This is a genomic window from Trujillonella humicola (genome assembly GCF_046233715.1).
GTDB lineage: Bacteria > Actinomycetota > Actinomycetes > Mycobacteriales > Geodermatophilaceae > Trujillonella > Trujillonella humicola.
The window spans coordinates 54,034-168,403 of record NZ_JBJNRJ010000004.1 but is presented as its reverse complement, the minus strand read 5'-3'; the positions used below and the strand labels follow the sequence as shown (position 1 = coordinate 168,403).

The following is a 114,370-nucleotide window of genomic DNA, read 5'->3' as shown; positions in this document are numbered from 1 at the left end:
GCCGCCTTGTAGGTCGCGCCCTCGGCCAGCCGGGCCAGCCGCATCTGCCGGGACTCGGGCAGGTCGACCGGGCCGACCCGGATGACGCGCCCGGTCAGGGAGACCTCGGTGACGCCCAGCGCCCGCATCGCCACCCGGAAGCGGGCGACCGCCAGCAGGTTGAGCACCGGCGCCGGCGGGGCGCCGTAGCGGTCGGTGAGCTCGTCGAGCACGGCCTGCGCCTGGTCGTCGTCCTGCACGGAGGCGACCTTGCGGTAGGCCTCCATCCGCAGCCGCTCGCCGGGCACGTAGTCGTGCGGCAGGTGGGCGTCGACCGGCAGGTCGACCCGCACCTCGGCCGGCTCCACCGGGGGCGACTCGCCGGTCACCTGGGCGCGGTAGTCCGACACCGCCTCGCCGACCAGCCGCACGTACAGGTCGAAGCCGACCCCGGCGATGTGTCCGGACTGCTCGCCGCCGAGCAGGTTGCCCGAGCCGCGGATCTCCAGGTCCTTCATGGCCACGGCCATGCCGGCGCCGAGGTCGGTGTTGTTGGCGATGGTGGTCAGCCGGTCGACCGAGGTCTCGGTCAGCGGCCGGGTCGGGTCGTAGGTGAAGTAGGCGTAGGCCCGCTCCCGGCCGCGGCCGACGCGCCCGCGGATCTGGTGCAGCTGGGAGAGGCCGAAGGTGTCGGCCCGGTCGACGATCAGGGTGTTGGCGTTGGGGATGTCCAGGCCGGACTCGACGATCGTCGTGGAGACCAGGACGTCGTACTCCTTCTCCCAGAACCCGACCATGATCCGCTCGAGCTCGTGCTCCTTCATCTGCCCGTGGCCGACGGCGACGCGCGCCTCGGGCACCAGGTGGCGGATCTTGGCCGCGGCCTTGTCGATCGACTGCACGCGGTTGTGGATCACGAAGACCTGGCCGTCGCGCAGCAGCTCGCGGCGGATCGCCGCGGCCATCTGCTTGTCCTCCCACGCGCCGACGTAGGTGAGCACCGGGTGCCGCTCCTCGGGCGGGGTGAGGATCGTCGACATCTCGCGGATGCCGGTCAGGCTCATCTCCAGGGTGCGCGGGATCGGGGTGGCCGACATGGACAGCACGTCGACCGCCGTCCGCATCGTCTTCAGGTACTCCTTGTGCTCGACGCCGAAGCGCTGCTCCTCGTCGACGACGACCAGACCCAGGTCCTTGAACCGGGTGGTCGGCTGCAGCAGCCGGTGCGTGCCGACCAGGACGTCGACCTCGCCGGCGGCGAGCTGCCGCAGCGTCTCGGCGCTCTCCGCGTCGGACTGGAACCGCGACAGCACCTTGACCGTCACCGGAAACTGCGCGAACCGCTCGCTGAACGTCTTGAAGTGCTGGTTGGCCAGCAGCGTCGTCGGCACGAGGACGGCGACCTGCTTGCCGTCCTGCACCGCCTTGAACGCCGCGCGCACCGCGATCTCGGTCTTCCCGTAGCCGACGTCGCCGCAGATGATCCGGTCCATCGGCACCGGGTTCTGCATGTCGCCCTTGACCTCGTCGATCGCGGCGAGCTGGTCGGGGGTCTCCTGGAACGGGAAGGCGTCCTCCAGCTCGCGCTGCCAGACGGTGTCCGGGCCGAACGCGTGCCCCTGGGTCGCCATCCGTGCCGAGTACAGCCGGATCAGCTCGGCGGCGATCTGCTTGACCGCCTTGCGCGCCTGGCCCTTGGTCTTCTGCCAGTCGGCGCCGCCGAGCTTGGACAGCGCCGGCGCCTCCCCGCCGACGTAGCGGGTGAGCTGGTCGAGGGAGTCGGTGGGCACGAACAGCCGGTCCGGCGGCTGGTTCCGCTTGCCCGGCGCGTACTCGACGATCAGGTAGTCGCGCTGCCCGCCGTTGACGGTGCGGCTGATCATCTCGATGTAGCGGCCGATGCCGTGGTGCTCGTGGACGACGAGGTCGCCGGGCTGCAGCTGCACCAGGTCGACGGCGTTGCGGCGGCGGGCCGGCATCTTCACCGCATCGCGCATGGTGGCGCCGCGCGAGCCGGTGAGGTCGTGCTCGGTGAGCAGCGCCAGGCCGACGCCGGGGAAGGCGAACCCGGCCTCCAGGTTGCCCTGGGTGACGGTGGTCAGCCGCTCGCCGGGCGTGGACTCGATGCCCGGGACGAGCGAGGCGCCGAGCTCGGCCTCGGCGAACTGGTCGGCGGCGCGCTGGGCGGGGCCCGGGCCGGCGAAGGTGACCACGACCCGCCACCCCTCCCGGTGCCAGCCGCGCATCGTCTCGATCGCCTTGGGCACGTCGCCGGCGAACCGGTCGACGGTCGTCGCGTCGAGGGTGACCTGGGCGTCGTCGTCCTCGGCCTGGAGCGTGAAGGCGCCCGTGGTCCACCACGGGAGGCCGCGGCCGCGGGCGGCGGCCTCGACGTCGGCGAGGTCCCGGAAGGAGGAGGCGCCCAGGTCCAGCGGGGCCTCCCCCGCCTCGGCGGCGGTGGCCCATGACGCGGCGAGGAACTCCTCCGCGGTGCGCACCAGGTCGGCGGCGCGGCTGCGGACCCGCTCGGGGTCGCAGACCAGCACGTGCGTGCTGCGCGGCACCAGGTCGGTGAGCAGCTGCATCGGCTGCTGGCCCAGCAGCGCCGGGGTCAGCGACTCCATCCCCTCGACGGCGATGCCCTCGGCCAGCTTGCCCAGCAGGTCGCCCAGGCCCGGGTGCGCGGTGGCGAGCTCGGCGGCGCGGGCGCGGACGGCGTCGGTGAGCAGCAGCTCGCGGCACGGCGGGGCCCACAGCCGCTCGGGGCGGTCGTCGAGGGAGCGCTGGTCGGCCGCGGAGAAGTAGCGGAGCTCGTCGACCTCGTCGCCCCAGAACTCCACGCGGACCGGGTGCGGCTCGGTGGGCGGGAAGACGTCGAGCAGGCCGCCGCGGACGGCGAACTCGCCGCGCTTCTCGACCAGCTCGACGCGGGTGTAGGCGGCGTCGACCAGCGCGCGGGCGACGTCGTCGAGCTCGGCCTCCTGGCCCGGCCGCAGCTCGACCGGCGCCAGGTCGCCCAGGCCCGGCGCCAGCGGCTGCAGCACGCTGCGGACCGGGGCCACGAGGACGTCGACCGGCGGGTGGTCGCCGGGGTGTGCGAGGTCGCGGAGGACGGCGAGGCGGCGGCCGACGGTGTCGGCGCGGGGGCTCAGCCGCTCGTGCGGCAGCGTCTCCCACGCCGGGAACACCTCGACCCGCCGGCCGGGGGCGAAGCAGCGGAGGAGGTCGGCGGTCGCGTCGGCGTCCCGCTCGCCCGCGGTGACCACGAGGACGGGCACGCCGGCACCCGGCCGCTCCGCCGCCAGGGCCGCGGCGACCAGCGGCTGCACCGGCGGCGGCGCGGTGACCGCCAGCTCGGCGCGGCCGGCGGCGGCCACCACGCGGGCCATGCCGGGGTCGGTGAGGACGACGTCGAGCACGCCGCGCAGGGACACGAGGATCGGACTCCCACAGGATCGACGGCCCCGCAGCGGTGCCGCCGAGTGCGGCGGGGGCCCGGCCTCCGAGTGTAGGGACCCGCGGGTCAGGGGGTCGCGGCGTCGAAGAAGGCGAGCAGGCCGGGGAGGTCGTAGTGCGACGGGTGCCCGTGGTCGCCGGTCACGGGGACCACCCGCGCGTCCCCGCCGGCGGCGAGCACCTGGGCGGCGCACACGTCGGCGTTGCGGTCCCTGGTGACCACGGTGTCGGCGTCGGAGGCCCACAGCCGCACCGGCACGTCGGCGTCCAGCCGCACCGGCGACAGCGCGGCGACCGCCGCGCCCGCGTCCGCGCCGTACACGGCGTCGATCGAGCCGGGGAACCACGAGTAGATGGAGGACAGGTCGCACAGCGGCTGGAGACCGGCGTAGGCGCGCAGCCCCTCGATGCGGTCGCCGGTGACCAGCTGCGCCCCGGCGAGCCCGCCCATCGACTCGGCCACGAGGTACACGTCCCGCGCGCCGGTCAGCCGGCGCGCCGTCGCGGCCAGCACCGCGTGGGCGTCGACGCTGGCGGCGTCGCCCCAGGCGTTGCCGCCGGCCGAGGAAGCGGCGACCGCGTAGCCGGCGTCGACCAGTCCCTGGGCCAGGCCGCCGAACGCCTCGTCGTCGGGGATGTCGCGCAGGTCGGCGCCGTAGCCGTGCGCGTAGACGACGAGCCGGCCGTTGGGCTCCTCGGGCACCAGCACGACGGACTCCTGCCCGCCCACGGGGAGGCGGTGCACGCCCGGGGTCAGCACGGGACGGACGTCGGTGGCCGGTGCCGCGGGACCGGACGCGGTCGCGCCGGGGACGGGCTGCTGCGCCGCGGCGCCCGCGGTGCACCCGCCCAGCAGCAGCGCGCAGGCGACGGCGGCGGCGGCGCGCGCCCCGTGCCGGCGGCGCGGGGCGGGGCTCACGGGGAGGGAACGCCGCGCATGCGCCAGGAGTGCCGGGCGAGCTTGGCGAGCAGCTGCGGCGTGCCGTCCGTCGGGGCCACGTAGAACCGCGGGAGGGTGAACCGGTCGCCGGGCAGGTGGTCCCCGGTGACGCAGGCGTGGTCGTAGCCGGCGGCGCGCACCGCGGCGGCCGCGGCGGCGTCGAACTCGCCCCACGGGTAGGCGAAGCCGGGGACGTCGTCCTGGAGCACGTCCTGCAGCACACGCCGGCTGCCGGCGACCTCCTCGGCGAGCACCGCCGGGTCGCAGCCGCGCAGGTGGACGTGGTGCAGCGTGTGGCTGCCGACCTCGTGCCCGGCGGCGGCCACCGCGCGGACCGCGTCGGCGTCCATCAGGTCCAGCCGCGGGCCCTCGTCCCAGGCGTTCTGCCCGGCCAGCCGGCCGGCCACGACGTACACCGTGCCCGTCATGCCGTGCCGGTCGAGCACCGGGACGGCGTGCTCGAGGAAGTCGGTGTAGCCGTCGTCGAAGGTCAGCCCGACCAGCCCGGCCGCGGCGCCGCGGTCGGCGGCGGCCACGAGCTCGGCCAGGGACACCCCGCGCAGGCCCAGGCGGCGCAGCAGCCGCAGGTGCCGTGCCAGCCGGTCGGGATGCACGCGGATCCGGTTCGGGTCGGCGTCCTGCGACGGGCTGATCGAGTGGTACATCAGCACCGGCGGCATCCGCAGCCGGGCACCGAACCCGGCCTCGAGCGCGCCGCCGGCCGCCGGCGCGGTCACCGGGAGCCGCCGGCCCGCGCGGGCACGGCGGCGGGGCCGGCGTCGAGCAGGTCCAGCGCCCGCCGCAGCACCGTGCTGGAGGTGTGCATCGTGTACGGGAAGTAGCGGACCTCGACGCCGACGGCCGCGAAGTCGCGCTCCAGCCGGTCGCCCTTGGGCGTCCCGCGCCAGTCGTCGCCCTTGAAGATGACGTCGAAGCGGACCTCCCGCCAGGTGTCGATCTTGTCCGGCACGACCTCGGCGTGGACGTCGTCGACGAAGCGGAGGTTGCGGACGATCTCCATCCGCTCGGCCAGCGGCACGACCGGCAGCCGGCCCTTGGTCTGCAGCAGCATCTCGTCGGAGACCACGCCGGCGATCAGCCGGTCGCAGTGCTCGGCGGCGTGCCGAAGGATGTTCAGGTGCCCGATGTGGAACAGGTCGTAGGCACCCGGTGCGTATCCGATCAGCGTCATCTCACGTTCCCCCGTATCGCTGCTGACGCCCTAGTCGACCAGGGACGATGACCCTGCGTCACCATCTCGAGGGCCCGTGTCACCCGAAGGGAGGTGCCGCTCAGGCGGCCGCCGGCCGGTCGCCGAGGCGCACGATCTCGGCGCGCCACCGGGGCAGCGCCAGCACGAGGAAGCCCGCCGTGCAGGCCGCCAGGAGGCCGTAGACGCCGAGGAACAGCGGCGTCCAGCCGAGCAGCACGAAGGTGAGGCACAGCGTCCCGTAGTCGGTGGGGAGCAGCACCAGCGAGCGGGCGACGCCGGGGCGGGCCGCGGTGGCCTGCGCCCGGGTGACCGCGCCGGCCCGGGCGCGCAGCGCCTCGTTGAGGAGCATGGCGAAGAAGTAGACGACGTCGGCGACCGCGAAGGCGACCGGCACCAGCAGCCACCCGTCGGAGAGCTCGCCCCCGCGGTACAGGCCGACGAGGACGGCGAGGTGCAGGGTCACCGTCTTGCCGGCGTCGACCATGTGGTCCAGCCACTCCCCCGCCGGCGAGCCCCCGCCGCGCAGCCGGGCGAGCTGGCCGTCGGCGGAGTCGAGGGCGTAGCCGAGGGCGAGGACGGACGCCACCAGGAGGCCGAGCCACCAGGTGTGCGGCGCCAGCGCGACCGCGGCGAGGGCGGAGAACGAGCAGGCGGCGCTCAGCGCGGTGACGGCGTCGGGCGTGAGGCCGCGGTGGAAGGCCAGCGCGGCGAGGACCCGGCCCACCGGCCGGTTGACGAAGCGGCTGTAGGCCGGCGCCCCGTGCGCGCCCTTCTGCGCGCCGGCCAGCCGGCCGACGGTGTCCCGCAGCGTCTCGCCGGGGCCGGGCCGCGTCGGCGCCCGGGTCGGGGTGGCCGGCGGCGCGGGTCGGTCCGCCACCACCACGTCGTCCTGCAGCACGGGTCCTCCGGGGTGTCGTGCGGTCCGCCTGCGCGGACCGGCCCCGGGAGTCTCGCCGCTGCGGGCGCCGCCGGACCCCTGCCCGGGGGCGGCCTCACCCCATGGGGCGGGGCGCGGCCGCCCCAGGGCGTCCCGACCACCCCGGAGGGGTCAGACGGCGTGGTGCCCGCCCGCCCGCCGCGGTTAGCGTCCGGTCTCCTCGCGCGTCGCGGCCGCGCCCGCCGTGCGCGAGCGCCCGAGCCACCGACACCTGGAGTTCCCGTGGAACGACCGCGCACCGGCCGCGTCGTCGCCGTGCACCCGCACGCCGACCTGTACGGCAGCGACCGGATGTTCCTCGAGGGCCTGGGCGCCCTCGGCCCCGACGTCCTGGCGGTCCTGTCGACCTCCGGCCCGCTGGTCGAGGCGGTGCGCTCGCGCGGCGTGGAGGTCCTGGTCAAGGACTTCCCCGTGCTGCGCAAGGTCGAGCTGAAGGACCCCCGCAAGGCGGTGCTCTTCGCGGGGCGATTCCTGTGGTCGGTGCTCGCCCTGGCGGTCTGGCTGCGCGCCCGTCGCGCCACCGTCCTCTACGTCAGCACCGTGACCGCTCCCGAGTGGCTGCTCGCCGGGCGGCTCAGCGGCGTCCGCGTGGTCTGCCACGTGCACGAGAACATGCCCATGCCCCGGCCGGCGAGCGCGCTGCTGCTGTCCCCGCTGCTGGCCGCCCACCGCGTCGTCGCCAACAGCGGGGACACCCTGGCCTGGATCCGGGCGTCGGTCGGCGCGCGGGTGGCCCGCCGCACCGTGGTCGTGCACAACGGCGTCCGGGAGCCGGTGGCGCCCGCGGTGCGGGCCGGCGGCCCCGGCCGGCCGCGCCGCCTCGTGGTGGTCGGGCGGCTGTCGGCGATCAAGGGCCAGGACACCGCGATCCGCGCGACCGCGCTGGTCCGGCGGGCCGGCCACGACGTGGAGCTGGCCCTGGTCGGCGACTGCTACCCCGGCTACGAGGACGTCGAGGTGGGCCTGCGCGAGCTCGCCGCCGAGCAGGGCGTGGACGACGTCACCGAGTTCACCGGGTTCCGCGACCCGGCACCGCTCGTCGCGGCCGCCGACGTCGTCCTGGTCCCCTCCCGCGTCGAGTCCTTCGGGCTGGTGGCGGTCGAGGCGCTGTTCCTCGGCCGGCCGGTCGTCGCGGCCCGGACCGGCGGGCTGCCCGAGGTGGTCCGGGACGGCGAGACCGGGCTGCTGGTGCCCGCCGACGACCCGCGGGCGCTGGCCGACGCGGTCGTGCGGCTGCTCCAGGACCCGGCCCTCGCCGCCGCCCTCGGCTCGGCCGGCCGCGCGGACGCCCGGGCCCGCTTCTCGATCCCGACGTTCACCGCCGCGCTGGCCGAGGCCGTCCTCGGCCGCCCGGCCGCCGATTCCCCCGCCGTCGGCTCCCGGGCCGCCGCCGCCTGACCGCCCCCGTCGAGGCACAGGAAGCTTCACCCCCGTTCTGGGGCCCAGGACGTGCGCAGAGCTTCCTATGCCTCGGGGACCGGGCAGGGCAGGGCCGGTACCGGTCGCCTCAGGAGCCGGTGATCAGCCGAGGGCGCGCACCAGGCGGTCGACGGCGTCCTCGACGACGGCGAAGCACTCCCGGTACTCCGCGGCCGGGCGCCGGTAGGGGTCGGGCACCTCGACGCCACGGGCGGCGGGCCGGTGAGGCGCGGCCAGCGACGGCAGGGCCGCCAGCCGGGCGGCCGGGGTGGGTGCGACCTGCGCCGGCCAGCCGGAGGCGGCGACCGCCTCGGCGAGGTCGGCCGCGTCGGCGAGCAGGAAGGTGCGCCGCACCGCAGCCGGCAGGGTCGAGACGGCGGCGGCGCGGTGCTCCCGGGACATGGCGAGCACCAGCGCTGCGTCCCGCACGAGCTCGGGGCGCAGCTGCCGGGCGGCGAAGCCGTCGGCCCGGGCCCCGGCCGGGCCGAGCAGCGCGGCCATGGGCGGGTCGATGGCCGCGCCGGTCAGCGCGCGGGTGCCGGCGCTGCCGACGGTCACCCCAGCACCGGCCAGCCGGGCCGCGAGCAGCCGCTCACCGACCGGTGAGCGGCAGATGTTGGCGGTGCACACGACGAGGACGGCGACCCCGGCCGGGGTCCCGTCCTCGTCGCGTGCGGTGCGCGCAGCCGTCACCGGCGGCCGGAGGGTTCCGCGGCCCGCTTCTGCGCACTCCCGGGCTTCGGCTCGCGCGGCACCGGGGTCTCGGCGGCGGCCGGCGCCGGCTCCGCGGCGACCTCCGCCGGGGTGGACTCCGCCAGCTGCTCGTAGCCGTAGCCGTAGGCGTCGACCTCGCGCCGGCTCACGTGGGTGAGGACGATGCCGACGACCCGCGCCTCGATCTGCCGCAGCAGGCCGAGGCTCCGGGTCAGGGCCGGCCGGCGGATGCGGCTGGCGTCGGCGATCACCATGGTCCCGGACACCAGCCGGGCGAGCACGGCCGAGTCGGTGACCGGCAGCAGCGGGGCGCCGTCGACCAGCACCACGTCGTGGGTCTCCGCCAGCCGGGCGAGCACCTCGGCCATGGCCGGGGAGGACAGCAGCTCGCTGGGGTTGGGCGGGAGGGAGCCGGCGGTCAGCACGTGCAGGCCCGAGGTCCCCCAGTCCTGCAGGACGTCGTCTACCTCGGCCTGGCCGATGAGCACCGTCGTGAGCCCGGCGGCGCCCTCCAGCCCGAACACCTCGGCGACCGACGGCCGGCGCAGGTCGGCGTCGACCAGGGCCACCCGGAGGCCGGTCTCGGCCAGCGTCTCGGCGAGGTTGGCGGCGACGGTGGACTTGCCCTCGGCGGCGTACGAGGAGGTCACGAGCAGGGTGAAGGGCTCGCCGGGTCGCGCGGTGAACTGCACGGCGGTGCGCAGCGACCGCAGCGCCTCGGCCGCCGGGCTGCGCGGCGCGGTGGCGACGACGAGGTCGCGGCCGGCGTCCTTGCCCGGGGGCACGTCGACACCGGCCAGCAGCGGGAGGTCGGTGACGCGGGCGAGGTCCTCGGCCGAGCGGACGCGGGTGTCGGTCAGGTCGCGGACGACGGCCAGGCCGACGCCCAGGACCAGGCCGGCGAGCAGGCCGACGGCCACGTTGAGCATGGTCTTCGGGCTGCTCGGCGCCGACGGCGGCACGGCCGGGGTGACCGTGGTGCCCTCGACCGTCGCCTGACCGTCCGCGGCCTCGGGCGCGAGGTCGGCGACGGTCTCGATGAGCTGCTCGGTGACCGCGTTGGTGAGCTCGGCGGCGACCTCGGGCGAGGCGTCGGTGACGTACACGCGGAGCACGACGGTGCCGGACACGACCTCGGTGGAGACGCGGGAGGCCAGCGCCCGGGCCGAGACGTCGAGCTCCAGCTCGTCGACGACCGGGTCGAGCACCGCCGGCGTGGTGGCCAGCATGGCGTAGGAGGCCACCTGGCTCTGCGCGAACGCCGACCCCTGGAACAGCTCGTTGGCCGAGCTGCCGAAGCCGAGGGAGAAGAAGACGCTGCTGCCGGCCGTGTAGGACGCGGGCGTGGCCAGGGAGACCCCGAGCGCCGCGAGGACACCGGCCAGCGCGGTCGAGACCACCCAGCGCCAACGCCGGCGCAGCAGCTGCAGGAACTCGTGCAGGTCCATCGTCTTCTCCCCGTGCGTGCGCGCCGATCGGCCGGGCTCCCGGGGGTGCTCCCCCCGTGCACCGGACCGCTGGCCGGTGGTCGCCTCGGGGAAAGCTAAGGGCGCCGGACCCTCCCGCGGCCCCGCCGGCGGCCCGGCTGACCCGAAGGGATGACGGTGCGGTGCCCCGGTCGGGCTCCCCTGCCCCTTCCGGGTGGCAGGCGGCCGGCGGACCGGGGGCAACCCCGCTGCCGCGCCGCAGACTGGCGCCCGTGACGACAGGGGGAACCGACATGGGCACCGGTGGTGGGCGCGCGCTGCGGCGCGGACCGCTGCTGCTGCGGCCGGGCGTGGTGCTGGCCGCGGTCGTCGCGGCCTGGTCGGCGGTCCCCTCCCTGGTCGCGCCGCCGAAGCTCGCGTGGGCGACGCTGGCCGGCCTGCTGGTGCTCGTCGTCGCCTCGCTGTGGCTGCACGCCCGGCGGATGCGGTGGACCACCCCGGTCACGCTGCTGACCCTGCTGTGCGTCTGCGGGGCCGTCTCCGTCCTGCACTACGGCACGCTGCTGGAGCTGGTGATCGGCGGCGCCTCGGCGCTGCTGCTGGTCGGCTGCGCCGTGCTCGCGGTCAACTGCGGGCCGGACGACGTCCGGTGGCTGTCGCGCGGTCTCGTCGTCGTGGCGATGGGCCAGCTCGCCGTGGCCCTGGCCGAGAGCGTGCTCGACGTCGCCTCGCCGTGGGGGTACCTCGGTGGACTGCGGCCGGTCTACGACCTCAACGAGCTGCTGCCCTCGCTCGGCGTCCGCTCGCACGGCCTCATGGCCCATCCCATCCCGTTCGGCACGCTGATGGCGGTCGCCGTCGCGCTGTGCCTCACCCGGGCGACGGGCTGGTCGCTGCCGCTGCGTGCGGCGTCCGGCGCGGCGGCCGGCCTCGGCCTGGTGATGTCGGGGAGCCGCAGCGCCGCCCTCGTGCTGTGCGTCGCCGTCCTGATCACCGTCCTGGTGCCCGGGGCGCTGCGGATCGGCGCCGCCGCGCGCGTCGCGGCGGTGCTCGGGCTGGCCGGCGTGGCGCTGGTGGTGCGGGACGCCGACATCCCGGCGCTCGACAGCCTGCAGGGCACCGGGTCGCTCACCCACCGGCTCGCCGCGCTCGACGCCGCGGTGCGACTGTTCGACCGGCCGCTCGCGCAGACCCTGCTGGGCAGCGGGACCGGTTCCCTGGACGACCTGTTCGACGCCGGGCTGCTCCAGCTGGACGGGTTCTTCGCGGTGGACAACCAGCTGGTGGCGACCTTCGCCGTCGCCGGGCTGGTGGGCCTCGCGGCGCTCGTCGCGATCCTCGCCCTCGGGCTGCTGCGCGGGGACCCGCAGGTCCGGCCGGCGGCCCTGCTCGTGATCGGGATGGTCATGTCGTTCGATCTGCTGGAGTGGAGCGCCACCGCGGTCCTGCTGGTGGCGCTGGTGCTGGCCAGCTCGGGCGTGCACCCGGTCCCGCCGCCCCCGGCCGGGTCCCCCGCCGGGGGCGCCGCCGGAACCACCGCCGGGGGCGCCGACCGCGCCGTCGCCGCCGTCCCGGCGGGCACCCCGTGACCGCCACCGCGGCGCCGCCGCCCACCTCCGACGAGCCGCTGGAGGGCCGGACCAAGGCCGGGCGCGCCGCCGGCATCACGCTGGTCGGCCAGGCCCTGCGGATCGTCATCCAGTTCGGCTCGATCGTCGTGCTGGCGCGGCTGCTGCTGCCGGAGGACTACGGCCTGCTGGCGATCGTCCTGGTCGTCGTGGGCATCGGCGAGATCGTCCGCGACTTCGGGCTGAGCACGGCCGCGGTCCGCGCGCCGGAGCTCACCCGCCCGGTGCGGGACGCGCTGTTCTGGATCAACTCGGCCATGGGCGTGCTGCTGTGCCTGGTCGTGGCGGCCTGCGCCGGGCTGCTGGCCGACCTCTTCGACCGGCCCGCGCTGACCGGCATCACCGTGGTGCTGTCGCTGGCGTTCGTGCTCAACGGGATGTCCACGCAGTTCCGGGTCACGCTGACCCGGCGGATGGACTTCCGGGCTCTCGTCGTCGCCGACGTGGGCGCGCAGGCCGCCGCCGCGGTGGCCGCCGTCGTCCTCGCGGCGCTCGGCGCCGGCTACTGGGCGCTGGTCGCGCAGGTGCTCGTGCAGTCGGCGGTGGCGCTGGTCCTGGTCGCCGTCCCGGCGCGCTGGTGGCCCGGCCGACCGCGCCGGACCGCGGGCCTGCGCCCGTTCCTGACCTTCGGCTCGCAGCTGGTGGGCACGCAGCTGATCAACTACGCCGGCAACAACGTCGACACGGTGATCATCGGGCTGCGGCTGGATCCCGCCTCGCTCGGCCTCTACAACCGCGCGTTCCAGCTGCTGATGACGCCGCTCAACCAGCTGCGCTCCCCCGCCACCTCGGTGGCGCTGCCGGTGCTGGCGCGGCTGCAGGGCGACCGCGCGCAGTTCGACGAGTACCTGCGCCGCGGGCAGCTCGCGCTGGGCATCCCGATCGTGGTGTCCCTGGGCGTGGTGGCCGGCGCCGCGGCACCGGTCGTCGACCTGTTCCTGGGGCCGCGCTGGACCGAGGTGACGCCGGTCCTGGCGCTGCTGGCCGTGGCGGCGGCGTCCCAGACGCTGGCCTACGTCGGGCTGTGGACCTACCTGACGCGCGGGCTGGGGGCGGCGCTGTTCCGCTACACCGTCGGCGCCTCGGTGCTGCGCCTGGTCTGCGTGATCGCGGGCAGCGCCTGGGGCGTGGTGGGCGTGGCCGCCGGCTACGCGCTGGCGGCCTTCCTCGAGTGGCCGCTGTCGCTGTGGTGGCTGTCGCGGGTGACCGAGTTCCCCGGCCGGGTGCTCGCGTTCGGGGCCCTGCGCATCCTCGGGCTCGCCGTGCCGGTGGGCGCAGCCGCGTGGCTCGCCTGCCTGGTGGCCGGCGGGCTCCCGGCCCTCCTCGAGCTCCCGCTCGCGGTGCTGGCCGGGGCCGCGGCGCTGGGCCTGCTCGCCGGCGTCTCCCGGACGGTCCGTGCCGACCTCGCCGTCGTCCTCGCCTTCGTCCGGTCGATGGCCGGCCGGTGACCGCCCGCCCGGGCACCGCCCCGACCCGAGACCGGGAGGTCCCCCCGATCGTGCGCGCCGACGACACCCGGCCGTTCACCGTGCTCCAGTCCTTCCCGGAGCCGCGGGAGACCACCAACCCGTACGTCGTCATGCTGCGGGACGCCCTCGACCGGACCCCCGGTGCCGCCGTGCTCACGTTCTCGTGGCGGCGGGCGCTGACCGCCCGGTACGACGCGTTCCACGCGCACTGGCCGGAGATCCTGGTCGACGGCAACGGCCCGGTGAAGAAGCTCGTCCGGCAGGCGCTGTTCGTGCTCTTCCTGCTGCGGCTGCGGCTCACCCGGGTGCCGCTGGTGCGGACCGTGCACAACCTGGAGCTGCCGGAGGGCCTGAGCCGCCGCGAGGTCGTCCTGCTGCGCTGGGCCGAGCGGGTCACGGCGCTGCGCATCCGGATCAACGAGACCACCGAACTCGACGGCGGCACGCCGGTCGAGACGATCGTGCACGGGCACTACCGCCCCTGGTACTCCCCGCACCCGCGGCGCGAGCGCTGCCCGGGCCGGCTGGCCTTCGTCGGCCAGGTGCGCCGCTACAAGGGCGTCGACCGGCTGGTCGAGGCGTTCGGCGAGACCACCGACGCCGGGCTCAGCCTGCGCGTCGCCGGTCGCCCCACCTCCGAGGAGCTGGGCGACCAGCTGCGCGCCGCCGCCGCGGCGGACCAGCGGATCGGCCTGTCGCTGACCTTCCTTCCGGACCGGGACCTGGTCGCCGAGGTCTCCGAGGCCGAACTCGTCGTGCTGCCCTACCGGGAGATGCACAACTCCGGCGGCGCCCTGGCCGCGCTCTCCCTGGACACCCCGGTGCTCGTGCCGGACAACGAGGTCAACCGCCGGCTGGCCGAGGAGGTCGGCCCGGGGTGGGTGCACACGTTCACGCCGCCGCTGACCGGGGCGGACCTGACCGGGACGCTGGATCGGCTGCGCGCCGCTCCCCCGGCCGCGCCGCCGGACCTCTCCCGGCGGGAGTGGGACGACGCCGGCCGGGCCCACGTCGAGGCCTACCGGCGGGCGCGAGCGACCCTGCGCTCCTGACCTTCGTTCGCCGTGCGCCGACGCCCGTCCGCCCACCGAGGCCGGGGACGAGCGCCGCGTCGTAAGCCGCCCGCGGGTGTCCAGAAGGCGGCCTGAGGGACACAGCCGCACGAGTCGGGACGCTGTGCGCTGGTGTGCAGCTTCCGGCTCGGGGACTACCCACCAGCGCACACTGTTGCCGCTGCGACCGCTGCAGACCGGTGTCCCAGAGTGGGCCGCTCAGGGCGGCCGTCGCGGGCTCGCTCCCCAAGACGGTTCAGCGACACTGCTTGCTGCCCGAACGCGTACTCGATCACCCCGGCCTTCGGTGGGCCGTTCGGACGGTCGTGAGCAGTCAGCACTCAAGGCCGCCTTCGGCGACGCCGACGTTGATGCAGTCGAGGCTGTAGGCGAACTCCCGGCGCTCGGCAGCGCTCAAGACGTCAGCCTCGAAGCGGACGACGATCCAGCCGGAGAGGTAAGCCTCGCCCGCGAAGTCGCGGGCGGCGGCGACGGCGTCCTCCCTCTCGTCGAAGCGGTACATGGTGAGGGTGTCCGCCTGAACCGCCTGCATGCACGGCAGGTCGGCCCCGCAGAGCTCCTCGGTGGCCCAGCGTGCGTTCGGCATCATGCGCTCGGTCCACGCGTCCTCCCGCTCCACCCAGCTCTCCAGGTCGATGTGCTCCCGGCCTCCGTAGAGGAAGGCGTCGCTGCTGAGGTACACGGCTCCCGCACCGGCCGCCGCACCGCCGACTCCCGTCACCAGCGCCACGACCCACCTGCGCACGCGATTCACCCTTTCCATGACCGGGCGACCGACCGTCGCGGATCGGCGGTCCGAGACACCGGTCCGGCGCGTCGGCCATCCGCAGTGTTCCTGACGGGGCTGCACCCGGTCGGTCCCGGAGCAGGAGCGGTCGAGACGCCAGCCACGACTCGCCGCGGACCCTCCTCCGCGGACCCCGGGACGTCCGGTGCACCCGACCGGGTGGAAGGTCGCCGACGCCGCCGCGGGCAACCGCCCCGGCCGACAGGATCCGGATGTGCGCGCGCTGCGGAGCTACGGGCTGCCCCTGCTCGCCTTCGGCCTCCCGGCCGGCGTGATCGTCGGGCTGGTCGTCGGCGTCGTCGCCGGCTCGGCGACCGACGGGCTGCTCGCGGGTGTCGTGGGAGGGGCACTGGCGGGCGGCGTCTTCGCGCTCCTCACCGGCACCACGGACCTGCTGGCCGACCGGGAGGCGCGGCCGGGGGAACGGCACGGGCCCCGGCAGGCCGCGTCGGTGCAGGTGCGCGGTGGCCCGGACCTCCCGGACCGCGTCGCAGCGGCCCTCTCCGCGCTCCCCGCCCAGATACAGGCCGTCGATCCGGCCGGCGGCCGCTTCACCGCCCGCACCGGGTGGACGTGGCGCAGCTTCGGCGAGGAGGTCTCCGTCCAGCTCACCGGAGACCCGCACTCCCCGACCGCGCACGTGACGAGCCGGCCGGTCGTGCCGACCACCGTCCTCGACTACGGCAAGGGCCGTCAGAACGTGCACCGGGTGCTGGCCGCGCTGGAGGAGCACCCGGACGCCGGACGGCCGATGCCGCCGCGGTGATCAGCGCTGGAAGCGGCCCTCGCGCACGGCGGTGCCCTCGGCGAGCACCTCGCCGAGCGAGCGGGCGCTCAACCCGTCGGCGGCGTAGCCGGCCAGCACCTCGGCGATCAGGCGGCCCTTGTCCAGCACCGGGGCCGGCCCGTCGTCAGCGCCGTCCTCGGGCCCGGCGAAGCCGTCGTGCGCCAGCACGATCGCCCCGCGGTGCACGCCCTCGCGGGCCTTCGCCAGGCGCCGCTCGTGCGGCACGTCGCGCCAGTCCCAGGTGGTGGGGCCCCACAGCACCGGGGTCAGCCCGGCGCCGGCGACGGCGCGCCAGGTGCGCGGCGTCTGCCGGCCGTTGGGCGGCCGGTGCCAGCGGACGGCGCGGCCCACCGCGTCCTCGAGCTCGGCCCGGCCGGCCCGGATCGTCGGCCCGACCTCGTGCGGCGGCAGGGTCGGCAGCGGGCGGTGGTCGACGCCGTGCAGGGCCACCTCGTGCCCGGCGGCGACGACCTCGCGGAACAGCGCCGGGTACTTGCGCACCCGCGTCATGAGCACGAAGAAGGTGGCGGTCGCCCCGGCGTCGGCCAGCGCGGCGAGCACCCGGTCGGTGCCGCCGGGCTCGGGGCCGTCGTCGAAGGTCAGCGCGACCGACGGGCTCGCCGTCCGCACCGACACGACCGAGCCGGCCACCGGGCCGGCCGCCCGGCGCGCGGCCGTGAGCACGGCGCGCCGCCCGGCGCGGTAGCCGCGGACGGCGGGGCCGCTCATCGGGGCGTGACCCGGCCCAGGCGCCACCGGCGCCCGTCCCGGGCGTACTCCTCGTAGACCACGCCGAGCCCGCCGCCGACCATGCCGAGGCCGCGGAGCACCGCCCGCGCCCCGCGCGCCTGGTGGGTCAGGGACCGGGTGAGGACGCCGAGGCCCCAGCGCGCCCCGCCGCCGCCGATCCGCAGCAGGCCGCGCAGCACCCCGCGAGCGCGGATGCCCAGCCGGGCGGCCGTGCCCGGGGTCAGCCGCAGCTCGGTGAGCACGGTGGCGTTGCCGTGGCTCCAGGCGCGGGTGAGCACCCAGCGCCGGGTCAGCCGGTCGGCCGGCACGCGGTCGACCGCGGCCGACTCGTCGCACCACACCATGCGCGCGCCGGCGTGCGCCAGCGAGCGGCTGAACAGGGTGTCCTCGCCGCCGGCCAGCCCGAGCGCGGACTCGAACCGGGTGCCCGCGGCGCGCACCTGCGCCAGGTCGAGCAGCAGGTTGCCGGTGGCGGCGACGTCGATCTCGGTGCCGGTCGGCATCCGGCGGCGGACGAAGAACCGGCCGGCCAGGATCCAGGGGTCGACGTCACCGGTGTAGTCGGCCAGGATCCGCCCGGAGACGGCGGCCGCACCCGAGCCGGCCCAGGTGGCCAGCAGGGCACCGAGCCAGTTCTCGCAGGGGCGCTCGTCGTCGTCGATGAAGGCGAGCAGCCGCGACCCGGCGGCCTCGTCCATCGCCCGGTTGCGCACCGCGGCGATCCCCGGCCGGGTCTCCACCACGTAGCGCACGCCCGGCACCGCGGCGACGACCGCGGCGGCGCTGCCGGCCGGGTCGTTGTCGACCACGAGGACCTCGGCGGCGTACCCGCCTCCGGCGCCCACCTCGGCCACCTGCTCCAGCAGCCGAGGCAGCAGCTCGGCCAGGTCCTCCGGTCGCCGGAAGGTGGGCACGGCGACGGTGACCCGGACCCCGCCCTCGTCGGGCGGGGCCGGGATCGACGGCGACGGGGTCGTGGCGGTCACACCCGGTATCCCATCACCGGGGAAGGGCCGCTCGCGTCCCTCTCAGGGGGTGGGGTGAGGGCCGGCGGACCAGCGCGGCCAGGGCGATCCCGGCCCCCTCCAGGGTGCCGCGGACCGCGGCCAGCAGCGGCTTCGGCGAGTGCACCAGCTGCCGCCGCCCGCCGCGCAGCAGGATCTCCCAGCTCACCCGCGGCGTGCGCACCAGCCAGCCGAGCAGCTGCCGGCGGGAGAGGTTGCGCGCGGCGAAGACCAGCCGGTTGCGGCAGTTGTAGCGGTAGTACAGGTCGGACTTCGCGTCGCCCTCCCGCTCCCCCTGCGTGCCGCCCTCGTCGTGCACGGCCACCAGGTCGTCGCGGACGACGAGCGTGCCGCCGGCCGCCAGCGCCCGGTGGCTGAGGTCGACGTCCTCCCAGTAGAGGAAATAGCCCTCGTCGTAGCCGCCGGTCCGGTCGACCATCTCCGCCGACACCACGAGGCAGGCGCCGGTCAGCCAGTCCTCCACCGGTCCCCGCGAGCGGGTGCGGCTGTGCGCGGCCCCGGTGCGCCCGTCGCGCAGCCCCAGCGTCGACCCGGCGAACACCGTGGCGCCGGTCGAGTCGACGATCCGGGGCGCGATCACCGCCAGCGGCTCGGCCAGGCTGGCCCGGCGCAGCTCCTCGAGCACCGCGGGGGTGATCGAGGCGTCGGGGTTGAGGCAGCAGAAGGTGGCGCAGCCGAGCTCCCGGGCCCGGGCGAAGCCGGCGTTGGACGCCGCACCGAAGCCCCGGTTGTCCGGGAGGGCCACCAGCTCCCAGCCCTGCTCGGCCGCGAGCGCCGTCACCGCGGCCCGCTCGGCATCGGTGCTGTGGTTGTCCACCACCACGACCGCGACGTCGGGGCCGAGCGGCCCGGCACCGGCGAGGTTGCGCCGCAGCAGGGCGCTGGACCCGTAGTTGACGACGACCACTCCCAGGCCCCCCGGGCCGCCGCGGTCGGCGGCGGCCCGGGGGCTCTGCGGGGTCATCCGCGACACGCTAGCCGCGGCGACCGGGGTCACGGCGCAGCCGGGGCCGTGCCCGACTCACCGATCCACAGCTGCTCGAAGCGGATCGGGGAGGCGGCGGTCGCGCTGGCGGTCACGTAGTGCTCGAAGCCGACCGTGCCCGGCCGCTGCAGGGCCGCGGTGGCGTCGGTCCGGGTCAGCTGCCAGGCAGCCGGCTCGGCCGTGCCCTCGGCCCACGCCTTGACCGAGAAGGTCGTCGTCGTGGCGCCGCCGACGTCGTACCGCACGTGCAGCGTGGTGCCCGGCCGGTAGCCGCCGGCCAGCAGGTAGCCGCCCAGGATGGTCTCCTGGCCGTTCACGTTGCGGACCAGCATGACCTCGACCTGGCCGTCGGCGCGGAACCGCAGCTTCACCCGGTAGTCGGTCAGCCCGACGTTCCGCGCGGCGAGGCTGACGTAGGTCCCGCCCCCGGTGGGCGCCTGGGGCACGGTCAGCGAGACCTGCACCGCGACGTCCTGCCGCGAGAACTGGGTGAGGACCGCAGCGGTGCCCTGGCCCACGGGCCCGGCCAGCCGGCCGGCGCCGTCGGCGACGGAGGCGTTGGCCGCCACGCCGTGGATGAACCAGGGGCCGCCGACGTCGGCCGTGCCCCAGCCACCGGTGACCTGGCGCTCGAAGGCGTCCGCGGCCAGCGCGGGGACCTGCGGCTCCGGCTGCGGGGCCGGGGCGGTGACGGTCACCGAGCGGGTCGTGGTGCCGGTCAGGCCCGCGGCGTCGGTCACGGTCAGCCGCACCGTGTAGGTGCCCGCCGTCGCGTAGGTGTGCGACGCCGTCGCCCCGGTCGCGGTCTGCCCGTTGCCGAAGTCCCAGGCGTACCCGGTCACCGCGGCGTCGTCGGTCGACCCCGACCCGTCCACGCTGGCCGTCAGACCCGAGGTCGTGGCGGTGAACGCCGCCACCGGGGCCTGGTTCACCGGCTCCGGCTCCGGCTGCGGGGCCGGGGCGGTGACGGTCACCGAGCGGGTCGTGGTGCCGGTCAGGCCCGCGGCGTCGGTCACGGTCAACCGCACCGTGTAGGTGCCCGCCGTCGCGTAGGTGTGCGACGCCGTCGCCCCGGTCGCGGTCTGCCCGTTGCCGAAGTCCCAGGCGTACCCGGTCACCGCGGCGTCGTCGGTCGACCCCGACCCGTCCACGTTCGCGGTCAGACCCGAGGTCGTGGCGGTGAACGCCGCCACCGGCGCCTGGTTCACCGGCTCCGGCTGCGCCGTGCCGGGCGCGTCGACCCGCAGGTCGTCGATCCGCACGGTCGCCGTCGCCGTGGCGCTGCCCGACGTGTAGGTGAACAGGGACAGGGCACCCGCGCGCTGCAGGCCCGCGGTGGCGTCGGTGCGGGTCAGGCCCCAGGCGGCCGGCTCGGCCGTCCCGGCCCGCCACACCTTGACCTGCAGGGTCGTCGGCGCGGTACCGCTGACCTCGAACCGCAGGGCGAGCGGCGTGCCGGCCGTGTAGCCGCCGGACAGCAGGTACCCGCCGAGGATGGTCTCCACGTCGTCGACCGTGCGGACGAGCATGACCTCGACCTGGCCGTCGGCGCGGAACCGCATCTTCACCCGGTAGTCGGTCAGGCCGACGCTGCGGGAGGCCACGCTGACGTAGAAGCCGCCGCCGGTCGCGAGCTGCGGCATCGTCAGGGTCGCCTGCACCGTCGAGTCGGTCACGCTGACCGAGCCGAGGCGGGCCTGCGACCCGGCACCCTTGGCGCCGCCGAGCTGGCCCGCGCCGTCGGTCACCGAGGTGGCGCCGGCCGTGCTCCACGCGCCGCCGGTCTCGGCGGTGCCCCAACCCGACGCCACGGTCCGGCCGAAGGTGTCGGCCGCGATCGGGCCGCCCACGGGCGGGGCGGTGACGGTCACCGAGCGGGTCGTGGTGCCGGTCAGGCCCGCGGCGTCGGTCACGGTCAGCCGCACCGTGTAGGTGCCCGCCGTCGCGTAGGTGTGCGACGCCGTCGCCCCGGTCGCGGTCTGCCCGTTGCCGAAGTCCCAGGCGTACCCGGTCACCGCGGCGTCGTCGGTCGACCCCGACCCGTCCACGCTGGCCGTCAGACCCGACACCGTGGCGGTGAACGCCGCCACCGGCGCCTGGTTCGGCGCCTGGGCCACCGTGCCGGCCGGCTCGACCCGCAGGTCGTCCACCCGGACGACCGAGGCGCGGGTGGCGCTGGCCGAGACGTACTCGGAGATCTGCACGGCGCCGCTGCGCTGCAGGGCGGCGGTGGCGTCGGTGCGGGTGAGGTTCCACGCCGCCGGCTCCGCCGTGCCCGTCCGCCACGTCTTGACCTTCAGCGTGGTCGGGAAGGCGCCGCTGGTCTCGAACCGGACCGTGAGCGAGGTGCCCGGGGTGTAGCCGCCGGCGAGCATGTAGCCGTCCAGGACGGTCTCCTGCCCGTTCACGACCCGGACCAGCATGATCTCGGCCTGGCCGTCGGCGCGGAACCGCATCTTCACGCGGTAGTCGTTCGCGCCGACGCTCTGGGCGGCCAGGCTCAGGTACGTGCCGCCGCCCGTGGCCGCCTGGGGCAGGGTGACCGCGACCTGGACGGCGACGTCCATGCGGTCGACCGAGCCCAGCGTCGCGCTGGCGCTCGCGCCGGCGGCCGGGGCCAGCTGGCCCGCGCCACCGGTCACCGAGGTCGCACCCACCGCGCTCCACACACCGCCGCGGTCGGCGGTGCCCCAGCCCTGCGCGACCTCGCGGCCGAACGTGTCGGCGGCGATCGAGCCCGGGCCGACGGGCGGCGCGGTGACGGTCACGTCGCGGACGAGGGTGCCCTCGCCGCCGCGGTCGTCGGTCACCGTCAGCCGCACCGGGTAGGTGCCGGCGGCGGCGTAGGTGTGCCGGACGGTCGCGCCGCTGCCGGTGCGCCCGTCACCGAAGTCCCAGGCGTAGGCCGTGACCCGGCCGTCCACGTCGGCCGAGGCCGAGGCGTCGAAGGCGGCCGCCAGGTCGGTCGAGCTGACGGTGAACGCCGCGGTCGGGACGACGTTCGGCGGGGCGCCGGTGCGGCCGGTGGTCTCGTGCGCGGCCACCTGCGCGGCGGTCAGCGCCCGCGGGTACACGGCCACCTCGTCGATGCGCCCGTTGAACCAGGCGGCGCCGGTGCCGGTGGCCATCGAGTCGCCGCCGACCCGCCAGAAGCCGTTGTACTGGGCGGCGCGGGTGACGTCGGCCCGGGAGCCGACCAGGACGCCGTCGACGTAGAGCTGCATGCCCAGGTGGCTCAGCGAACCGACGACGTGGTGGTACTGCCCGTCGTTGAAGGTGGCGGTCGAGGTGACGTAGACCAGCGTGCCGTTGGTCTGCCGGATGCCCAGCGAGATGCGGCCGGTGGTGTCCATGGAGATCTGCCGGTCGTAGGTGCTGCTGGTGCCGCTGGACACGTTGCCGAAGCCGACGATCTTGCCGCCGTTGCGCGACGTGGTGGAGAACCACGCCTCGACGGAGAAGCTCTGCGGCGCCGCGACGCTGGTCGTGGTGGCCAGGTAGCCCGACGACGTCCCGCCGAAGGCGAACGCGCGGTCGGCGTCGCCGGCGACGGCACCGGCCTGGTTCAGGGTCACGCCGGAGTTGATGCGCAGGTCGGCCGCGCCGAGCCGGTCGTAGGCGAGCAGGCCGGAGGTCTCGCCGAGCGACCAGTGGTCGAGGGCGCCGTCGCGGGCGACGACCGTGGCGTAGGCGCGGGCGGCGCTGCTGTTGGCGGCGCCGACGGTCGCGTCCACCCAGCTCGAGGCCACCCGGTTGCCGGCGGCGTCGGTCGCGGTCACCAGGTACCGGTGGGCGCCGGCGGTGGCGCCGGTGTCGGTGCACGACCAGGTCGGCCGGTTCCACCACTGCGACGGGCGGACGACCTCGCAGGCCGGGGCGGCGGTCTCGCTGTCGCGGTAGACCCGGTAGGTCAGCTCGGCGTTGTCGTCGTCGTACACCGCACGCCAGGACACCCGCACGCCGCCGGGGACCATGGTGGCGGTGGGCGTGAAGGCGATGGTGTCGCCGCGCGGGCCGACCCGGTTGGGCGCCTTGTCGGCGCGGGCGAACCGCACCAGGCCCTGCTGGCCGACGCCGTTGACCGACGGGAACTCGCCGGCGAAGACGACGTAGTCGCTGTTGCCCGAGACGCTCCAGCCGGCCTGGTACTGACCGGTGAAGGTGCCGGCGACGAACCGCGGCTGCCACGCGTCCAGCGTGGGCGCCGGCTGGCCGACGTAGGAGATGTCGCCGAACGTGTTGCCGGACAGGACCGTCTGCGTCGGGGCGATGCTCATCGCCGTGCCGAACCAGTGGTGGCGGGGGTTCTGCTCGGGGAAGCTCGCCAGGGAGCGGCAGTCGTGGGCGTGCCCGGCGGTGTAGAGGGCGCCGCCGAAGGGGAACGTGGAGTACGTGTCACCGCGGCACGGGGCGAACCACACCGGGGCGCCGCCGTCGGCACGCGCGGCGAACGGGCCCTCGAGGCTGCCGGGACCGTAGAAGTCGTAGGTCGCGCCGTACACGTTGGTGCCGTCGGTGCTCAGGCTGTAGACGGCGGCGTTCACGCCGAAGTTGCGGATCAACGCGTTGATCGCGAACGGCCGGTTGGCCCCGGTGGTCCCGTCGACGGCGGCCACGCCGATGTTCTGCGTGCCGTTCATGTAGTAGAAGCGGCCGGCGACGACGACCTGGCCGCTGGGCCCGGCGACGACGATCGACATCACGTCGTTGGTGGTCGCGGTCTGCGTGGCCGGGTCGCTGGCGCGGCCCCAGCCGGCCGGGCCGGCACCGGGCTGCGGCGCCCACGGCAGCAGGGAGCCGTTCGAGGCGGACACGGCCGCGAGGCGGTTGCGGCCGACGCCGCCGACCGCACTGAAGCCACCACCGAGGTAGACGGTGCTGCTCGTGGCGGCGATGGCCCGGACCTGGCCGGTCACGGCCGGGCGGAAGGTCGACACCAGCTGGCCGGTGGCCGTGTCGAAGGCGGCCACGCGGGAGCGGTCCTGACCGTTGACGGAGTAGAAGTCACCGCCGATGTACACGCGGGAGCCGTCCGGGGAGGCGGCCAGCGCCAGCACCTGCCCGTTGACCGCCGGGGCGAAGGAGGTGATCAGGTTGCCGGTGCGGATGTCGTAGGCCAGCAGGTTGCTGCGCGCGGACTCCTGCACGCCCGCCGGCGCGCCCGCGGGCCGGGCGCTGGTGAAGCGGCCACCGACGTACACGGTGTTGCCGACGACGACCTGGGCCCACGCCACACCGTTGATCTGCACGGTGGGCAGGGCGTCGGCGGTCACCGTGGTCGGCGTCCGCGGGTCGGTCACGTCGATCGGCGCCGAGTCGGCCCGAGCCGTCGCGGGGGTGAAGAGCCCGGCGAGGACCCCGGAGAGCAGGAGCGCGCTGAGCAGGCCCGCCAGGGCCTTCCTCGGCGTCACGGCCGTCGGTGCAGACATCGGTCTTCCCCCGTGTTGAGCCACTCCGCGTGACGGTCACGCGGTCCAGCGGATCGACACTAAGCGTGACGACGACGGGGGCGGCATCCCCTGGGGGAGTGAAACGGCCCTGCTCAGCGCAAGATCTCCGCAAGACGGCCCTGACGGAGGGTGATCGCCGGACGCGTCACGCCCAGATCCCGGGAACGCCGGCGGGGCCCCGGCGCGAGGCGCCGGGGCCCCGTCGGGAGGTGCGGTGAGGTCAGCCGGCGGAACCGGTGAGGACGACGAACGGAGCGCCGGGCGCGTAGCCGACGATGACGGTCACGGCGTCCCGGGCGTCGACCGGGACGCTGAAGACGTAGGTGCCCTCGGCGCTGGCCCCCGGCTCCACGACACCGGAGAAGCGCACCTGCGACGGGTCCTCCAGCGGCGAGGCCGGCGCCTGGTCGAAGCCGTAGCGCAGGTCCACCGCGGTGCCGTCGAGGGAGACCGGCTCCGGGGTCCCGTTGGTCAGCCGCACGGTGACGCGCAGCGCCGGGCCGGCGACGTTGCCCGGACCGGTCGCGGCTCCCTCGATGCCCTCGAGGCCCACGACGTCGACCGTGACGCCGTCGCCCACGGCGGCGGTCTGGTCCAGCGCCACGGGGTCCTGGGTCGGCGGGAGGGCGTCGGACCCCTCGAGCGGGGGCTCGGGGGTCGGCTCGGGCGCCGGGGCGGAGCTCGGCGCCGGCGGCAGGGCCGGGCCGGCGTCCGCCGTGCTGCCGGCCGGCGTCCCGGCCGCGTCGTCGCCGCCGCGCACCAGCAGGAGCACGGCGAGCGCCACGAGCACCACGGCGGCGGCCACCGCGAGCGCGATGGTGCGGCGGCCGGGCCGCCGCCGGCGCGGCGGCGCCACGTCCGGGGTCTGGTCGACCTGGGTGGTCATCGGGTCCGTCTCCTCGTCTCCGGCCGGCATGCGCCCGCGGCGCCGGTCACTGCTGGGCCGCCGGGTACTGCTGCCACCCCGGTGATGCGACCGGGGTGGGCAGGTGCACCACGTTGTCGGGCGGGGTGTCCGGCTGCGCCGGGACGGCGGCGGGTGCGGCGGCGGGTGCGGCGGCGACCTCCGGGACCGGTGCCCCCAGCGGCAGGTCCGCGTCGGTGGGACGGCGACGGCCGCTGGGCCGGCGGCGCGGGAAGCGGCGGGCCACCAGGTCCCCGGCGAGCTCCTCGTAGCCGGCCGCCACCTGGTCCCAGTCGTAGCCGCGGGCCAGCTCGCGGGCGCGGCGCCCGTCGCGGGCGGCGCGGGCCGGGTCGGCCTCCACGCCGGCGATCTCACGGGCGACGTCCTCCGGGGTGCGGAAGAAGCGCCCCGCGTCGGCGACCACCTCCCGGTTGAAGGAGCAGTCGAAGGCCGTCACCGCCGCCCCGGCGCCGATGGCCCGCAGCAGCGAGGGGTTGGTCCCGCCCACGGAGTGGCCGTGCAGGTAGGTGGCGCTGTGCGCGTAGAGCTGGTCGAGCAGTTCCTGGTCCCAGACCCCGCCGAGGAAGCGGACCCGGTCGTCGGCCAGCGAGTGCACCCGCTTCGTGTACTCGTCGGCGTAGGGAGCCGAGCCGACGACGACCAGCGGCCTGGTGGCCTCGCTGCGCCTGTACCCCTGCACGATCAGGTCGACGTGGTTCTCCGGTTCGAACCGGGCCACGACCAGGTGGTAGCCACCCGGCTCGAGCCCGAGCTCCCCGAGCTTGCCGGTACCGGGCTCGATGATCGGCGCGCCGTAGGTGAGCAGGACTGTGGGCGCGGAGAAGGCGTCGGTGTAGTAGTCGGCGATGCCCTGCGCGTCGGCGATCAGCGCGTCCGACCAGCGCACGGCCAGGCTCTCGGCCACCCGGTAGTAGCGCCGGCCCGTGCCGCCCCACTTGGCGCGCTTCCACTCCAGCCCGTCGACGTGCGTGGCGACCGGGATGCGGGCCGCGCGGAGCACCGGCAGCAGCGGGGAGTTCGCCGCGTTGAACACGAAGGCGGCGTCGGTGCGGTGGGTGACCAGGTGGCGGACCGACAGCGCGGTGTGGCTCAGGGTCTCCAGCGAGCGGCGGCGGGCGGCCGGCAGGTGCACCAGTTCCATGCCCAGGTGCTCGGCGGGCGGCTGCTCGTCGGACCCGGGCACCGTGCGGCAGTACACGACCACCCGGTGCCCGCGGTCGACCAGCCGGCGACCGATCTCCTCCACGGCGGTCTCGAAGCCGCCGTATCGCGCGGGGACGCCGCGCGTCCCCACCATGGCGATGCTCATGCGGTCCATCGGGAGTCCGTTCGTCGATCGGTCGGTCCCTGCCCTGATCGGCAGGACCTCCTCGATCCTGGAGACGCAGGTGGGGGCGGTCGTCCCCCCGGCGGGTGAGAGGGAGGACCCCCGGTGCCCCCCGCCGCTCGCACGCTCGCGGCGGGCCCCGGCGCCGGGCCGGTCGCCGGCTCAGTAGGCGCCGGAGCGGCTCAGCACCGCGCGGAACGTCTTCACGAGGATCAGCAGGTCCATGGCCATCGACCAGTTCTCCACGTAGCGCAGGTCCAGGCGGACGGCCTCCTCCCACGGGAGGTCGCTGCGGCCGGAGATCTGCCACAGCCCCGTGAGGCCGGGCTTGACCAGCAGCCGCCGGCTGACCTGGGTGTCGTACCGCGCGACCTCCCCGGGCAGCGGCGGCCGCGGGCCGACCAGCGACATCGACCCGCCGAGCACGTTGAGCAGCTGGGGCAGCTCGTCCAGGGAGAGCCGGCGCAGCAGCCGGCCGACCGGGGTGACCCGCGGGTCGACGCGCATCTTGAACAGCAGCCCGTCGGAGATGTTCTCCGCGCTCAGCGCCGCCACCTGCCGGTCGGCGTCGACGACCATGCTGCGGTACTTCAGCATCGTGAAGGTCCGGCCGTTCACCCCGACCCGCTCCTGGCGGTACAGCACCGGCCCCGCGCTGCCCAGCTTCACGGCCAGCGCGATCGCGAGCATCACCGGCGCGAGCAGCAGCAGGGCGACCGCGGCGACGGTCCGGTCCAGCCCGCCCTTGACCAGGCGGCGCCAGCCCTCGAAGCGCGGCTGCTCGACGGCGAGCAGCGGGAGGCCCTCGAAGGGGCGGATGTGCAGCCTCGGGCCGGCGACCTCGATCAGTCCGGGGGCGACCAGCAGCTCGATGCCCGTGCCCTCCAGCTGCCAGGACAGCTGGCGCAGGTACTGGGCGGCGGTCTCGCTGGCCGAGGTCACGGCGATCGTGTCCGCGCCGAGGCGGCCGGCCATCGCGACGACGTCGTCCAGCCCGCCGACGGGAACCTGCAGCGCCGCACCCACCCGCGCCCGGTCGGCGGGGGTCACGCACGCCGCGACGACGTCCATCCCGGCGAAGCGCTCGCGGCGCACGCGGTCGACCAGTTCGAGGACCGCACCGCCACGGCCGACGACGATGACCCGCGTGGTGCACGAGCCCCGGGCGCGCAGCCGCTGCAGCCAGAGCCGGGCGGCGTAGCGCTCGAGCAGGGTCGCGACGGTCAGCGCCGGGACCGCGACGACGACGAGGCCGCGCGAGAGGTCCAGGGCGGCGGCGTAGGAGACCAGGCCCAGCGTCGCCAGCAGGAGGACGCCGGCGCGGCCGACGCGGCGGTACTCGTCGCTGCCGGTGCCGAAGGCGCGCTGCCCGTAGGCGCCGTTGGCGGCGAGCAGCAGCGGCCAGGCGACGACCAGCGCCGCGGCGGCCCACAGCAGCGGGTTGCCGGCGCTCAGCGCCGACGCGTGCACGGCGAGCACGGTGCCGGCGGCGACCGCGGCGGCCAGCGACTCGATCGCGACCAGGGTCAGCGTGTACCGGCGGACCCAGCCCGGCGGCGTCCGGCGGACGACGGCCCGCGGCGCGAACGGCACGGCCGGTGCCGCGGAGGCCCGCACGGATGCGGATCCCAGTCTGACGCGCTCGTGATCGAGTAGCACGGTTCCCCCCGGACACCGACGTGACACTGTGTGGCCGGGAATCCGGGCGGATCGGCACCTGACGTGCACGTTTCCGCCGTCGTGACTCCCGGCAGCACAGAGGACACTCACAGTCGGTCACCGGAGGGTCAACACGGAACCGGATCGTTCACCCTCAGGAGCGAGCGGAACGGTCACCTGGCGACCACTCAGCGTGATCGGCCGCCGCCTCAGGTGCGGGGGTGCACCACGTTCTGCGCCGCCTCGAGCCCGCGGGCCAGCAGCTCCTCGGTGGCGTCGGCCGCCTCGGCGAGCAGCAGGTCGAGCTCCTTGCGCTCGGTCGCCGAGAAGTCCTTGAGGACGAAGTCCGCCGGGTCCTGCCGGCCGGGCGGGCGGCCGATGCCGACGCGCACCCGGAGGTAGTCCTTGGTCCCGGTGGACCGGCTGATCGAGCGCAGCCCGTTGTGGCCGCCCTCGCCACCGCCGCGCTTGAGCCGCACCGCGGCGAAGGGGATGTCGAGCTCGTCGTGGACGACGACGAGGTCGTCGGCCGGCACCTTGGCCCAGTCGAGCAGCCCGCGCACCGGGCCGCCGGACTCGTTCATGTAGCAGGTGGGCCTCGCCAGCAGCACGCGGCGCCCGGCCAGCCGGCCCTCGGCGACCAGCGCGCGCGACCGGGCGCCCTTGCCCGGGGACAGCTTCGCGCCGGCTCGGGCCGCGAGCTCGTCGAGCACCATCGCGCCGACGTTGTGCCGGTTGCCGGCGTAGGCCGGGCCGGGGTTGCCGAGGCCGACGACCACGAACGGACCCTCGGACGGTGGGGACGCCGCAGGGGCGCCGGCGGTGCCGGCGCCCCTGCGGGTCGTGCTCTCGGTCAGCGGATGCCTCAGCTGTTCCCGGCGGCGTCCATCGACTCGCCGCTGCCCTGGTCCTGCGGCTCGGGGACGACGTCGCCCTCGCCGGTGCCCTCCTCGGCCGGAGCGGACTCCTCGCGCTCGATCCCGGCCTCGGCCTCGGCGTCGGCGAGCTCGGCCTCGAGCGCCTCGGCGGTCGGGGCGGGCATGACGTTGACGACCAGCGCGGCGGCGTCGGTGAGCACGGTGACGCCGTCCGGAAGCCGCAGCTCGCCGGCGGTGACGCCCTGGCCGGCCTCGCGTCCGGCGAGGTCGACCTCGATGCTCTCGGGGATCGAGGTGGCGGGGGCCTCGACCGACACGGTGTTCAGCTCGATGCTGACCAGCGTCTCGGGGGCCGCGTCGCCGACGGTCACGACCGGGACGTCGACGGTGACCTTCTCGCCGCGGCGGACGACGAGCAGGTCGACGTGCTCGTGCACGCGGGTCAGCGGGTCGCGCTGCACGGCCTTGGTGAGGGCCAGGTGCTCCGTGCCGTCGAGCTCGACGGTGATGAGCGCGTTCGGGCCGCCGTTGCGCAGCACCGCGGCGAACTCGCGGGCCGGCAGCGACAGGTGGACGACGTCCTGACCGTGCCCGTAGAGGACGGCGGGGATGCGGCCGGCCCGGCGCGTGCGGCGGGCGCTGCCCTTGCCGAACTCGGTGCGGGCCTCGGCGGCGAGGCGGTGGTCAGCCACGGTGGTGTGCTCCTCGATCTGGGGTCTGGGGCCGGCGCACGCGCACGGGCACACCACGAGGAGCGCACGCACGTCGATAACGGAGACGGATCTCCCTCGCCGGGCAGTGCACGAGCCTACCCCACCCTGTTGATCATCGTCGGATGGCTGACCGACACGCCGGTCGCCGCAGCCACCCGCCGATGATCACCGGGTACTCAGCTGGCGCCGTCGAAGAGGGAGGTGACGCTCCCGTCCTCGAAGACCTCCTTGATCGCGCGTGCCAGCAGGGGGGCGATGGAGAGGACGGTGAGCTTGTCGAACTGCCGCTCCGGCTCGATCGGCAGCGTGTTGGTGATGACGACCTCGCTCACGCGGCTGTTCTTCAGCCGGTCCACCGCCGGACCGGAGAGCACGCCGTGGGTCGCGGTCACGATGACGTCGGCCGCGCCGGCCTCGAAGAGGGTCTCGGCGGCCTTCACGATCGTGCCCCCGGTGTCGATCATGTCGTCGACGAGGATGCAGACCCGGCCCTCGACCTCGCCGACCACGCGGTTGGCCACCACCTCGTTGGGGCGCATGGGGTCGCGGGTCTTGTGGATGAAGGCCAGCGGGACGCCGCCGAGCTTGTCGCTCCACCGCTCGGACACCCGCACCCGGCCGGCGTCCGGGGAGACGATCGTGACGTCGCGGTCGGCGCAGCGGTCGCGGACGTGGTCGACCAGCAGGTCGAGGGCGAACAGGTGGTCGACCGGACCGTCGAAGAAGCCCTGGATCTGCGCGGTGTGCAGGTCCACGGTCATCAGCCGGTCGGCGCCGGCGGTCTTGAACAGGTCGGCGACCAGGCGGGCGGAGATGGGCTCGCGGCCGCGGTGCTTCTTGTCCTGGCGGGCGTAGGGGAAGAAGGGGGCGACGACGGTGATCCGCTTCGCCGAGGCCCGCTTGAGCGCGTCCACCATGATCAGCTGCTCCATCAGCCAGGTGTTCAGCGGCGCGGTGTGGCTCTGCACGACGAACGCGTCGCAGCCGCGGACCGACTCCTCGAACCGGACGAAAAGCTCGCCGTTGGCGAACTCGTAGGAGGCCGTCGGGGTCGGCGTCACGCCCAGGTGACCGGCGATCTCGTCGGTCAGCTGCGGGAAGGCCCGGCCGGAGAACAGCATCAGGCTCTTGCTGGTGGTCTGCCGGATGGCGCTCATCGGATCGACTGCCCCTACTCGTCGGAGTGCGTCTCGGGAGCCGCGGATCGGCTCTCGTCGGTCCGGGGTCGAGTCTCTGCCGCGCCGACGGCACCTGCATCCCCGGCCGCCGCTGCAGCGCGCGCGGCGGCGGTGCCCGGGCGTCGGCGGCTCACCCAGCCTGCCACATTCCGCTGCTTGGCCCGCGCCACGCCCATGGCCCCGGGCGGGACGTCCTCGGTGATCACCGAGCCGGCCGCGGTGTACGCACCGTCACCCACCGTGACCGGCGCGACCAGCATCGTGTCGCTGCCGATGCGCACGTGGTCACCCACCGTGGTGTGGTGCTTGGCGACGCCGTCGTAGTTGACGAAGACCGTCGCCGCGCCGACGTTGGAGCCGGCGCCGATGGTGGCGTCGCCCACGTAGGAGAGATGCGGCACCTTCGAGCCCTCGCCGAGGTCGACGTTCTTGGTCTCGACGAACGCGCCGACCTTCGCGCCGCGGGCCAGCCGGCTGCCGGGGCGCAGGTAGCTGAAGGGGCCGACGACGGCGTCCGGTCCGATGACCGACCCGCTGCCGTGCGAGCGGACGACCGAGGCGCCCTCCCCCACCTCGCAGTCGGTCAGCGTGGTGTCCGGGCCGACGACCGCGCCGCCGGCCACCCGCGTCGTCCCGTGCAGCTGGGTGCCCGGCTGCAGCACGGCGTCCGCCTCGACCGTGACGGTGACGTCGACCCACGTGGTCGCCGGGTCGACGACGGTGACGCCGGCGACCATCAGCTCGTCGAGCACGCGGTCGTTGAGCACCCGGCGGCGGGCGGCCAGCTCCCGGCGGTCGTTGCAGCCGAGGACGTCGACCGGGTCGTCGGCCCGCACGGCCGCGACCGGCGCGCCGCCGTCCACCAGCGGGGCCAGCGCGTCGGTCAGGTACTGCTCGCCCTGGGCGTTGTCGGTCGACAGGCCGGCGAGCACCCGGCGCAGGGTCGCCGCGTTCGCGACGTAGACACCGGCGTTGACCTCGCGGAGGGCGCGCTGCTCGTCGGTGGCGTCCCGCTCCTCGACGATCGCCCGGGGCCGCCCGTCGTCGCCGCGGACGATCCGGCCCAGCCCCGTCGGGTCGTCGACCTCCGCGGTCAGCACGGTGAAGACGCTGCCCGCCTCGGAGTGCGCGGCCACCAGCGCCGCGAGGGTCCGCGCGGTGAGCAGCGGCGAGTCGCCGTTGCAGACCAGGACGGCGCCCTCGAGGTCCGGGACGGCGTCGAGGGCCACCTGCGCGGCGTGCCCCGAGCCCCGCTGCTCCTCCTGCACCACCGGCCGGGCCCCGGGCGCCACGGCGGCCAGGTGCTCGACCACGGCCTCGCGGCCGGCGCCGACGACGACCAGCGTGCTGCCGGCCCCGAGCGGCGCCGCGGCGGCGAGCACGTGCCCGAGCATGCTGCGGCCGCCCAGCGGGTGCAGGACCTTGGGCGTCGCCGACCGCATCCGCGTGCCCTGCCCCGCGGCGAGGACGACGACGGCCGCCACGGAGCCCCCGGCCTGCTGGTCGGGGTGGGCGATTCCGGGCAGGTGCTGGCTCACGGGTCTCCTCGGACGGCGGGCGGGCGGCGGCGGCCCCGGGTGCGGGCGCCGCCGCCGGTGACGGCTGCTGGGGGACTCGGACTCGAACCGAGACTTCCCGGCTCCAAAGGCCGGCGGGCTGCCGATTACCCCATCCCCCATCCGCGGGTCCGGCCGTCGCCGGGGCCGCCGGACGCCGTTCCGGCGCCACCGGCAGCCTAGTGATCGGGTCCCGGCACGGCAGCGGACGGCGACGTCCCCGCCTCCGACCTGCGCACTCCCGGCAGGCCTCGACCCCACCAGGCGACCTCGGCTACGGGCACGTAGGTTACGGAGTCGTAACCACGGCCGGGGACGCTGCGTTCGACCGGTTCGACACTCCCCAGGAGGCCCCCTCTGTCCGCTCCCGCCCTGACCCGGCCCACGGCCCCGACCCGACCGGCCGACCCGGATGCCGGACTCCCGGCCAACGCCTACGGCAAGGAGAAGGGCGCGGTCGAGCAGATCACGCTCTACCTGTTCGTGATCGTCCCGTTCCTCGCGGTCGCCGCGATCGTTCCCGCCGTGTGGGGCTGGGGGCTCTCCTGGCTGGACCTCGGCCTGCTGGCCGCCTTCTACTTCATCCCGCTGCTCGGGGTGACCGTCGGCTACCACCGGTACTTCACGCACGGGTCGTTCAAGACCGGCAAGCCGCTGCGCTACGCGATGGCGGTCATCGGGTGCATGGCCATCCAGGGACCGGTCGTGCAGTGGGTCGCCGACCACCGCCGGCACCACGCGTTCTCCGACCGCGAGGGCGACCCGCACTCGCCGTGGCGCTACGGCACCGACGCGCGGTCCCTGGTCAAGGGCATGTGGCACGCCCACCTGGGCTGGTTGTTCGACCGCCGGCAGACCAACCCCGAGCGCTACGCCCCGGACCTGCTCAAGGACAGGGGCCTGAAGGTCGTCAGCCGGCTCTTCGTCATCTGGGCCTTCCTCAGCCTGGCGCTCCCGGCGCTCATCGGCGGCCTCGTCACCGGCACGTGGGCCGGCGCGCTGTCGGCGTTCTTCTGGGCCGGCCTCGTGCGCACGGCGCTGCTGCACCACGTCACCTGGTCGGTCAACTCGATCTGCCACGTCATCGGCACCCGCCCGTTCGCCTCCCGCGACCGGGCCACGAACGTCTGGCCGCTGGCGATCCTGAGCGGCGGCGAGTCCTGGCACAACCTGCACCACGTCGACCCGACCAGCGCCCGGCACGGGGTGCTGCGCGGCCAGATCGACATGAGCGCGCGGGTGATCTGGCTGTTCGAGAAGCTCGGCTGGGCCCACGGCGTCAAGTGGCCCGACCCGGTGCGGCTCGCGGCCAAGCGCCGCGTCGCGAGCCCCGCGCCCGTCCGGGCAGCCGGCTGACCACGGCCGGGACGACGCCCCCGCCCGGGCGCTCCGCCTCGCCGCGGGCGCCCGGGCGCCGGCGACCCGAGGGGGCGCCGGCCGGCACCCGGCCGCGGGTGCGGATGACCGGCGCCCAGCGCCGCCAGCAGCTGATCGACATCGGCCGCGAGCTGTTCGGCCGGCGGGGCTACGAGGCGACGTCGATCGAGGAGCTCGCCGCCCGAGCCTCGGTCAGCAAGCCCGTCGTCTACGGGCACTTCGGCGGCAAGGAGGGCCTCTACGCCGTCGTCGTCGAGCAGGAGATGCGCCGGCTGCTCGACCGCTTCGCCGCCGCGCTCTCCGCCGGGGGGCACCCGCGCGACGTGCTGGAGCGGACCGCCCTGGTCTTCCTCGACTACATCGAGGAGGACGCCGACGGTTTCCGGGTGCTCTCCCGGGACTCCCCCTTCAGCGACGCCGCCGGGCACTACTCCTCGCTGCTGGGCGAGGCCGCGCACGCGGTGGAGCACCTGCTGGCCTCGCAGTTCCGGCAGAACGGCTACGACCCGCGCCCGGCCGGCCTCTACAGCCAGGCGCTGGTCGGCATGGTGGCGCTGGTCGGCGCGTCGTGGCTGGAGGACCGATCCCGCGGCAAGCGCGAGGTCGCCGCGCACCTGGTCAACCTCGCCTGGAACGGCATGGGCCACCTGGACCCCCAGCCCCGCCTGCGCAGCGACCCCTGAGCCCCCTCGACGAGATCTGCACACTCGTCGCCATCAGCGGCTGATGGCGACGAGTGTGCAGATCTCGCGGAGGCCGTCAGCCGACCAGGCGGGCGCCGGGGACCGGCCCGTGCACCACGCGCACCGTCCGGAACCGGCCGGAGGCCGCCATCCCGGCGGCCACGGCATCGGCGTCGTCCTCGTCGCGCGCCAGCGCCGCCACGGTCGGGCCGGAGCCGCTGACCAGCGCCGCGGCGGCGCCGGCGGCGGTCGCGGCGTCCAGCGCGAGGCGCAGGTCGGGGCGCAGCGCGATCGCCGGGTCCTGCAGGTCGTTGGCCAGCGCGGCGGCCAGCGACTGCACCGGCCCGTTGCGCAGCGCGGCGACGACCGGCTCCGGCGAGGAGAGCTCGCTGCCGGCGGGCAGCCGGCCCCCGGCGCGCAGCCGGTCGAGCTCGCCGTAGACCGCCGGAGTCGACAGCCCCTCGCCCGCGATGCCCAGGACCCAGTCCCACCGGCGGCGGGCGAGCACCGGGCTGAGCCGCTCCCCCCGCCCGGCGCCCAGCGCGACGCCTCCCAGGAGGCTGAACGGCACGTCGCTGCCGAGCCGCGCAGCCAGCTCGGCGAGGTCGCCGCGGGTGGCGTGCGTGCCCCACAGGGCGTCGAGGGCGACCAGGGCGGCCGCCGCGTCGGCGCTGCCGCCGGCCAGGCCGGCGGCCGCCGGGATCGACTTGTCGATGGTGATGGTGGCCTCGGCGCGCACCCCGGCCCGCTCGGCCAGCAGCTCGGCCGCCCGCCAGACGATGTTGCGCCGGTCGGTCGGCACCCGGTCGGGCCCGCTGCGGCCGCCGGCGAACTCGCCGGTCAACCGGATGCTCAGGGCCTCGGCCGGCCGCACGGTGACCGTGTCGGACAGCGAGACGGCCAGGAAGACGGTGTGCAGCTCGTGGAAGCCGTCGTCGCCCAGCGGGGCGACCGCGAGGTGCACGTTGACCTTGGCCGGGGCCCGCGCGACGACCGCGCCGTCCCCGGTGATCCGCCCCGGACCGGGGTGGGACGTCCGGCTCACGCCGGCTCCGCCGGCCCGGCCGGTCCTGCCGGGGTGGCCGCCAGCCGGGCGAAGTCGGCCACCGAGAGCCGCTCGCCGCGGGTGGCGGGGTCGATGCCGGCCGCGCGCAGCCTGGCCTCCGCCGCGGCGGGGCTGCCGGCCCACCCCGCCAGCGCGGCGCGCAGGCCCTTGCGGCGAGTGGCGAAGGCGGCGTCGACGACGGCGAAGGTGGCCGCACGGTCCCCCGGCGGGGGCGGACGGCGGTCCAGCGCGACGAGTCCGGAGTCGACGTTGGGCTCGGGCCAGAACACCCGCCGGCCCACCGACCCCGCCCGCCGCACGTCGCCGTACCAGGCGGCTTTGACCGACGGCACGCCGTAGGCCGGCGAGCCGGGCGGGGCGGCGAGCCGCTCGGCGACCTCGGCCTGCACCAGGACCAGCGCGCGGCGCAGCGACGGCAGCAGCTCCAGCAGGTGCAGCAGCACGGGCACGGCCACGTTGTACGGCAGGTTGGCGACCAGCGCCGTCGGAGGCGGCCCCGGGATCTCCCGCACGCGCAGGGCGTCGGCCTCCAGCACGGTCAGCCGGCCGGCCAGCGCCGGGACGCGCTCGCCCACCGTGCGCGGCAGCAGCGCGGCCAGCCGCGGGTCGATCTCCACCGCCGTCACGGCCGCCACGACCGGAAGCAGGCCGAGGGTGAGCGACCCGAGGCCCGGGCCGACCTCCAGCACGACGTCGTCGGGCCGCAGCTCGGCGGTACGGACGATGCGCCGGATCGTGTTGGCGTCGTGCAGGAAGTTCTGCCCGAGGGACTTGGTGGGACGCAGTTCGAGCTGCTGGGCGAGGTCGCGGATGGCGGCCGGGCCCAGCAGCCCGTCGGGCTGCTCCGGAGGAGTGCTCAGCGACGGCCCCGCTGCAGGGGCCGGCCGTGAGCGCGCGGACGGTGAGCGGCGGCGGGGCCCCTCATCAGCCGAACAGCCGCGAGCCGCAGTGCGGCCACTGGCCGGCACCGGAGCGCTGGTAGAGCAGCTGCGCGCGGTAGGTCTGCTCGTCGGCGGAGGCGGCCGCCGGGTCACCGCTCCCGCCGACGGAGTTCCAGGTGGACTGCGAGAACTGGTACATGCCGCGGTAGCGACCGGTGGAGCTCACCGCGTTGGGTCGCCCACCGGACTCGCACGCCGCCAGCGCGGCCCAGTTCAGGCCGTCGGCCGAGGGCCGGTTCCCGCTGGACGCCGCCGGCGCCGGCGGGGGCGGCGGGGCCTTGGTGCCCACGCTGACCAGCTCGTCGACCGGGGCGACGGCGACGGTGGTGGCCACCTGCTCGCGACCGGTCTCCACGCCGTCGACGACGGTGACCCGCCACGTGGTGGCCTGCTGGCCCTCGACGCCCTCCTGGGTGACGGTGTCGTTCCCCTCGAGCGCCTGGGGGTTCGCGGTCTCGACGGTCCGGTAGGGGATCGGCGTGGTCTCGACGACCTCGGTGATCTGCACCCGGAAGACCTGCAGCCGCATCATCGGGAGCAGCGGCTGGGTCGGGTACATGTTCAGCCGGTCGGCCGGCCCGAGGGTGAGGCCCTGCTCGCCGAGCAGGTCTCCCACGGTCGCCGCCGTCGTCGTCACCACGCGCTGCTGGCCGTCGGCCACGAGCGTGACGTCCTTGGGCGTCGTGATCTCCAGGGCCATGCCGCGCAGCGGGAGGCGCTCGCTGCGGCTGGCCGAGAGGACCAGGCCGTCGGCCCGGTAGCCGAGCTGGTCGAGCGCCTCGTCCACCGACAGCGCGGTGACGTAGACCTCGCTGGTGCGCCCGTCGACGGTCAGCTGCAGCGGACGGGCCCGGTTCAGGACGACCGTGTCACCGTCGGCGACCGACGCCCCGGGCTCGGGCAGGACGACGTCGTGCGCCTGCGGCTCGAGCCCCTCTTCCTCGAGCACCTCGGCGACGGTGTCGGCGTAGGTGCGCACCTCCTGGGCCCGGCCGTCGACGGTGAGCGTCAGCGACTTCTGCGCGACGTAGAACGCCACGGAGCCGCCGACGAGCCCGAGCAGGACCAGGGCGAAGAGGGAGAACTTCAGGGGTCGAGGCACGACACTTCCACGGGGTCACGGGACCGGGCAGGAGGCGGCCACGCCGGCGTGCCGCCGGCTGGCGGCCCGCCGGGCGGCTCCGCTCCGGGCGGGCCCACCGGCGCCATCTCTGGCTCCGGTCGACCCCGCCCGGGGCGGTCCCCACCCCGGCTGGTCACGACACGATAACGGGCGTGGTACGGGTGGCAACGGTGCGTGCGGAAGTGTTCCAGGGGGACGACAGGTCGACTCGTCGGCACGCCGACCCCCGCTGGGGGTGAAGTGCCTGGTGAGCCGCTCGGTGCGGCTGGTGCAGATGTGACGCGGGAGGTGAGCGACGTCACGGTGTGGGCCCGCCTGGGAGCGGGCACGACTGCCGATCGGCAGCCGCCGGTCAGCCGGCCAGCGCCCGCTCGGACAGCTGCAGCGGCCGCAACCAGGTCACCAGGAAGACCGCGACCGCCAGGCCCGCGGCCAGCGCCGAGAAACCTCCGGCGACCAGGGCGACGGGCACGAGGTCGAACCCGTCGGTCACCCGGTCGCCCAGCCGCACCCCGGCGACGAGCAGGTGCGCACCGAGCGGCAGCAGGGCGAGCACGCTCACCGCGGCGCTGACCAGGTGCGCCGTCCAGGTGCGCAGCGCCTCGTCCACCGGGACGTCGGCGCCATCGGCCGGCAGTGGCCGCACCAGCGAGCGCAGCAGCGCCAGCTCGGCGAGCAGCCACGCGGCGACGGGGATGCCCAGGGCCAGCCAGGCGACGCGGTCGGGGACCTCGTCGCGCTGCCACAGGACGGCGGTCAGCGCCAGCTCGGCCACCACGACGGCACGCATCGTCCACAGCAGCCACAGGGAGATCTGCTCGCTGCGCCGGGGCCGGCGGGCGGGGCTGGTGAGCTGCCAGCGGGGCCGCGGCCGGGTGGCCTCGGCCAGGACCACGCCCAGCAGCAGCCCGACGGCCACGGCCGGCGCCCACAGGAAGACCGAGGCCTCCGCGAACACGACGATGCTGCCCCCGACGGCGACCAGGCCGAGCAGCAGACCCAGGCGGCGGACCCGGCGACCGTGCACGGCCTGCCGCTGCAGCGTCCGGCGGGCCTCGTCGGTCGGCGAGGTGAACTCGATGGACGCCGACGCGACCGCGCGCCGTCCGGCCGCGAGCGCCCAGCCCCGCGCCAGCAGGACACCAGGCACCAGCACGGCGATGAAGAGCACGACGGCGATGAGGCGACCCACGCCACCAGTGTGCCCCGCCTCGCAGCCGACGGGGTGGCGCAGCATCACGCTCCGGTCACGACCACCGCCCCGCCGTCCGGCCGCGGACCGCTCCTCAGGCCTCCCAGGGGCCGAAGACGCGCTCGGCGGTGGCGGTCAGGGCCCCGCACAGGTCCTCGACCCCGACCCCGGTGACCTCGCTCAGGGCACGGACCGTGTGCGGCACCAGCCGGGAGGCGTTGGGCCGGCCGCGGTAGGGGGCGGGGGTGAGGAACGGGGCGTCGGTCTCGACGAGCAGCTGGTCCAGCGGCGTGAGCGCGGCCGCCTCGCGCAGGTGCGGCGAGCTGGCGAAGGTCAGCGTGCCGGCGAAAGAGAGGACGTGCCCGCGGTCGACGCAGGCACGGGCGAAGGCGGCGTCGCCGGAGAAGCAGTGGAAGACCGTGTGCTCCGGGGCGCCCTCGTCGTCGAGCACCCGCAGGATCTCCTCGTGGGCGTCCCGGTCGTGGATGACCAGCGCCTTCCCGTGCTCCTTCGCGATCCGGACGTGCGCCCGGAACGACGCCTCCTGGGCCGCCCATCCCTCCGGCCCGGTGCGGAACCGGTCGAGCCCGGTCTCCCCCACCGCCCGCACCCGCGGCAGCGCCGCCAGCCGGTCGATCTCGGCGAGGGCGTCGTCGTCGGCGGCGCCGGCCTCGTTGGGGTGGACGGCGACCGCCGCCAGCACGTGCGGGTTCCGGGCCGCGAGCTCCGCCGACCACCGCGAGGACGGGACGTCGACGCCGACCTGCACCAGCCGCGGCACCCCCACGGCCACCGCGGCGGCCACCTGCGCGTCGACCTCGGCCGGGTCCGGCGTCCGCGTGAAGTCGCCGAGCGTGATGTCGAGGTGGGTGTGGCTGTCGACGGCCGGCGCCGGGAGCGGCTCGGGATCGGGCGGCAGCTCCCCGCGCCGGTTCGCCCGGGACGAGGCCGACCGGCTCACGACCCGCCTCGCCCCGCCGCGGCGACCGCCGCCGCCGCGGGGCGGTACCCCGCCGAAGTGGCCACTTCGGCGGTCACGAGCCGCCGCCCTGCTCCAGGCGCGCCAGCTCCTCCTCCACGATCGACTCGTCGAGCTTGGTGAACACCGGCGTCGGCGGGGCCAGCGGCGTGCCCGGCTGCAGCGGCCGGGAGGCCCAGACCGCCTGCGCGGAGTCGTAGTCGCCGGTGATGACCGGGTAGGGCGAGCCGTCGTCGAGGTCGGTGACCTCCTCGATCCGCGGCGCCGGCGACCAGACGCCGGTGCCGCCGAGCAGCTCGTGGATCTTCTGCGCGGAGTGCGGGAGGAACGGGGTGAGCAGCGCGTTGCAGTCGCTGATCGCCTGCAGCGCGGTGTGCAGGACGGTGTCCCGGCGGGCCGGGTCCTCCTTGAGCTTCCACGGCGCCTGGTCCGACAGGTACTTGTTCGCCTCGCCGACGACCCGCATCGCCTCGGCCGCGGCGGCCTTCTGCCGGTTGCGGGCCAGCAGGTCGCCGATGGGACCGAAGGCGCCCGACGTCGTCCCCAGCAGCGCGCGGTCGGCGTCGGTGAGGTCGCCGGGGGTGGGCACCGCGCCGACGTTCTTGGCCGCCATCGACACCGACCGGTTGACCAGGTTGCCCCAGCCGGCGACCAGCTCGTCGTTGTTGCGGCGGCGGAACTCCGCCCAGGTGAAGTCGGTGTCCTGGCTCTCCGGGCCGGCGGCGGCGATGAAGTAGCGCAGCGCGTCGGCGTCGTAGCGGGCGAGGAAGTCGCGCACGTAGATGACCACCTGGCGCGAGGAGGAGAACTTGCGCCCCTCCATGGTCAGGAACTCGCTGGACACCACCTCGGTGGGCAGGTTGAGCCGGCCCAGCGAGCCGGGGGTGCCGCCCCGGTCGCCCTCGCCGTTGTAGCCGAGCAGCTGGGCCGGCCAGATCTCGGCGTGGAAGACGATGTTGTCCTTGCCCATGAAGTAGTAGGCGTCGGAGTCCGGCGTCTGCCACCACTGCCGCCAGGCGTCCGGGTCCCCGGACCGGCGGGCCCACTCGATCGACGCCGACAGGTAGCCGACGACGGCGTCGAACCACACGTAGATCCGCTTGTCGTTGCGGTCGCGCCAGCCGTCGAGGGGCACGGGCACGCCCCAGTCGATGTCGCGGGTGTAGCTGCGCGGCTTGAGGTCGGCGAGCAGGTTCTTGCTGAAGTTCAGCACGTTGGGCCGCCAGCTCTTGCGGCTGTCCAGCCAGTCGCCCAGCGCCCGGGTGAACGCCGGCAGGTCGAGGAAGTAGTGCTCGCTCTCGACGAACCGCGGGGTCTCGCCGTTGATCCGGCTCACCGGGTTGACGAGATCGGTGGGGTCGAGCTGGTTGCCGCAGTTGTCGCACTGGTCGCCGCGGGCGCCGTCGTAGCCGCAGATGGGGCAGGTGCCCTCGATGTAGCGGTCGGGCAGCGTGCGGCCGGTGGAGGGGCTGATCGCGCCCAGCGTCGTCTGCGGGAAGACGTAGCCGTTCCTCAGCAGCCCGAGGAAGATCTCCTGGCTGACCTGCGCGTGGTTGGCCGTCGTCGTCCGGGTGAACAGGTCGTAGCTCAGCCCCAGCGACTGCAGGTCGCCGGTGATGATCCGGTTGTTGCGGTCGGCGATCTCGCGCGGCGTGACGCCCTCGGCGTCGGCGGCCACGGTGATCGGCGTGCCGTGCTCGTCGGTCCCGCTGACCATCAGCACCCGGTCCCCCACCATCCGGTGGTAGCGGCTGAAGACGTCGGAGGGGACGCCGAAGCCGGAGACGTGGCCGATGTGCCGCGGGCCGTTGGCGTAGGGCCAGGCCACGGCGGTCAGGATGTGCCGATCACTCACGGCACGAGACTATGCGCCCCGCCCTCAGGGCCGGCCGGTCGCGGCCGGAGCGGGGACGTCGGCGCCGGTGCCGGCCGGGTCCAGCAGCGTCACCGCGACCAGCGCCAGCCCGATCACCGCGACCGTGGCCAGGCGCAGGGAGCGCTGGTCCTCGGTGAGCTCGGGGGGACGCGTCCGGGACCGGGGACCGGCGGCCAGCCAGGCCATGGTGGACGGCGCGCTCGCCAGCAGCAGCTTCCCGGTCGGCACCGCGAACGCGCTGAGCGCCAGCGCCGCCAGCGGCAGGCCGAGGACCGGACCGGTCGTCGTCGTCAGGCCGAGCACGAGGACCACCGCCAGCACGGCCAGCTCCGCGCAGGCGACGACGGTGAGCAGCCGCGCACCGGAACCGTCGGCGAGCACCAGGCCGCCGCCCGCGCCGAAGACCGCCCACGCGGCCAGGGCCACGAGCAGCAGCGCGGACACCGCCGTCGGCGGCCGGTCCGGTGCGGTCAGCAGCCCGTCGAGCCCGGTGATCGCGGCGGCGACGACAGCGACCGCCTCGAGCAGGGCGATCCCCGCCGCGGCCAGGACCGCGGCCGGCGGACGGCGGTGCGGCGAGGCCGCCGCACCGCCGGCGGGGCGCACGCCGGTGCGGTCGTCGAGGGTGGTGCTCGCCACGGGTCTGCTCTCTGGCCGGGGACGGTCGGTCCCCGGTCAGGTCGTCGCGTGCGCTCCCCCGCTGTACGGGCGCGCGGCTTGCCTCACCCGAAGGGGTCAGCGCGGCAGCCGACCGCCGCCGTCGGCACGCCTACGCTGACCACCCCGACCCGCGACCCAGCGTGGAGGCGTTGCGTGACCGCGACCGACCCGTCCCCGGGTGCACCGACCGACGGACCGCCGTCCGCCCCCGCGCCGCACCTCGACGTCCCCACCGCCCGGCCGCGACCGGCCGGCGCTCCGCGCCCGCCGAGGCACCGGCCGCCGGGCCAGGACGCGGTGAGGGACTGCGCCGTCTACGTGGACGGGCGGCGCCAGGCACCGGTCGAGCCCGGCGAGGAGCTGGACGCCGCGGTCGCGCAGGGCGGCTTCGTGTGGCTGGGGCTGTTCGAGCCGACCGAGGCCGAGCTGCAGTCGATCGCCGGGCGCTACGGGCTGCACCCGCTGGCGGTGGAGGACGCCGTCTACGCCCACCAGCGACCCAAGCTCGAGCGCTACGACGACGACCTGTTCATGGTGCTCAAGACCGCGACGTACGTGGAGCACGACCGGCTGACCGCGACCAGCGAGGTCGTGGACACCGGCGAGGTGATGGTGTTCCTGGGGGCACACCACGTGATCACCGTGCGGCACGGCCGGCACGGCGACCTGGCCGAGCTGCGCCGCCGGCTGGAGCAGCAGCGGGAGCTGCTGCTCCTGGGGCCGGCGGCGGTGCTGTACGCGGTCGCCGACCTGGTCGTGGACACGTTCGTCGAAGTGGCCGAGGCGGTGCAGGACGACGTCGACGAGCTGGAGGCCTCGGTCTTCAGCCCCGACCGCACCGACGACATCGGCCGGCTCTACCAGCTCAAGCGCGAGCTCATGTCCCTGCGCCGGGCGGTGGCTCCGCTGGAGGTCCCCCTGCAGAAGCTGTCGGAGCGGCCGGTCGACGTCGTCCCGGAGGTCATGCGCTCCTACTTCCGCGACGTCCTCGACCACGCCATCCGGGTCCGCGACACCGTCAGCGGCCTCGACGAGCTGTTGTCGTCGATCCTGCAGGCGTCACTGGCCCGGACCTCGATGGTCGACAACGAGGACATGCGCAAGATCTCGGCGTGGGCGGGCATCGTCGCCGTCCCCACCGCGATCGCCGGCATCTACGGGATGAACTTCGAGCACATGCCGGAGCTGACCTGGCGGTTCGGCTACCCGCTGGTGCTCATGGTGATCCTCGGCGCCTGCCTGCTGCTGCACCGCGGCTTCAAGCGCAACGGCTGGCTCTAGCTGCTTCGCGAGTGTGCACTGGTCCTAGGCATAGGAAGCTAAACGCACGTCCCCGGGCTGGAGACGTGGGTAACGCTTCCTATGCCTCACCGCGGAGGCTCCGGCGCTCGCCGCGAGCTGTGTCCACAGGCCTCGGTCCTCGCGACCACGGCGAGCCGACTGCCTGCACCCTCGCGGAATGCGTTGGGACGACGTCATCCGCGAGGTCCTCGATCGACAGGGCGGGCTCGCGACCCGGCAGGATCTGCTGACCCGAGTGCCGACGACGGTCCTCGACGGCTACGTCGGCCGCCGCACGCTCGCCCGCGTCCTCCCGCACGTCTACTCCCAGGCCGGTAGGCCCCTGACCGACGACGTCCTGCTCCGGGCCGCACTCCGCCACGCCGGTCCTGTCGCCGCCCTGAGCCACACGACCGCTCTGGCGGTGTGGGGCCTCCTCGCGCTCCGGCGACCGCTGCGCCTGACCGTCGACCAGTCCATCCGTCGCGCCGGGGCAGCCGGGGTCGTCGTCCACCGCCGGCTGCGTTTCCAGCCCGAGGCGCCGCAGTGCGTCGTCCGCAAGGGTCTGCTCGTCACCGCCCTTCCCCGGAGCCTCGTCGATTCCTGGCCCCTGCTCCAGGTCGCGGAGCGACGCCCACTGCTGCTCGACGTCGCCCGGCGCGGCCTCGTCGTCCCCGGGGACCTGCGCTCGGAGCTGGCAGAACGACCGAACATCGGAGGTCACCGCGCTCTGGCGCAGACCATCGACCTCATCGAGGACGGCTGCCAGAGCGAACTCGAGGCACACGGCGTCCTCGGTGTCTTCCGACATCGTTCGCTGCCCAGGAGCATCGGCCAGTACCGATTGACCCTGCCGGAGGGCAACATCAAACTCGATCGGGCGTGGCCCGAGGTGAAGCTGGCGGTCGAACTGGACGGCGCCCGTCACCACACGTCGCCCGAGGACCGCAGGCGCGACCTGGGGAGGGACAGGGCGCTCGCAGCACTGGGCTGGGTCGTCCTGCGCTTCACCTATGCCGACGTGCTCCGCGACCCGGACGGCGTCCGTCGTCGGGTGATCGAGGTGTACGCCGCCCGGGCCGCGCAACTCCGAGTCGGCTGATCGGAGATTGAGTTCGGTCGGCCCCTCCACCCGGAGGCATAGCAAGCTTCACCCACGTCTCAGCGAGGAGAACGTGCGTATAGCCTCCTATGCCCAGCACTCCCGGCGGGTCAGGAGCCCTTTGCGGCGACGACGGCGTCGTAGACGGTGCGGCGGGGCAGCCCGGTGCGGACGACGACGGCGCGGATGGCGTCCTTGCGGCTGGCCCCCGCCGCCTCCTCCGCCGCGACCTCGGCGGCGAGCTCGGCGGCCGTGAGCTCCACGGGCGTCTCGGGGGCACCGGCCACCACGAGCGTGATCTCCCCGCGGACACCCTCGGCGGCCCATTCCGCCAGCGAGGCCAGCGTCCCGCGCCGCACCTCCTCGTGGGTCTTGGTCAGCTCCCGGCAGACGGCGGCCGGCCGGTCGTCGCCGAGGGCGGCCGCGGCGTCGGCCAGCGCGTCGGCCAGCCGGTGCGGGGACTCGAAGAAGACCATCGTGCGGGGCTCCCCCGCCAGCGCCCCGAGCCGGGAGCGCCGCTCGCCGCCCTTGCGCGGGAGGAACCCCTCGAAGCAGAACCGGTCGACCGGCAGCCCGCTGACCGCCAGTGCGGTGGTCACCGCCGAGGGCCCCGGGACCGACGTGACGTGCACGCCGTGCTCGATCGCCGCCCGGACCAGCGTGTAGCCGGGGTCGGACACCGACGGCATCCCGGCGTCGGTGAGCAGCAGCACCGTGGCGCCCCCGGCGAGGGCCTCGAGCAGCCCCGGCAGCCGGGCGCGCTCCACCGACTCGTGGAAGGTGACCACCCGGCCGGTCGGCGCGACCCCGAGATCGGCGGCCAGCCGGTGCAGCCGGCGGGTGTCCTCGACGGCGAGGACGTCGGCGGTGGCCATCGCCTCGCGCAGCCGGGGGCCGACGTCACCGGGCTGCCCGAGCGGCGCGCCACCGAGCACCAGCCGTCCACTCACCCTCCGAGCCTGTCACGCCGGCCCGGCCCGGCCTGCCTGCAGGGGCCCGGCGCGGCCCCGCGAGTACCGGGGGGCAGGCAGGTCCTGTCACTACCCTGGGCCCATGGCGGTCCTGGCTCCCGAGCGCGCGGAGTCCGACCCCCGGCTCCGGCCGGTCCCGCGCCGCCGCCTGCCGGCCCGCCGGATCGACCGCACCCCGCCGCTGCCCCGCGACACCCGGCTGGCCTGGGTCCTGACCGCGGTCCTCGGCGCCGCGGCGTTCGCGATCCGGCTCTGGGACATCAGCTACCCGCGCGAGCTGCTGTTCGACGAGGCGTACTACCCGCCCGAGGCGCAGGAGATGCTCACCTGGGGCCACGAGTACAACCGCGGCTACACGTTCATCGTCCACCCGCCGCTGGGCAAGTGGCTGATCGCGCTGGGGATCAGGGCGTTCGGCTACGACTCGTTAGGCTGGCGGTTCCCCTCGGCCGTCGCCGGCACGATCGCCGTCGTCGTCCTGGTCCGGCTGGCGCGGCGGCTGACCGGCTCCACGTTCCTCGGCCTGGTCGCCGGTCTGCTGCTCGCGCTGGACGGCTTCTCCTTCAGCCTGTCGCGGATCGGCCTGCTCGACGTCTTCCTGCAGGTCTTCGTCGTCTCCGCCGTCGCCTGCCTGGTGGTCGACCGCGACCGGGTCCGGCAACGCATCCGCGACGCCGTCGACGTCCCGCCGACCGGCTTCCGCCTCGGCCCGCGCGGCTGGCGGATCGCCGCGGGCTTCCTCTTCGGCTGCGCCTGCGCGGTCAAGTGGAGCGGGGTCTGGTTCCTGGCCTTCGCCGCCGTGCTGTCCCTCTTCTGGGACCGGGCCGCCTGGCGCGAGGCGGGCGTCGCCCGACCGTCCCTGGTTGCGCTGCGCCGCGGGCTGCCCGGCGCGACGTGGGCGCTGGCCGCCGTCCCGGTGCTCACCTACGTCGCCAGCTTCACCGGCTGGTTCCTGGGCGAGACCTCGCAGGGCAAGGCCTGGGCGCAGCAGAACCCCGACACCGCCTTCGGCTGGGTGCCCGACTCCGTGCGGTCGCTGTGGCACCAGCACGCCGAGTGGCTCGCGTTCCACAACGGGCTGTCGTCCCCCCACCCGTGGGAGTCCGGGCCGTGGAGCTGGCTGGTCAACGGCCGGCCGATCCTGCTGTGGAACCCGCAGGGGCTGACGGACGCGGCCGGCGACCAGGTCGTCCGCTACATCCTCATGGTGGGGACGCCGACGTTGTGGTTCGCCTTCGCGCCGGCCCTGGTCTGGCTGGCCTGGCGGGTGGTCGCCCGCCGCGACCCGGCCTCGATCCTGCTCCTCACCATGATCGCGGCCGGCTGGGGCACCTGGTTCCTCAACGGGGAACGGACGATGTTCATCTTCTACATGGCGCCGGTGGTGCCGTTCTTCGTGCTCGCCGTGGTCCTCGTGCTCCAGGACGCGCTCGGTCCTGCGTCGGCCTCGCACACCCGGCGCCAGGTCGGCCTCGGCGTCGTGAGCCTGTACGTCGGCGTCGTGGCGGCGACGTTCGTCTTCTTCTACCCGGTGCTCACCGGGCAGCCGCTCTCGCACGGGGAGTGGCTGGACCGGATGTGGTTCCCCTCCTGGTTCTGAGCCGGCGCGGGCGTCAGTACCTGCGGTCGATGACCGCGCCGGTGCTCGCGTTCCACTGGATGTACCCGCGCTCGAAGTTCACCCGCCGCCCGCCGGGGACGGAGAACTCGGTGCTCGTCGGGTAGCCGAGGTAGGACAGCTCCCACCCCAGCGCCCGCCACCGGGCGAGGATGGCCCCGTACACGGCGTGCGCGCCGGTGCGCGGCGACCAGTAGATCGAACCGCCCTCGAAGTGGTTGTAGCGGCCGATCCGGTCCGGGGTCGTGGTCTCGTTGGTGGTGGGGAAGCCCAGCAGGCCGCCCTCCCAGCCCATGCGGCCCCAGGCCTGGTAGATCGCGCCGTGCACGCTGCGGGGCCCGACGCCGGGTCGCCAGTAGATGCCGCCGTTCTGGAAGTCGTTGTACCGACCTCGGCCGTTCGGGGTGGCCAGCTCCGAGCTGCGCGGGTAGCCGTGGACGGACAGCTCCCAGCCCATCGAGGCCCACAGCCGCCGGATCTCGCCGTAGACGGCGTGGGCGCCGGTGGTGGGCGTCCAGTAGATCGACGACGTGTTGATCCGGAAGTGGTTGTAGCGGCCGCGACCGTCCGGCGTCGGCGTCTCGTCGGTGATCGGCTCACCGAGGACGACGTGCCCGCCGACGGCGAGGTAGGTCGCGAGGATCTGGCCGCGGACCTCGTGGACCCCCTCCGCCGGGGACCAGTACAGCCGCCCGTTCTGGTAGACGCGGTAGCGCACCGCGGCGTCCCCCGCCTCCGGGGCGGTGGCCGGTCCCAGCGCGGTCCGCAGCGCGGCCTCCGCGGCGTACCGGCGGTCGATGGGCGTGAGGTACGTCGAGGTCAGCGCGAGGTCGCCGTCGGGCATCACGAGCTCGCGCTGCCGCGGGGCGCCGTCGTTCCACCGCTCGAAGGTGGCGACGCCGTCGGCGGCCACCGGGGGCGCCGAGATCGAGACGCGGGCACCGGCGGTGACCTGGACGGTGGACCGGGCCACGCCGTTCACCGTCATGGCGGCCGGGGTGGAGGCGTTGAGCGTCAGCGTCCGCATCCGCGGCTGGGCGATGAAGCTCCGCTCCGTCCGGACGCCCCGGGAGTCGGTCGCCGAGGCGATGATCGTCAGGCTGGTCCGGTCGCCGTGGTCGTCGAAGGGCCGGGTGAAGGTCGGGCCGGTGAAGGTCTCGCCCGGGTGGTCGTGGCAGTAGTCGGCGCTGCAGTGGACCAGGACGACGCGCCACGTGACCGGCAGCGGCGCGCCGGCCGAGTCGGTGGCGGTGGCGCTGGCCTGGACCGGGTTGCCCACCGCGAACGTCGCCGTCGGCGGGGGCGCGGTCAGCACCAGGTTCGGCGCCGCCGCCGCGGGCGCGACGGTGAACTCCTTGGTCCCCGTGGCCCCCGCCGGGTCGGTGACGGTGAGCCGCACGGTGACCGTCGCCGGCGTGCTCGCCGCGTACGTCTTGACCGGGCGCACACCGGTCGCGGTGGTCCCGTCGCCGAAGTCCCAGCGGTAGGTGAGCGGATCGCCGTCGAGGTCGCTGGAACGGCTGGCGTCGAAGCTGACCGTCCGGGTGGCCGCGTTCGTCGTGAACGTCGCCTCCGCCGTCGGTGGGCGGTTGCCCGGCAGGTAGACCAGCCGCTTGAGCCGGCTGCCGGCGATGTCGGCGTAGACGATGTCGCCGTTGGTGGCGGTCCCGAAGGCGACGGGCAGGCCGTTCTCGACGCCAAAGCCGGCCGCCTCGGGCTGGCGGGTCAGCCGGCCCTGGGCGTCGTAGCGCAGGGTGTAGACCCGCTGCGAGGCGTAGTCGCCGAAGAAGTAGGCGCCGCGGTAGGCCTCGGGGTAGGCCGAGCCCTGGTAGACGACGCCGCCGGTGATGCTGGTGCCCAGCGGGCCGTGCACGTAGGTCCACAGCGGGGCGGTGTTGGTGACGCCGGCGCAGCCCGGGAGGTCCCGGTAGCCGGGGGTCTGCGTGTTGCCCTCCCAGCACGGCCAGCCGTAGTTCGCCCCGGGGCGGATGAGGTTGACCTCCTCCCAGGTGTTCCAGCCCACGTCACCGAGGATCGGCGCCCCGGAGGTCGGGTCCAGGCTCATCCGGAAGGGGCTGCGGAAGCCGCTGGCGTAGACGCGGCTCTTCCACGACTGCGGGTTCGCCGCGTCGTAGTACGGGTTGCCCGGCACGCCGCGGCCGTCGGGCAGGACGTGCAGGACCTTGCCGTAGCCCTGGTTGACGTCCAGCGACCGCAGTGCCAGCGGGTCGACGACGCGGAAGTCGGCGGCGTCGCCGACGCTCACCCACAGCGTCCCGTCCGGCGCGGCCACGATGTCGGTGAGCGCGTGGACGTCGGAGTTCTGCCGCAGCTCGAAGACGACCCGCTCGCCGGTCAGCCCGGTCGGCTCCGGGGATCCGGTGACGGTCCAGGCGCTCAGCCGGGTCATCCACACGCCGTTCACGGTCAGCGCCCGCGCGGTGTACACTTGGCGGCTGGTCGCGTAGTCGGCGGCCACCGCGATCCCGGACAGGCCCAGGTCCTGCTGGGTGGCGACCGCGAGCGTGGCCAGCGTGCGGGGCACGCCGGCGGCCGACACCCAGGCCACGCGGCCGTTCTTGCCGGTCGTGAAGTAGCTGCCGTCCGGCGCGAAGTCGAAGTCGGTCAGGGTGTCGGCCTGGCCGCTGGGCAGGTCGCGGACGACGAACCCGGCGGGCAGCGTGGGCGCCGCCGAGGCGGTCGGCGCGGGCAGGACGGCGACCACCCCGGCGGCCAGGGCCACGACGAGGCCCAGCCGGACGGTGAGGCCGACGAGTGTCGCCGCAGCGCGACGTGCTCTGAGCATGGTGACGGAGTGTCATGTGTGTTCGCCGCTCTGCACAGCCGCCCCACGGCGAAAGTGCCGATCCCGCGGCAGAAGGCACCCGGAGTGCGGCGATCCGCTGCAGGAACCACCTACAATCGTTACGCAGCGTGGTCCGAACGGGAACGTCCGCCGGCAGACGGGACGCGCGGGCGCGAGCTCACCGGCGGCGCGGGCTGACCGCCGCTCAGGCCGCCGTCCGCCTGGCCCGTGCCGCCCGGGCCAGCTCCTCCAGCAGCGCCTCCGTCGTCGGCAGGTCGACGCAGGAGTCGGTGACGCTCAGCCCGTACTCCAGCGCCGCGGGGTCGCGCTGGTCGAGGTCCTGGCGGCCGGCGCGCAGGTGGCTCTCGATCATCACGCCGCGGATGGCGGGCTCGCCGCCGGCGATCTGCGCCGCGAGGTCGGCGACGACGGCGGGCTGCCGCCGGTGGTCCTTGCGGCTGTTGCCGTGCGAGGCGTCGACGACGACCACCTCGGGCAGGCCCCGGGCCCGCAGCGCCGCCCGGGTGGCCGCGACGTGCGCGGCGGAGTGGTTGGGGCCGTCCTTGTCGCCGCGCAGGATGACGTGCCCGGTCTCGTTGCCGGTCGTGGACAGCTGCGCGGTGACCCCGTGCCGGTCGACGCCGAGGAACTCGTGCGGCGCCCGGGCCGACACGACGGCCTGGACGGCGACCTCGATGCTGCCCTCCGGCGAGTTCTTGAAGCCGACGACGGAGGAGAAGCCCGACACCCGCTCCCGGGCGGTCTGGTCGGTGACGTTGCGCGCGCCGACCCCGTTGTAGGTGACCAGCCCGTTGACGTACTGCGGGGTGAGGGCGTTGAGCGGTTCGGCGGCCACGGGCACGCCCAGCCCGGTGATGCCGATCATCAGCATCCGGGTGGCGACCAGGCCCACGCTGATCCGGTTCGACCCGTCGAGGTAGGGGTCGTAGGCGAAGCCCTTCCAGTCCACCTCGGTCCGCGGCTTCTCGGTGTAGGTGCGCATGAGGATCTCGAGGTCCTCGGCGTGCCGCTCGCGCATCCGGGCCAGGAACGCCGCGTACTCCAGCGCGGCGGCCGGGTCGTGGATGGAGCAGGGGCCGGCGATCACGGCCAGCCGGGGGTCCTCGCCGGCGATGATCGCCGTGGCCGCCCGGCGGCCGGCGCGCGTCGTCGCGGCCGAGGCGGCGGTCAGCGGCACGACGGTGGCCACCGCCTCGGGGGTGACCACGACGCTGAGCCCGGCGATGCGGGCGTTGACCAGGTCGGCGACGTCGACCGGCTCGCCCTCGGCCAGCCCCAGCCGGCGCCGGACGTCGGGCATCAGGCCGGCCTGCAGGAGGTCGACCTGGTCGTTGACCCGCTGCTGGACCGCGAGCAGGTGCTCGGCGATGCGGGCCGCCTCGGGCAGCAGCCGCTCGCCCGGGACCGTCTCGGGCGCGACCGCCCTCTCTCCGTGCACCATCCGCCGTCCTCCCGTCGATCGCACCGACCCCTCAACGACGCAGGGCGCCCTCCGGGTGGAGGGCGCCCTGCGGTGTCGGGGTGGAGCTGAGGGGATTCGAACCCCTGACCCCCTCGATGCGAACGAGGTGCGCTACCGGACTGCGCTACAGCCCCTGACGGACAGAGCCTACCGTCTCCGTGCTCCGCACCGGACCGGGGGTGGCCGCGCGTCCCGGCCCCGTCCAGAGGCTCGTCCCGAGCGTGCGAGGGATGAGGAGGACGGGGTCCTCGTTCAGAGGTTGGCGACCCGGCGCGGCTCGTACTCGTCGATGTCGGCGAAGCCGATGTCGTCGTCGTCCAGGCCCACGACAGCGCTGTTCTGCCAGCCGGCCGGGGTCGCGGCGCGGGCGGCCACGACGCGGCCCGGGCGCAGCGGGTGCACCGGGGCCAGCGGCAGGCTCGGGTGGCGCAGGCCGACGGTGTGGTGCACCGGGCCGGCCTCGACGTCGTGGTCCTCGGCGGACTCCTCCTCGACCACGGCAGGGCGCGGGGCCGGCACCGAGCGGGCGGCGCGGCGGGCGGCCGTCCGGGCGGCGCGGCGGGCGGCGGCCTGCTCGCGCCGGGCGGCGGCGCGCAGGACCGCGAGGTAGGCGACGACCGCGACGTCGAGCAGCACCTGCACCGCCCACACCCACGGGGCGACGACGAGCGCGCCCACGAGGGCCAGCAGCGCCAGCGCGACCAGGCCGGCCAGCGTTCGGCGGCGCACGGCGTGCACGTCGACCCGCAGCTCGCCGGTCTCGCGCAGGACGCCGCGGTCGACGGCGACCCGCTCGGTGGAGGCGTGGACCACCGGGTCCACCACCCGCCGGCGCTGCAGCGTACGGCCGGAGTCGCCCGCCACCGGTCGCGTCCGCTCGTCGCCGCGGGTGACCACCATCGGCACCAGCACGACGAACCAGAGGACGACCAGCGCGGCCAGGAGCACACCCGATCCCATGAGAACACCACCCGTCACACGAGTCACTTGCCGCGGCAGGTTATGCAGGTCGCCGCCCCATTCGAGGGAGGCGCGCGGTGTGTCGCCGGAGTGTTGTGTGACGGGAGTGCCACGGGGGCGGCGTGTCGACACGACGACAGCCGGGGACCGGCCGGTTCCGTGCTAGGCGGAGGCCCATCCATACCCACCCGGGGAGCGGGTCAACCGCCGGCGCGGGCCTGCCAGTGCGCGACCACGCCGCGCGGGTGGTCCTCGGCCAGCAGCGCGTAGGTGTAGTGGTCGCGCCAGTCGCCGTCGATGTCCAGGTAGCGGCGCAGCAGGCCCTCACGGCGGAACCCGAGCCGCTCGACCAGGCGCTGGCTGGGAGCGTTCTCCGGCCGGATGTCGGCCTGGAGCCGGTGCAGCCCCGCCGGGCCGAACGCGTGGTCGCACACGAGCGCCACCGCGAGGGAGGCCATGCCGCGTCCGGCGACCGCGCGGTCCAGCCAGTAGCCGACGTTGCCCGAGCGCAGCGCGCCGCGGACGACGTTGTCGACGGTGACCTGGCCGGCGAGCCGGCCCTCGACCCGGATGGTGAAGGGCAGGGTCAGCCCCGTCCGCGCCCGTTGCAGCACCCGGCGGCGCACCGTGCGGAACGCCGCCGGCGTGTGCCGCACCGCCCAGGGTTGGACCGCCGTGGGTTCCCAGGGGCTCAGCCAGTCCTCGTTGGCCATCCGCACCCGGCTCCACTCGGCGGCGTCGGACCGGCGCAGCGGGTGCAGCTCGACCGGCCCCCACCGCAGCGTGGCCGGCCACCCGGGCCGCAGCGCAGGGTCGGAGAGCACGCCTGCTCAGCCGCCGAGCAGCAGGGGCATCACCGTCACGAGGCCGCCGGCGGCCACCTCGGTGACGTCCTCGTCCACGACGACGAGGCAGTTGGCGCGGGCCATGCGCGCGAGCATCGCCTCGTCGCCGTCGCCCAGCGGCTCCACCACGTAGCCGCCGTCGGGGTGGCGCATCACCTGCCCGTGCAGGTACTGGCGGTAGCCCAGCGGGGAGAACACCGGCTGCGCCGCGATGGCCTGCACGGTGCGGCGGAACAGCTGGCGCTTGCCCAGCATCAGCCGGATCGCCGGGCGGACGAACACCTCGAAGGCCACCAGCGCCGCGACCGGCTCGCCGGGCACGACGATGACCGGGACCTGCTCCCGGCCGATCCGGCCGAAGGCCTGCACGGGTCCGGGGTGCATCGTCACGGGACGGAACCGGACGTCGCCGAGGGCGGCCAGCGCCTCCCGGACCGGGTCGCCCTCCTCGGCGAAGGTGCCCGAGATCAGCACCAGGTCGCTGCGCAGGGTCTGGCTCTCCAGCACCTCCGACAGCCGGCGCGGGTCGGCCGGCACGATGCCCGAGCGGTAGGCGTCGGCGCCGGCGTCGCGGGCCGCCGCGGCGAGGGCGTAGCTGTTGACGTCGACGGCCTGCCCCGGCGAGGGATCGGCGGCGATGTCGACGAGCTCGCCGCCCGCGGAGAGGATCCCCACCCGCGGGCGCGGGCGGACCAGCACCCGCTCGCGGCCGACCGCGGCCAGCAGGCTGATCTGCGCGGGCCCGATCGGCGTCCCGACGGCGACCGCGGGCGTGCCGGGCGCGACGTCGTCCCCCGCGCGGCGGACGTAGTTGCCCGCCGCCACCCCGGCGTGCACCGTCACGGTGACCACGCCGCGGTCGGTCCAGACCGCGGGGACGACGGCGTCGGCGCCGCCGGGCAGCAGCGCGCCGGCCGCCACCTTCTGCGCCAGGCCCGGACCGATGGACGACGGTCCGGACGCCCCCGCGGTGGTCTCCCCCACGACCGACAGCGGGACCGGGGACTCCAGCGTGGCGGCGGCCACGTCGGCGGCGCGGGCGGCGTAGCCGTCCAAAGCCGCCTGATCGTGGGCCGGCAGGGCGCGCTTGCTCACGACCTCCTCGGCGCAGAGCAGCCCCTGCGCGTCGAGGACGGCCAGCTCGATCGGGTCGGGTTGCGGCACCGCGGCGAGGATCTCGTCGAGGTGCTGCTCGACGGTGCGCGGCAGCGGTGGCTCCGGCGTCCCCGGGGGCGGCGGCACCGCCGAGGGGTCGATCTGCGCCGTGTGCTGCACCGAGCTCCCGCCCGTGCCGGCGCCGGGCAGCACGGCCCCCGAGCGCAGGTCGAGCGCCGTGGTCTCCCGCTGCTGCCGCACGGTCGACCCGGCCCTGTCGTCGTCCACACCCATCACGACCGTCGATGCTCCCCCCTGCGGGGCGCCGGTCAGGCCTGCGACGCGCCCTCGGCGGGCAGCTCGGCCACGAACTCGGTCAGCCAGGCGCGCAGCGGCGGGCCGAGGTCGTCGCGCTCGACGGCCAGCCGGACGACGGCCTTGAGGTAGTCGAGCTTGTCGCCGGTGTCGTAGCGGCGGCCGTCGAAGACCACCCCGTGCACCGGCTCGCCGCGCTCGACGAGGGTGGCCAGAGCGTCGGTCAGCTGGATCTCCCCGCCGCGGCCCGGCGCCGTCTCGCGGAGCACGTCGAACACCTCGGGCGCCAGCACGTAGCGGCCGATGATCGCCAGGCTGCTGGGCGCCTCGTCGACCGGTGGCTTCTCCACCAGGCCGGTGATCGTGACGACGCCCCGCTGCTCCTGCTCCTCGATCGCCACCGCGCCGTACTTGTCGATGTTCTCCGCGCCGACGTCGAGCAGCGCCACCACGCACCCGCCGTGCTCGGCCTGCACCGCCAGCATCTGCTCGAGCAGGTGGTCGCGGGCGTCGATGAGGTCGTCGCCGAGCAGGACGGCGAACGGCTCGTCCCCGACGAAGGCGGCGGCCTGCAGCACGGCGTGGCCGAGGCCGCGGGCCTCCCCCTGGCGGACGAAGTGCACCTGCGCGACGTCGGTGGACTCGTGGACCGCCGCCAGCCGGCCGGCGTCCCCCTTCTTCTCCAGCGCCGCCTCGAGCTCCGGCGTCCGGTCGAAGAAGTCCTCGATCGCGGCCTTGTTGCGGCCGGTCACCATGAGCACCTCGCCCAGCCCGGCGCGGGCCGCCTCCTCGACGATGTACTGCAGCGCCGGCCGGTCGACGACCGGCAGCAGCTCCTTCGGCACCGCCTTGGTGGCGGGCAGGAAGCGGGTCCCCATCCCGGCGACGGGGATGACGGCCTTGCGCGCGGCACGTGAGCTGGGCATGTCGCGGAGCGTATCCAGCTAGCCTGCGCCGGTGACTCCCCCGGACGAGGTGGGCGCGGTCAAGTCCGCCGTGCGGGCGCGGCTGCTCCGGGCCCGGCGCGCCCGTCCGGAGGGCGACCGCGCAGCCGCGGCCGCCGCCGTCACGACGGCGCTGCTGCGGGGCCTGGCCGAGGTCCGGACCCTGGCCGCCTTCTGCCCCGACGAGTTCGAGCCGGGCCACGGGCGGCTGCCGGCGGCCTTCACCCAGCTGGGGTCGCGGGTGCTGCTGCCCGTCGTCGCCGAGGGCGACACGGAGCTGCGCTGGGCCGTCGACACCGGGCGGCTGGCGCCGGGGAGGTTCGGCCTGCTGGAGCCGGTCGGCCCGCGGCTAGGGCCCACGGCGATCGGGACGGCGGAGGCCGTCGTCCTCCCGGCCGTGGCGGTCGACCGCGCAGGCGTGCGGCTGGGCCGGGGCGGCGGGTTCTACGACCGGGCGCTGGTGCACTCCCGGCCCGGTGCGCTGCTGGTGGCCGTCGTGTACGACGACGAGCTGGTCGACGAGCTGCCCGCCGAGGCGCACGACCGCCGGGTGGGCGCCGTCGTCACCCCCTCCGGCGGCTGGCAGGCTCTTCCCGACGGCCGCTGAGCGCAGCGGCCGCGGCCCGCCGTGGCGAGCCGGTGCGGACCGGTCACCGGCCGGGGCGCCGGCCGCTCGGTGAACGATCGGAGGCTGCCGTGCCCGGACCCCTGGACGGGATCCTCGTCGTCGACCTGACCCGGGCGCTGGCCGGCCCGCACGCCGGGATGATGCTCGGCGACCTGGGTGCCCGCGTGATCAAGGTGGAGAGCCCCGGTAGCGGGGACGACACGCGCGGCTGGGGCCCGCCCTTCGTGACGCCCGAGGAGGGCGACCGGGAGTCCACGTACTTCCTGTCGGCCAACCGCAACAAGGAGTCGCTGACCCTCGACCTCAAGGACGACGGCGACAAGGAGCTGCTGCGGGAGCTGGTCCGCCGCGCCGACGTGCTGCTGGAGAACTTCCGCCCCGGCACGCTGGCCCGCCTCGGCTTCGGCACCGACGTGCTCGCCGCACTCAACCCGCGGCTGGTGACGCTGGCGATCAGCGGCTTCGGCCACGACGGGCCCGAGGGCGGCCGTGCCGGCTACGACCAGATCGCGCAGGGCGAGGCGGGGCTGATGTCGCTGACCGGCTCCGGTCCCGACGACCCGCAGCGCGTCGGCGTCCCCGTCGGCGACCTGCTGGCCGGGATGTACGGCGCCTACGGCGTGCTCGCCGCGCTCCTGGAGCGCGAGCGCACCGGCCGCGGCCAGGTGGTGCGGACGTCGCTGCTCGCGGCGATCGTCGGCGTGCACGCCTTCCAGGGGACGGCGTGGACGGTCGGCGGCCAGGTCAACCGGGCGCAGGGCAACCACCACCCCTCGATCGCGCCGTACGGGCTGTTCCGCTGCGCCGGCGGCAGCGTGCAGCTGTCCTGCGGCTCGGAGTCGCTGTGGCGGCGGCTGTGCGCGGAGTTCGGACTGGACCCCGAGGCCGAGGGGCTGGCCACCAACGGCGAGCGGGTGGGCAACCGCGACCGCGTCATCGCCCTGCTCGAGGAGGCCTTCGCCGGCACCGGGCCGGAGGACCTGCTCGCCCGGCTGGCCGCGGCCGGGATCCCGGCGGGCAAGGTGCGCACGCTCGACGAGACCTACGGCTGGGAACAGACCCTGTCGCAGGGGCTGCTGGTGGACGTCGAGCACGCGACGCTGGGCCGGCTGCAGCTGCCCGGCCCGCCGCTGCGGTTCTTCGCCGCGGGTCCCGACGGCGAGACCGAGACCACCCGCCGGGAGCACACCGCTCCCCCCGTGCTCGGCGCGGCAGACTCCGACCTCCGCGCCTGGCTCACCGAGGGGACCACATGACCGGCACCGACGCCCGCACGCTCCGCGACCGGGTGCTCGACCCGGGATCGTGGACGTCGTGGGACTCCCCGATCCCGGTCCGCGACGTCGACCCGGGATACGCCGAGGAGCTGGTCAGGGCCGCGGAGAAGACCCGCCAGGACGAGGCGATCATCACCGGCGAGGGGCTGCTGCGCGGCCGCCGGGTGGCGGTCGTGGCCGGGGAGTTCGGTTTCCTCGCCGGCTCGATCGGGGTGGCCGCCGCCGAGCGGCTGATCGCCGCGGTGGAGCGGGCCACCGAGGAGGGGCTGCCGCTGCTGGCCGCACCCGTCTCGGGAGGCACACGGATGCAGGAGGGCACCGTCGCCTTCCTGCAGATGATCGGCATCACCGCCGCCATCGCCCGGCACAAGGAGGCCGGGCTGCCCTACCTGGTGTACCTGCGGCACCCGACCTTCGGCGGGGTGCTGGCCTCGTGGGGGTCGCTGGGGCACGTGACGATCGCCGAGCCCGGCGCCTCCATCGGCTTCCTGGGGCCGCGGGTCTACCAGGCGCTGTACGGCGAGCAGTTCCCCGAGGGCGTGCAGACCGCCGAGCACCTGGCCGAGCGCGGGCTCATCGACGCCGTGGTCGCGCACGAGGACATCGCCGACGTCGCCGACCGGGCGCTGAACGTGCTGGCCGCGCGGCAGACCTGGCACCTCGACGTCCGCGATGCGCAGCGCCCGACCGCCGAGGACGGCACGGACGCCGACGACCCGGAGGACGGGCGCTCCGCGTGGGACGTCGTCACGGCCTCGCGGCGAGCCGACCGGCCGGGGGTGCGACGGCTGCTGCGGACGGCCGCCACCGACGTCGTCGGCCTGTCGGGCACCGGCGCCGGGGAGAAGGACCCCGGCCTGCTCCTGGCGCTGGCCCGCTTCGGCGGGGCGCCGTGCGTGGTGCTGGGGCAGGACCGGCGCGGGCAGTCGCTGTCGGCGCCGCTGGGGCCGGCGGCCCTGCGGGAGGCCCGGCGCGGCATGCGGCTGGCCGCGGAGCTGCGGCTGCCGCTGGTCACCCTGATCGACACCCCCGGCGCCGCGCTGTCCCGCGAGGCGGAGGAGGGCGGGCTGGCCGCCGAGATCGCGCGCTGCCTGCAGGACCTGGTGATGCTCAAGGCGCCGACGATCGCGGTGCTGCTCGGCCAGGGCACCGGCGGCGGCGCGCTGGCGCTGGTGCCCGCCGACCGGGTGCTGTCGGCGGCCAACGGCTGGCTGGGCCCGCTGCCCCCGGAGGGCGCGAGCGTGATCGTGCACCGCACCGTGGACCGGGCCGACGAGATGGCCGCGAACCAGGGCGTGCGGTCCACCGACCTGTGGCGGGCCGGGATCGTCGACCGGGTGGTGCCCGAGCGCCCCGACGCCGCCGACGAGCCGCAGGAGTTCTGCCTGCGCCTGGGCCGGGTGCTCGGCGAGGAACTGGCCGGGCTGCTGGGCCGCGACGACAACGAGCGCTTCCGCAGCCGCCTGCACCGCTACCGCCACCTGGGCCGCTGACCCCTGCCCGCGGCAGCTCCGGGGAGCCGCCGCGGGAGGGTCAGCGCTCGGGAGCGGCGTCGGCGCCGTGCTCCACCCGGAGGCTGTGGTCGGGGTCGAGGCGCTCGAGCACCTGCTCCAGCGCCTCGCGCAGCACCCGGGTCTGCTCCGGCGTCATCGCGTCGAACATCGCGGCGCGGACGGCCTCGACGTGGCCCGGCGCCACCTGCTGGACGACGTCCCACCCCGCGTCGGTGAGGACGGCGAGGTTGCCCCGGGCGTCCTCGCTGGCGCGTTCCCGGCGCACCCAGCCGCGCTCCTCCAGCCGGCCCACGGTGTGCGACAGCCGGCTCTGCGACTGGTTCGCCCGGCGGGCCAGGTCGCTCATCCGCCGGGCCCGGCCGGGTGCCTCCGACAGCATCGCGAGGACGACGTAGGCGGCGTGGCTCAGCCCGGCGTCCCGCCGCAGCTGGGCATCGAGCACCCGCGGGACGAGCTCGCTCACGCTCAGCCACGCGCGCCACGCGCGCTGCTGCTCGTCGTCCAGCCACCGGGTCGTCACGGGCCGACGGTACGGCTCGCGCCTGCGCGCCCGGTCCGCCCGTCAGGGACGGGCCTCCAGCACGAGGTTGAACGGAGTCTCGGCGGCCCGGCGGACGCGGCCGAAGCCGGCCTGGTGCAGCACCTCGGTGAGCCGCGCCTCGCCGGCCTGCGCCCCGAGCGCCGTCCGCGGCTCCTCCGTCTTGGAGTGGGCCACGCACAGCACCGTCGACGCGCCGTAGTAGAGGCGCCCGACGGGGTTGAGGTTGTCCTCGAGCCGGTCGCCGGCGTAGGGCTCGACCACCAGGAAGGTGCCGTCGGGAGCGAGCGACTCGCAGACGTGGCGGGCGGCGCCGACCGGGTCGGGCATGTCGTGCAGTGCGTCGAAGACGGTCACCAGGTCGTAGCCCTCGCCCGGGAAGTCGGCCGCGCGGGCCACCTCGAAGGACACCCGGTCGGCCAGCCCGGCCTCGACCGCCCGCTTGCGCGCCTGGTCGATCGACGCGTCGTGGTAGTCGAAGCCGGTGATCCGGGACGCCGGGAAGGCGGCGGCCATCAGCAGGCTCGAGGAACCGTGGCCGCACCCGATGTCGGCGACCCGCGCACCGGCCTTCAGCCGCTCCTCCACGCCGTCGAGCGCCGGGATCCACGACGACACCAGGTTGGCCGCGTAGCCGGGGCGGAAGAACCGCTCGGTCCCCTCGAACAACGCCGGGTCGTGGGCGTGCCAGGGGAAGCCCTCGCCGGTGCGGACCGCCTCGGCCAGCCGGTCGGCGTTCTTGATCGCCGCGAGCGGGATCAGGAAGGCCGCGGCGGCGTTCATGCCGTCCGGCGCCGCCAGGACGAAGGCCTGCTCCTCGGTGAGGGAGAAGCGGCCGCTCGCCGCGTCGTAGGTGACGTAGCCCCCGGCGGCCTGCGCGGACAGCCACTCGCGGACGTACCGCTCGTCGGCCCCCGCCGCGCGGGCGACCTCGGCGGGCTCGGCCGGCATCACCTCCAGCAGCGCCCGGTAGAGCCCGAGCCGGTCCCCGAGGACCGCCCCGAGCACCTGGAAGCCGGCTCCGGCGTCGACGACGAATCGCCCGAGCAGGTCGTTCAGCTTGGCCTCGTCCACGGTCATCGCAACTCTCCCGATGGAGTCCTCCCCCGTGGCGGATGCAGTCGTCCCCGTGGCGCACCACTGTCCCGCCGCGTCCCCGCGCGTCGCCAGGGACCGAGGACCCCGGGTGATGGACGGACGGCGCGCGAGGGCGCATCATTGGCAGTCGCCGGGGCAGAGTGCCAGCCCGGCGCGCCCCACTCCGCGTCCGACCAGGAGCATCCCGCCGTGCCGACCTACCAGTACGCCTGCACCAACGCCGAGGGAAAGCACGAGTTCGAGGTCGTGCAGTCCTTCACCGACGCGCCCGTCAGCGAGTGCCCGCAGTGCGGCGCCCCGGTGCGCAAGGTGTACGGCTCGATCGGCGTCGTCTTCAAGGGCTCGGGCTTCTACCGGACCGACAGCCGCACGTCCGCCTCCTCGAGCGAGTCCTCCTCGGGGTCCGACGGCGGTAGCAGCACCAAGAAGGAGCCGGCGGCGAACAGCACCTCCTCGTCGTCGTCCTCGTCCTCCTCGTCGTCCTCCTCGTCGTCGTCCTCGGGCAGCGGCGCCAAGGCGGCCGGCGCCGGCTGAGCTGCCGCGGGCGGCCCGCCGTCCACAGCCCGCACCGCCTTCCACACCCTCGCGGCCGGTCGCCCACCCGGGCGGCCGGCCGCGCACGGTCGGGGCATGATCCGCCTGCGCCGCCCCCGATCTGTCGTCCACCTGCTCCGCCGCTTCCTGGCCGGGGCGCTGGCGGTACTGGCGCTCGTCCTCGCCCTGCGCCCGGGACCGGCGGAACCCGCTGCCGATGACCGCGGCGTGCCCGTGGTCACCGCCGCGGCGGACCTGCCCGCCGGCACCGTCCTGACGGGTGCGCACCTCGCCGTCGCCGCACTGCCGGTGGCACCCGGCGGAGCCGCCGCCGACCCGCAGGCCCTGCTCGGGCGCACGCTGGCCGGCGCGGTGCGCGCCGGGGAAGCGGTGACCGACGTCCGCCTCGTGGGTTCCGGCCTCACCGCTCTGCTGCCGCCCGGCACGGTCGCCGCCCCGGTGCGCCCGGCCGACGTCGCGGTGAGCGGGCTCGCACGTCCCGGGGACCGGGTCGACGTGCTCGCCACCGCCGACGGCGACGCGCAGGCCCGCCGGGTGGCCGCCGGCGCGCTGGTCCTGCTCGCCTCCCCCGGTCCCGACGACCCGGCCGCGGGGCTGCTCCTGCTGGCCGTCGACGCCGGCACGGCCGCGGAGCTGGCGGCCGCGGCGACGACCGCGACCCTCACCCTCAGCCTGCCGCCGCCGTCGCCGCCGCCGCTGACGGCGTCGCCGTGACGCTGGGTACCGCACTGGCGCCGTTCCGCGAGGCCGTGCGTCAATAGGCCCATGATCAAGGGCTTCAAGGACTTCCTGATGCGCGGCAACGTGGTCGACCTGGCCGTCGCCGTCGTCATCGGCGCGGCCTTCACCGCGGTGGTCAGCGCGTTCTCCGACTCGTTCCTCACCCCGCTCATCGCCGTCTTCGGCGGGGGCGGCGACCTGGGCGGGACGTTCACCGTGAACGGCCAGGTCTTCGACTACGGCGCCTTCATCAGCCAGGTGATCACCTTCGTCATCACCGCGGCGGTCGTGTACTTCCTGGTGGTCGTGCCGCTGAAGAGGATCAGCGACCGGCGCAAGCGCGGCGAGGAGGCCGGGCCGGCCGAGCCCACCCAGGTGGAGCTGCTGGTGGAGATCCGGGACCTGCTGCGTGCCCAGCAGGGCGCCGGCCCCGGCACCAGCACCGCGGGGCCGGGCACGACGACGCTGCCCGGTCAGCTCTGAGGACCTGCCGTCCGGCCCCCTCCAGGGTCCCGTGACGCGCGCAGCGTGCCGCGGGGAGGAGGGGGTCCTTCTTCAGTCGCGGCCCCAGTGCGGAGGGCGGTCCGCCAGGTAGCGGCGGTCGTCCTCGGCCGGGTCGGCGGGGCGATCGCCCCAGCCGAGGTCGTGGTCGTCGGGCGCCCGCTCCCGGACCGGAGCGGGCGGCGCGGCCGGGCGGGGCTGCTCCGGCGGCAGCGGCCGGCCCAGCCCGTCGAGCACCTCGGCGCCGGGGAGGGCCGCGAGCACCGGTCCGGGGACGGCGAGCTTGCTGCCGCGGGTTCCCGAACCGACGACGACGAGGCCGGCGGCGGCCACCACAGCGTCGACCAGCAGCGGCCAGTCCGCGGGCAGGCCGACGGGCGTGATGCCCCCGTAGGCCATGCCGCTGCCGGCGACCGCGACGTCCTGCGGCGCGAACGAGGCCTTGCGGGCGCCGAGGTGGCGGCGGACCAGCCCGTTGACGTCGGCCCGCGTGGTCGCGGGCACCAGGCACGCGGCCAGCGTCGTCTCCCCCGACCGTCGGGCGGCGACGACCACGCAGTTGGCCGAGACCGCGAGCGGGACCCCGTAGGCCTCGCTGAACGCGGCGGTGTCGGCCAGGTCCTCGTCGATGGCGGCGACCCAGCCGGCGCTCCCCAGCGCGGGGAGGGCGGCGGCCACCGGCCCGCCGAGCAGCTCGGGGTGCGCGGCCGCGGGGAGCCAGGTCAGGGAACCCAGGGTGGGGGCGGGATCGGCGTCGGGCACGGCACCGATCCTCCGTCACCACCGGGATGCGGCGCCCGGCGGGCAGGACGGCCGGATCACCGCGCTTCCTGGCCGGATCACCCTGGGCCGGATCCGCCCGGCGCCGCCAGGATGAGGTCCATGATCGGCCAGCTGCACTCCGTCGTCATCGACGCGCCCGACGCGCACGCCCTCGCCACCTTCTACGCAGAGCTGCTCGGGATGGAGATGAGCAAGGGCGGCCCCGGCGACGACTGGGTGGTCGTCACCGGGCAGGGGCACCGGCTGGCCTTCCAGCAGGCGCCGGACCTGCAGCCGCCGGACTGGCCCGACCCCGACCGGCCGCAGCAGTTCCACCTCGACGTGTTCGTGGCCGACGTCGACGCGGCCGAGCCGGAGGTGCTCGCGCTGGGCGCCCGCACGCTGCCCGGCGGCGGTGGTGACTTCCGCGTCTACGCCGACCCGGCCGGCCACCCGTTCTGCCTCGTCTGGGACGCCGCATGAGCAGCGACCTGCCCGCGGTGGACCTGACGTCGGCCAGCCCCTTCGTGGCGGCCACGGCCTTCGACGTCACCGAGGCCACCGGCACCCGGGTGGCCGGCACGGTGGACAGCGGGCCGCAGCAGCACACGCCGTGGGGCGTGGTGCACGGCGGCCTCTACTGCACCGTCATCGAGTCCGCGGCGAGCATCGGGGCGAGCGCGGCCGTCGCCGACCGGGGTCAGTTCGCCGTCGGCGTCAACAACTCGACCGACTTCCTGCGGCCGATGACCGCCGGCCGGCTCGACGTGGTCGCCGAACCGATCCAGCAGGGCCGGACGCTGCAGCTGTGGCAGGTCGTGCTCACCCGGGCCGAGGACGGCAAGGTCGTCGCCCGCGGCCAGGTCCGGCTGCAGAACGTGCCCCTGCCCCCGGCCTGACGGGTCTCAGGCGCTGGGCACGTGCCCGGGGTCGAGGACGACGGAGAACAGCGCCCGCGGGTCCTGCAGGGTGGCCGGCGGGCGGGCCGCCGAGCGCGGGACGACGCGGTCCCAGCGGGCCGGACGGCGGTGCGGCAGCAGCTCGCGGCCCTCGAACCGGTAGGCGCCGACGACCTCGCCGAGCAGCAGCCCCGCGCCGTGCTCGATCGGGAGCCCGACCAGGTCTCCGGGGGCCATCTCGTCGAGCAGGGCCGACAGCTGGCGCAGGTCCTTGGCCGGCCGCCGTCCGGAGAGCTCCTTGGACAGCGCCCGCAGCTCGGCGGGGGTGAGTCCGGTGGCGTCGACGTCGATGCCCGACTGGGTGCCCAGCCCCACGACACCGGCGGCCAGGCAGGCGCCCAGCTCGTTGTGCGACCGCGGCCGCACCACCCAGACGCGCACGCCGTCCGGTGCCGGGGCGGGCGGGACGTCGTCGGGCTCCGGCCACACGTAGGGCAGGTCGTCGGGCTCGGAGCCGAACCGCTCGGTGAACAGCGGCCGGTAGAACTCCGGCTCCTTGGCCAGCAGGTTCGACCGGTGCGACAGGTGCAGGGCGGGGTCGCCCAGCCACGACGGGAGCAGGCCCGCGCGGGCGAGGTCCTCCTGCGGGGTGTCCACCACGTCGGGTGCGAACTCGCCGATCAGCGTGTACGTGCTGTCGGCGAAGCCGCGCTCCCGCCAGATCCGCACCATCGCCAGGCCGTAGGCGACCAGCGCCGGCGTCCGCCCCCGCCACATGCGTGTGACCGGGTGGGACACCCAGCCGTAGTCGGGCAGCTCGAGCGCGCGGAGCACCTGGAGGGTCTCGACCCGCTGCTTGCCCAGCCGCGGGGAGTCCAGCAGCCGCGCGCTCTCGGCGAAGTCGGCGACGGGCAGGAAGGTCTGCATCGCCGCCGATCCTCGCCGAGGTGGGCAGCGGGCGCCCGTCAGCCCGCGTCGAGCTCCCGCAGCGCCGCCTCCCACCGGGCGCGGCGGGCGTCGCCGTCCTGGTCCCACCAGGCCTCACCGCGCTCGCCGAGGCCGGTCTTGGCCAGCTGAACCCGCGCCCGGGCGGCGGCGAGCGCCGCGGCGTCGTCGGACCGGCCGGCGCTGCGCACCGCCGAGCGCGCGACGCCGAGGTGGCGCAGCAGCCGCGTACGGACGTCGTCCGGCAGGGCGGGGTCGGCGGCGCGCCAGCGGCGGCCGTCGACGACGGTCCAGCGGCCGTCGTCGGTGCGCCCGACCTCGCGGGTCACGCGAGCCGGGTGACCAGCTCGGGCAGCACCGTGCCCAGCGGGGCGTCGACCTTGACGTCGACCTTCGCGTCGCCGCGGGTGGGCCCCAGGTTGACCACGCCGACCGGGATGCCGAGCTCGGCGGCGCGCAGCACGAACCGGTAGCCGCTCATGAGGGTGAGGGACGAGCCGAGCACGAGCAGGCTGCCGGAGCCCTCCAGCAGCCGGAAGCAGTGGTCGACCCGGTCGCGGGGCACGGTCTCGCCGAAGAAGACGACGTCGGGCTTGAGCGGTCCCCCGCCGCACGCCAGGCAGCCGACCATGACGAACCCGTCGAGCACGTCGTCGGGCAGCTCGGCGTCACCGTCGGGGTTCACCTCGTCGGCACGGGGCCCGAAGTCCGGGTTCGCCGCGTGCAGCCGGGTGTCGAGGTCGGCGCGGGAGGCGACGTCGCCGCACTGCAGGCAGATCGTCCGGTCCAGTCCGCCGTGCAGCTCGACCACCTCCCGCGCTCCGGCGGCCTGGTGCAGCCCGTCGACGTTCTGGGTGACGACGCCGCTGAGCAGCCCGGCGGTCTGCAGGTCGGCGACGGCGCGGTGCCCGGCGTTGGGCCGGGCCGCGCGCATCTGCCGCCAGCCGACGAAGCTGCGCGCCCAGTACCGGTGCCGACCGCGCGGATCGCGCCGGAAGGTCTGCCACGTCATCGGCGTGTGCCGGCGCAGCGAGCCGGTCGCGCCGCGGTAGTCGGGGATCCCGGAGTCGGTCGACAGCCCGGCGCCGGAGAGGACGAGCGCGTCGCCGTCGCCGATCAGGTCGGCGAGCTCCTCCAGCCCGGGGACGACGGCGGTCTCCTCGACGGCGGCAGGTGCGGCGCTCACGCCGACCATGGTCCCTCGTCATCCGGTTGCGCGCCGCCGATGGCCGGTGCCGGCGTGCTGCGGCTCACGGCCTGCCCGCCGCGGCACCGGGTACCCGGAGGTGGTGACCGCTCCGCTCTCCCTCGCCCGCTCCGGCAGTGGCGAGCCGCTGCTCCTGCTGCACGGGATGGGCAGCTCCCGCCGGGACTTCTCCGCCGTCGTCCCGGCCCTGTCGCAGTCCTTCGCCGTGCTCAACGCCGACCTCCCGGGGGTCGGCCGCTCGCCGGCGCTGGACCGCCGGCCGACCGTTCCGGCCCTCACCGACGCCGTCGAGCGGACCCTCGACGCCGAGGGCGTGGCGGGCGTCCACGTGCTGGGCAACTCGCTCGGCGCCCGGATGGCGCTCGAGCTCGCGCGCCGCGGGCGGGCGCGCTCGGTCGTCGCCATCGCACCCTCGGGCCTCAACCTGCCGCCCGAACGGCTGGTCCAGGGCACCGGCATGGCCATGGCCCGCGTGGTGGGGCGGACGGCGGCGCCGCTGATGGAGCCGCTGTCGCGGTCCGCGCTGGGCCGCACCGCGCTGCTGGCCACGCTCAAGGCGCGGCCGTGGAGCGCCTCGCGCGAGGAGGGGCTCAGCGCCCGCGAGGGCTTCGCCGACTCCCGCGACTACTGGCGGACGCTGCTGTGGGCGCTGATGCTCGACGTGCCGCGCGGCATGGACCGGATCGACTGCCCGGTGACGCTGGTGCAGGGCTCGGCCGACTGGATCGCCTCGGGGCAGACGGTCCGGTACCTGCCGCTGGTGCCCGGCTCCCGCTTCCGGCCCCTGCTGGCCGCCGGGCACGCGCCGCAGTCCGACCGTCCGGGCACGATCGTCGAACTGGTGCGGCAGACCGCCGGCCGCGCCCCGCGCCCCGCCTCTCGTCGCACCGCCGGCCGCGCCGCCTGACCTCCCGAGGGGTCAGGCGGAGGTGCCCAGCTCCCGCTCGAGCCGGCCGAGCAGGTCGACGTACACCCGGCGCAGGCCCTTCGGCGCGAACGTGCGCTCGAAGAACCCGCCGATGCCGCCGGCGCCGTCCCACGTCGTCCGCACCCGCACGGTGGTGCTCCCGGCGTCAGCCGGGTGCACCGTCCAGGTGGTCACCATCGAGGAGCGGGTGTCGCGCTCGACCAGCGTGTCGGGGTCGGGCTGGGAGACCTCGATCAGCTGCTCGCGCACCCGCTTGGACGTGGCGGCGAACCGCCAGCCGACACGGGTGCCCGCGCCCTGGCCGCCGGACTCGACCCGGTAGTCGGAGAACTGCTCGGGCAGCACCCGGCTGCGGACGCCGGAGTAGTCGGCCAGCCCGGCACGCACCTGCTCGGCGGGTGCGCGGACGACGGATTCGGCGGTGGCCACGACCTGTCCCATGACCGCCATCCTGCCGTCGCCCGTCCGCGGGCGCGGACCCGGTCTACGCCGGGCCCTCCTCGTCGTTGAGGTAGCGGCACCGGAAACGGGCTCCGGCCATCGTCTCGGTGAAGCGGGCCTCCCACGCCGGGTCGTCGGCCGGGAACTCGCCGAACACCCGTTCCTCGAGGACGAGGGGCAGGCCGTCCAGCCCGGTGCACGACCGGCGCAGCAGCACCCGCGTCCGGCCGTCGACCTCGTCGTGGGCCGGCGCCCAGCGCGCCGCTGCCACGGCATCGGCCATCCGTGCGCGGTCGCGGGACGACAGCGCCTGCCGGTCGGGTCCCTCCAGAGCCATCAGCCGCCGCTCGGGCCAGGTGACCCACACGACCACGAGGGCGAGCACGACCACCAGCGCCACCGCCGCCAGCAGCCCGGTCATGCTCCGACGGTAGTGCGCCCCGCCGCCCCCGCGCCGCTCCGTGCCCGACGGCGGCCGATACCCTCCTCGCCGTACCCCCGCGTCGGCACGGCCGCCGTCGAGCCCCCGTAGCTCAGGGGATAGAGCATCGGTTTCCTAAACCGTGTGTCGCAGGTTCGAATCCTGCCGGGGGCACCCACCAGTCGCAGGTCAGCCGCTTGTGGCGCGATCCGACGGAGTCGTCACGGCGCCCTGGGGCACAACGGGGGCACAGCGCTCCGCTGACGGGCCTCGCGGCGGCGTCAGGTTTAAGCCGCCGTCGACACGAAGGACGAGGGCATCGACGCCGTCTGCCCCCACGCCATCCGGACGCCCGCTGCAACTGCAGCGTGCCATGCCAGCTCGGGACCCCTTCTGTTGACCGTCAACTTTTGAGGGCTGCAGATCCGTTGACTTCTGTCGTATGCACACATAAGTTCGCGCTGTGCTCCACATCACGTGCTCGTCGCACCCCCGAACGGTCGACGTCCTCTTCCTGCAGTCGGCGCCCCCACCGCCCGCCCATGCGCTGATCCCATGGGTCGGGACTTCCCCCCGTGGGTGACCAGCGGCGGTCCGGTCTGGTGGGCAGCGGGATGATCGCCGAGGTGCACGCGCGGGCCGTGCGCTCGACGGGAGCCGTGGTCTCCGCCGTCGTCGACACGTCGCTCGACGCCGCCGAGGCCGGCGCGCTGCGGTTCGGCGCCGAGCGTGCTCTGACGAGCCTGGACGACCTACTGGCCCTGGACGAGATCGACGTCGTGCACATCTGCACCCCCAACCACCTGCACGCGCCGATGGCGCAGCAGGTCCTGGCGGCCGGGAAGCACGTCATCTGCGAGAAGCCGCTTGCGACCAGCGAGGCCGACGCGCGCGTTCTCAGAGATGCGGCCGATGCCGCAGGAGTGGTGCACGCCGTGCCGTTCGTCTACCGCTTCTACCCGACCGTCCGTGATGCCCGCGGGCGCGTGCGCAGTGGCGCGGCGGGCGACATCCGGCTCGTCCACGGGTCGTACCTGCAGGACTGGCTCGCTTCCGCGGAGGACGACAACTGGCGCGTCGACGCCCGACTGGGCGGAGCGAGCCGGGCCTTCGCGGACATCGGCGTGCACTGGTGCGACCTGGTGGAGTTCACGACCGGCCACCGGATCCAGCGGCTGACCGCGCGGATGCTCACCGTGCACCCGACCCGGAACGGACGGGCCGGAGCCACGGCCGTGGCGACCGAGGACGCCGTCGGCGTCCTCTTCGAGACCGACCGCGGGGCTCTCGGCACGCTGGTCATCAGCCAGGTCACGCACGGTCGCAAGAACCGGTTGTGGTTCTCGATCGACGGCGACGCGTCGTCGATGTCGTTCGACCAGGAACTGCCCGACTCCCTGTGGGTGGGCGCACGCGACTTCAACAAGGTCGTGATGCGTGGCGCCCCGGACTCCGATCCCTCGGCCGCCCGCTACAACGTCCTGCCTGCCGGTCACCCGCAGGGCTACCAGGACAGCTTCACTGCGTTCGTGCGCGATGTGTACGCGCGTATCGACGGCGAGGACGTCGATGGGCTGCCGACCTTCGCCGACGGCCTGCGCGCCGCGGTGATCACCGACGCCGTGCTCGAGTCCGCCGGATCCGGTTCCTGGGTGGAGGTCCCCTCGTGAAGCTTGGTTTCCTGACCGCCTGCCTGCCCTCCTGGGACCTCGCGTCCATCGCGCGGTACGCGGCAGCCCAGGGGTACGCCGCGCTCGAGGTCGCGGCCTGGCCTGCGCTGGGTGACCGGCCGTTCACCGCCACGCACATCGCCGCGGAGGACCTCGGGCCGGCCCAAGCCGAGTCCGTGACGGCGTTGTTCCAGGAGCACGACCTCGCACTGTCGTCGCTGGCCTTCTACGACAACAACCTCCACCCGGACCCGGAGGAGCGGGCGGCGGTGCACGAACACGTCCACGCCTGCATCGATGCCGCGGCGCTGCTCGGGGTACCGACGGTCGGAACGTTCGTCGGCCGGCACCCCGGCCGCAGCGTGGCAGAGAACCTGGCCGACGCGGAGAAGGTCTTCCAGCCGCTGGTGGATCACGCGGGCGAGAAGGGCGTCAAGCTCGTCATCGAGAACTGCGTCATGGAGGGTTGGCACCCCGACGGGTACCCGGGCAACCTGGCCTACTCGCCGGAGCTGTGGGAGTGGATGTTCTCGCTCGGCCTCTATCTCAACTACGACCCGTCGCACCTGCTGTGGATGGGCATCGACCCCGTCGCGGCGCTGCGCCCGTATGTCGATCGCGTCGCACACGCCCAGGCCAAGGACATCCAGCTGTTCCCCGAGCGCCGGACTCGGTACGGCTGGCCCGGCCGTGCCGTCGACCGTCCGGACCCCTGGGATGTCGGCTGGTGGCGCTACCGGGTCCCCGGGCTGGGACAGGTCGACTGGGTCTCCGTCGTCGACACCCTCTACGAAGGCGGCTTCAACGGCGTCCTGTCAGTCGAGCACGAGGACCCGGTGTGGGGCGGCACGCCCGAGCGCGTCCAGGCCGGCCTGGAGATCGCGCACCGCACCCTGCGGCCCTTGATCGTCCGATGACCGACCGGGTCAACCCAGCCGACAGCAGCCCAGGAGGCAAGGCGATGACTGACTCCCGTCCCGCGGGCAAGCGGCCCGCTGTGGCGATCGCCGCTCACCATCTGGCGAAGCGTTTCGGCCACGTACAGGCGCTGTCCGATGCCACGGTCACCGTGCACTCCGGCGAGGTGGTGGCGCTCTTCGGTGACAACGGAGCGGGGAAGTCCACGGTGCTCAAGATGCTTCTCGGCATTCTGCAGCCGGACTCGGGGCACATCGAAATCGCCGACGAGAAGGTCCATCTGCACTCGGTGCGGGACGCCCAGGCCCGCGGGGTGGATTGCGTCCACCAGGACCTGGCGCAGGCCCCCGACCTTTCCGTGATGGACAACATGTTCCTGGGTCACGAGGTGCTCCGACCGGGTCTCGGGCGCTTGCTCGGGGCGCTCTCACGGAAGGAGATGGCGGCCCGCGCCGACCAGGCGCTGCGCGATCTGTCGATCAAGCTCCCGTCGCTCACCGTGCCGATCAGCGACCTCTCCGGCGGACAGAAGCAGGCCGTGGCCGTCGCCAAGGCGGTCATGTGGTCCTCGACCGCTGTCCTCATGGACGAGCCGACCGCGGCCCTCGGCGCCCGCCAGTCCGAGATCGTGTGCGACCTCTTCCGAACCGTCGCCGCGCGAGGACTCGGCGTGCTCGTGGTGTCACACGATCTCCCGCGCGCGCTGAAGGTGGCCGACCGCGTCGTGATCCTGTGGCGCGGCCATACCGCCCTGGACGCCCCCGCTGCCGATCTCACCGTCCCAGAGGTCGTGGCCACCATGGTGGGCTTCCAGAAGGAGGCATCGTGACCGCCACGGACGCCACCAACGCCCCGGCTCCCGCGCACGAGGTCGACCTCGACCTGCGGGGCGTCAAGCAGAAGCACCCGGTGGTGCGCTGGCTGGGCGGCAGCGGGACCTGGGTGCTGCTGCTGAACATCGCCCTGATCGCCCTCTTCACCCTGCTGTCGAGGGACAACGTCTTCTTCAGCTCTCAGAACTTCCGCTCCGTCGCACTGGCGGTGAGCACCGGGCTGCTGCTCGCGCTGGCCGTGGGCCTGCTGCTCTCCGCCGGTGTCATCGACCTGTCGGTCGGCTCCAACCTGGTGCTCTCGTCGGTGGTCGGAGCGATGGTGATCCGCGACGTGGTCGGGCCGGTCACGGCGGGGGGCGGCCGCTCGGGCAACGTGCTGCTCGCCTGCCTCCTCGGCCTGCTGACCTGCATGGCAGTCGGGGCACTGTTCGGCCTGGTGAACGGACTGATCATCGAGTTCCTCGACGTCAACTCGTTCATCGCTACGCTGGGAACGCTGGGTATCGGCACGGGGATCACCCTGCTGCTCACCAACGGTGCGGACATCAGCCAGCTACCCATCGAGCTGCAGGACCGCTTCTCCTTCCGCACGTTCCTCGGCGTGCCACTCCCGGCCGTCGTCGCGCTGCTGGTCGCCGCAGCGTTGTGGGCGGCGCTCCGCTACCTGCGGTTCGGCGTGCGGACCCTGTCGATCGGCTCCTCACGGGTCGCCGCCGAGCGGGCCGGCATCCGGGTGCGGCAACACATCTTGCTGCTGGTCGCGCTGGCCGGGGCCCTTGCCGGCCTCGCCGGGTTCTTCAGCCTCGCGAACTTCGGGTCCACCACGATCGCCGGACACAACAACGACGCGCTCAACGCCATCACCGCGGCGGTCATCGGCGGTACCGCCCTCATGGGTGGCCGGATCAACGTCCTGGGGATCATCTGGGGCGCGATCCTCGCCATCTTGCTGCAGGCGGGCCTCGTCGTCATCGGCGTGCAGCCCTTCTACCAGTTGATGGCCGTCGGCGTCGTCCTCATCTTCGCCGTCGCCCTCGACCGCTGGAACACCAAGCGGCGAGGCGCCGGCTGACGCCCCCTCCGCGCACCGCTGCACCGCTGCACCGCTGCACCGCTGTGAGACCACACGACCGCACTCGACGAGAGGGAACGGAATATGACGAGCAACCGGGCTGTCCGCGGCCGACTGCGTGGAGGGTTGCCGTTCGTCCTGGCAGCCGCACTGGTGACGACCACCGCTTGTGGTGGGGGCGTGGACGAGAGCGGAGGAGGAGGCCAGCCGGCGGCCGACGGCACACTCGTGATCCGTGGCGTGATCGCGAACACCTCGGACGCGCTCTGGAACACCGTGGCCTGCGGGGCGACGAAGGAGGCCCAGGAGCGCGGCGTGGACTTCGAGTGGTACGCCAGTGAGACCACCGACGCCACCCGGCTCAACACCAACTTCAACGCCGCGCTGCTGGACGACCCGCAGGGCCTGCTGCTGAATGCGCCGAACGTCGACCCTTTCGCCGGCCAGGTGCAGACGTTGATGCGTCAGGGCGTGCCGGTGGCCAGCGCGCTGGACATGACCCCGCCGTCCTACGTCAGGCTCTTCGCCGACCAGGCCCCGCCGCAGGAGCTCGTCGACATGGCGACCGAGGTGCTCAGCGGTGGCGGATCCGTGTTCACCGTCGGCGGCTCGGCGGCGGTGCCGATCGTGGCCAACCGCTACGAGCCGTTGCTCGACGCCCTCGAACAGGAGGAAGGGGTCACCGTGCTGCCCGTGCAGTTCACCGACTTCGACCCCAACAGGACCCAGACGGCGGTCAACGCGGCGATCCTGGCGAATCCCGATCTCAAGCTGATCATCGCCTCCACCGGCCCGGAGGGCGAGGGCGCCGCCGCGGCGATCCGGTCGTCGGGCCGCGACGACATCGAGATCATCGGGTTCGACGCGGTGCCGGCCGAGGTCGAGGCGCTCCGGGCGGGCACCATCCTAGCGCTCGGTGCGCAGCCGGCCGAAGAGATCGGACGGCAGCAGCTGGCCGCGATCGTCGACTACCTGGAAGAGGGGAACACCGGGCCGGTCGAGCCGATCGAACCGGTGGACCTCCCCATGGGGCTGCTCACGCAGGACAACGTCGACGATCCCGAGATGGCCGGATACATCTATTCGAACAGCTGCGATGCCTGATCCCACCGTGCCCTGATCCCACCGTGCCCTGATCCCACTGTGCCCCGGGCGGGCGGGACCGGCGAGATGCCGTCCCGTCCGCCCGGTTCCACCCCTTCTTTCCCTACACGGCAGGAGCCTTCGTGAGCACATCCACCACGGCCGGTCACGACTTGGTCACCACGATCGAACGTCTTTACGACCTGGAGCAACGCAAGCAGCTCGAGGAGTGGTCCGCGCTGTGGGCCGACGACGCCGAGGTGCTCTTCCCCCTCTCCACCGAGAAGGAGAAGCACGAGATCTTCGGCAAGGAGGAACTGGTCGCGCGGACCGCGCAGAAGTTCATCGACCGCGAACGGACCGAGCTCGACGTGCGCGTCGAGGCCATGGCCGACGGCCGCCGCGTGGTGTCCCACCTCGACGCCACGATTCGGTTCGCGACCGGCAAGGTGCTGTCCATCCCGCTGCTGATCATCTTCACGTTCAACGACGCCGGGCTCATCCGGCGGATGGAGGAGTACGTGAACGAGGTCGCTCTCGCGGCGGCTCAGGACTGACGGCATGGTCGGCCCGGCCGTCGAGAAGCAGGGCTTCGCCGACCTGTTCGACGGCGAGAGCCTGCGCGGCTGGCACGCGGTGCCGCGCCAGTTCTCCGGTCTCGGCCCGGGCCGGCCGATGCCCGACGAGGAGCACGACCGTGCCCACCGCACGGCGGCCGCCGCCTCACCGGCCACCTGGGAGGTCGTCGACGGCGCCCTCGTCGGCCGGCAGGAGCCACCGGGCTCTGGCTACGGCGGCTACCTGCTCACCGACGACGTCTTCGGTGATTTCGAGCTCGAACTCGAGGCGCGTCCCGACTGGCCGGCCGACACCGGCATCTACCTCCGCGCCAGTGACTCCGGCGCGCAGGCCTACCAGGTCCTCCTGGACCACCGGAGGTCCGGCGGCATCGGTGGGTTCTACGGCAACGGGATCGGCGGCTTCCACGCGCTCGCCTTCGCCGTCGACGTCGAGCGCGACGCAGCCGGGCGACCGGTCGGCCTGCGGGTCGAGGACCCGGCGACGTCGGTCGAACCCGTCACCGACCAGAAGCGGTCGCTGTTGTCCCATGCAGCATCTGCCGAGGAGTTCCTCGCCGCGTGGCGCTGGGGGGACTGGAACCAATTCCGGGTCCGGTGCACCGGCCGTCACCCGCTGATCCAGGTGTGGATCAACGATCTGTTCGTCGCGGAACTCGACACGCCGACACTGCTGGCGTCCGTCTACGACCCCGCCGGCGTCGAAGGGCTCCTCGGTCCGGCCGGCCGGATCGGCCTCGAGGTCCACGACAACGATCAGTACGTGCCTTCGGGGATCGATCCGGCGCTGGTGCCCCGATTGGGCCCGGAGCGGTGGGGTCCCGCCGCGACCTGCCGATGGCGGCACATACGGATCCGCCCGCTCGACGGTGCGGCTGACGACGAATGAGGGAGAGCGACATGCAGACGCCGCCGGAGACCGAGCACGTCCGGTACGCACGGAAGCTACGGCCCGGACAGCGCGCCCAGCTGCACGTGCTCGACATCGAGAGCCAGCGCTCGCGGGCCGTCATGACGTCGACCGACCAGTTGTTCGAGTCCCCGAACTGGCACCCGGACGGCCGGTGGATCGTCGTCAACGCCGATGGCCTGCTCTACCGCGTCGACACCGCCGAGCCGGCAGGGCTCGAGCTCATCCCGATGACCGGCCTGCCCGAGCTGAACAACGACCACCTCATCTCACCGGACGGCCGGTGGCACTACATGTCCGCGAACGACTGGCACGTCTACCGGGCGCCGTGGGAGGGCGGCCCGGTCGAGCGGGTGACCCAGGAGAAGGACCCGTCGCGGTTGTTCCGGCACTTCCTGCACGGCATCACACCGGACGGGCGCACTCTGGCCTACGTCGGCACCGAGATGCTCGGCGGGGACGAGTGGGGTACCCGCGCCATCTGGTTGCTGGACCTGGATGAGGGGCAGGACCGCCTGCTGGGCGACGGCTACTCGCCGGCCGACGGGCCGGACTTCGCCCCGGACGGCCTCTCGGTCTACTTCAACTCCGAGGTGGCCTCCACCCGCGAGGGGCACGCCCAGCTGTTCCGCCATCACCTGACCGACGGGACGGTGCAGCAGCTCACCGACGACGACCGGGTGAACTGGTTCCCGCACCCCTCACCGGACGGTCGGTGGCTGGCCTATCTCAGCTATCCGCCGGGAACGGTCGGACATCCCGCCGACCTGCCGGTCGAACTGCGCCTCATCGACCTCACCACGGGCCGGCGCACCGACCTCGTCGCCCTGGATGGGGGACAGGGCACGATCAACGTGCCGAGCTGGTCGCCCGACTCGCGGTCACTCGCGTACGTCGCCTACCCGATTACCGACTCGTCGGCGACCGGCGAGGTGGTGGCGGAGGGGTCGTGAGTGCTCCGGTCCCGTCCCCCACGCGCGTCGCCCCCCTCCCCGGCGGCGAGCGACGGCACGCTGCGCGCGACGGCCAGTCGTGCCTTGGCCTCCCGGATGAGGGTCTTCTCCCCGTCCGGTCGGTTCATCGCGACCACCGTGGCCAGGACGTCGATGACCGTGAGGTGCGCCAGGCGCGAGGTCGTGGGGGTGTAGAAGTCGGTGTTCTCGAACGTCTCGACGAGGATCGGGACGTCGACGACCTCCGAGAGCGGCCCCAGCTCGCCGGTGATCGCGATCGTGGCGACCCCGCGGGCGCGGGCGCTCCGGGCCGCGTCGACGACGGCGGCTGTCCGGCCGGTGTTGGAGATGGCGACCAGCACGGTCTCCGGAGTGGCGAGCGCGACGGCCAGGAACTGCATCTGCGGGTCGACCGGCGCGCTGCACGGGACGCCGAACAACGCCGCCTTCTGCACGGCGTCCCCGGCGACGATGCTGGACGCCCCCGAGCCGATGAAGATGATCTCCCGCGCGCCGCTCATCAGCGCCGCGGCCGCTTGGACGCGGGCGGTGTCCAGCCTGCTGCGGGCGTGGGCGAGGCTGGTCACCGAGTAGTTGAAGATCTTCTCGACGGTCGTGGCGACGTCGTCGCCCTCGTCGATGCTCGACTGGGTCACCGGGATGCCGAGCGCGACGCTCTGCGCTGCCTGGATCTTGAAGTCCTGGAAACCCCCGAAGCCCAGTGCCCTGGCGAACCGCACGACGGTAGGTTCGCTCACCCCCGCCCGGCGAGCGAGATCTGCGAGGCCTTCGCGGACGACCCGCGCCGGATCCGCGAGCACGGCGGCAGCCACCTTCTGCTCAGACCTGCGCAGTTCCGGCAGGCGGTCGCTGATCCGGTCCAGGAGGTTCGCGGTGCCGCCCGGCGGCGGCGAGGCCGCCGCACCGGCCTCCACGGACTCAACGCTCATCCGGCCATCCTCTCGCTCCAGCGGCCGGCGGCCGTCCGTTCGCCGCGACCGTCGATCGCGTCGCGCGCCGGGGGGACATTCGCCGGACAGCCTAGCCGCCCGCGGGCCGCCCACATGACAGTCCTTGTAGTCCGACTACAGATTTGCCACACTGGCAACGCCGCCGTCCGGGAGGAGTTGTCCGAATTCAGGCCGTCAACATGAGCGTCAAGACTCATGTGTGGCGCTCCGACCGGCTGCGGGCTTCTTCCCGGGGGATCGTCATCCTCCGGCCGTCGGCGCCATCCTTGTAGTTTCACAACAGAAATGCGGCACACCGTCACTCCCCTACCCACACCGTCAATCCGAAGGAGAAAGCGATGCGCCTGACCAAGGCCGAGTGGACCGAGCGGGCCGGGCAGCCCGACTTCCAGGAGCAGCTGCTGCTCGCGCTGCGCACGGACGGCTACTTCCTCCTCGAGGAGGTGTTCGACCGCGCCCGCATGCAGGAGATGACGGACGACTTCGCCGGGCTCCTCGAGGACCATCGGGCGAAGACGCCGGACAACCGCGGCAAGAACCGCTACAACATCCAGCTGCCGGTGCGGCCGCCGTTCGTCGCGCCCGACATCCAGACCAACGAGCTCCTCTACCCGCTGCTGAAGAAGGTGCTGGGCGAGGACCTGGCCGTGAGCTTCATGGCGGCCGACACGCCGCTCGAAGGCTCCGAGTACCAGATCGCGCACTCCGACGGCATCGCGCTCTTCCCCGGCCTCGACACCGCGCTGCCGGCCTTCAACCTCGTCCTGAACATCCTGCTCGTCGACTTCACGCCGGAGAACGGGCCGCTGGAGATCTTCCCGTACGGGACGCACCACCTCGACTGGAGTGACGCGGCCGCCGGCTCGCAGCTGCGCGAAGCCCAGCAGGTGATCGCCCCGGCGGGCAGCGTCATCATCCGGGACGCCCGGATGTGGCACCGGGGCACGCCGAACCGGACGCCGGACATGCGTCCGATGATGGCGGTCGCCTACAGCCGCAGCTGGTACCGCTTCAGCGAGGCCGAGGTCGGGATGATGCCGCTGAAGGTGGACCAGGCGCAGTACGAGTCGTGGGGCAAGGACATGCAGCACCTCTTCCGGTTCGCGCACGTCGAGAACGACGTGAATGCGCCGGTGGTGGTCGGTGCCGTCGCGGACCGGATCGCCACGCTCCTGGTACCCAAAACTGCCTGAGTTCCGTCACCGCGGCGCCCGGGAGCGGAAGCTCCCGGGCGCCGCGCCCCACCGGAGCCGTCGCCGCGGCCGCCGGTGAGCCGGCCCGATCCGGTCACGAAGAGAGTCCCCATGCTTGCGAGCCATGCCCCGCTGGTGGCGGCCACCGAGCGCGCCCGGCAGATGCGGCGCCGCGTGCTGACGCTGCAGTTGAGTCGCCTGGCGGGTCGTGCCGGCGCCGCCGATGCCGCTGCGCGGGATGCAGCATCGCGAGCGGTGCGCGTGGCCTCGCGTCTGGAGCGCGACGAGCTCTATTGGTGAGAGTGCCCGGCGCACCGCCTGTGGGCGGCCGGCACCTCAGCGGCCACCGGGCGTAGGGCCGTCGACCCCGTTGCCGGGTGGCGCCTCAGGCGGCGACGGCAGGCAGCCACGGCTGGCCCGCCGGCGAGCCCGCGTGGATCCACCGCGGGAGCAGGTTCCGGGAGAAGAGCTCGTCGAGGACGACGAAGGCGGCGCCTCGCAGGCCGGCCTCGTCGCCGTCGGGCGAGCGGACGATCCGCAGGTCGCGGGTGGCCAGCGGAAGTGACCGGCTGAAGGTCGCGTTCCGGATCGCCGCGAAGAACAGGTCGCCGGCGTTCACGACGCCACCCCCCACGACGATCAGTGACGGGTTGTAGAGGTTCACCACCGTTGCCAGGGTCCCGCCGATGCGCCGGCCGGCGCGGCTGAGCATCTCGACCGCCAGGGGGTCGCCGTGCTGGGCGGCTTCTGCGACGTCCTCCGCATTCAGCCCCCGTCCGTGCTGTGCACGCTCTGCGAGGAACCTGCTGCTGCCGTCAGCGGCTGCCGCGGTGGCCTGTCGTGCCAGGGCCACACCTCCGGCGACCGCTTCCAGGCAGCCGGTGTTGCCGCAGCGGCAGACGACCGAGGAGTCCTCGATGACCTCGACGTGGCCGACGTCACCGGCCGAGCCCTGAGCGCCACGGTGCAACCGCCCGGCGCTGATCAGGCCCGCGCCGATGCCGCTGCCGACCTTGACGTACACGACGTCGCGCTCGCCCCGGGCCAGACCGCCGTACAGCTCCCCGAGGGCCATGAGGTTGACGTCGTTGTCGACCCAGGTCGGGGCGCCGTACCGCGCCGAGAGCCGGCCGCGCACCGGATAGCCGTCCCAGCCGGGCATGATCGGGGGGGAGACGGTTCGTCCGGTCGAGAACTCGACGGGACCCGGTACGCCGATGCCGACGCCCCAGACCGGCGGCGCGTCGTCCGGGCGCCCGGCGAGCAGTTGGTCGAAGAGGTCTTCCACGTGGGCCAACACCGTCTCGGGGCCCAGCGAGATGTCCCCCGGTTCGACGCGGTGGGTGAGCAGGCCGCCGGCGAGGTCGGCCACGCCGACGCCGACGCTCGTGGCGCCGAGCGCTGCGACGAGCACGTGCCCGGCATCCGCCCGGAATCGGAGTTCTCTCGGCGCTCGGCCACCGGTCGAGGGGGCGAGTGCGCCGTCGACGACCAGCCCGGACTCCAGCAGCTCCCCGATCCGCTGCGTGACGACTGCGCGTCCCAGGCCCGAGATCCGGCCGAGTTCCGGGCGGGTCCGCGCGGCGCCCGTGCGCAAGAGGTCGAGCACGGTCACGAGGGTGTCCAGGTGATCGTTCGAGAAGGGGCCATCCATCGGTCCGAGCGCCATGGCATTCCCCTTCTGGTCCCGCCCTGGAACGGCTTTTCAGCATGAGGCGGTTCCGTTTGACTATTGCATGCTACGCACATAAGTTCGCGCCGGTCCAGCCGATCGTGTTCCGTCCCCGGCCACCGTGGCCGTACTCGCCCCATGGAGTGCCGATGCCGGAAAGCCCGCACGTCGCGTTCAACCCCCTTCCTTATTACCTCAGCGAGCGGGGCTTCGATCCGGACTCGGCTCCGCCGCTGCCGGAGATCTACCGGCGGATCAAGGCCGCGGGCTTCGACGCGGTGCACGTCGAGCCGCCGCAGGGCATGTCCATCACGGACTACGGCCGACTGCTCGCCGACAGCGGACTCTCCCCGGCGCCGGGCTACTTCCAGGCCCCGTTCACCGAGCCCGAGCAAGGGAAGACGGTGGAGGAGGCCCGGCGGGTCGCGGCCCAGCATGCCGCGCTCGGGCTGACCCGGATCTTCATCGCCGACCAGTTCGCTTCCCAGGAGCGCCTGGCCACCCCCGCGGTCGGGATCGGCGCGGACGAGGCCAGGCTGGGACGGCTGTGCGAGAACCTTGCCGCGGCGTGCGAGGCGATGGTCGCCGAGGGGGTCACCCCCTGCCTCCACCAGCACATCGGGACGTGGGTGGAGACCCCGGCCGAGACCGTGGCGGTGCTGGACGCAGTGGACCCCTCACTCCTCCTCTTCGGACCCGACACCGGGCACCTCGCCTGGGCCGGAGCTGACCCGGCCGAGATGATCCGCCGGTATCTGAACCGGGTCGGGGCCGTGCATCTGAAGGACTTCCGCTCCTCGGTGATGTCCGACGGCGCGGGGGCCGACTACCTCGCGTTGACCGGTCGTCACCTGTGGACCGAGCCCGGCCGTGGCGACGTCGACTTCGACGCCGTGCTGGCCGTGCTGGCCGAGTTCGAGGGCTGGTACGTCGTCGAGGTCGACATCGCCGACCAGCCGACGGTCGAGGACACCGCCCGGGTCTCGGCGCAGTGGGTGCGGGAGCGCATGGTCGGGGGAACCGCGACGTCGTGAGCCGCCTGTCGGGAGACCGGGAGGCAACCGGCGGGGGACGTGCAGCTTGGTGGTCAGCACGGGACCCGTCGCGACCACCTCCTCGAGGGGCGGGCCCCGGCGTCCACGACGGCGTTCACCGACCGCGCCACCGGTACGGGGACGCATCGTGCCAGCACCGTCCGACGGCGTCGACGGTCGACCGACCCTTCCTCGTCACCCGGCGCCGGCGGGGCCGCGTGGGGCGGCGCCCGGAGCGCCCGGAGCGCCCTCACCGACCGGCGCCGGCCGCCCGGAGGACCCCGGCGAGCGCGGGGTCGGCGACGCGCCGGCCGGTCGCCAGGAACGACTCCTGGATGATCTCCGTGAGCCGGGCGCGGGACATCATGTCGTTGCCCATCACCCGCTGCTCGCCGGCGCCGGGGGTGAAGACCACGGTCCGGATCCCGTCCCGCTGCAGCGCCCGGACCTCCCGGGCCAGGATCCGCGACGTGTGCCTGCGGGCCGCCGCGTAGAGGTCGGGCACCCAGCCCACCGTGCCGCTCATCGGCGCGACGACGACGACCAGGTCGAGGCCGGACCCGCGCAGGATCGCCGCGTTCGTCGGGGAGTGCACACCGCCGTCCAGGTAGAGGCGCCCCTCGATCTCCACCGGGGCGAAGTAGCCGGGCACCGCGCACGACGCGGCGACGGCGAGGTGGACGGGCGCCTCCGGCGTCCCCGGCCGGCCGAACACCACCCGGCGACCGTCCCGCCGGCGCACGGCGCAGATCCACAGCCCCGGCTCGGGCCATTGCGCCCGCTCGAGCTCGCGCAAGGCGGCCAGCTGGCCGACGATGTCGTGGCGTCCCGGCGCCACGAGGGCCATGCCCGCCGCCAGGGGCCGGAACTGCAGCGGCCGGGACACCGCCCGCGCGACCATGTGCCGGCTGGGCACCCGCAGGGGGCGGCGCAGCAGGTGCAGCGGGCGGAACGGGGCCAGGTCGGGTGCGGCCGTCTCCGCGATGGACCGCGTCGCCTCCCCCGCGCCCGACAGCGGCGCCTTCACCGTCCACGCGGCCAGGTCCTCGGCCGACACCCCGAGCCGCAGCAGGGTGCCGGTGATGGCGCCGGCCGAGGTCCCGACCACCACCTCGGCCCGGCGGGCGTCGAAGCCCAGGTCGTGCTCCAGCAGCGCCAGCACCCCGGCGTGGTAGGCCTGCCCGACCACGCCACCGGCACCCAGCACCAGGCCGACGCGCGTCACGGATCTGAGGGTGGCACGCCGGGGGACGGCGCACCTGCCGGCCCCGCGGCGGGGTGCGCCGTTCACCCGGCCGACGAGAGCGGGACCTCCAGCCGCACGTGCGTGCCCGCGCCGGCCGCCGTCCGGATGTCCAGACCGGCGTCCCCGGCGGCCGCGAGGTCGGTGAGCAGGTCCAGCCCGAGGTGCCCGTCGTGGGGCCGGCGCAGGGTCGCCTCCAGGTCGAAGCCCGCCCCGTCGTCGCGGACGTCGAGGACGACGCGGTCGGCGAGCCGGGTCACCGTGACCTCGACCAGTCCGGCGCCCGAGTGCTTGGCCGCGTTCTGCAGCACCTCCTGGGCCACCCGGAACAGCAGCGTGGCCGCGTCCAGCGGCAGCTCCAGCTCCTCGGGGACGCGGACCTGCACGTCGATCCCCCGGGCGCGCAGCCGGTCGGCGAGATCGGCCAGCGCCGAGGCGAGCCCGGCCCGCTGCAGGTCAGGCGGGTAGATCTCCACCAGCAGGGACCGCAGCGACCCCGCGGACCCGCGCAGCGCGGTCGCCGCCTCCCCGAGGACGCCTGCCACGTCCTGCGCCGAGTGCCGGCCCGAGGTGTCGCGCAGCTGGTCGGCGGCACCGGCCACCAGCAGGGCAGCGGCGGAGACGTCCTGCACGATCCCGTCGTGCAGGCTGCCGGCGATGCGCCGCCGCTCCTCGTCGGAGGACTCCAGCGCCCGCGCCTGCAGCGCCTCCCGCTCGCGCTGCTCGGCCCGCACCTTCGCCAGCATCCGGCTGGCCAGCGGCAGCTGGAGGGCCAGGAGCGCCAGCAGCACGGTCAGCGAGATGGGCGCGAAGTGCCACCAGATGTCGGCCTGCCGGGCCGTCGCCGCACCGTAGGACGTGCGGGTCTCCAGGACGAGGGCGCGACCTGCCGGGTCGCGGACCTGCCGGTACACCTCCAGCACCTGCTCCGAGGTGCCGTCCAGCCGGTGCTCCGGGCGGCTCACGTCGCCGACCTCGGCACGCGTCGTCCCCTCCCGGGGGACCGGTGGCGCCTCCCCCGGCGGCAGCCGCTCGCCGATCAGGCCGGCGTCGTCGGAGTAGACGACGGTCCCGTCCCCGCGCCAGATGAGCAGCCGGTCCACGGAGGCGGCGTCGAGCCTGCCGCGCAGGGCCGCGTCCATCGCCGCGACCGCCTCGGCGCCGGCCTCGGCGCCGCCCTCGGCGAGGCCGCTCTGCAGGGTGGGCTCCACCACGAGCGTCGCGAGCAGCTCCGTGGTGCGCCGGGCGTCGGCGATCGCCTCGTCCGTGGCCGCCTGCCGGGTCGCCCAGACGCTGCCGCCGAACAGCAGCGTCACGACGACGAGGTTCGCCATGACGAAGCGTCCGGCGACCCGCCCGACCGGCGGCAGCCCGTCCCGGCGACGTGCGGCCGCCCCCGCCCCCTCGACGAGGCTGATCGAGGGCGGCACGCCGTCGTCCGCGCGCGGTCGGGCCGTCCTCGGCCCGGGGCCCGATCGCATCGCGCACCCTCCCCGTGAGGCCGGTCCGGCCGGTGCGCGTGCTCGGCGCCCGAGTTCCGGACCGGTCCGACGGTTGTGCCACCTGAGGGGCGGTCGGCACAAGTGCCTGACGTCCCGCGACCCGACGGCGGGGCACCGGACTCATCCTCCGGAGGGACCCGAGCCCGCCGGGACCCGGTCCCGGCCACCGCCCCGATTCGGGGTCTGGTGGGTACCGGGACGGACGAGCACCATGGCGGCCCGGGTCGCGCTGGGAGGTCGGTCGTGCTGCATCGGGAGCGCGTGGTCGCCGCGCCACGCCGTCGCCGGCTGCTCCTCGTCGGTCCGGCCTTCGTGGCGGCCATCGCCTACGTCGACCCGGGGAACTTCGCCACCAACTTCTCCGCCGGCGCCGAGTACGGCTACCTGCTCCTGTGGGTGATCGTGCTCGCCAACCTGATGGCGATGTTCGTCCAGGGCCTGTCGGCCAAGCTGGGGCTGGCGACCGGGATGTCGCTGCCGGAGAACTGCCGGCAGCAGTACCGGCGACCGGTGGTGCTCGGGCTCTGGGCCCAGGCCGAGGTGGTCGCCATGGCGACCGACCTGGCCGAGATCGTCGGCGGCGCCGTGGCGCTGCACCTGCTCGTCGGCATGGACCTGTTCACCGGGGGGCTCCTCACCGGGGCCTGGGCCTTCATGCTGCTCGCGCTCCAGGCACCGGGCGACCGGCGCTACATCCACGCGGTCACCACCTACTTCTGCATGATCGTCGTCGCCTTCCTGCTGCTGCTGGTGAGCAGTGACGTCGACGGGGGCGAGGCCGCGCGCGGGCTGGTCCCCCGGATCGACGGCCTGGGCAGCCTCGTGCTCGCCGCGGGCATCCTCGGCGCCACGGTCATGCCGCACGCCATCTACCTGCACTCCGCCCTGGTCACCGAGACCACCAGCGCCCGTACCGTGCCGCAGCGGCGGGAGGCCCTGCGCGAACAGCGGACCGAGGTCACGGTGGCCATGGGGCTGGCCGGGCTGGTCAACGCGGCGATGCTGCTGGTGGCGGCGTCCCTGTTCGCCGGCTCGTCGCTGGGGGCTGACGTCCTGGAGGGCGCCTACGAAGGCTTCGGCGTCGTCGGCCCCGCGGCGCTGCTCTTCGGGATGGCCCTCCTGGTCTCGGGCTTCGCCTCCTCGAGCGTCGGCACCTACGCCGGGCAGGTGATCATGGAGGGCTTCCTCCGCCGCCGGATCCCGCTGTTCCTCCGCCGGGCGCTGACGATGTTCCCCGCGCTGGCCGTCCTGGCGCTCGGCGTCGAGCCCACCCGGGCGCTGGTGGTGTCGCAGGTGGTGCTGTCGTTCGGCATCCCCTTCGCCCTGGTGCCGCTGCTGCTGCTCACCCGGCGCCGCGACGTGATGGGCGAGCTGGTCAACCGGCGCGTCACCACCGTGGTCGCCGTCGTGGTCACCGCGCTGATCCTGACCCTGAACGCGGTGCTGCTGATCGGCCTGCCCGGCTGAGCGCCGGGTGCGTCACGTGCCCGCCAGCCGGCGCGCCTGCTCCCCGACCGCAGCGAGGACGGCGTCCAGCGGCGGGGCCGGTGGGCTGTCGCGGGTGACGAGGACCAACCGGCGGCGGACGGCGGCCTCGGCGACGTCCCGGACCGCGAGCGACCGGTCCGCCCCGGGCAGGGTGAGCGCCGGCAGCAGCCCGACGGCGCCCGTGCTGCGGACCAGCTCCAGCTGCACGTCGGCGTCGTTGCTGCGGTGACGGACGTCGGGGTCGAAGGAGCCCAGCGACCGGCAGGCGCCCACGACGAGCGCGTGGTGGCCGGTGCCGGCGGCCGAGGCCACCCAGACCTCGTCGCGCAGGTCCGCCAGCGCGACGGGACCCCCGCCCTCCGCGGCCGCGTGACCGGCCGGCAGGACCAGCCGCAGCGGCTCCTCGAGCAGCACGTCGAAGCGCAGCCCTCCCGGGCGGGGGCGCGGGTGCCCGTCGTACTCGTCGCTGACGACCACGTCGAGGGCCCCCAGCCGCAGCTCCGGCAGCGCCTGCTCGAGCTCCAGCTCGGAGACCTCGACCCGGACCTCCGGGTGCTCGGCCCGCAGCCGCGCGACCACCGGGATGAGCACCCGCCGGGTCGCCGACTGCAGGCCGCCCGCCCGCACCGTGCCCCGCACCCCACCGGTCAGCGACGCGAGGTCCGCCCGAGCCGCGTCGGCCGCCGAGAGCAGGACGTCGGCGTGCCGGGCGAGCAACCGGCCGGCGTCGGTCAGCCGGACGCCCCGGCCGGCCCGCTCGAGCAGGCGCACCCCGGCCTCCCGCTCCAGCACGGCGAGCTGCTGGGACACCGCCGAGGGCGTGTAGGCCAGCGCCGCGGCCACCGCGGCGAGGGTTCCGCGCTCGCGCAGCTCCAGCAGCAGGCGGAGCCGGCGCAGGTCCAGGACGTCCATGCAGTGATGCTGACGTATCCGATCCAGGAATGGTCACTGGACCTGAACCGTCGCGGCCTCGATGCTCCTCGGCGTGGGTCCTGCGCTCTGTCTCGTGTCGGCCGCCTGCTTCGGCGCCATGGCTGTCTTCGGCAAGCTCGCCTTCGCGGCGGGGGTGCCGCTCGGCACGCTGCTGCTGCTGCGCTTCTCCCTCGCGGCACTGCTGCTGGGCCTGGTCCTGCTCCTGCTGCCCGGCACGCGGGCACCCCGGGAGCCCGGCCGACCGCGCGCCGGGTCGCTCCCCCGCCGCGTGGTCGTCGTCGGCCTGGGGCTGGGCGCCGTCGGTTACGTCACCCAGGCCGGCCTGTACTTCGCCGCCCTCGAGCGGGTGGACGCCTCGCTGGTCGCGCTCGTCTTCTACGTCTACCCGGCACTGGTCACGGTGGTCGCCGTCCTCCTCGGCCGGGACCGGCTCACCCGGGCCCGGGCGGCGGCGGTGCTGGTCGCATCGGCCGGGACGCTGCTGGTGCTCGCCGGAGCGGGCGGGCTGCGCTTCGACGCCGCCGGCGTCGCCATGGCCTTCGGCGCCGCGGCCACCTACACCGTCTACATCCTGGTCGCCGACACGACGGTGCACCGGGTGCCGCCCGTGGTCCTGTCCGCCCTGGTCATGACCGGAGCGGCGGCCACCCTCGCGCTGCGGAACGCGCTCACCGGCGGCGCCGACCTGGCGCTCCCCGCGGCCGGGTGGCTGTGGATCGGCTGCATCGCCGTGGTGTCGACCGTCGTGGCCATGCTGGCGTTCTTCGCCGGCCTGCGCCGCACCGGGCCGTCGACCGCCGCGACCCTCTCCACGGCCGAGCCGGTGGTGACCACGGCGCTGGCCGCGCTCGCGCTCGGGGAGTTCCTCACCCCGGTCCAGCTGGCCGGTGGGCTGCTGGTCCTGACCTCGGTCGTACTGGTGCAGCTGCGGCCGCGCGCCCGGCGGGCGGATCCCTCGCAGCCCGTCGCGGTCCCGGTCGCCGCCGCTCCCCAGCGCGCCCCCGCGTGACCGCGGTCGGGGGAACCGCCGCCGGACCTGGCGGGCGTCCTCGCGCGCTGGTCTCCGGGCCTGCTCCGATCTCCGCGTCAAGAGGTGGCGAGCATCTGTGGACAGGTCGCTGACCTGGGGAAATCTCCTGGTCGACCCGGTTCCGGGCGCTAGAATCGAACACACGTTCTAGCCGGTCGGGAGGGTGTCGTGGGCGAGCTGCAATCGGCACTGGACGCCCTGGCCGCCCTGGACCTGGACGGCCTCCCGGACGGAGCGCTGCTGGACCACGCCCGCCAGCTGTCCGCGGCGGCCAACCGGCTGGAGGCCGAGCTGACCCGGGTGGTGCGCCGGATCGACGTCCGCGGCGCGGTCGAGCACGACGCCGCCAAGACCGCGCAGTCCTGGCTGCGCGGCGTGGTGCGGCTGTCCGGATCCCGGGCGTCGCAGCTGGTCGGCCACGGCCGGGCGCTGGAACACCTGCCCGCCACCGCCGCAGCCTTCGCCGCCGGGCTGCTGGGCGCCGACCAGGTGGAGGTGATCGCCGAGATCGCCACCCCGGTGAACCGGGACCTGGCCGACGCCCAGGGCATCGACCTGGCCGAGATCGAGACCGCCCTGGTCGTGGTGGCCACCTGTGGCACCCACCGCGACCTGCAGTCGGCGGTCGGCACCTACCTGGCCAAGCTCGACACCGACGGCCCCGAACCCGACCCCACCCCACAGCGGTCGGCGCACCTGGTGCAGCAACCCGACGGGCACTGGACCCTCGGCGGCACCCTGGACCCCGTCGGCGGGCAGAAACTCGCCACCGCCCTGGAAGCGGTGCAGGCCGCCTCCCGCTGCGCCGGAGACCTGCGCGACCGCGCACAGCGCACCGCCGACGCCCTGGTCCAGCTGGCCGACAACGCCCTGGCCTCCGGTGAGCTGCCGGTGCTGCGCACCGTCAAGCCGCACCTGCTCGCCACCCTGCCGCTGAGCGACCTGGTCGACCCGGCTCCCTCACCTGGCGCGGCGCGCACCGGAACCGGCGCCACGATCTCCGCCGCGGCCGCCCGCTGGCTCGCCTGCGACGCCACCGTCACCCGCATCGTGCTGGACCCCGACGGGCTACCCCTGGACGTCGGCCGCACCCAGCGCACCGTGCCCGCGCACATCCGCAAGGCCGTCGAGCTCCGAGACCGGCACTGCGTGTTCGCCGGCTGCGAAGCCCCCGCCTGGTTCTGCGACGTCCACCACCTCATCCACTGGGCCCTCGGCGGCCAGACCTCCCTGGACAACACCGGGCTGCTGTGCGAACGCCACCACACCAAGGTCCACCACGGCTACCGCGTCGAACGCGACGACACCGCACCACCCGGCCGGCGCTGGCGCACCTACCGCCCCGACGGCACCCAGATCGTCGTCCACCCACCCCTGCGCGTCTGACCCACTGCACCCCTGCACCCCGCGGCAAGCCGGCCGCGGGGCAGAGGCGCGCGTCCCGATCCGCCAGGACGGACGACTCCGAGCGGGCTCCGAGGCACGGTCACCGCGGGCGCGGCATCACCCTCCCAGTGCCCCCGCCCAACGCCAGTCGCCCTCGGGCCCGAGGTACTCCACACGCTGGACGTCCTCGTCCGCCTCGTCCTCGGCCCACGCCAGCGCGAGCGCGTGCTCGGCGAACTCCTGCTCGGCCACGACCTCACCCATCGCGTCGAGGAACCTGTAACGGGTCATGCGGTGAGGCTAGGGCGATCGGAGCCGGGTCCAGGTGCTGATTCCCCCGCCGAGGCATCGGTCCACCGGGCTCCCTGGGGGACCTCCGCTGGCCTCCTCCGACGTCCGTCACGAGAGCCCGGGGACCCTGCCACCGCCCGGACGGCGACCGCCGCCCCCGACCGGCACGCGCTCGATCGGGTGACGGGGGGTCCAGCGCACCGTTCCTCGCGCCGATGGGAGAGGGGTGGCCGATCGCGAGCCGCGGCTCACCCCTCGGGGTGAGGGTGGAGCGGCTCCGTTGCAGGTCCGGCCCCCCGGCGCCGATGACCTCTCCATGTTGAGGCAGCGACCGAGGGTCCCCGCGCCGCGGCGACCCGTGCGCCTGCTGTACCTGACCATCGGCCTGACCGCGCTCTTCGCGGTCGGGGTCGTGTGGCGGCCCGCCGGCGCGGCGTGGGACCGCACCTTCGACGTCGTCCTCTACAACCTGCCCTACCTCGCCGCGGCCGCGGCCTGCGTCGCGGCCGCGCGCCGCGTGCCCTCCGAGCGGTGGGCGTGGTGGGGGCTGGCGACCGCGCTGGCCCTGGGCGGCATCGGCAACGCGCTGCGCGTGCTGTCGTCCGGGCTCGAGGGCAACGGTCCGGTGTCGACGCCGGCGGTGGCCGTCTCCTTCGCCGCCTACATCAGCATGTACGTGCCGATCTTCGTGCTCATCCGCACGCGGGTGCACCGGTTCCACCCGAGCATGTGGCTCGACGGGCTCATCGGCGGCCTCGGCAGCCTGGCGGCTGGGGTCGCGTTCGTGCTCGGCCCCTACCTCTACCCCGCACCGGGCGAGCCCACGGTCGCCGCGGCGGACCTGTTCCCGCCCGCGACGACGGTGCTGCTCATCGGCGTGCTCGTCGCGGTGGGCTCGATCCTCGGCGTGCGCCTGGACCGCACCCTGGCCCTGCTCGCCGTGGGGCTGTTCTTCATCTGCGCCTCGGACATCGTCCTCTTCGCGCTGAAGATGCACGACGCCTACGTCGACGGCGGCCCGCTCGAGCTCGGCTGGCTGGTCTGCGTGGTCCTCGCCGCGGCGGCCGCCGCAGGCGCCACGGAGCGGCCGGTCCCGGTGCCCGGGCCGCGCAGCTCCCGCCTCGGGTGGCGGCTGCTGGCCCTGCCGCTGGCCTGCATCGTCGCCAGCCTCGTCGTCCTGGGCACCGGCTGGACACACCCCATGCCGCCGGTCTCGGCCTGGCTGGCGATCGGCTGCGTGCTGGCCGGCCTGGCCCGCATCGGCGTCACCTTCCACGAGGTGCGCGGCTTCAACCAGGTGCAGCGCGAGGCGCGGACCGACGAGCTGACCGGCCTGGCCAACCGCCGGGCGCTGCTCCAGCGCGCCCAGCAGGTGGTCGCCACGGCCACCGTCGAGCGGCCCGCGGCGTTCCTGCTGCTGGACCTGGACGGCTTCAAGGAGGTCAACGACAGCCTCGGGCACTCCGCCGGCGACGAGTTGCTGCGGCTCATCGGCCCCCGGCTGCGCGGCGCGCTGCGCCGCGACGACGTGCTCGCCCGGCTCGGCGGTGACGAGTTCGGCATCGTGCTGCCGGACACCGGCGTGCAGACCGCGCAGGTCCTCGCCGAGCGGCTGCGCGCGCTGCTGCTGGAACCCTTCACCGTGACCGGCGTCCGGCTGCACGTCGGGGTCAGCATCGGCGTCTCGACGACCCCGGCCCCGGCGACGACCGTGCAGGAGCTGCTGCACTGCGCCGACGTGGCCATGTACAGCGCCAAGAGCGCCCGCGAGGGCGTGCACGTCTACGTCCCCGACCCCGTCACCGGCACGGCGGGCAGCGACCGGCTGCGCACCATGGAGGAGCTGCGGACCGCCCTCGAGGTGGACGACCAGCTGGTCGTCTTCCTGCAGCCGCAGCTGGACCTGCGCGACGGCAGCGTCGTCGGCGCCGAGGCCCTGGTGCGGTGGAACCACCCCGCCCGGGGGCTGCTCTCCCCCGCACACCTGCTCCCTGCCGCGGAGCAGGCCGGCCTCCTGCGGCCGCTCACCGACCGGGTGCTCGAGCTGGCGCTGGCGGCGACCGCGCGCTGGTGGGCCGACCGCCGGGTGCCGGTCTCGGTGAACCTCTCGGCCGCCAACGTCACCGACCTCGACCTGCCCGAGAAGGTCGCCGCCGCCCTGGCCCGGCACGGGTTGCCCACCGCGGCGCTGACCCTGGAGCTCGTCGAGGACAACCTCATGGCCGATCCCGAGCGCGGCCGGACCGTCCTGGGGGACCTGCGCCGGCTCGGCGTCCGGACCTCGATCGACGACTACGGCACCGGCTACAGCTCGCTGGCCTACCTGCGGCACCTGCCCGCCGACGAGCTCAAGCTGGACCGCTCGCTGACCGCGGACGTCGATCGCGACCCTCGCGCGGCCGCGATCGTGGAGCACACCGTGGCGCTGGTCCACGCGCTGGGCCTGAGCCTGGTGGCCGAGGGCGTGGAGACGCTCGCGACCAGCGCGACGCTCGCCCGGCTGGGCTGCGACGTCGCCCAGGGGTACGCCATCGCCCGGCCGATGCCGGTGGACGACTTCCTCGTCTGGCTCGCGGCATCCGACACCGGCCTGCCGAGCGCGACCCTGGTCCCCGAGCTCAGTTCCGGTGTCGGCCAGAACTGACGGCATTCCGGACGCCCTCGTTCCCCTCGGCGACACGCCGTAGGTGATCAAGCGCGCTGGGTAGCGATCCGGTCACCATGATCGGGTGACCTCGTCCTCCCCCGCCAGTGAGCTCGTCCGCCACCGCCTGCTGCGCAGCGCCGACCGCCCCCTCGCGACGGCGGCGGAGGACTGGCGCGACCTCGCCCCGGAGATCCTCCGGCAGCGGCTGGTCATCGAGGGCGTCCCCGCCCGGCCGGTCGACGACGGGCAGATCCGGCGGTACCTGTCGGCACTGTCCCGCGAGGTCGGGATGGTCCAGCTCATCGAGCCGGTGACGCACCGCTCCGACCTCTACGGCTGGGCCGGCTGGATCCACTGGGAGACCTCGGGCGCCCACTTCTACGCCTGGGAGCAGCCGCGGCTGTTCTTCTCGGTCGACCTGTACACGTGCAAGGCGTTCGACGTCGACACCGCCGTCGCCTTCACGCGGGACTGGTTCTCCGCCGCCCCGCTCGTCGCGAAGTCCTTCTGACATGGCGCTGCGGCTGCTCGTCGCCCACACTCCGGCCGAGCGGGACGCCGCCCGCCGGGTCGAGGCGCAGGTCTTCCTCCAGGCCTTCGGCAACACGCCGGAGGTCATGGAGGCCGAGTACGGGCCCTACGAGGGCCGGTCGCGCTTCGTCGCGGTGATCGACGACGCCGACGGGGCGGCCCTGGGCACCGCGCGCCTGATCCTCCCCGACGAGACCGGCCGGCTGAAGTCGCTGGCCGACATGGCCGGGGAGCCCTGGCACCTCGACGCGCCCGGCGCGCTGGCCGCCCGTGGCCTCGCCGGCCGCGAGACCTGGGACGTCGCGACGCTGGCCGTGGACCCGCGCTACCGCGCCGGCAGCGCCGGCGCCGAGGTCAGCCTCGCGCTGTGCCACGGGATCTGGCGGTACGCCCGCGACTGCGGCGCCGAGGGCATGGTGACGATCCTCGACGACGGCGTGCTGCAGCTGGTGCAGGCGATGGGGCTGCCGTGGTTCCCGATGGCGGGCGCCACGTCCCGCCCCTACCTGGGGTCGCCGGCCAGCACGCCGTGCGACTTCGTCGTCGCGACGGCGGGCGACCACGTGCGCGAGGTGCAGCCGGCGCTGGCCCCGGCCCTGGTCGAGGGACGGTTCCGGTCCATCACCCTCGACCCGGCCGAGCTGGCCCCGGGCCGCGGCGAGCTGCTGCCCGAGCCCGACCCGATGCCGGCCGGACTCCCGCCGCGGCGCGACACCACCGGCTGGCGGCCCCCCGCCCGGCGGGCGTCGGACCGGTCCGCGACTCCGTAGCTCAGACGTCGCGGCGGTCGAGCACCACCGCGGTCAGGGCCCAGACCCCGGTGACCCACGCCAGCACCCAGAGCAGGTAGCCGGTGCTGAGCGGGGCCTCGCCGAGGAACGGGAAGCCGGCCCCCTCGGGCCCCAGCGTGAGCAGCGCGGACGGGTCCTGGAACGCGTGCATGGCCCCGCGCCACAGACCGTCGGTGGGCAGCAGAGCCCGCGACACGGTGCCGACCCGCTCGACGCCCTCGTTGCCGAGCACCTGCCCCACGTTGCCGACGATCCCGGCGACCCACGTGGCGCCGAACAGCCCGACCGCCACCACGCCGGAGGCCATGGGCGAGATGACGCTCGAGAGCAGCAGCCCGAGGGTGAGCAGGGTGACCGTCTGCGCGGCGAGCAGCGCGAGGCCGATCGCCGGCTCCGGCGGCCAGTAGCCGACCGTCCAGCGGACGACGAGGAACTGCGCCAGCCCGGCCACCACCACGTAGCCGCAGCCGACGGTCACCAGTCCCAGCCACTTGCCCAGCAGGACCGCCGAGCGCCGCAGCGGCCGGGCCAGCACCGACAGGGCCATCCCCGACTCGATCTCGCCGGCGACCGTCGGACCGGCGAGGAAGGCGGTCCCCAGCGCGGCGACGAGGCTGAGCCCGAACATCACCAGGTTGAGCAGCTGCGAGGCGACCAGCCGGGCCTGCCCGGAGGTGAGGTCGCCGAACCCGGTGTCCAGCCCGGTCAGCCGGGAGAACCCCCAGCCGCTGAGCGCGAGCAGGGCGAGGGTGAGCACGGCCAGCGCCCACAGCACCCGGCGGCGGGCGGCCTCGCGCACGGTCAGCCGCGCCACCGTGAGCACCGCCGTCACCGGGCGCCGTCCCCGTGCCCGGCCCGCAGGATCCCCAGCAGCCGCTCCTCCAGGCTGATCCGCGCCGGTTCCACGGCGTGCACCGCGACCCCCAGGGCGACGAGGTCGGCGACGAGCGCCGGCACCGCCGCGCCGTCGTCGCCGTCCGGGAGGACGACGGTGAACCGGTCCCCCGAGGCGCTGACCTCGCCCGCCGCGCGCAGCCGCGCCTCGGCGCGGCCGTCGACGCCGCCCAGGTGCAGCCGCACCTCCCGCCGGCCGAGCAGCTCGGCCAGCGTCCCGGCCGCCCGCACCTGCCCGTGGTCGAGGATCACCACCCGGTCGCACACCCGCTCCACCTCGCCGATCAAGTGCGAGTTCAGCAGCACCGCCACACCCTGCGCCTTGAGCGACAGCACGAGGTCGCGGACGTCGACCCGGCCGATCGGGTCCAGCGCGCTGGTCGGCTCGTCGAGGACGACGAGCTCGGGCCGGCCGACCAGCGCGACCGCGAGGCCCAGCCGCTGCTGCATGCCCTTGGAGAAGCCCCCGACGCGGTCGGCGGCGCGCCCGTCGAGGCCGACGGCGTCCAGCCGCTCCCGCCCCTCGGCCTCGCTCATCGGCACGCCCGCCAGCCGGGTGTGCAGCGCGAGCACCTCCGCGGCGGTGAGCCAGGGCTGGTAGCGGAAGAGCTCGGGCAGGTAACCGACCCGCTCGCGGGAGCGCGCGTCCCGGCCGGGCCGGCCGAGCAGCATCACCTCGCCGGCGTCGGGTCGCACCAGGCCCAGCAGCATCTTGATGACGCTGGTCTTGCCGGCCCCGTTGGGGCCGAGCAGGCCGACCACCTCGCCGCGGCCCACGGTGAAGGAGACGCCGTCGACCGCCGCCCGGCGCCGGTAGCGCTTGCGCAGGCCGGAGCACCAGACCGCCGGGGACTGCGGCAGCTGCGCGAGGAACTCGGCGGCGGTCCGGGTGTCCTCCACCGGCGTCGTCAGCCCAGCGCCCGGGCGACGGCGAGCACCTCGTCGGTGCTCACCGCCCCGGCCACCCCGGTGACGATGCCGTCGGAGACCCAGACCACGCCGGCCATGGTGCCGTCCCGGGACTCGAGCACGGTGGCCTCCACGCCGTCGACCTCGGCCTCGGAGGTGGTCACCATGCGGGCCGGCACGGGCAGCGGCAGCGTGGTCGCGTCGGCGGAGAAGGTCCGCAGCTGCTCGGCGACGTCCGCGGGCAGGCCCGGCAGGGACAGCAGGTAGTCGCGCACCGTCTCGAAGGGCACGCCGTCGGAGGAGGCGGTGGGGGCCACGGCCCGGCCGACGGCCAGGACGGGCAGACCCGAGCGCTGGGTCCAGACCGCCGCGACGGCCGGGCCGGCCTCCAGCAGCACCCGGCCGCCGTCCAGGCCCGGCGGCGGCACGGGCAGCTCCGCACCGGACTCGGCGGCCGTCCGCGCCGCCTGCTCGGCCGAGAAGGTGAACACCGCGCTCACCGGCTCGACCACCAGGTAGGACGGTTCGCCGCTCACGCCGGTCGGCAGGTCGGCGACCTGCGGCACGGGCAGGCCGGTGCGCTCCCGCGCGGTCGCCGCGTCGGGCACCTCCACCGGCTCGACGTCGCCGGTGACCTCGAGGTCGCCGAACGCCGACAGGTCCGGCAGCGCGACCAGGTCCCGCTCCTGCAGGGCGATCGGCTCGATCTGCTCCGTCCGGAACATCGGCAGCCAGTCGTTGGCCGCGGCCACGCCCGCGCCGGAGAGGACGACGACGGCGCCGAGGGCGGCCACCGCCGGGCGGCGCAGCGCGGGAGCCCAGCGGCGGCGGGCCGGGGCAGGTGCGCGGCGGGCGGGCGCGGCGGCCGACAGGCGGGCCCAGCCGGCGTCGACGTCGACATCCCGGGAGGCCCCGGCCCCCAGGGCCGCGGCGACGGCGCGGGTGTCGGCGCGGGCGGCCTCCAGGCCGGCCAGGCAGGTGGCGCAGCCGGCGACGTGGGCGCGGTCGGCGTCGGCGACGCCCAGCGGCTCGTCGACCAGCCGGCGCAGGACCCCCTCAGTGGGATGACGCATCGCGGTCCAGCTCCTCCTTGAGACGGGCCTCGGCGCGTCGCACGGTCGTGCCGACGCTGCCGACAGACAGATCGAGGGCGGCGGCCACCTCGTCGTAGCTCAGGCCGCTGTGGCGCAGCACCAGGGCCACCGCCTGCCGGCGGGGCAGCCGCGCGAGGGCGGCCCGCACCCGGCTCCGCTCCTCGCCGGAGACGACGGCGTCGGCGACGTCGGGCGCCTCCTGCGGCTGCTGCCGGCCGACGGCGTCCTCGCGGGCGCTGCGGCGGCGGCCCGAGCGCAGCAGGTTGAGCGCGGTGTGCGCGGCGGCCACCGTCAGCCAGCCGCCGGCCTCGCCCGCGGGGACCGAGGAGCGGCCGAAGGCGAGGAAGACCTCCTGGGCGACGTCCTCGGCCTGCTCCCGGGACCCGAGCACCCGCGCGGCGACCCCGACGACGCGGGGGTAGTCGCTGCGGAACACCTGCTCCAGGTCCGGCCGGATGCCGCCGGTCCGCTCCCTCACCCGCGTCCGCGGGGCCGCGACGGCGACCGCGGCCGCCGGCCACCGCTCGTGCTGCACCAGGTCCACACCCGGGGAGCACCGCCGGGGCCACCGATGTGACACGACACCCGGCGAGCATGCCCGGCCGGGGTCCGCGGCGGGCCCCGGGCCCGCCAGTCTTGCGATCGCGTGACGGTCCGCGCGGATACGCGTGCACCGGGCACGACGGGGGCACCACCAGGGCATGAGCGCCATGGACAAGATGAAGAACAAGGCCGAGGAACTGACCGGGAAGGGCAAGGAGGCCACGGGAGAGGCCACCGACAACCGCGACCTCCAGGCGGAGGGCAAGGCCGACCAGACCAGCGGCAACGTCAAGCAGGCCGGCGAGAAGGTCAAGGACGTCTTCAAGTAGGCCACCGGCGCGCGGGTCCGGCCCGGTCGTCCCCCCGGACGGCCGGGCCGGTCGTGTCCGCACGACCCGGGCGGGTCACCCGCTCCGGTGACGTGCGACGCGCCCGAGGGGCGCTCCCGGGACGCGTGGGGCTTCCGAGGCGTTACCGTTCTGAGACGCACAACGAGCTCCGGCAACGGCGCCGGGGCGAGCGGAAGGTGGGCACGGCACGATGGAGACGAGTGTGGTCGACGTCCCCGATCGGGGACGCTTCGAGGTCCGGCTGGGCGGGCGCGTGGTCGGGCTCGCCAGCTACCACGTCGAGAACCGCGTCATGACGCTCCCGCACACCGAGGTCGACCCGAGCGTGGGTGGCCGCGGCATCGGCTCGGCCCTGGTGGCCGGCGTGCTCGACGCGGCCCGCGAGCGCGGCCTGCACGTCCTGCCCTACTGCTCGTTCATCCGGTACTACATCCAGCAGCACCCGGACTACCTCGACCTCGTCCGCGACGAGGACCGTCCGCACTTCGGGCTGGCCACCGCCGAGGCCTGAACGAGGACCCCGTCCTCCTCATCCCCCGCACGCTCGGGACGAGCCCCTGGACGGGGCCATGACGCGATGGACTGCACACAACCGGAATCGCACATAACGTGGCCCGGGTGCCCTCCAGCGTGCTGTGGTTCCGCCGTGACCTGCGGCTCGGGGACCACCCGGCCCTCCTCGCCGCGATCGAGGCCGCCGGCGGCGACGGCGAGGTCCTCCCGCTGTTCGTCGTCGACCCGCGCCTGTGGGAGCCCTCCGGCGCGCCGCGCCGCGAGTACCTGCGCCGCTGCCTGGCCGACCTGCGCGAGGCCACCGACGGCGCCCTCGTGGTCCGCTCCGGTGACCCGGCCGACGTGGTGCCCGCGCTCGCCCGGGAGGTGGCGGCGGGCAGCGTGCACGTCTCGGCCGACACCGGCCCCTACGGCCGCCGCCGCGACGTCGCGGTCGAGCGGGCGCTCGGGGACGTCCCGCTCACCCGCACCGGCTCGCCGTACGCGGTCGGGCCGGGGCTGGTGACCAAGCGCGACGGCAGCCCCTTCCAGGTGTTCTCGCCCTTCGCCCGCGCCTGGCGCGAGCACGGCCGGCCGGCGCCCGCGCCCCGGCCGGACGGCGTCCGGTGGTGCCGGGGTCCCGCGCCCGGCGACCTGCCGCCCGAGCAGGACCTGGGCGGCACCGAGCTGCCGCCGGCCGGCGAGGAGGCCGCGCACACCGCGTGGGACCGCTTCCGCGACCTGCGGCTGTCCGGCTACGCGGAGGGTCGGAACCTGCCCGCCGGCGACGGCACGAGCCGGCTGTCCCCGCACCTGAAGTACGGCACGATCCACCCCCGCACGCTGCTGGCCGACCTCGCCGCCGAGGAGCAGACCGAGGCCGTGCGCCGCTACACCGACGAGCTGGCCTGGCGGGAGTTCTACGCCGACGTGCTGTGGCACCGGCCCGAATCGGCCCGCGAGTACCTGCGCCCGGAGCTGCAGGCGCTCGGCTACGACTCGGGCCCGCACGCCGAGGAGCTGGTGCGGGCCTGGGAGACCGGGCGGACCGGCTTCCCGATCGTGGACGCCGGGATGCGGCAGCTGCTCGGCGAGGCCTACGTGCACAACCGGGTGCGGATGATCGTGGCCTCGTTCCTGGTCAAGGACCTGCACCAGGAGTGGACGCGGGGCGCGCGGTACTTCATGCAGCACCTGGTCGACGGCGACCTGGCCAGCAACAACCACGGCTGGCAGTGGGTGGCCGGCACCGGCACCGACCCCGCGCCGTACTACCGGATCTTCAACCCGGTCACCCAGGGCAAGAAGTTCGATCCGGACGGCGCCTACGTGAAGCGGTGGGTGCCCGAGCTGCGGGACGTGGACGCGCGGTACGTGCACGAGCCTTGGAGCGCGCCCGGAGGCGTACCCGAGGGCTACCCGGAGCCGGTGGTCGACCACGCGCACGAGCGGCGGGTCGCGCTCGAGCGGCTGGAGCGGGTGCGCCGTGCCTGAGGGACACACCCTGTTCCGGCTGGCCCGCGACCAGCAGGAGGCATTCGCCGGCCGGCCGGTCCACGTGACCAGCCCGCAGGGCCGCTTCGCCGCGGGCGCCGAGCTGCTCGACGGCCGGGTGCTCGACGAGGTGACCAGCTACGGCAAGCACCTGTTCGCCTGCTTCGGCGCGGACACGCTGCACGTCCACCTCGGCCTGTACGGCAGCTACACCGGCGGCACGGGCACCCCTCCCCCGCCCCGCGGCGCGCTGCGGATGCGCTGGGAGGGCCCCGGCCCCGACGGGCTGGGCGTGTGGACCGACCTGCGCGGCGCGACGGCCTGCGAGGTGCTCACCGCACCGGAGGTCGACGCGATCCTCGACCGGCTGGGCCCCGACCCGCTGCGCGCCCGCCCCCGCGAGGGCGCGGTCGCGCACCGGCGGATCGCCGGCAGCCGCACCGCCGTCGGTGCGCTGCTCATGGACCAGTCCGTGCTGGCCGGGGTCGGCAACGTCTACCGCGCCGAGATCCTCTTCCGGCACCGCATCTCGCCATTCCGGCCCGGCCGCCACGTCGGCGCCGAGGAGTGGACCCGGCTGTGGGCCGACCTGGTCGTCCTCATGCGCTCCGGCGTCCGCCTGGGCCGGATCGTGACGACCCGCCCGGAGGACCGTGCCCGCAGGAGCGGCGCGGTCCGCCGGGACGACGCGCACTACGTGTACCGGCGCACCGGCCTGCCGTGCCGGATCTGCGGCACCGAGGTGCGGACGCAGGAGATGGTGGGCCGCAACCTGCACTGGTGCCCCGTCTGCCAGTCCACCTGATCGGGGGGTCCCGGACGGGGGGTCCTGACCGGGGACGGGGAGCCTAGGGTTGCCCGATGACCGTGGCGGCCCGCGCACTCGCGCTCGCCGGGGCGGTGGCGGTGGCACTGCTCGGGCTGCCGGGCACCGCGCACGCCGCACCGGAGGACGGGACCCGGATCGGCTACGACGTGTCCCACCCCCAGTGCGGCGAGCCCCTGCCCCGCCGGGCGGACGTCGCGATCGTCGGGGTGAACGGCGGGATCGCCACCGTCGCCAACCCGTGCCTGGCCGAGCAGCTGGCGTGGGCGGCCGACGCGACCGGCCGGGCGGCCGTCGAGCTCTACGTGAACACCGCCAACCCCGGCGAGGTCATCGACCGGGTCACCACGTGGCCCGACACCGGGTCGACCCCCTACGGCGAGTGCGACGGGACCAACTCCGCGGCGTGCTCGTGGCAGTACGGCCGGATCCGGGCCGCCGTCGACGTCCACGTCTTCTTCCTCACCGCCGCCTGGGCGGCGGGGGTGGACCCCGACCCCGCCGCCCACCGCTGGTGGCTGGACGTGGAGACGATGAACACCTGGCAGTACGGGTCGCCCGGAGCGCAGGCCCGCAACCGCGCGGCGCTGGAGGGCATGGCCACCTACCTCCGGGAGGTCGGCGCCGAGGTCGGCATCTACTCGACGGGGCGGCAGTGGGCGCAGATCGCCGGCCGGGTGCCCCCCGCCACGCCGCTGCACGGCCTGGACAGCTGGCTGGCCGGCGCGCGCGACCTGGACGGCGCCCGGGCCACCTGCTCCGGCGATCCCCTCGTGCCCGGCGGGCGGGTGGTGCTCGCCCAGTACGTGGACGACGACCTGGACCACGACCTCGTCTGCGGCTGAGCCCCCGCCTACAGCTCGCCCTTGGTGCCGGCCGGCAGCGGGGTGAGCACCTGGACCTCCGGGGCGCCGGTCACCTTGCCGGCGAGCTTGGGCCCGAGAGCGGCCAGCGCCGGCGCCGTCATGTGCACGCCGAGCGCCTCCTGGCTCTCCCACTTCTCCACCATCACGAGGACGCCGTCGGCCTCGTGCAGGGCGTACAGCTCGCAGCCGGGCTCCTCGTGGACCGCGGGCAGCGTCTCCAGGAGGGCCTCCCGGACGGCGTCCAGGTGCTCGGGCAGCGGGCGGATGTGGGCGACGACGACGACGGACACGCGGGTTCCTCTCGGCAGCGGTGACGACGGGCCCGACCGGAGCGGTGGTTGGCGCTTCCCGACCTCGCGGGTCAGGATGCCGACCATGTCGGACGCCGAGGAGACTGCCACCACACCCGCCACCCGCCCCCTCCGGGTCGCCGTCGTCGGGGCCGGCCCGGCGGGCATCTACGCCGCCGAGGCGCTGACCCGCCAGGACGACGTCCCCGTGGCGGTGGACCTGGTCGACCGGCTGCCCACCCCGTTCGGGCTGGTGCGGCACGGCATCGCCCCCGACCACCTGAAGATGCGCGCGCTGCGCGACACGCTGCACCACGTCCTGGACCACGAGAACGTGCGGTTCGTCGGCAACGTCGAGATCGGCACCGACCTGTCCCTGGACGAGCTGCGCCGGCACGTCGACGCGGTGATCTACACCTACGGCGCCTCCCGGGACCGCGCCCTGGGCATTGAGGGCGAGGACCTGCCCGGGAGCATCGCCGCCACCGACCTGGTGGCCTGGTACTGCGGGCACCCCGACGCGGACCGGGACGGCGTCGAGGCGGCCCTCGCCGGCGTGAAGGACGCGGTCGTGATCGGGGTGGGCAACGTCGCCCTCGACGTCGCGCGGGTGCTCGTGCGCACCCCCGAGGAGCTCGAGCCGACCGAGATGCCCCAGCACGTGCTCGACGCGCTGGCCGCCTCCCCGGTGGAGTCGGTGACCGTGCTGGGCCGGCGCGGGCCCGCCCAGGCCAGCTTCACCACCAAGGAGCTCGACGAGCTCGGGGACCTGGCCGGGGCCGGGGTGGTCGTGGACCCGGCCGACGTCCCGGGCGAGGACGAGCCGCCGCCGGCCGACCGGCTCAAGGCGCGCAACGTGAAGGTGCTGCGCGGCTACGCCGGCACGCCCCCCGAGCCCGGGCAGGCCACGATCGCGCTGCGCTTCTTCGCCCGCCCGGTGCGCATCGTGGGCGAGGACCGGGTCACCGGCATCGAGATCGAGCGGACGGCGGTCGACGCCGAGGGCCGCGCCAGCGGGACCGGGGAGTTCACCACCCTGCCGGCCGACCTCGTCGTCCGCTCCGTCGGTTACCGGGGCCTGCCGCTGCCCGGGCTGCCGCTGGACACCTCCTCGAACACGGTGCCCAACGAGGCCGGGCGGGTGCTGCGCGACGGGGCGCCGTCGGCCGGGGAGTACGTGGCCGGCTGGATCAAGCGCGGGCCCACCGGCGTCGTCGGCACCAACAAGGCCGACGCCCGGGAGACCGTGGCCACCCTGCTCGGCGACGTCGAGGCCGGCGTCATCGGGGCGCACGGCGACCCCGACGACCTGGTGCGCACCCTGCGGGCCCGCGGCGCCGACCCGGTGCTGCTGCCCAACTGGCGGGCGATCGACGCGGCCGAGCGGGCGCTGGGCGCCACCCGCGGCCGGCAGCGGACGACGATGCACGACCGCGAGGACCTGCTCGCGGCCGCCCGCGCCGCGGAGCTCGAGGCCGAGGCCGAGGCCGCCGAGGCAGAGGCCGCCGAGGCCTGACGCGCTCAGCGCGGGGCGACCGCGTCGATCAGCCCGCGGGCGGTGCCGGCGTCTCCCGCGGCGGCGAAACGGATCTTCGCGACGGTGTCGGGGAGCAGCCTCAGGGGCTCGCCGTCGGCGGTCAGGGCCACCCCGCCCGCCGCGGCGAGCACCCCGAGCCCGCCGGCGACGTCGTGCACGTGGGTCCCGGAGCGGTCGAGGTCGTGCCACGCCACCGCGGACCCGTCGGCGACGAGGCAGACCTCCACCGCCGTGCAGCCGGTCACCCGGACCCGCCGGGCGGTGGCGGGCACGCCGACGACGCCGCCCCCGGGCGCGCTGGGGACGACGACGGTCGTGCCGGCGCGCGGGGCGATCGGGACGTCGTCGCGCCAGGCCCCCGTGCCGGCCGCCCCCGACCAGCGCCGGCCCGAGGAGAGGTCGACCACGACGCCGGCCACCGGCTCCCCGCGCTGCACCAGGCCTGCGGAGAACGCCCACGGCGGCAGGCCGGCGCGGAAGTTGCCGGTGCCGTCGAGGGGGTCCAGCACGACCCACGGCTCGTCGTCGGCGACGGCCAGGTCGGTCCGCTCCTCGCTCAGCACCGGCACCCCCAGCCCGCCGAGGACCGAGGCGGCGGCGGTGTGCGCGGCCTCGTCCGCGGCCAGCGACGGGCTGCCGTCGGCCTTGACCCGGTCCTCCCCCGTGCCCCGGGCGAGCGCGACCGCCGTCTCGACCCGGGTCGCGGCCAGCGCGGCCGCGGCGAGGAAGCGCTCGACGAGCGGGCGGCCCGGCCCGGGCAGGACGACGCGCAGCACCCCCCGGCCACCGGGACGGTCGCGCACCCGGTCGCAGCCCCAGCCCAGGGCGGTGGCGTGCACGGCGGGGTGGTCGGGCCCCATGCCGGCGGCGGCCAGCAGCACCGCCTCGGGGGTGCCCTCGACCGTCCACTGGCGGCGGAGCAGCACCGCCTCGCCGTCCCCCGCGGCCAGCACCCGGTAGGCGGGGTCGCTCACCGCCGGGGCGAGCGCGGCCGGCGCCAGCCGGAGGTCGGCGGCGGCCCGCTGCAGGACCGCACCCCCGGTGGCCGCGACGGCCACCCCGTCCACCCGGTCGCCGCTGTCCCCCACGACCGGCGACGCTAGGCGATGGCGCCGCCCCGCGCCGCGCGCCGCGGTGGCGGGCCGGCCGCGCCGTGCGCAGAGTGCGGGGGTGGGGACGATCGCGCGCACCGGCCTCGACGACGTCGACGTCGTCTTCCTGGTCCACCACGAGGCGCCGGAGATGCTCGCCGGGCACCACGCCGCGGTCGCCGCGGCGACCGGGCTGCGGTGGCGCGGTCGGGCACTGCTCGTGGAGAACGCGGCGGCGCCGGCGACGTCGGCCGCGGCGCGGGCCTGCCTGGCGGCGCACTACCCGGCGGCCGACCGGCGGGTGCTGTCCTCCCCGCGCAACCTCGGCTTCGCCCGCGCCATGGACCTCGCCCTCGACGCCTGCGGCGGCCGCTACGTCGCGTTGGTGAACTCCGACGGCGAGCCGGAGCCGGGGATGCTGCGCGCGCTGGCCGAGGTCCTGGACGCCGAGCCGCGGGCGGTCTGGGCCGCGCCGGCCGTGCACGGCCCCGGTGAGGACGACGACCCGCCCGGCCCGCCCCGGCCGGCCGCGGAGCTGGGCGGGACGGCGGTGCTGGTCCGCCGCGCGCAGTTCCTGGCCGCGGGCGGGTTCGACCCCGCCTACTTCTTCTACAACGAGGACCGGGACGCCTCCCGCCGGCTGCGCGCGGCCGGGCTCCTGCTGCTGCGCGTCCCCGACACCTGCTTCCGGCACGGCAAGGGCGGCCGCAGCGCCCGCGGCGTGTTCCGGCGCGAGCGGCACTACGCCCGGACGGTGCAGGTGCTGGTCCCCCAGCACGCCGCCCGGCCGGTCCGCGAGACCCTCGCCTTCCTCGCCCGCCGCCCGACGGCGGTCGCCGCCCACCTGCGCGACGGGGACCTGCCCGGGGCCGCCGGCATCGCGCTCGCCCTGCTCGAGCTGCCGCGCGGGCTGGTCCTCGCCGCTTCCCGCCGCCGGCGGCCGTGGGACGGGGACCGGCTGGCCCGGTGGCTGGACCGCCACCGGCTCCCGGTGGCGGTGCTCAGCCCGAGTTGCGCAGCGCCGTCGCGATCCCGTTGATGGTCAGCTGGATGTTGCGCCGGACCAGCTCGTCGTCGGGGCCCCCCTCGGCGGCATCGCTGCGGCGACGGCGGAGCATGTCGACCTGCAGGTGGTGCAGCGGCTCCAGGTAGGGGAAGCGGTTGCGGATGGAGCGGGCCAGCGAGGGGTTGTCGGCCAGCAGCGTCTCCCCGCCGGTGACCGCCAGCAGCATCCGGCAGGTCCGCTCGTGCTCGGCGGTGATCTGGTCGAACACCCGGGCCCGCAGCTCCTCGTCGGGCACGAGCTGGGCGTAGCGGGCGGCCAGCCCGAGGTCGGTCTTGGCCAGCACCATGCCCATGTTGGACAGCACGGTGCGCAGGAACGGCCAGCGGCGGTGCAGGTCGCGCAGCTGCTCGAGCCGGCCGTCGTCGCCGGCGACCCAGCCCTCCAGCGCCGAGCCGGTGCCGTACCAGCCGGGCAGCATGATCCGCGCCTGCGACCAGCTGAACACCCACGGGATGGCCCGCAGGTCCGCGATCCGGTCACCGGCCTTGCGGGACGGCGGGCGGCTGCCGATGTTGAGCTCCGCCAGCTCGCGGATCGGCGTCGCGGCGCGGAACCACTCCACGAACCCCGGCGTCTCGTGCACCAGCTGCCGGTAGGCCTGCTGGGCGCGCGCCGCCAGGTCGTCGAGCAGCCGGTAGGCGTCGTCGGCCCCCTCGCCGAGCCCCTCGACGTCGAACAGGCTGGCCTCCAGCGTCGCGGCCACCAGCGCCTCGAGGTTGCGCCGGGCGAGGTCGGGGTCGGCGTACTTGGCCGCGATGACCTCGCCCTGCTCGGTGATCCGCAGCGAACCGGCCACCGCGCCCGGGGGCTGGGCACGGATGGCCTCGTAGCTGGGGCCGCCGCCGCGGCCGACGGTGCCCCCGCGGCCGTGGAACAGCCGCAGCCGGACGCCCTCCGCCCGGGCGACCTCGACCAGGGCGAGCTCGGCGCGGTACAGCGCCCAGTTGGCGGCCAGGTAGCCGCCGTCCTTGTTGCTGTCGGAGTAGCCGAGCATGACCTCCTGCAGGTTCCCGCGGCCGGCGACCAGCGCCCGGTACAGCGGCTGCGCCAGGACGGCGGTCATCGTGCTCCCGGCGCCCTGCAGGTCGTCGATGGTCTCGAACAGCGGCGAGATGCCGACGGGGCAGGACGGCCTGGGCGGGTGGGTCGAGTTCCCGCCGTCGAGCTCCAGCAGGCCGACCTCCTTGAGCAGCACGGCGACCTCCAGCACGTCGCTGACGGACTCGCACATGCTGATCACGTAGTTCGGGACGGCGGCCGGCCCCAGCAGCGCCACCTGCTCGGCGGCCGCGCGGAGCAGGTCCAGCTCGCCGCGGGCGAGGTCGGACAGCTCGGCGCCGGGCCGCACGAGAGGACGCCGCAGCCGGAGCTCCCCGGACAGCAGCTCCACCCGGGCGTCCTCGGCCAGGTCGGCGTAGTCGTCGCAGACGCCGGCCCAGGCCAGCAGCTCGGCGAGCACCTCCTCGTGCACCGAGGAGTTCTGGCGCATGTCCAGGCCGCACAGGTGGAAGCCGAACACCTCGACCGCCTCGCGCAGCCGGGTGAGCCGGTCGTCGGCCAGCGCACCGGCGCCGTGGCTGCGCAGCGAGGCGTCGACCACGGCGAGGTCGGCGAGCAGCTCGCCGGGGGTGTCGTAGGGGGTCAGCTCGACGACCGGGGCGGGACCGGGCACGGTGCCGACGACCCGGCGGGCGGTCGCGGCCAGCCGCGCGTGCACCCCGACCAGCGCCCGGCGGTAGGGCTCGTCGGCCCGGAACGGCGACTCGTCGCGGGAGGCGTCGGCCAGCGCGTACAGCTCGTGCGTCGGGGTGACCAGCCGGTCGGACATCGACAGCTCGTCGCGCAGGGTCACCAGCTCGGCCAGGTGGTGGCCCAGCGCCGTCAGCGCCTGCTGCGTGCTGGCCCGGCGGACGGCCTCGGCGGTGACGAAGGGGTTGCCGTCGCGGTCGCCGCCGATCCAGGAGCCCGGCTGCAGCATCGGCCGGTCGAGGAGGTCGGCGCCCGGCCAGCGCTGCCGCAGCGCGCGGCGCAGGTCGGCGTTGATGGCCGGGATGACCTCGAACAGCGACAGCTCGTAGTAGCGCAGGGCCTCGTCGATCTCGTCCTGCAGCCGCAGCCGGGACAGCCGCAGCAGCGCCGTCTGCCACAGGGTCAGCACCGAGCGCCACAGCTTGCCGGCCCACTCCGGGTCCTCGCCGAGGTCGTCGGTCGACCGGTCGCGCAGCCGGATCAGCTCGGTGACCTGACGCTGCACCTGCGAGATGGTCTTGCGGCGCACCTCGGTCGGGTGCGCCGTCACCACGGGGACGACGAGCGCCCCCTCCAGCGCGTCGGCGACCGCGTCGGCGTCGAGCGCGGCGCCGTCCAGGATCGCGAAGCTCGCGGCCAGGCTGCCCGGCTGCGGCGGTGAGCCGCTGCGCCGGTGGAACCGCCGGCGGCGCTCGTGGTGGATGTCCTCGGCCAGGTTGGCCAGCAGGGAGAAGTGGCTGAAGGCGCGGATGACGTGGTTGGCCGACCGGACGTCCAGCTCCCCCAGCCGGCCGGCGAGCTCGGCGCGGTCGACGTCGGACCGGCGCACGCCGAAGGCGGCCACCCGGGTCTGCTCCACGAGCTCGAGCACCTCCGCCCCCGACTGCTCGGCGATCACCTCGCCGAGGACGCGGCCCAGCAGCCGGATGTCGTCGCGCAGGGGGGCGTCGGTGCCGGCGTCGGCGTCCTCCCCCCGGCCGTGCGGTCGGAGGTCGGCGACGTCCACGGTGGCTTCGGACATGGTGCGGAGTATGCCGTCGCCGGTGTGACGGGCACGTGTACTGGGGAGGACCGTTCCCGTGCAGCGCCTCACCGCCACCCCCGCCGCCCCGACCGCCGCCGAGCACGGGGAGGGGCCTCGATGGGATGCCGCGCGCGCGGAGCTGCTGTGGGTCGACATCCCCGCCGGGCTCCTGCGCCGGGCGACCGTCGCCGCAGACGGCACGCTGACCGAGGTCGCCGCGCACCGCGGCGGGGACACCGTGGGTGCCGTCGCGCCGGTCGCCGCGGGCGGCTGGCTGCTGGCCGCCGGCGGAGGGTTCGCCCTCGTGGACGCCGACGGGGAAGTCCGCGTGCTGCTCGACCTGGCCGGCGAGGGTGGCACGGAGGCCGGCGGTGGCACCCGGATGAACGACGCCGCCTGCGACCCCGCCGGCCGGTTCCTCGCCGGGACGATGGCCTTCGACCAGCGGCCGGGCGCCGGCGCCCTGTACTGCCTCGACCTCGACGGCACCGTGCGCACCCTGCGCGACGGCCTGACCGTGTCCAACGGGCTCGGGTGGTCGCCCGACGGCGGCACCTTCTACCTCGCCGACTCGGGGCCGGCGCTGCTGCACGCGTTCGACTACGACGTTCCCGCGGGCACGCTGGGCGCCGGCCGGGTGCTGCTGGACCTCTCCGGTGACGCCGGCCCGGTCGACGGCCTGACCGTGGACGACGAGGGCTGCCTCTGGACGGCGCTGTGGGGCGCCGGTCAGGTGCGGCGGTACTCCCCGGACGGCGACGTGCTCGCGGTCGTCGAGGTCCCGGTCGCGCAGACCTCGGCCTGCTGCTTCGCCGGTGCCGGGCGCGACCTGCTGGTGGTGACGACGTCCACCGAGGGGATGACCGACGCCGACCGGGCGGCACAGCCGGACGCGGGGCGGCTCTTCACCGCCCGGCCCGGGGTCACCGGCCCGCCCGCGGCGCCCTACCGCGGCCCCCTGTCCGGCCTGCGCCAGCTGATCTGACGCGACGAGATCTGCACAGTCGTCACCATCAGCCGCTGATGCCGACGAGTGTGCAGATCTCGACGAGGGAGGTCAGTCCTGGAAGTAGCGGAGGGCGGCCATCGCGAGCTCGTCGCCGGCCTCGGCGCCCAGGCCGAACTGCTCGGTGGCGCCCTCCCGGTCGCCGCGGCCCACGAGCAGCACGCCGAGGTTGTGGTGGCAGCGGACGTCGCCGGCCGCGATGCCGCTGCGGTAGGCCTCCTCGGCGGCCTCGTCGTCGCCGAGCTCGTCGCAGTACAGGTTGCCCAGCGGCAGCCACGCGACGGCCTCGCCCCGCTTGGCGCCGACCTCGAGCACGAAGCGCGCCTCGGCGACCCGGTCGGTCTCCCGCAGCAGGTCGGCGAGGTCGGCCCGGGCGGGCGGGAAGTGGCCGGCGCCGGCCCGCAGGGCGTCCTCGAGCGCCGGGTCCTGGCTGCGGCACCACTCGCGGCAGGCGAGGACGGCGGCGGCGTGCGCGTCACCGGCGTCGGCGGCACCGCGCCACGCGGCCAGCGCGCCCTCCTCGTCGCCCATGCCGTCGAGGACGGTGCCCAGCGAGCGCCACGCGTGCGCCTCGCCACCGGCCAGCGCCGCCTCGTAGGCCACGCTCGCCTCGTCCCACCGCTCCTGCGCGGCGAGCGTGTTGCCCAGCGCGAACGCGGCCACGGCATCGCCCAGGGCGGCAGCGCGGCGGAAGCACTCCTCGGCGTCGGGCAGCCGCCCGGCGCCCACCAGCTCGCGGCCGAGGGCGATGAGCGCGGGCGCGTCGGCGTCCGGCAGGTGCCGGAGTCGCTCGTCCAGGTCCTCGGTCATGCCGCCATCGTGCGGTCCCGCGGCAGCTCCCGGCGTCCTCCGTGGTGGTGACCTGACCCGATCGTGTCTCCCCCGTCGGCGCTGGTCAGGAGCCGAACGCCTCCCGCCAGGCCGGCATCAGCTCGCGCTGCGCCCACTCCAGGTAGGGCGCCTGCGCGTCACCGCCGATCTGCACCAGCGCCAGGTGGGTGAACCCGGCGTCGGCGTACTCCTGCGCGGCGTCGATGACGGCGCCGACGTCGGCACCGCACGGGATGCTGCCGGCGACGTCCTCGGGCCGGACGAACTGGCTCGCCGCGTCGAACGCCGGCGGGCCGGGCAGCTCGGCGTTGACCTTCCAGCCCAGGCCGAACCAGCGGAACAGCCGGTGGGCGCGCTCGACGGCGGCGTCGCGGTCGGTGTCGTAGCTGACCGGCATCTGCGCGATCCGGGGCTTGCCGACCCCACCGGCGTCGTCGAACCACTCCCCGAGCTCGGTCCGCGGCTCGGTGGCGACCATCGCGTCGCCGAGCTCGCCGGCGATCGAGCAGGACTGCTGACCGGAGACGGCGATCCCGATCGGCACCCGCTTCTCCGGCAGGTCCCAGAGCTTCGCGGACTGGACGTCGAAGTGGTCACCGCGGAAGTTGGTGTGGCCCTCGCCGTCGAACAGCTCGCGGATGACCTGCAGGGCCTCGACCAGCATCTCGTGGCGGACGTCGGCCGGCGGCCACCCGGCCCCGACGACGTGCTCGTTGAGGTTCTCCCCCGCCCCGATGCCGAGGGTGAACCGGCCGTCGGACAGGATCTGCAGGGTCGCGGCCTGCTGGGCGACGACGACCGGGTGGTAGCGCAGGATCGGGCAGGTCACGTAGGTCATCAGCGGGATGCGGCTGGTAGCCTGCGCGGCGGCACCGAGGGTGACCCAGGCATTGGGCGAGTGGCCCATCTCCTCCAGCCACGGGAAGAAGTGGTCGCTGCTCACCGCGAAGTCGAAGCCCGCCTCCTCGGCGCCGACCACGTGGCCCACCAGGTCCTTCGGCCCGGCCTGCTCGGTCATCATCGTGTAGCCCAGCTGCATCGCCATGGGCGGGCGGCTACCCCTCCCTCGGGCCAGGCAACCGAACCGGGTGACGCGCCCGGCGGCGGCCCCCTCCAGGGCACCGCCCCGAGCTCGCGAGGGGTGGGGAGGAGGGGGTCCCCCCTCACGTGCGCTCGGCGCGCAGGGCCTCCCGCAGCTTGGTCTTCCCGCTCGTGCGCAGCAGCGCACCGGCGTAGACCCGCCCGCCCACCCGGACGACGACCGCGGTCGCCAGGAGGATGAGGACGACGGCGACCCCGACCTCCCACGCCGCGGCCTCCCCGGCCGCCTGCCGCACCGGCATCACCAGCGGCGACAGACCCGGCACGTAGGAGGTGACGGTCGCCAGGGTGCTCTGCGGGTCCCCGGCGGCCTGCAGCCCGATGAAGAAGCCGGCGACGAGCACCAGCGTCGTCGGGGTGAGGACGGTGCCCAGGTCCTCCTGCCGGCTCACCAGCGAGGCGGCGACGGCGTAGATCGCGGCGTAGAAGGCGTAGCCCAGGACGAACCACAGCACCACGGACACCACGGTGCTGATGAGGTCGCCGGGCACGTCGACGACGTCGAAGGCCAGCGCCCCGGCCACCCCGAGGGCCCCGATGACCACGATCTGCGCCAGGCCCAGGATGCCCAGGCCGAGGATCTTGCCGGCCAGCAGCTGCCACGGCCGCATCGTGGCCAGCAGCAGCTCGACCACCCGGCTGGACTTCTCCTCGACCACGCCCTGGGCGACGAACTGGCCGAAGAGGATGAGCAGGCCGTAGAGCACCCCGACACCGATGAGCGCGGTGATCACCCGCTGGCCGTCGTCGTCCCCGGCGTCCAGCGCCGACACCGCGACCTGCGGGACGTCACCGACGTCCACCCCGGCCTCGGCCAGCTGCCCGGCGATCGCTGCGCCGGTGACCGCGCCCCCGACGACGGCCTCGAGCGTGGCGTCGCGGTCCCTCACCAGCAGCTGCGGGGCGGCGCCGGTGCCCCCGACCAGGGCGCCGTCGACGTCCTCGTCCTCCACCGCCTGCCGGGCGGCGACCTCGTCCTCCAGCGGCACGACCGTGACGTCGACGCCGACCGCCTCGCCCTGCGCCTCGATGGCCGGGCCCAGCTCGGCGGCGTCGCCGACGACGCCGATCCGGCTCTCGGCCTGCCCCGAGCCGAGGATCACCTGGAACCCCATGATGCCGATGAGCACCAGGACGATCACGACCGAGCTGATGATGAAGTTCTTGTCCCGGAGCCGCGTCGAGATCTCCCGGCCGGCGACGAGCCGGACCAGCGCGGAACTGCCCAGCGGCCGCGGCTCGCTCACGCCGCCACCTCCTCGGCGGCCGGCGCCGGAGCCGGGGCGGGGTCGGCGACCGCCTCGCGGAACAGCTCGACCAGGGTCGGCTCGCGCCAGGCGAAGTGGGTGACCCGGCCGGTGCGCAGCGCGGCGGCCAGCACGGCCTGGTCGTCGGTGCCGGCGGCGAGCTCGAGCAGCGTGTCGCCGCCCTGCTGGGAGACCACGCGCACGCCCGGGACCGCCGCGGCCCAGCCCTGCGGCGCCTCGGGGACGACGACGCGCAGCAACCGGTCGGTCTCCCGGCGGCGGAGCTCCTCGACGGTGCCGCTGGCCACCATCCGCCCCCGGGCCAGGATCCCGACGGAGTCGCACAGCCGCTCGACGAGGTCGAGCTGGTGGCTGGAGAAGACCACCGGCACCCCGCCGCGGCACTGCTCCAGCAGCGCCTCGGCCAGCGAGTCGACGCCCACCGGGTCGAGCCCGGAGAACGGCTCGTCGAGGACGAGCACCTCTGGCCGGCTGACCAGCGCCGCCGCCAGCTGCACCCGCTGCTGGTTGCCCAGCGAGAGCTTCTCGACCGCGTCCCGGCGACGCTCCCCGAGGCCCAGCCGCTCGGCCCAGTGCTCGGCGGCACGGGCGGCCGCGGCGCCGTCCATCCCGTGCAGGCGGGCGAAGTAGGCGAGCTGCTCACCGACGCGCATCTTCGGGTAGAGCCCGCGTTCCTCCGGCATGTAGCCGATCCGCCGGCGGGCGGCCGCGTCGAGCGGCACGCCGCGCCAGCGCACCTCCCCGGCGTCGGCGCGGGCGAGGCCCAGCGCGATGCGCATCGTGGTCGTCTTGCCGGCGCCGTTCGCGCCGCAGAACCCGAACATGGACCCCGGCGCGACGGTGAAGCCGACGCCCTCCAGGACCCGGTGGTCGCCGTAGCTCTTGTAGAGCCCGTCGAACTCCAGCACCGTGCGTACCCCCTCGTCAGCGGTCTCTCGACGGTAGCCGCCGCCCGACGCGCGCCCGCGGCCCGTCCGCGGTCTGATCGGGGGATGGACCAGGAGAACGTGCCGGCCCGGCCACCGCAGGGCGTGGGACTGCCGGGCCTGCGCACGGCGGCTGCCGGGTGCCGCGCCTGCGAGCTCTGGGAACCGGCCACGCAGACGGTCTTCGGCGAGGGCCCGGAGACCGCACGCATCGTGCTCGTCGGCGAGCAGCCCGGCGACCAGGAGGACCGCCGGGGCGAGCCGTTCGTCGGCCCGGCCGGCCGGCTGCTGGACCGCGCCCTCGCCGACGCCGCGATCGACCGCCGGGACGCCTACGTCACCAACGCGGTCAAGCACTTCCGGTTCACCCCCACGGGCAAGCGGCGGATCCACCAGTCACCCGGGCCGGAGCACCTGCGAGCCTGCCGGCCCTGGCTGGAGGCGGAGTTCGAGGTGCTCAAGCCCGAGGTCGTCGTCTGCCTGGGTGCGACGGCGGCCAAGGCGCTGATCTCGCCGTCCTTCCGGATCACCAGGGACCGCGGCCGGCTGCTGCCGTGGACCCCACCGGGCACGGCCGGCGTCGACCCGGCCGACGACGACGAGGACGCCCCGCACCAGACGTGGATGCTCGCCACCACGCACCCCTCGGCGGTGCTGCGGACACCGGACGACGCCCGACCGGCCGCCTACGACGCCCTCGTCGCCGACCTGCGCGTGGTCGCCGGCGCCCTCGCCTAGGACTTGTGGAACGGCTCCGTACCCTCTGACCGCTCCGGTCGTTGTCCGGGGCGGTGGTCCGGCCGGTTCTCGCCACTCTCGGGGGCGGGCGAGGCCGGCCGGGCTCCCCCGGCCGCGGCGGACGGCTGCACGGACCGCGAGGCGCGGAAGAACCAGAACGAGGGCACGACCAGGGCGACGACGACCATGGCCACGACCGTCATCACCCCGCCGGAGACCATCGCCGTGGTCACCCCCGCCGTGCTGGCCAGCGCTCCGGCGCGCAGGTCGCCCAGCCGCGGTCCGCCGGCCACCACCACGATGAACACGCCCTGCATCCGGCCGCGCATCTCCTCCGGCGCGGCCAGCTGCAGCATCGACGAGCGCAGGACGGCGCTGACCATGTCGCCGGCGCCGGCGACGGCGAGGCAGAGCACCGCCAGCCACAGCGACGGCGCCAGGCCGAAGCCGACGATCGCCACGCCCCACACCACGATCGCGGCGATCACGACCGCGCCCTGCCGGTCCACCCGCGACACCCAGCCCGAGGTCAGGCCCATGAGCAGCGCGCCGATCGAGACGCCGGCGAACAGCCAGCCCAGCGCGTTCGGCGAGTCGGCGAAGCGGGTCTGCGTGAGCTCGGGGAACACGGCCTGCGGCCAGGCGAAGACCATCGCGATGATGTCGACGACGAAGGTCATGAGCAGCACGGGCTGGGTGCGCAGGAAGGCGAAGCCCTCCCCGACCCCGCGGACCGCGGCGGCCAGCCGCAGCGGCCCGGTCGCGGCGGTCCCCGGGGGAAGCGACGGCAGCCCGCGCAGCAGGAGCAGCGCGACCACGAAGCCGGCGGCGTCGACCGCGTAGGCCAGGAACAGGTCGCCGAGGCCGATCAGCAGCCCTGCGGTCAGCGGCCCGACGATCACCCCGACCTGGCGCACCGTCATCGACAGCGCGTTCGCCGCGGGCACGCCAGCGGGCCCGACGATCGCCGGGATCACCGCGCTGCGGGTCGGCTGGTTGACGGCGCTGAACCCGCTGACGGCCGCGGTGAGCACCCACAGCAGCCACAGGTTGCCACCGCCGGGCAGCAGCGCCTGGACGGCGAGCAGCGCGCTGGTGACCGCCGCGCCGGTCGCGGTGACCAGCATCAGCCGGCGGCGGTCCATCGCGTCGGCGATCGCCCCGCCCAGCAGCCCGAAGACGACCAGCGGCACGAGCGCCACGATCGAGGTGACCCCGACGAGCAGCGAGGAGCCGGTCAGGGCGTAGACCTGGTACGGGACGGCGACCAGCGTCATCTGCTGGCCGAGCATCGTCGCCGCGATCCCCCAGAACAGCCGCCGGTAGTGCGGGTTCTGCAGCGGCGTGGTGTCGATCGCCCAGCCGCGCCGGCGGCGGGCCGGGGCCGGTTCGGCGGTCTTGCCCGCTCCCTCGACCGGATCGACCGGCGTCACCCCGTCGTCGTGGGGGGCGGGGGGGGGGGGGCGGGGGGGGGGGGGGGGGGGGGGGGCGGGGCGGGGGGGGGGTGGAGTTGGCCGCCC

The 114,370-nt window shown here is 75.1% G+C and carries 104 protein-coding genes and 3 tRNA genes (1 of these 107 cut by a window edge); 46 read left to right on the top strand and 61 right to left on the bottom strand.

Annotated features, from left to right (window positions below; genetic code table 11):
* From mfd to ACK586_RS04065, 5 genes are all read right to left on the bottom strand, one after another.
* Nucleotides 1–3,413, bottom strand: partial view of a transcription-repair coupling factor gene (mfd, locus tag ACK586_RS04085; RefSeq protein ID WP_409329173.1) — the 5' portion only. It extends 133 nt beyond the left edge of the window; the window shows 3,413 of its 3,546 coding nt (coding positions 1–3,413); it begins with the start codon at nt 3,411–3,413; its stop codon lies beyond the left edge, outside the window.
* Nucleotides 3,414–3,502: 89 nt separating this feature from the next.
* The gene (locus ACK586_RS04080; protein WP_409329172.1) at nt 3,503–4,354 is read right to left on the bottom strand and encodes an alpha/beta hydrolase family protein; all 852 of its coding nucleotides are present in this window, start codon (nt 4,352–4,354) and stop codon (nt 3,503–3,505) included.
* Nucleotides 4,351–5,112: a polysaccharide deacetylase family protein gene (locus tag ACK586_RS04075; RefSeq protein WP_409329171.1), complete on the bottom strand. Its 762-nt coding sequence runs from the start codon at nt 5,110–5,112 to the stop codon at nt 4,351–4,353. Before ACK586_RS04075 ends, ACK586_RS04080 begins: the two co-directional genes overlap by 4 nt.
* Nucleotides 5,109–5,567 carry an FAD synthase family protein gene (locus ACK586_RS04070; RefSeq protein ID WP_409329170.1) on the bottom strand — a complete coding sequence of 153 codons (459 nt, stop codon included), beginning with the start codon at nt 5,565–5,567 and terminating at the stop codon, nt 5,109–5,111. Before ACK586_RS04070 ends, ACK586_RS04075 begins: the two co-directional genes overlap by 4 nt.
* Before the next feature lie 100 nt (nt 5,568–5,667).
* On the bottom strand, nt 5,668–6,486 hold the full coding sequence (locus ACK586_RS04065; protein ID WP_409329169.1) for a CDP-alcohol phosphatidyltransferase family protein: 819 nt from the start codon (nt 6,484–6,486) through the stop codon (nt 5,668–5,670).
* A gap of 261 nt (nt 6,487–6,747) precedes the next feature.
* Between ACK586_RS04065 and ACK586_RS04060 the strand changes: the two genes are divergently transcribed.
* Complete coding sequence (locus ACK586_RS04060; RefSeq protein WP_409329168.1) at nt 6,748–7,923, top strand: glycosyltransferase family 4 protein; 1,176 nt, start codon at nt 6,748–6,750, stop codon at nt 7,921–7,923.
* 123 nt (nt 7,924–8,046) lie between these two features.
* Here ACK586_RS04060 and ACK586_RS04055 read toward each other — a convergent pair whose 3' ends face one another.
* Both ACK586_RS04055 and ACK586_RS04050 read right to left on the bottom strand, forming a co-directional pair.
* Complete coding sequence (locus tag ACK586_RS04055) at nt 8,047–8,637, bottom strand: arsenate reductase/protein-tyrosine-phosphatase family protein (RefSeq protein ID WP_409329167.1); 591 nt, start codon at nt 8,635–8,637, stop codon at nt 8,047–8,049.
* Nucleotides 8,634–10,106 carry a tyrosine-protein kinase domain-containing protein gene (locus ACK586_RS04050; protein WP_409329166.1) on the bottom strand — a complete coding sequence of 491 codons (1,473 nt, stop codon included), beginning with the start codon at nt 10,104–10,106 and terminating at the stop codon, nt 8,634–8,636. Before ACK586_RS04050 ends, ACK586_RS04055 begins: the two co-directional genes overlap by 4 nt.
* A 251-nt stretch (nt 10,107–10,357) precedes the next feature.
* On the opposite strand from ACK586_RS04050, the gene ACK586_RS04045 reads away from it, so the two are divergent.
* From ACK586_RS04045 to ACK586_RS04035, 3 genes are read left to right on the top strand one after another with little or no spacing between them, the layout of a single operon-like run.
* On the top strand, nt 10,358–11,674 hold the full coding sequence (locus tag ACK586_RS04045) for an O-antigen ligase family protein (RefSeq protein ID WP_409329165.1): 1,317 nt from the start codon (nt 10,358–10,360) through the stop codon (nt 11,672–11,674).
* Nucleotides 11,671–13,161, top strand: a complete 1,491-nt coding sequence (locus tag ACK586_RS04040) for a lipopolysaccharide biosynthesis protein (protein WP_409329164.1) — start codon at nt 11,671–11,673, stop codon at nt 13,159–13,161. The genes ACK586_RS04045 and ACK586_RS04040 overlap by 4 nt, the downstream gene beginning before the upstream one ends.
* 50 nt (nt 13,162–13,211) lie before the next feature.
* On the top strand, nt 13,212–14,234 hold the full coding sequence (locus ACK586_RS04035; RefSeq protein WP_409329163.1) for a glycosyltransferase: 1,023 nt from the start codon (nt 13,212–13,214) through the stop codon (nt 14,232–14,234).
* Between the two features lie 334 nt (nt 14,235–14,568).
* Here ACK586_RS04035 and ACK586_RS04030 read toward each other — a convergent pair whose 3' ends face one another.
* Entirely contained in the window at nt 14,569–14,985 is a 417-nt protein-coding gene (locus ACK586_RS04030; protein WP_409329162.1) for a hypothetical protein, read from the bottom strand.
* A 271-nt stretch (nt 14,986–15,256) separates the two neighbouring features.
* On the opposite strand from ACK586_RS04030, the gene ACK586_RS04025 reads away from it, so the two are divergent.
* The gene (locus tag ACK586_RS04025) at nt 15,257–15,808 is read left to right on the top strand and encodes a hypothetical protein (protein WP_409329161.1); all 552 of its coding nucleotides are present in this window, start codon (nt 15,257–15,259) and stop codon (nt 15,806–15,808) included.
* Here ACK586_RS04025 and ACK586_RS04020 read toward each other — a convergent pair whose 3' ends face one another.
* From ACK586_RS04020 to ACK586_RS03965, 12 genes are all read right to left on the bottom strand, one after another.
* On the bottom strand, nt 15,809–16,558 hold the full coding sequence (locus ACK586_RS04020) for a polysaccharide deacetylase family protein (RefSeq protein WP_409329160.1): 750 nt from the start codon (nt 16,556–16,558) through the stop codon (nt 15,809–15,811).
* Complete coding sequence (locus ACK586_RS04015; RefSeq protein WP_409329159.1) at nt 16,555–17,565, bottom strand: glycosyltransferase family 2 protein; 1,011 nt, start codon at nt 17,563–17,565, stop codon at nt 16,555–16,557. The genes ACK586_RS04020 and ACK586_RS04015 overlap by 4 nt, the downstream gene beginning before the upstream one ends.
* Before the next feature lie 13 nt (nt 17,566–17,578).
* Nucleotides 17,579–18,568 carry a glycosyltransferase family 2 protein gene (locus tag ACK586_RS04010; RefSeq protein ID WP_409329158.1) on the bottom strand — a complete coding sequence of 330 codons (990 nt, stop codon included), beginning with the start codon at nt 18,566–18,568 and terminating at the stop codon, nt 17,579–17,581.
* Between the two features lie 29 nt (nt 18,569–18,597).
* Nucleotides 18,598–24,018 (bottom strand): PKD domain-containing protein, encoded by a 5,421-nt coding sequence (locus tag ACK586_RS04005; RefSeq protein ID WP_409329157.1) that lies wholly within the window; start codon nt 24,016–24,018, stop codon nt 18,598–18,600.
* Nucleotides 24,019–24,259: 241 nt separating this feature from the next.
* Nucleotides 24,260–24,925, bottom strand: a complete 666-nt coding sequence (locus ACK586_RS04000) for a hypothetical protein (protein ID WP_409329156.1) — start codon at nt 24,923–24,925, stop codon at nt 24,260–24,262.
* Between the two features lie 46 nt (nt 24,926–24,971).
* Complete coding sequence (locus tag ACK586_RS03995; RefSeq protein WP_409329155.1) at nt 24,972–26,282, bottom strand: DUF1972 domain-containing protein; 1,311 nt, start codon at nt 26,280–26,282, stop codon at nt 24,972–24,974.
* A gap of 171 nt (nt 26,283–26,453) precedes the next feature.
* Nucleotides 26,454–27,908, bottom strand: a complete 1,455-nt coding sequence (locus tag ACK586_RS03990; RefSeq protein WP_409329154.1) for a sugar transferase — start codon at nt 27,906–27,908, stop codon at nt 26,454–26,456.
* Between the two features lie 251 nt (nt 27,909–28,159).
* Nucleotides 28,160–28,729 (bottom strand): aminoacyl-tRNA hydrolase, encoded by a 570-nt coding sequence (pth, locus tag ACK586_RS03985; RefSeq protein WP_409329153.1) that lies wholly within the window; start codon nt 28,727–28,729, stop codon nt 28,160–28,162.
* Nucleotides 28,730–28,815: 86 nt separating this feature from the next.
* Entirely contained in the window at nt 28,816–29,520 is a 705-nt protein-coding gene (locus ACK586_RS03980; RefSeq protein WP_409329152.1) for a 50S ribosomal protein L25/general stress protein Ctc, read from the bottom strand.
* Nucleotides 29,521–29,717: 197 nt separating this feature from the next.
* A complete protein-coding gene (locus tag ACK586_RS03975; RefSeq protein ID WP_409329151.1) occupies nt 29,718–30,698 on the bottom strand; it encodes a ribose-phosphate diphosphokinase in 981 nt (326 codons plus the stop codon).
* 14 nt (nt 30,699–30,712) lie between these two features.
* On the bottom strand, nt 30,713–32,257 hold the full coding sequence (gene glmU, locus ACK586_RS03970) for a bifunctional UDP-N-acetylglucosamine diphosphorylase/glucosamine-1-phosphate N-acetyltransferase GlmU (RefSeq protein ID WP_409329150.1): 1,545 nt from the start codon (nt 32,255–32,257) through the stop codon (nt 30,713–30,715).
* Nucleotides 32,258–32,324: 67 nt separating this feature from the next.
* Nucleotides 32,325–32,397, bottom strand: a tRNA-Gln gene (locus ACK586_RS03965).
* Between the two features lie 361 nt (nt 32,398–32,758).
* On the opposite strand from ACK586_RS03965, the gene ACK586_RS03960 reads away from it, so the two are divergent.
* Both ACK586_RS03960 and ACK586_RS03955 read left to right on the top strand, forming a co-directional pair.
* Complete coding sequence (locus tag ACK586_RS03960) at nt 32,759–33,631, top strand: acyl-CoA desaturase (protein ID WP_409329149.1); 873 nt, start codon at nt 32,759–32,761, stop codon at nt 33,629–33,631.
* 104 nt (nt 33,632–33,735) lie between these two features.
* Nucleotides 33,736–34,335, top strand: a complete 600-nt coding sequence (locus tag ACK586_RS03955; protein WP_409329148.1) for a TetR/AcrR family transcriptional regulator — start codon at nt 33,736–33,738, stop codon at nt 34,333–34,335.
* A 76-nt stretch (nt 34,336–34,411) separates the two neighbouring features.
* On the opposite strand, the gene ACK586_RS03950 is transcribed toward ACK586_RS03955, so the two are convergent.
* From ACK586_RS03950 to ACK586_RS03920, 7 genes are all read right to left on the bottom strand, one after another.
* Entirely contained in the window at nt 34,412–35,380 is a 969-nt protein-coding gene (locus ACK586_RS03950; RefSeq protein WP_409329147.1) for a 4-(cytidine 5'-diphospho)-2-C-methyl-D-erythritol kinase, read from the bottom strand.
* Nucleotides 35,377–36,369, bottom strand: a complete 993-nt coding sequence (gene rsmA, locus ACK586_RS03945; RefSeq protein WP_409329146.1) for a 16S rRNA (adenine(1518)-N(6)/adenine(1519)-N(6))-dimethyltransferase RsmA — start codon at nt 36,367–36,369, stop codon at nt 35,377–35,379. Before rsmA ends, ACK586_RS03950 begins: the two co-directional genes overlap by 4 nt.
* Nucleotides 36,326–37,444 (bottom strand): resuscitation-promoting factor, encoded by a 1,119-nt coding sequence (locus ACK586_RS03940; protein WP_409329145.1) that lies wholly within the window; start codon nt 37,442–37,444, stop codon nt 36,326–36,328. The genes rsmA and ACK586_RS03940 overlap by 44 nt, the downstream gene beginning before the upstream one ends.
* 373 nt (nt 37,445–37,817) lie before the next feature.
* Entirely contained in the window at nt 37,818–38,657 is an 840-nt protein-coding gene (locus ACK586_RS03935) for a hypothetical protein (protein WP_409329144.1), read from the bottom strand.
* Between the two features lie 94 nt (nt 38,658–38,751).
* A complete protein-coding gene (locus tag ACK586_RS03930; RefSeq protein ID WP_409329143.1) occupies nt 38,752–39,618 on the bottom strand; it encodes a TatD family hydrolase in 867 nt (288 codons plus the stop codon).
* 73 nt (nt 39,619–39,691) lie between these two features.
* A complete protein-coding gene (gene metG, locus ACK586_RS03925) occupies nt 39,692–41,491 on the bottom strand; it encodes a methionine--tRNA ligase (protein ID WP_409329142.1) in 1,800 nt (599 codons plus the stop codon).
* A gap of 24 nt (nt 41,492–41,515) precedes the next feature.
* The gene (locus ACK586_RS03920; protein ID WP_409329141.1) at nt 41,516–42,151 is read right to left on the bottom strand and encodes a hypothetical protein; all 636 of its coding nucleotides are present in this window, start codon (nt 42,149–42,151) and stop codon (nt 41,516–41,518) included.
* Nucleotides 42,152–42,469: 318 nt separating this feature from the next.
* Between ACK586_RS03920 and ACK586_RS03915 the strand changes: the two genes are divergently transcribed.
* Both ACK586_RS03915 and ACK586_RS03910 read left to right on the top strand, forming a co-directional pair.
* The gene (locus ACK586_RS03915; protein ID WP_409329140.1) at nt 42,470–43,453 is read left to right on the top strand and encodes a magnesium and cobalt transport protein CorA; all 984 of its coding nucleotides are present in this window, start codon (nt 42,470–42,472) and stop codon (nt 43,451–43,453) included.
* Between the two features lie 178 nt (nt 43,454–43,631).
* A complete protein-coding gene (locus ACK586_RS03910) occupies nt 43,632–44,555 on the top strand; it encodes an endonuclease domain-containing protein (protein ID WP_409329139.1) in 924 nt (307 codons plus the stop codon).
* A 110-nt stretch (nt 44,556–44,665) separates the two neighbouring features.
* Here the strand turns inward: ACK586_RS03910 and rsmI are convergent, their stop codons facing one another.
* Entirely contained in the window at nt 44,666–45,505 is an 840-nt protein-coding gene (gene rsmI / locus ACK586_RS03905) for a 16S rRNA (cytidine(1402)-2'-O)-methyltransferase (protein WP_409329138.1), read from the bottom strand.
* 103 nt (nt 45,506–45,608) lie between these two features.
* Between rsmI and ACK586_RS03900 the strand changes: the two genes are divergently transcribed.
* Nucleotides 45,609–47,126, top strand: a complete 1,518-nt coding sequence (locus ACK586_RS03900) for a dolichyl-phosphate-mannose--protein mannosyltransferase (RefSeq protein WP_409329137.1) — start codon at nt 45,609–45,611, stop codon at nt 47,124–47,126.
* Between the two features lie 13 nt (nt 47,127–47,139).
* Here the strand turns inward: ACK586_RS03900 and ACK586_RS03895 are convergent, their stop codons facing one another.
* The 7 genes from ACK586_RS03895 to galU all read right to left on the bottom strand — a co-directional run bounded on the left by ACK586_RS03895 (nt 47,140) and on the right by galU (nt 55,574).
* Nucleotides 47,140–49,950, bottom strand: coding sequence for a PQQ-dependent sugar dehydrogenase (locus tag ACK586_RS03895; RefSeq protein WP_409329136.1), 2,811 nt, complete (start codon nt 49,948–49,950; stop codon nt 47,140–47,142).
* 205 nt (nt 49,951–50,155) lie between these two features.
* Nucleotides 50,156–51,412 (bottom strand): 3-deoxy-7-phosphoheptulonate synthase, encoded by a 1,257-nt coding sequence (locus tag ACK586_RS03890; protein WP_409329135.1) that lies wholly within the window; start codon nt 51,410–51,412, stop codon nt 50,156–50,158.
* Nucleotides 51,413–51,493: 81 nt separating this feature from the next.
* Nucleotides 51,494–51,567, bottom strand: a tRNA-Ala gene (locus ACK586_RS03885).
* 118 nt (nt 51,568–51,685) lie between these two features.
* Entirely contained in the window at nt 51,686–52,393 is a 708-nt protein-coding gene (sepX, locus tag ACK586_RS03880; RefSeq protein ID WP_409329134.1) for a divisome protein SepX/GlpR, read from the bottom strand.
* Nucleotides 52,394–52,593: 200 nt separating this feature from the next.
* Entirely contained in the window at nt 52,594–53,217 is a 624-nt protein-coding gene (locus tag ACK586_RS03875; RefSeq protein WP_409329133.1) for a GNAT family N-acetyltransferase, read from the bottom strand.
* A gap of 6 nt (nt 53,218–53,223) precedes the next feature.
* Nucleotides 53,224–54,627 carry a molybdotransferase-like divisome protein Glp gene (glp, locus tag ACK586_RS03870; RefSeq protein ID WP_409329196.1) on the bottom strand — a complete coding sequence of 468 codons (1,404 nt, stop codon included), beginning with the start codon at nt 54,625–54,627 and terminating at the stop codon, nt 53,224–53,226.
* Nucleotides 54,628–54,662: 35 nt separating this feature from the next.
* The gene (gene galU, locus ACK586_RS03865) at nt 54,663–55,574 is read right to left on the bottom strand and encodes a UTP--glucose-1-phosphate uridylyltransferase GalU (RefSeq protein ID WP_409329132.1); all 912 of its coding nucleotides are present in this window, start codon (nt 55,572–55,574) and stop codon (nt 54,663–54,665) included.
* 31 nt (nt 55,575–55,605) lie between these two features.
* Here galU and ACK586_RS03860 point away from each other — a divergent pair, with 31 nt between their 5' ends.
* From ACK586_RS03860 to ACK586_RS03850, 3 genes are all read left to right on the top strand, one after another.
* Nucleotides 55,606–56,199, top strand: a complete 594-nt coding sequence (locus ACK586_RS03860) for a 5-formyltetrahydrofolate cyclo-ligase (RefSeq protein ID WP_409329131.1) — start codon at nt 55,606–55,608, stop codon at nt 56,197–56,199.
* Between the two features lie 89 nt (nt 56,200–56,288).
* Nucleotides 56,289–57,476: a CaiB/BaiF CoA transferase family protein gene (locus ACK586_RS03855; protein ID WP_409329130.1), complete on the top strand. Its 1,188-nt coding sequence runs from the start codon at nt 56,289–56,291 to the stop codon at nt 57,474–57,476.
* Nucleotides 57,473–58,990 carry a carboxyl transferase domain-containing protein gene (locus ACK586_RS03850; protein WP_409329129.1) on the top strand — a complete coding sequence of 506 codons (1,518 nt, stop codon included), beginning with the start codon at nt 57,473–57,475 and terminating at the stop codon, nt 58,988–58,990. The genes ACK586_RS03855 and ACK586_RS03850 overlap by 4 nt, the downstream gene beginning before the upstream one ends.
* Nucleotides 58,991–59,030: 40 nt before the next feature.
* Here ACK586_RS03850 and ACK586_RS03845 read toward each other — a convergent pair whose 3' ends face one another.
* Together ACK586_RS03845 and ACK586_RS03840 are read right to left on the bottom strand one after the other, a co-directional pair.
* Nucleotides 59,031–59,531 (bottom strand): MarR family winged helix-turn-helix transcriptional regulator, encoded by a 501-nt coding sequence (locus ACK586_RS03845; protein ID WP_409329128.1) that lies wholly within the window; start codon nt 59,529–59,531, stop codon nt 59,031–59,033.
* A gap of 42 nt (nt 59,532–59,573) precedes the next feature.
* Nucleotides 59,574–60,629 carry a class I SAM-dependent methyltransferase gene (locus ACK586_RS03840; protein WP_409329127.1) on the bottom strand — a complete coding sequence of 352 codons (1,056 nt, stop codon included), beginning with the start codon at nt 60,627–60,629 and terminating at the stop codon, nt 59,574–59,576.
* 207 nt (nt 60,630–60,836) lie between these two features.
* Between ACK586_RS03840 and ACK586_RS03835 the strand changes: the two genes are divergently transcribed.
* From ACK586_RS03835 to mscL, 3 genes are all read left to right on the top strand, one after another.
* The gene (locus tag ACK586_RS03835; protein WP_409329126.1) at nt 60,837–61,181 is read left to right on the top strand and encodes an FmdB family zinc ribbon protein; all 345 of its coding nucleotides are present in this window, start codon (nt 60,837–60,839) and stop codon (nt 61,179–61,181) included.
* Between the two features lie 96 nt (nt 61,182–61,277).
* Nucleotides 61,278–61,916, top strand: a complete 639-nt coding sequence (cpaB, locus tag ACK586_RS03830; RefSeq protein ID WP_409329125.1) for a Flp pilus assembly protein CpaB — start codon at nt 61,278–61,280, stop codon at nt 61,914–61,916.
* Nucleotides 61,917–61,967: 51 nt separating this feature from the next.
* Nucleotides 61,968–62,405, top strand: a complete 438-nt coding sequence (gene mscL / locus ACK586_RS03825; RefSeq protein WP_409329124.1) for a large conductance mechanosensitive channel protein MscL — start codon at nt 61,968–61,970, stop codon at nt 62,403–62,405.
* A gap of 72 nt (nt 62,406–62,477) precedes the next feature.
* Here mscL and ACK586_RS03820 read toward each other — a convergent pair whose 3' ends face one another.
* Nucleotides 62,478–63,185 carry a YbaK/EbsC family protein gene (locus ACK586_RS03820; protein WP_409329123.1) on the bottom strand — a complete coding sequence of 236 codons (708 nt, stop codon included), beginning with the start codon at nt 63,183–63,185 and terminating at the stop codon, nt 62,478–62,480.
* A gap of 120 nt (nt 63,186–63,305) precedes the next feature.
* Between ACK586_RS03820 and ACK586_RS03815 the strand changes: the two genes are divergently transcribed.
* A complete protein-coding gene (locus ACK586_RS03815) occupies nt 63,306–63,668 on the top strand; it encodes a VOC family protein (RefSeq protein ID WP_409329122.1) in 363 nt (120 codons plus the stop codon).
* Nucleotides 63,665–64,084 carry a PaaI family thioesterase gene (locus ACK586_RS03810; protein ID WP_409329121.1) on the top strand — a complete coding sequence of 140 codons (420 nt, stop codon included), beginning with the start codon at nt 63,665–63,667 and terminating at the stop codon, nt 64,082–64,084. The genes ACK586_RS03815 and ACK586_RS03810 overlap by 4 nt, the downstream gene beginning before the upstream one ends.
* Before the next feature lie 6 nt (nt 64,085–64,090).
* Here the strand turns inward: ACK586_RS03810 and ACK586_RS03805 are convergent, their stop codons facing one another.
* Genes ACK586_RS03805 through ACK586_RS03795 form a run of 3 tightly spaced genes read right to left on the bottom strand, consistent with a single transcriptional unit; the run spans nt 64,091 to nt 66,224 of the window.
* On the bottom strand, nt 64,091–65,011 hold the full coding sequence (locus ACK586_RS03805; RefSeq protein ID WP_409329120.1) for an MSMEG_6728 family protein: 921 nt from the start codon (nt 65,009–65,011) through the stop codon (nt 64,091–64,093).
* A 38-nt stretch (nt 65,012–65,049) separates the two neighbouring features.
* Nucleotides 65,050–65,358 carry a biopolymer transporter Tol gene (locus tag ACK586_RS03800; protein ID WP_409329119.1) on the bottom strand — a complete coding sequence of 103 codons (309 nt, stop codon included), beginning with the start codon at nt 65,356–65,358 and terminating at the stop codon, nt 65,050–65,052.
* The gene (locus tag ACK586_RS03795) at nt 65,355–66,224 is read right to left on the bottom strand and encodes an NAD-dependent protein deacetylase (protein ID WP_409329118.1); all 870 of its coding nucleotides are present in this window, start codon (nt 66,222–66,224) and stop codon (nt 65,355–65,357) included. The genes ACK586_RS03800 and ACK586_RS03795 overlap by 4 nt, the downstream gene beginning before the upstream one ends.
* Nucleotides 66,225–66,318: 94 nt before the next feature.
* On the opposite strand from ACK586_RS03795, the gene ACK586_RS03790 reads away from it, so the two are divergent.
* Complete coding sequence (locus ACK586_RS03790) at nt 66,319–67,143, top strand: alpha/beta fold hydrolase (protein ID WP_409329117.1); 825 nt, start codon at nt 66,319–66,321, stop codon at nt 67,141–67,143.
* Between the two features lie 12 nt (nt 67,144–67,155).
* On the opposite strand, the gene ACK586_RS03785 is transcribed toward ACK586_RS03790, so the two are convergent.
* Both ACK586_RS03785 and ACK586_RS03780 read right to left on the bottom strand, forming a co-directional pair.
* Nucleotides 67,156–67,605, bottom strand: a complete 450-nt coding sequence (locus ACK586_RS03785; RefSeq protein WP_409329116.1) for an SRPBCC family protein — start codon at nt 67,603–67,605, stop codon at nt 67,156–67,158.
* A 43-nt stretch (nt 67,606–67,648) separates the two neighbouring features.
* Nucleotides 67,649–68,026, bottom strand: coding sequence for a hypothetical protein (locus ACK586_RS03780; protein WP_409329115.1), 378 nt, complete (start codon nt 68,024–68,026; stop codon nt 67,649–67,651).
* 101 nt (nt 68,027–68,127) lie between these two features.
* Here ACK586_RS03780 and ACK586_RS03775 point away from each other — a divergent pair.
* The 9 genes from ACK586_RS03775 to ACK586_RS03735 all read left to right on the top strand — a co-directional run bounded on the left by ACK586_RS03775 (nt 68,128) and on the right by ACK586_RS03735 (nt 76,043).
* Nucleotides 68,128–68,200 (top strand) — tRNA-Arg (locus ACK586_RS03775).
* 401 nt (nt 68,201–68,601) lie between these two features.
* A complete protein-coding gene (locus ACK586_RS03770; protein ID WP_409329114.1) occupies nt 68,602–69,696 on the top strand; it encodes a Gfo/Idh/MocA family protein in 1,095 nt (364 codons plus the stop codon).
* Nucleotides 69,693–70,613, top strand: coding sequence for a sugar phosphate isomerase/epimerase family protein (locus ACK586_RS03765; RefSeq protein WP_409329113.1), 921 nt, complete (start codon nt 69,693–69,695; stop codon nt 70,611–70,613). Before ACK586_RS03770 ends, ACK586_RS03765 begins: the two co-directional genes overlap by 4 nt.
* Nucleotides 70,610–71,443, top strand: a complete 834-nt coding sequence (locus ACK586_RS03760) for an ATP-binding cassette domain-containing protein (protein WP_409329112.1) — start codon at nt 70,610–70,612, stop codon at nt 71,441–71,443. Before ACK586_RS03765 ends, ACK586_RS03760 begins: the two co-directional genes overlap by 4 nt.
* A complete protein-coding gene (locus tag ACK586_RS03755) occupies nt 71,440–72,519 on the top strand; it encodes an ABC transporter permease (protein WP_409329111.1) in 1,080 nt (359 codons plus the stop codon). Before ACK586_RS03760 ends, ACK586_RS03755 begins: the two co-directional genes overlap by 4 nt.
* Before the next feature lie 180 nt (nt 72,520–72,699).
* Entirely contained in the window at nt 72,700–73,623 is a 924-nt protein-coding gene (locus ACK586_RS03750) for a sugar ABC transporter substrate-binding protein (RefSeq protein ID WP_409329110.1), read from the top strand.
* A gap of 122 nt (nt 73,624–73,745) precedes the next feature.
* Entirely contained in the window at nt 73,746–74,159 is a 414-nt protein-coding gene (locus ACK586_RS03745) for a nuclear transport factor 2 family protein (protein ID WP_409329109.1), read from the top strand.
* A gap of 4 nt (nt 74,160–74,163) precedes the next feature.
* Nucleotides 74,164–75,069 carry a 3-keto-disaccharide hydrolase gene (locus tag ACK586_RS03740; protein WP_409329108.1) on the top strand — a complete coding sequence of 302 codons (906 nt, stop codon included), beginning with the start codon at nt 74,164–74,166 and terminating at the stop codon, nt 75,067–75,069.
* 11 nt (nt 75,070–75,080) lie between these two features.
* Nucleotides 75,081–76,043 (top strand): TolB family protein, encoded by a 963-nt coding sequence (locus tag ACK586_RS03735; RefSeq protein WP_409329107.1) that lies wholly within the window; start codon nt 75,081–75,083, stop codon nt 76,041–76,043.
* On the opposite strand, the gene ACK586_RS03730 is transcribed toward ACK586_RS03735, so the two are convergent.
* Entirely contained in the window at nt 75,989–76,993 is a 1,005-nt protein-coding gene (locus tag ACK586_RS03730; protein WP_409329106.1) for a MurR/RpiR family transcriptional regulator, read from the bottom strand. The two genes, ACK586_RS03735 and ACK586_RS03730, sit on opposite strands and share 55 nt — an antisense overlap.
* 359 nt (nt 76,994–77,352) lie before the next feature.
* Between ACK586_RS03730 and ACK586_RS03725 the strand changes: the two genes are divergently transcribed.
* Both ACK586_RS03725 and ACK586_RS03720 read left to right on the top strand, forming a co-directional pair.
* Nucleotides 77,353–78,207: a phytanoyl-CoA dioxygenase family protein gene (locus tag ACK586_RS03725; protein ID WP_409329105.1), complete on the top strand. Its 855-nt coding sequence runs from the start codon at nt 77,353–77,355 to the stop codon at nt 78,205–78,207.
* 135 nt (nt 78,208–78,342) lie between these two features.
* Complete coding sequence (locus ACK586_RS03720; protein WP_409329104.1) at nt 78,343–78,507, top strand: hypothetical protein; 165 nt, start codon at nt 78,343–78,345, stop codon at nt 78,505–78,507.
* A gap of 85 nt (nt 78,508–78,592) precedes the next feature.
* Here ACK586_RS03720 and ACK586_RS03715 read toward each other — a convergent pair whose 3' ends face one another.
* Nucleotides 78,593–79,876, bottom strand: a complete 1,284-nt coding sequence (locus ACK586_RS03715) for an ROK family protein (RefSeq protein ID WP_409329103.1) — start codon at nt 79,874–79,876, stop codon at nt 78,593–78,595.
* Nucleotides 79,877–80,028: 152 nt separating this feature from the next.
* On the opposite strand from ACK586_RS03715, the gene ACK586_RS03710 reads away from it, so the two are divergent.
* Nucleotides 80,029–80,913 (top strand): sugar phosphate isomerase/epimerase family protein, encoded by an 885-nt coding sequence (locus ACK586_RS03710; protein ID WP_409329102.1) that lies wholly within the window; start codon nt 80,029–80,031, stop codon nt 80,911–80,913.
* A 250-nt stretch (nt 80,914–81,163) separates the two neighbouring features.
* On the opposite strand, the gene ACK586_RS03705 is transcribed toward ACK586_RS03710, so the two are convergent.
* The gene (locus ACK586_RS03705; protein ID WP_409329101.1) at nt 81,164–82,138 is read right to left on the bottom strand and encodes a patatin-like phospholipase family protein; all 975 of its coding nucleotides are present in this window, start codon (nt 82,136–82,138) and stop codon (nt 81,164–81,166) included.
* 62 nt (nt 82,139–82,200) lie between these two features.
* Nucleotides 82,201–83,586, bottom strand: coding sequence for a sensor histidine kinase (locus tag ACK586_RS03700; protein ID WP_409329100.1), 1,386 nt, complete (start codon nt 83,584–83,586; stop codon nt 82,201–82,203).
* Nucleotides 83,587–83,901: 315 nt separating this feature from the next.
* Here ACK586_RS03700 and ACK586_RS03695 point away from each other — a divergent pair, with 315 nt between their 5' ends.
* Nucleotides 83,902–85,125 (top strand): Nramp family divalent metal transporter, encoded by a 1,224-nt coding sequence (locus ACK586_RS03695; RefSeq protein ID WP_409329099.1) that lies wholly within the window; start codon nt 83,902–83,904, stop codon nt 85,123–85,125.
* A gap of 12 nt (nt 85,126–85,137) precedes the next feature.
* Here ACK586_RS03695 and ACK586_RS03690 read toward each other — a convergent pair whose 3' ends face one another.
* Nucleotides 85,138–86,058, bottom strand: coding sequence for a LysR family transcriptional regulator (locus tag ACK586_RS03690; RefSeq protein WP_409329098.1), 921 nt, complete (start codon nt 86,056–86,058; stop codon nt 85,138–85,140).
* 73 nt (nt 86,059–86,131) lie between these two features.
* Between ACK586_RS03690 and ACK586_RS03685 the strand changes: the two genes are divergently transcribed.
* Complete coding sequence (locus ACK586_RS03685; protein WP_409329097.1) at nt 86,132–87,088, top strand: DMT family transporter; 957 nt, start codon at nt 86,132–86,134, stop codon at nt 87,086–87,088.
* A gap of 189 nt (nt 87,089–87,277) precedes the next feature.
* Nucleotides 87,278–88,495 carry an HNH endonuclease signature motif containing protein gene (locus ACK586_RS03680; protein ID WP_409329096.1) on the top strand — a complete coding sequence of 406 codons (1,218 nt, stop codon included), beginning with the start codon at nt 87,278–87,280 and terminating at the stop codon, nt 88,493–88,495.
* Nucleotides 88,496–88,612: 117 nt separating this feature from the next.
* Here the strand turns inward: ACK586_RS03680 and ACK586_RS03675 are convergent, their stop codons facing one another.
* Complete coding sequence (locus ACK586_RS03675; RefSeq protein WP_409329095.1) at nt 88,613–88,786, bottom strand: hypothetical protein; 174 nt, start codon at nt 88,784–88,786, stop codon at nt 88,613–88,615.
* A gap of 358 nt (nt 88,787–89,144) precedes the next feature.
* Here ACK586_RS03675 and ACK586_RS03670 point away from each other — a divergent pair, with 358 nt between their 5' ends.
* The 3 genes from ACK586_RS03670 (at nt 89,145) to ACK586_RS03660 (ending at nt 92,734) form a co-directional block, all read left to right on the top strand.
* Entirely contained in the window at nt 89,145–91,430 is a 2,286-nt protein-coding gene (locus tag ACK586_RS03670) for a putative bifunctional diguanylate cyclase/phosphodiesterase (protein WP_409329094.1), read from the top strand.
* Nucleotides 91,431–91,515: 85 nt separating this feature from the next.
* Nucleotides 91,516–91,944 carry an S-adenosylmethionine decarboxylase gene (locus ACK586_RS03665; RefSeq protein ID WP_409329093.1) on the top strand — a complete coding sequence of 143 codons (429 nt, stop codon included), beginning with the start codon at nt 91,516–91,518 and terminating at the stop codon, nt 91,942–91,944.
* Nucleotide 91,945: 1 nt separating this feature from the next.
* Nucleotides 91,946–92,734, top strand: a complete 789-nt coding sequence (locus ACK586_RS03660; RefSeq protein ID WP_409329092.1) for a hypothetical protein — start codon at nt 91,946–91,948, stop codon at nt 92,732–92,734.
* A 1-nt stretch (nt 92,735) separates the two neighbouring features.
* Here the strand turns inward: ACK586_RS03660 and ACK586_RS03655 are convergent, their stop codons facing one another.
* Genes ACK586_RS03655 through ACK586_RS03640 form a run of 4 tightly spaced genes read right to left on the bottom strand, consistent with a single transcriptional unit; the run spans nt 92,736 to nt 96,196 of the window.
* Nucleotides 92,736–93,587: an ABC transporter permease subunit gene (locus tag ACK586_RS03655; protein WP_409329091.1), complete on the bottom strand. Its 852-nt coding sequence runs from the start codon at nt 93,585–93,587 to the stop codon at nt 92,736–92,738.
* Nucleotides 93,584–94,549 (bottom strand): ABC transporter ATP-binding protein, encoded by a 966-nt coding sequence (locus tag ACK586_RS03650; protein ID WP_409329090.1) that lies wholly within the window; start codon nt 94,547–94,549, stop codon nt 93,584–93,586. Before ACK586_RS03650 ends, ACK586_RS03655 begins: the two co-directional genes overlap by 4 nt.
* Nucleotides 94,550–94,557: 8 nt before the next feature.
* On the bottom strand, nt 94,558–95,631 hold the full coding sequence (locus ACK586_RS03645) for a hypothetical protein (RefSeq protein ID WP_409329089.1): 1,074 nt from the start codon (nt 95,629–95,631) through the stop codon (nt 94,558–94,560).
* A complete protein-coding gene (locus tag ACK586_RS03640) occupies nt 95,615–96,196 on the bottom strand; it encodes a sigma-70 family RNA polymerase sigma factor (RefSeq protein WP_409329088.1) in 582 nt (193 codons plus the stop codon). Before ACK586_RS03640 ends, ACK586_RS03645 begins: the two co-directional genes overlap by 17 nt.
* 157 nt (nt 96,197–96,353) lie before the next feature.
* Here ACK586_RS03640 and ACK586_RS03635 point away from each other — a divergent pair, with 157 nt between their 5' ends.
* The 5 genes from ACK586_RS03635 to ACK586_RS03615 all read left to right on the top strand — a co-directional run bounded on the left by ACK586_RS03635 (nt 96,354) and on the right by ACK586_RS03615 (nt 100,202).
* Complete coding sequence (locus ACK586_RS03635) at nt 96,354–96,524, top strand: CsbD family protein (protein ID WP_409329087.1); 171 nt, start codon at nt 96,354–96,356, stop codon at nt 96,522–96,524.
* A 211-nt stretch (nt 96,525–96,735) separates the two neighbouring features.
* On the top strand, nt 96,736–97,056 hold the full coding sequence (locus tag ACK586_RS03630) for a GNAT family N-acetyltransferase (protein ID WP_409329086.1): 321 nt from the start codon (nt 96,736–96,738) through the stop codon (nt 97,054–97,056).
* Between the two features lie 107 nt (nt 97,057–97,163).
* Nucleotides 97,164–98,531 carry a cryptochrome/photolyase family protein gene (locus ACK586_RS03625; protein ID WP_409329085.1) on the top strand — a complete coding sequence of 456 codons (1,368 nt, stop codon included), beginning with the start codon at nt 97,164–97,166 and terminating at the stop codon, nt 98,529–98,531.
* Nucleotides 98,524–99,336: an Fpg/Nei family DNA glycosylase gene (locus ACK586_RS03620; protein WP_409329084.1), complete on the top strand. Its 813-nt coding sequence runs from the start codon at nt 98,524–98,526 to the stop codon at nt 99,334–99,336. The genes ACK586_RS03625 and ACK586_RS03620 overlap by 8 nt, the downstream gene beginning before the upstream one ends.
* A gap of 56 nt (nt 99,337–99,392) precedes the next feature.
* On the top strand, nt 99,393–100,202 hold the full coding sequence (locus tag ACK586_RS03615; RefSeq protein ID WP_409329083.1) for a glycoside hydrolase family 25 domain-containing protein: 810 nt from the start codon (nt 99,393–99,395) through the stop codon (nt 100,200–100,202).
* Between the two features lie 8 nt (nt 100,203–100,210).
* On the opposite strand, the gene ACK586_RS03610 is transcribed toward ACK586_RS03615, so the two are convergent.
* Nucleotides 100,211–100,513 carry a putative quinol monooxygenase gene (locus ACK586_RS03610; RefSeq protein ID WP_409329082.1) on the bottom strand — a complete coding sequence of 101 codons (303 nt, stop codon included), beginning with the start codon at nt 100,511–100,513 and terminating at the stop codon, nt 100,211–100,213.
* 85 nt (nt 100,514–100,598) lie between these two features.
* On the opposite strand from ACK586_RS03610, the gene ACK586_RS03605 reads away from it, so the two are divergent.
* Nucleotides 100,599–102,029, top strand: coding sequence for an FAD-dependent oxidoreductase (locus ACK586_RS03605; RefSeq protein WP_409329081.1), 1,431 nt, complete (start codon nt 100,599–100,601; stop codon nt 102,027–102,029).
* A 5-nt stretch (nt 102,030–102,034) separates the two neighbouring features.
* Here the strand turns inward: ACK586_RS03605 and ACK586_RS03600 are convergent, their stop codons facing one another.
* Nucleotides 102,035–103,138: an inositol monophosphatase family protein gene (locus tag ACK586_RS03600; protein ID WP_409329080.1), complete on the bottom strand. Its 1,104-nt coding sequence runs from the start codon at nt 103,136–103,138 to the stop codon at nt 102,035–102,037.
* Between the two features lie 82 nt (nt 103,139–103,220).
* Here ACK586_RS03600 and ACK586_RS03595 point away from each other — a divergent pair, with 82 nt between their 5' ends.
* Complete coding sequence (locus tag ACK586_RS03595; protein WP_409329079.1) at nt 103,221–104,180, top strand: glycosyltransferase; 960 nt, start codon at nt 103,221–103,223, stop codon at nt 104,178–104,180.
* On the opposite strand, the gene ppc is transcribed toward ACK586_RS03595, so the two are convergent.
* A complete protein-coding gene (gene ppc / locus ACK586_RS03590) occupies nt 104,143–106,977 on the bottom strand; it encodes a phosphoenolpyruvate carboxylase (protein ID WP_409329078.1) in 2,835 nt (944 codons plus the stop codon). The two genes, ACK586_RS03595 and ppc, sit on opposite strands and share 38 nt — an antisense overlap.
* Nucleotides 106,978–107,035: 58 nt before the next feature.
* On the opposite strand from ppc, the gene ACK586_RS03585 reads away from it, so the two are divergent.
* Complete coding sequence (locus tag ACK586_RS03585; protein ID WP_409329077.1) at nt 107,036–107,965, top strand: SMP-30/gluconolactonase/LRE family protein; 930 nt, start codon at nt 107,036–107,038, stop codon at nt 107,963–107,965.
* A gap of 72 nt (nt 107,966–108,037) precedes the next feature.
* On the opposite strand, the gene ACK586_RS03580 is transcribed toward ACK586_RS03585, so the two are convergent.
* The 4 genes from ACK586_RS03580 to ACK586_RS03565 all read right to left on the bottom strand — a co-directional run bounded on the left by ACK586_RS03580 (nt 108,038) and on the right by ACK586_RS03565 (nt 112,094).
* Nucleotides 108,038–108,796 (bottom strand): SEL1-like repeat protein, encoded by a 759-nt coding sequence (locus ACK586_RS03580; RefSeq protein WP_409329076.1) that lies wholly within the window; start codon nt 108,794–108,796, stop codon nt 108,038–108,040.
* 85 nt (nt 108,797–108,881) lie between these two features.
* Nucleotides 108,882–109,862 (bottom strand): TIGR03557 family F420-dependent LLM class oxidoreductase, encoded by a 981-nt coding sequence (locus tag ACK586_RS03575; protein ID WP_409329075.1) that lies wholly within the window; start codon nt 109,860–109,862, stop codon nt 108,882–108,884.
* Nucleotides 109,863–109,980: 118 nt separating this feature from the next.
* Nucleotides 109,981–111,165, bottom strand: a complete 1,185-nt coding sequence (locus ACK586_RS03570) for an ABC transporter permease (RefSeq protein ID WP_409329074.1) — start codon at nt 111,163–111,165, stop codon at nt 109,981–109,983.
* Nucleotides 111,162–112,094 carry an ABC transporter ATP-binding protein gene (locus tag ACK586_RS03565; RefSeq protein WP_409329073.1) on the bottom strand — a complete coding sequence of 311 codons (933 nt, stop codon included), beginning with the start codon at nt 112,092–112,094 and terminating at the stop codon, nt 111,162–111,164. The genes ACK586_RS03570 and ACK586_RS03565 overlap by 4 nt, the downstream gene beginning before the upstream one ends.
* A gap of 84 nt (nt 112,095–112,178) precedes the next feature.
* Between ACK586_RS03565 and ACK586_RS03560 the strand changes: the two genes are divergently transcribed.
* Nucleotides 112,179–112,850: a UdgX family uracil-DNA binding protein gene (locus ACK586_RS03560; RefSeq protein ID WP_409329072.1), complete on the top strand. Its 672-nt coding sequence runs from the start codon at nt 112,179–112,181 to the stop codon at nt 112,848–112,850.
* Here the strand turns inward: ACK586_RS03560 and ACK586_RS03555 are convergent.
* Entirely contained in the window at nt 112,847–114,283 is a 1,437-nt protein-coding gene (locus ACK586_RS03555) for an MFS transporter (RefSeq protein WP_409329071.1), read from the bottom strand. The two genes, ACK586_RS03560 and ACK586_RS03555, sit on opposite strands and share 4 nt — an antisense overlap.
* Nucleotides 114,284–114,370: the final 87 nt, after the last annotated feature.

Bases quoted from the DNA above. Each gene is read 5' to 3' on its own strand.
- ACK586_RS03715 (WP_409329103.1), bottom strand. From the start codon at position 79,876: ATGGCGCTCGGACCGATGGATGGCCCCTTCTCGAACGATCACCTGGAC.
- ACK586_RS03785 (WP_409329116.1), bottom strand. From the start codon at position 67,605: ATGGGACAGGTCGTGGCCACCGCCGAATCCGTCGTCCGCGCACCCGCC.
- ACK586_RS03710 (WP_409329102.1), top strand. From the start codon at position 80,029: ATGCCGGAAAGCCCGCACGTCGCGTTCAACCCCCTTCCTTATTACCTC.
- ACK586_RS03635 (WP_409329087.1), top strand. From the start codon at position 96,354: ATGAGCGCCATGGACAAGATGAAGAACAAGGCCGAGGAACTGACCGGG.
- ACK586_RS03910 (WP_409329139.1), top strand. From the start codon at position 43,632: ATGCGTTGGGACGACGTCATCCGCGAGGTCCTCGATCGACAGGGCGGG.
- ACK586_RS03975 (WP_409329151.1), bottom strand. From the start codon at position 30,698: ATGAGCGCCATCCGGCAGACCACCAGCAAGAGCCTGATGCTGTTCTCC.
- ACK586_RS03580 (WP_409329076.1), bottom strand. From the start codon at position 108,796: ATGACCGAGGACCTGGACGAGCGACTCCGGCACCTGCCGGACGCCGAC.
- ACK586_RS03890 (WP_409329135.1), bottom strand. From the start codon at position 51,412: ATGGTGCACGGAGAGAGGGCGGTCGCGCCCGAGACGGTCCCGGGCGAG.
- ACK586_RS03630 (WP_409329086.1), top strand. From the start codon at position 96,736: ATGGAGACGAGTGTGGTCGACGTCCCCGATCGGGGACGCTTCGAGGTC.
- ACK586_RS03850 (WP_409329129.1), top strand. From the start codon at position 57,473: ATGACCGGCACCGACGCCCGCACGCTCCGCGACCGGGTGCTCGACCCG.
- ACK586_RS03760 (WP_409329112.1), top strand. From the start codon at position 70,610: ATGACCGACCGGGTCAACCCAGCCGACAGCAGCCCAGGAGGCAAGGCG.
- ACK586_RS03660 (WP_409329092.1), top strand. From the start codon at position 91,946: ATGGCGCTGCGGCTGCTCGTCGCCCACACTCCGGCCGAGCGGGACGCC.
- ACK586_RS04020 (WP_409329160.1), bottom strand. From the start codon at position 16,558: ATGAGCGGCCCCGCCGTCCGCGGCTACCGCGCCGGGCGGCGCGCCGTG.
- ACK586_RS03605 (WP_409329081.1), top strand. From the start codon at position 100,599: ATGTCGGACGCCGAGGAGACTGCCACCACACCCGCCACCCGCCCCCTC.
- ACK586_RS04010 (WP_409329158.1), bottom strand. From the start codon at position 18,568: ATGACCCCGCAGAGCCCCCGGGCCGCCGCCGACCGCGGCGGCCCGGGG.
- ACK586_RS03560 (WP_409329072.1), top strand. From the start codon at position 112,179: ATGGACCAGGAGAACGTGCCGGCCCGGCCACCGCAGGGCGTGGGACTG.
- ACK586_RS03645 (WP_409329089.1), bottom strand. From the start codon at position 95,631: ATGCGTCATCCCACTGAGGGGGTCCTGCGCCGGCTGGTCGACGAGCCG.
- ACK586_RS03810 (WP_409329121.1), top strand. From the start codon at position 63,665: ATGAGCAGCGACCTGCCCGCGGTGGACCTGACGTCGGCCAGCCCCTTC.
- ACK586_RS03780 (WP_409329115.1), bottom strand. From the start codon at position 68,026: ATGACCGGGCTGCTGGCGGCGGTGGCGCTGGTGGTCGTGCTCGCCCTC.
- ACK586_RS03900 (WP_409329137.1), top strand. From the start codon at position 45,609: ATGGCGGTCCTGGCTCCCGAGCGCGCGGAGTCCGACCCCCGGCTCCGG.
- ACK586_RS03840 (WP_409329127.1), bottom strand. From the start codon at position 60,629: ATGACCGTGGACGAGGCCAAGCTGAACGACCTGCTCGGGCGATTCGTC.
- glp (WP_409329196.1), bottom strand. From the start codon at position 54,627: ATGGGTGTGGACGACGACAGGGCCGGGTCGACCGTGCGGCAGCAGCGG.
- ACK586_RS03725 (WP_409329105.1), top strand. From the start codon at position 77,353: ATGCGCCTGACCAAGGCCGAGTGGACCGAGCGGGCCGGGCAGCCCGAC.
- ACK586_RS03690 (WP_409329098.1), bottom strand. From the start codon at position 86,058: ATGGACGTCCTGGACCTGCGCCGGCTCCGCCTGCTGCTGGAGCTGCGC.
- ACK586_RS03675 (WP_409329095.1), bottom strand. From the start codon at position 88,786: ATGACCCGTTACAGGTTCCTCGACGCGATGGGTGAGGTCGTGGCCGAG.
- ACK586_RS03575 (WP_409329075.1), bottom strand. From the start codon at position 109,862: ATGGCGATGCAGCTGGGCTACACGATGATGACCGAGCAGGCCGGGCCG.
- ACK586_RS03795 (WP_409329118.1), bottom strand. From the start codon at position 66,224: ATGGTCGGCGTGAGCGCCGCACCTGCCGCCGTCGAGGAGACCGCCGTC.
- cpaB (WP_409329125.1), top strand. From the start codon at position 61,278: ATGATCCGCCTGCGCCGCCCCCGATCTGTCGTCCACCTGCTCCGCCGC.
- mscL (WP_409329124.1), top strand. From the start codon at position 61,968: ATGATCAAGGGCTTCAAGGACTTCCTGATGCGCGGCAACGTGGTCGAC.
- galU (WP_409329132.1), bottom strand. From the start codon at position 55,574: ATGCCCAGCTCACGTGCCGCGCGCAAGGCCGTCATCCCCGTCGCCGGG.
- ACK586_RS04070 (WP_409329170.1), bottom strand. From the start codon at position 5,567: ATGACGCTGATCGGATACGCACCGGGTGCCTACGACCTGTTCCACATC.
- ACK586_RS03730 (WP_409329106.1), bottom strand. From the start codon at position 76,993: ATGAGCGTTGAGTCCGTGGAGGCCGGTGCGGCGGCCTCGCCGCCGCCG.
- ACK586_RS03740 (WP_409329108.1), top strand. From the start codon at position 74,164: ATGGTCGGCCCGGCCGTCGAGAAGCAGGGCTTCGCCGACCTGTTCGAC.
- ACK586_RS03805 (WP_409329120.1), bottom strand. From the start codon at position 65,011: ATGCAGACCTTCCTGCCCGTCGCCGACTTCGCCGAGAGCGCGCGGCTG.
- sepX (WP_409329134.1), bottom strand. From the start codon at position 52,393: ATGGGATCGGGTGTGCTCCTGGCCGCGCTGGTCGTCCTCTGGTTCGTC.
- ACK586_RS03735 (WP_409329107.1), top strand. From the start codon at position 75,081: ATGCAGACGCCGCCGGAGACCGAGCACGTCCGGTACGCACGGAAGCTA.
- ACK586_RS03955 (WP_409329148.1), top strand. From the start codon at position 33,736: ATGACCGGCGCCCAGCGCCGCCAGCAGCTGATCGACATCGGCCGCGAG.
- ACK586_RS03815 (WP_409329122.1), top strand. From the start codon at position 63,306: ATGATCGGCCAGCTGCACTCCGTCGTCATCGACGCGCCCGACGCGCAC.
- ppc (WP_409329078.1), bottom strand. From the start codon at position 106,977: ATGTCCGAAGCCACCGTGGACGTCGCCGACCTCCGACCGCACGGCCGG.
- ACK586_RS03895 (WP_409329136.1), bottom strand. From the start codon at position 49,950: ATGCTCAGAGCACGTCGCGCTGCGGCGACACTCGTCGGCCTCACCGTC.
- ACK586_RS03995 (WP_409329155.1), bottom strand. From the start codon at position 26,282: ATGGACCGCATGAGCATCGCCATGGTGGGGACGCGCGGCGTCCCCGCG.
- ACK586_RS04000 (WP_409329156.1), bottom strand. From the start codon at position 24,925: ATGACCACCCAGGTCGACCAGACCCCGGACGTGGCGCCGCCGCGCCGG.
- ACK586_RS04005 (WP_409329157.1), bottom strand. From the start codon at position 24,018: ATGTCTGCACCGACGGCCGTGACGCCGAGGAAGGCCCTGGCGGGCCTG.
- ACK586_RS04050 (WP_409329166.1), bottom strand. From the start codon at position 10,106: ATGGACCTGCACGAGTTCCTGCAGCTGCTGCGCCGGCGTTGGCGCTGG.
- ACK586_RS03615 (WP_409329083.1), top strand. From the start codon at position 99,393: ATGACCGTGGCGGCCCGCGCACTCGCGCTCGCCGGGGCGGTGGCGGTG.